Below are 110803 nucleotides of genomic sequence, written 5' to 3' on the forward strand. Positions count from 1 at the left end.
AGCGCGCGCTCGGCCGAGGCCCCGGCGTTGGCCTGGTAGGCCTGAAGGCCACGCGTCACACCGGCCGGCCGCGCAGCCACCCATTCGTGCAACGACGCACCGTCGTCGCGCCGCAGGATGGCCGCCATCAGCGCCTGCTGGCGTTCGGCTTCGGTCTTCATGCGATGTGCTCGGCCCGCCGCGCTTCGTCGAGCAGCACGTCGAGCTGGGGCAGGTCGGTGTCCCACTCCACCAACGTGGGGCGCGGGCCGAGTCGTGCGAGGGCGTGGCGGTACACCTGCCACACCGGCTCGTGCACACGGCCGCCGTGGTCGTCGATGACGATGTCACCCGTGTCGACATAGCCGGCCAGGTGGATCTCACCGACGGCCCGGGCGTCGATCGCATCGACCCACGCGCAGGCACTCACCACCGCATCGCGGGCGCGCTCGTTGAGCGCGTTCACCACCAGGTTGTTGACGTCGAGCAGCAGGCCGCAGCCGCTGCGGCGCACGAGTGCGTTGAAGAATTCGGGCTCGCTCATGTCCTGGTCGGCCCAGGCCAGGTAGGCCGACAGGTTCTCGACCAGGATCGGCCGGCGCAGGCGCTCCTGCACCTGCGTCACGTTGCGCACCATGATGTCGAGCGAGGCCTGCGTGAACGCCAGCGGCAGCAGGTCGTTGGCGTGCAGCACCGGCCCGCCAACGTGCTGCGGCGCACGCGCAAAGCTCGCGTGGTCGGACACCCGCTCGGGCTCGATGCGCTCAGCCAGCCGCGCGAGCCGGTCGAGGTGCCAGGGGTCGAGCCCCGCCGCCGAGCCGAGCGCGAGGCCCACGCCGTGCAGGCTCACCGGGTAGTGCTCGCGGGCCTCGTGCAGCACCGCAAGCGCCGCGCCGCCATCGCCGAAGAAGTTCTCGGAATGGACCTCGACGAAGGCGAGCGGCGGCAGGGTGTCGAGCAGCTGCGCATAGTGCGGCTGGCGCAAGCCGATGCCGCAGCGCAGGCTGTCGTTCATCACTTCTTGGCGCCGGCCTTCTTGGCCTCGTCGGCGCTCAGGCCGCCCATGTCCTTGCAGGTGCCCTTGGCGACGTACTTCCACTCGTCGGGCGACTTGTCGGTCTTGGACTGGCCGGCGCACGAGTGCGAGCCCGAGAGGTTGGCGCAGTCGTTCTGGCCGGCCTTGGCAATGCCGTAGCACTTCTCCTTGGCCTTGTCTTGCGCGGCAGCGTGGCCGGCGAGGCCGAGGGCGAGCACGGAGGCAAGTGCGGTGGAAGCGATCAGGCGTTGGGTCATGGGGGTTCTCCTTGTGAGGTGGGATGGGTGTCGCGAACGATGACGACGACCCGCTTCCGTCGATGACAGCGGCGGCTTCTTACAGCCGCCGCGATCATCCCCCAAAGTGCCTGCCCCCGCCGCGAACTACTGCGGCGCCACCCAGCCCCCGCCCAGCGACCGGATCAGCGCCACCGTGCCGGTGGCCCAGCCGCCGCGCAGCCGCACGGCCTGGCGCTCCACCGACAGCAGGTCGCGCTGCGTGTCGAGCAGTTGCAGGTAACTGTCTTCACCGGCGCGGTAGCGTTTGTCGGCGAGTTCGGCCGCACGGCGCGCCGAGACGAGCGCCTCGTCGACGTGTCGCACCTGCTCGCGCACGGCCTTGAGGTTCGCCAGGTTGTCTTCCACATCGGCGAAGGCCGACAGCACCGTGCCGCGGTACGAGGCCACCGCGCCATCGAGCTGGGCCTCGGTCTGCTCGACGACCGCCTTGTTGCGCCCGCCATCGAGGATGGGCAGCGAGAAGACGACGCTCGCGAGCCACGCACGGCTGCTCCACTTGAAGAGGTTCTCGAGCTCGCTCGACGCATGGCCGCCTTCGGCGGTAAGCGCGAGCGCCGGGAACATCGCCGAGCGGGCCACGCCCACGCGGGCGGTGGCCGCGGCGAGGCTGCGTTGTGCGGCCGTCACGTCGGGCCGGCGCTCCAGCAGGGCCGACGGCACACCGGCCGGCACCTCGGGCACCTTCTCGGCCGCGAGCAGCGGCGCCACGTCGAGGCTGAAGCTCGCGGGCGCCTGCCCCAGCAGCAGCGCGAGCGCGTGTTCGGTGCGGGCGCGCTGGCCGGCGAGCGCGGCACGCTCGGCCTGCACGGTGGCGAGCTCAGTGCGCGAGCGCGCCACGTCGAACTCGGCCACCGCACCGGCGCTGAAGCGGCGCTCGATGAGGCGGTTGTTCTCGGTGCGCAGGCCGAGCGTGGCATCGAGCTGCGCGAGTTCGGCATCGAGCGTGCGCAACGCGAAGTAGGTTTGCGCCACGTCGGCCTGCAAGGCGAGCAGCACCGAGCGGTAGCTCGCCTCCACGCCCTGTGCATCGGCCCGCGCCGCGGCCACGCCGTTGCCCACGCGGTCGAAGAGGTCGATCTCGTAACGCGCACCAAGGCCGGCCTGGTAGACCGTCGACGGCGTCACCGCCGCACCATCGGGCAGGCCGAGCGTGGCCGGCGCCGAGCGGGCGCGGCTCGCCCCGGCGTTCAGGCCCAGCGTCGGCCAGCGGCCGGCCTGTGCCCCGCTGAGCGTGGCGCGTGCGGCCCGCACCCGCGAGGCGGCGAGCGCGAGCGTCGGGTTGGCCTTCTCCGCCTGCGCTTCGAGGGCGTCGAGGCGGCTGTCGCCGAACACGCTCCACCACGCGCCACGTGCCGCCGCTTCTGCCGGGACGGCTGGCTTCCATTGGCCTTCAGCCGGCGCGGCCTGCTTGAAGGCGGCGGGCACGGTGATCTCGGGCTCGGGCACCTTGGGGGCGAGCGAGCAGCCGGCCAGCACGAGCGCGGCGGCCAGCGTGGTCAGGGGAAAGGTCAGGGAAAGGAATCGTTCTTGGAATGTCATGTCAGACCTCGAGGGCAGCGCGCGTCACCGAGACACGGCGGCGTTCGATGCGCAGCGCCAGCGTGCGCAGCAGCACGTAGAAGAGCGGCGTGAGGAAGAGCCCGAAGAGCGTGACGCCCAACATGCCGGCGAACACCGCCACGCCCATCGCATGGCGCATCTCGGAGCCCGCGCCCGACGAGAAGACGAGCGGCAGCACACCCATGATGAAGGCGATCGAGGTCATGAGGATCGGGCGCAGGCGCAGCTTGCACGCCTCGAGCGCGGCCTCGACCACGCCCCGGCCCTGGTGCTCCAGGTCACGGGCGAACTCGACGATCAGGATCGCGTTCTTCGACGCCAGCCCCACCAGCACGAAGAGTGCGATCTGCGTGAAGATGTTGTTGTCGCCCTTGGTGAGCCACACCCCGAGCAGCGCACACAGGATGGACGCCGGCACGATGAGGATCACCGCCAGCGGCAGCGTCCAGCTCTCGTACTGCGCGGCCAGCACCAGAAAGACCAGCAGCACGCACAGCGGGAACACGATCACCATGGTGTTGCCGGCGAGGATCTCCTGGTAGGTGAGGTCGGTCCATTCGAAGCCGATGCCGCGCGGCAGCGTCTCCTTGGCGAGCTTCTCCATGATGTCCTGCGCCTGCCCCGACGACACGCCGGGCGCGGGCCCGCCATTGAAGTCGGCCGCGAAGAAGCTGTTGTAGCGCTCCACGCGGTCGGGCCCGTAGGTCGGCGACACGTTGACCAGGCTGCCGAGCGGCACCATCTCGCCGCCGAGGTTGCGCACCTTGAACTGCCCGATGGCCGACGCATCGGCACGGAACGGCGCATCGGCCTGCGCGATCACCTGGTAGGTGCGGCCGAACTTGTTGAAGTCGTTGACGTACAGCGAGCCGAGGTTGATCTGCATGGTGTCGAAGATGTCCGACAGCGGCACGCCCATCTGCTTGGCCTTGGTGCGGTCGACGTCGGCCTTCAACTGCGGCACGTTGACCTGGTAGCCCGAGAACACACCCGCGAGCTGCGGCGTCTGCCAGGCCTTCATCTGCAGCGCCTGCACGGCCTGGTAGAGCGCGTCTTGCCCGAGGTTGGCGCGGTCCTGCACGTAGAGCTTGAAGCCGCCGGTCGTGCCCAGGCCATCCACCGCAGGCGGCGGGAAGACCATGATGAAGGCGTCTTGAATCGCACCGAGCTTCTGGTTGACCTCGGCGGCGATCTCACCGCTGGTGCGACCCTTGCGCTCCTTGAAGTCGTCGAGCGTGTAGAACACGATGCCCGAGTTTGGCGCGTTCATGAAGCCGTGGATCGACAGGCCCGGGAAGGCCACCGATTCCTTCACGCCCGGCACCGATTGCGCGATGTCGCTCATGCGGCGGATCACCGCGTCGGTGCGGTCGAGCGAGGCCGCGTCGGGCAGCTGCGCGAAGCCGACGAGGTACTGCTTGTCCTGCGCCGGCACGAAGCCCGAGGGCACCACGCGGAACATGGCCACCGCCGCCACCACGAGCAGCAGGTAGACGCCCATCGTCGCGGCCTTGTGGCTCAGCACGCCGCTCACGCCCTTGGTGTAGCCGTTCGAGGACCGGTCGAAGAAGCGGTTGAAGCGCTTGAAGAAGCCGCCGAGCGCCCAGTCCATGCCACGCGAGAGACGGTCCTTCGGGGCGTCGTGCGGCTTGAGCAGCGCGGCCGCGAGCGCAGGCGACAGCGTGAGCGAGTTGAAGGCCGAGATCACGGTCGAGATCGCGATGGTCAGCGCGAACTGGCGGTAGAACTGGCCCGTCAGACCGGAGACGAACGCGATGGGCACGAACACCGCACACAGCACCAGCGCGATGGCGATGATCGGGCCCGAGACCTCCTTCATCGCCTGGATCGTGGCCTCGCGCGGCGTGAGGCCGTTGGCGATGTTGCGCTCCACGTTCTCGACCACCACGATCGCGTCGTCGACCACGATGCCGATGGCCAGCACCAGGCCGAAGAGGCTCAAGGTGTTGATGGAGAAGCCGAAGGCCAGCAGCACGGCAAACGTGCCCACCACCGACACCGGCACCGCCAGCAGCGGGATGAGCGAGGCCCGCCAGGTCTGCAGGAAGACGATCACCACCAGCACCACCAGCGCCACCGCTTCGAGCAGCGTCTTGATGACCGCGGAGATGGAGTCTTCGACGAAGCGCGTGGGGTCGTAGACGATGTCGTACTTCAGGTCCTCAGGGAAGTCGCGCTGCAGCTCGTCCATCAGCTGGCGCACGTCGCTCGACAACTGCAGCGCGTTCGACCCGGGCGCCTGGAAGAGGCCGAGCGCCACCGCCGGCTTGTTGTTGAGCAGCGAGCGCAGCGAATACTGCGCCGCGCCGAGCTCGATGCGGGCGATGTCACGCAGTCGCGTGACGCCCACGCCATTCCCGTTGGAGCCGGTCTTGACGATGATGTCGCCGAACTCTTCTTCGGTCGACAGCCGGCCTTGCGCATTCACCGAGAGCTGGAAGGGCGCATTCTTGTTGGGCGAAGCGCCCACCACGCCGGCGGCCACCTGCACGTTCTGCTCGCGGATGGCGTTGACGACGTCGGGTGCGGTGAGCCCGCGCGCCGCGATCTTCTGCGGGTCGAGCCAGACGCGCATGGAGTAGTCGCCCGCGCCGAACACCAGCACCTGGCCCATGCCGGGGATGCGCGACAGCCGATCCTTGATGTTGAGCACCGCATAGTTGCTCAGGTACACCTCGTCGTAGCGCGAGTTCGGCGACACGAGGTGCACCACCATCGTGATGTTGGGCGAGCTCTTGACCGTGGTGACGCCGATCTGGCGCACCTCTTCCGGCAGCCTCGCCAGGGCCCGCTGCACGCGGTTTTGCACCTGGGTCTCGGCCTGTTCGACGTTGGTGCCGACCTTGAACGTGACGGTGAGGTTCATGCCGCCGTCGCCGGTGGCCTGCGAGCCCATGTACAGCATGTTCTCGACGCCGTTGATCGCTTCTTCGAGCGGCGCGGCGACGGTCTGGGCGATCACAGTCGGGTTGGCACCCGGGAAACGCGTGCTGACGACCACCGACGGCGGCACGACCGAGGGGTACTCGGAAATGGGCAGCCGGCCGATGGCGATCAGGCCCGCCAGAAAGATGAGGATGGACAACACGGCCGCGAAGATGGGCCGGTCCACGAAGAACCTGGAGAAACGCATGGCGATGATCCGGAAAGGTTGGGGTCGCGCTTACTGGCGCATCACTGACGCACGGGCGCGCTGGCAGCGGCGGTGACCATCGGCACCACTTCGGGCGTGATCGGCGCGCCCGGCCGCACACGCTGCAGGCCGTTGACGACGATGCGGTCACCAGCCTTGAGGCCCGTGCGCGCGACGCGCAGGCCATCGACCAGCGGCCCGAGCGTGACCACGCGGTACTCGGCCTTGTGGTCGGCGCCGATCACGTAGACGTACTTGCGGTTCTGGTCGGTGCCGATGGCGGTGTCGTTGATGAGCAGGGCCTCGCCCTTGCCGTCGGTGCCCACCTGCACTCGGGCGAAGAGGCCCGGCACGAGCGCCGCATCGGTGTTGCGCAAGACGGCGCGCATGCGCACGGTGCCCGAGACGGGGTCGATGCGGTTGTCGACGAAGTCGAGCTTGCCCTCGTGCGGGTAGCCGGTCTCGTTGGCCAGGCCGGCCTGCACCTTCACGCCCGGGCCGCCCTTGCGGGCCAGTGCGCCCACCTGCAGGAAGGTCGACTCGTCACCGTCGAAGCTCACGTACACCGGGTCGATGGAGACGATGGAGGTGAGCACCACGCTGCTGTCGACGAGGTTGCCTTCCGTGACCTCGGCCTTGCCGATGCGGCCCGAGATGGGGGCGCGCACCACCGAGAAGTCGAGGTTGAGCTTGGCCGAGGCAAGCGCGGCTTCGTCGGCCTTGGCATTGGCAGCAAGCTGGCGCGCGTTCGACGAGCGCTCGTCGAAGTCGCGCTGCGAGATGGCGTTGTCGGCCTTCAAGAGCTTGGAGCGCTCGAACTCGGCGTTGGCGTGCTCTGCCTTGGCGCGGGCACTGGCCACGGCAGCTTCGAGGCGTGCCACCTCGGCCTGGTAGCTGCGCGGGTCGATGACGAAGAGCACGTCGCCCTTGTTCACCAGGGCGCCGGGCTTGAATTTCACCGCCTCGATGGTGCCGGGCACCCGGGCGCGGATCTGGGCGGATTCGACGGCCTCGATGCGGCCGGAGAACTCTTGCAGTTCCAGCACCTTCTTGGAGACAACTGCTGCCACGCTGACAGGCGGCGCGGGCGGAGCGCCCGCGGGAGCCGCCGCCTGCGCCTCGCCACCGCCCGTACAGCCGGCCAGCGAAAGCACCAGGGCCGACAGCAGGGTCAGGGCCAGGGTCGACAACATCAGGGGGGCGGGACGGACGGTCATGGGAATTCCTCGTTGTTCAAGCTTCTTCTTGCGGGTTTTTGCGCATGGTCAAACATGCTGCAATGCACCAAGACTTTATTAGCCAGCCAGAACCTTATAAAGTGCTGATTCAAAGATTGACTGTTCAGGAATCAAGACAATGGACCAGTTGCGCGCCATGCAGGCCTTCGTCGGGGTGGTCGACACGGGTGGCTTCACCAGTGCGGCCGAGTTGCTCAACATGCCCAAGGCCACGCTTTCAGCGGCCGTGGCGGAGCTGGAGGCCCACCTGAAGGTGCGGCTGCTGCACCGAACGACGCGCAAGGTCACCGTCACCGCCGACGGCGCCGCCTATTACGAGCGCTGCGTGCGCATCCTCGAGGACCTGCGTGACGCGGAAGAGTCACTCTCGTCGAAACAGGGGTCGCCCCACGGCAAGCTGCGGGTGGACGTGAGCACCGCGGTGGCGAGCCGGCTGCTCATTCCGCTCCTGCACACCTTCCTCGAGCGTTACCCCGACATCGAACTCGAGCTCGGCTGCAGCGACCGCCCGCTCAACCTGCTGAGCGAAGGCATCGACTGCGCGCTGCGCGTGGGCGAGGTGCAAGACCCCTCGGTGGTGGTGCGCCGCGTGGGCACCATGCAACTCGTGACCTGCGCCACGCCGGGGTATCTCGCCAAGCACGGCCGGCCCAAGCACCCGCACGATCTGAAGAAGCACGTGTGCCTGAACTACTTCTCCATGCGCACCGGCCAGGTGTTCGACTGGGAGTTCAACCGCGACAACGAACGTGTGGTGCTCACCGTCGACAGCCCGCTCACGCTCAACGATTCCAACGCCTACATCGACGCCTGCCTGGCCGGCCTGGGCATCGGCCGCCTGCCCACCTACATGTTCCACCAGTACCCGAGCTGTGGTGCGCTGGAGCTCGTGATGTGCGAATGGCTGTCCGACGACATGCCCTTCCTCGTGGCCTACCCGTCGAACCGGCACCTGTCATCGAAGGTGCGCGTGTTCGTCGACTGGGTCGCCGAGACGCTGGAGCACCACACCGGCATGCAGATGTGCGAGAAGGCGCGTGCGGTCCATGAAAAGAACCAGCAGCGCCAGATGCTGGAGCTGGGCATCTTGTCGACGCCCGCCTGACCTCACGCAGGCAAAGCAGCGCCCGACAGACTCGCCAGCACCTCGACCGCCGTCTTCACCTTGAACGGCTTGATCATGATGCGTTGCACCTTCAGCGTCTTGAAGACGCCGATGGTGTCGGCGTCGAGCCCGAGCGCCATCACGGCGATGGGCACCTCCGGGTCGCACAGTGTGGCGCCGCTGCGCACCTGCTGCACGAGGGTCAAGCCGTCGAGCTTCTCGCCCAGGTCGGCGAGCAGGGCGTCGTAGACGTCGGTCTGCAGCATGCGCAGCGCCGCCTCGTAGTGGGTGGCTTCATGGATGTCGGCCAGCCGAAGCTGGCGCGCCACGTTGGCCACGGTGTTGCGCATCACGAAGTGCGGCTCCAGCAGCAGCACCCGCTTCATGTCTGACGCTCCAGCTCGTCCACCACCAGCAGCCGCAGCGATTCGAGGATGCTGCGGTCGATGGCATCGAAGCGGCGCTCGCGGGTGTCGAGCACGCACAGCGTGCCCACCACCGCGCCCTTCTTCAGCATGAGCGGCGCACCGGCATAGAAGCGCACGCCCGGGTTGCCCACCACGATGGGGTTGTCGTGGAAGCGCACATCGCGCAGCGCGTCGGGCACCAGCAGCAGCTCGCGGCTGTGCACCGCATGGGCGCAGAACGACACGTCGCGCGGCGTTTCGCAGATCCCCTCGAAGCCCACCCGCGACTTGAACCACTGCCGGTCGCGGTCGACCAGGCTGATCATCGCCATCGGCACGTCGAACTCGGTCGCGGCGAACTGCACGATGCGGTCGAAGCGCTCTTCGGGTGGCGTGTCGAGGATGAGAAGTGCACGCAGGGCCGAAAGGCGCTCGGCTTCGTCGTCTGGCAAGGGCGCGGGGATCATCCTTCGCATATCGGCAGATCGCGCCGACGCTGAAGCCTGGCGGCCGTGCGATACACGTGCAACTCACACGCCTGGTGCGGGCGCGATGGAATGGGCCTTGCATTGGCAGCACGTAGAAGCCCGGATGCCCTCCGTCACAGGCGGCGCTTACCCTCCGACGTCTCCCCACCCCTCAAGACCACTGCCATGCGCCTTCATCTACCCCTGATCGCCGCCGCCCTGTTCTTGGCTGCCACCGCACAGGCCCAGACCAAATGGGACCTGCCCACCGCCTACCCGGCCAGCAACTTCCACACCGAAAACGTCACCCAGTTCGCGAGTGACGTCGACAAGGCCTCGGGCGGCAAGCTCAAGATCACGGTGCACCCCAACGCCTCGCTCTTCAAGGCGCCCGAGATCAAACGTGCGGTGCAGGGTGGCCAGGCGCAGGCGGGCGAGATCCTGCTCGTGAACTACCAGAACGAGTGGCAGATCTTCGGGGCCGACGGCCTGCCCTTCCTGGCCGACAGCTATGACGAGTCGCTCAAGCTCTACAAGGCCCAGCGGCCGGTGCTGGAGAAGAAGCTGGCCGAGCAGGGCCTGATGCTGCTCTATGCGGTCGCCTGGCCGCCGCAAGGCATCTTCAGCAAGAAGCCCATCAATTCGGCGGCCGACCTCAAGGGCGTGAAGTGGCGCGCCTACAGCCCGGCCACCTCGCGCCTGGCCGAGCTGCTGGGTGCGCAGCCGGTCACGGTGCAGGCCGCAGAACTCTCGCAGGCCATGGCCACCGGCGTGGTCGAGTCGTACATGTCGTCGGGCTCCACCGGCTACGACACCAAGACCTACGAGCACCTGAAGTTCTTCACCGACACCCAGGCCTGGCTGCCCAAGAACGCGGTGCTCGTGAACAAGGCCGCCTTCGACGCCCTCGACAAGCCGACGCAAGCCGCCGTGCTCAAGGCCGCCGCCGATGCCGAGACCCGCGGCTGGGCCACGTCGAAGGCCAAGAACAACGAGTACCTCGAACTCTTGAAGAAGAACGGCATGACCATCGCGCAGCCCTCGTCGCAGCTGAAGGCCGACATGCAGAAGGTCGGCCAGACCATGCTCGACGAATGGCTGCAGAAGGCCGGCCCTGAAGGCCAGGCCGTCGTCAACGCCTACCGCAAGTGACGCCCCCCGCAGAGCCGCCCCGCGGCGCGCTGCGGCGCACGCTCGACCGGCTGTACGGCAGCGCCGCGGTGCTCGCGGCGCTGTGCATGGTGGCCTTGCTCGTGATGGTGCTGCTGTCGATCGCGGGCCGCCAGCTTGGCTTCAACATCGCCGGCAGCGACGCCTACGCCGGCTACTTCATGGCCGGCGCCGGCTTCCTGGCGCTGGCGCACACGCTCAAGCGCGGCGAGCACATCCGCGTCACGCTGGTGCTCGGCCGCCTGGCCGGGCCATGGCGGCGGCGCCTGGAGCTTTTCGCGCTGTCGCTGTCGACGCTGCTCGCCGCCCTCTTCGCCTACTACGGCTGCCGGCTGGCCTGGGTATCGTTCCAGCTGCACGACATCTCCACCAGCGCCGACGCCACGCCCCTGTGGCTGCCCCAGCTCTCGATGGCCGCGGGCACGCTGGTGCTGGCCGTGGCCTGCCTCGACGAACTGGTGCTCGAACTGACGGGCACACGCGTCGCACCCACAACCGGCGAGGAGCCCTTGCGCAATGAATGACCTCGCCATCACCGCCTTGCTGCTGGTGTCGCTCTTTCTCATCCTCGGTAGCGGCGTGTGGATCGGCCTCGCGCTCTCGGGCGTGGCCTGGATCGGCATGCAGGTCTTCAGCTCACGCCCGGCCGGCGACGCGATGGCCGTCACCATCTGGGGCACCGCGTCGAGCTGGACGCTTACCGCGCTGCCGCTCTTCATCTGGATGGGCGAGATCCTCTTCCGCACCCGCGTGAGCCAGGACATGTTCCGCGGCCTCGCCCCGTGGATGCAGTCCCTGCCGGGCCGGCTGCTGCACACCAACGTGGCGGGCTGCACGCTCTTTGCGGCCGTCTCGGGCTCGAGCGCCGCCACCTGCGCCACCATCGGCAAGATGAGCCTGCCCGAGCTCGCGCGGCGCGGCTACCCCGAGACGATGGCGCTCGGCTCGCTGGCCGGGGCCGGCACGCTCGGGCTGCTGATCCCGCCGTCGATCATCATGATCGTCTACGGCGTCTCGGCCGACGTGTCGATCTCACGCCTCTTCATCGCCGGCGTGATCCCGGGCGTGGTGCTCGCGCTCATCTTCTCGGGCTACATCGCGCTGTGGTCGTGGCGCCACCCGGGTCTCGTCCCGCCGGCCGACGCGCCCATGCCCTGGCGCGAGCGCTGGGCCGCCTCGCGCGGGCTCGTTCCCGTGATGCTGCTGATCGCAGGCGTGCTGGGCTCCATCTACTCCGGCATCGCCACCGCCACCGAGGCGGCCAGCCTCGGCGTGGTGGGCTCGCTCCTCATCTCGGCCGCGCAGGGCTCGCTCAACTGGCCCACGTTCCGCGACTCGCTGCTGGGCGGCACCCGGCTCTACTGCATGATCGCGCTCATCCTCGCGGGGGCAGCCTTCCTCACGCTCTCGATGGGCTACATCGGGCTGCCGCGCCACCTGGCCGAATGGATAGGGGGCATGCAGCTGAGCCCGCTCGCGTTGCTGGCCGCGCTCACGCTCTTCTACATCGTGCTCGGCTGCTTCCTCGACGGCATCTCGATGGTGGTGCTCACGATGGGCGTCGTGCTGCCCACCATCCAGAAGGCCGGCATCGACCTGCTCTGGTTCGGCATCTTCATCGTCATCGTGGTCGAGATGGCGCAGGTCACGCCGCCGGTGGGCTTCAACCTCTTCGTGCTGCAGGGCATGACCGGCCGCGGCATCGGCTACATCGCCCGCGCCACGTTCCCCTTCTTCCTGCTGATGGTGCTGATGCTGGTGCTGCTGTACCTATTCCCGCAGATGGTGAGCTTCCTGCCGACGCAGATGCGCGGCTGAGGCGCCCACTCCCGGCACCAGGCCGGTGGCGGCCTCGAATCGCCGGCCGAGGGCGCGCAGCGCACCGTCGTGCCCTGCCCGGCCCACGAGCGAAATGCCGAACGGCAAGCCGTCGGGCCGCATCGCGGCCGGCAACGCCAATGCGCACAGGTCGAGCGGGCCGACGCCGTAGGTGTAGTGGCCGACCTCGGCATTGCGCACGATCGGCTCGGCCAGCATCTCGTCCACACGGAACGGCCGCGCCACGGTGGGGGTGACCACGACATCGATGCCAGTCAGCAGGCGCTTGGCCTGCTGCCGCAGCGCCTGCAGGCGGTACTGGGCCTGGAAGGCATCGACGGCGCTATACCCGCGCGCGCGCCGCAGGATGCTTTCCACCGCGGGCACCAGCGCATGCGGCAGACGCTCCAGCACCTCCCCGTAGCTTGCGCTTCGCTCGGCCACGAGCGCGCTCTCGAAGACCAGCGCGCCGGCCTCGTGAAAGAGCGAGAAGTCGATCTCGCAGCGCTCGCCGCCGATACGCTCAAGCCGCAGCAGCGCCGCTTCGAAACAGGCGGGCGATTGCATGTCACCGAAGAACTCGAGCCGGCGCGGCACGGCGAAGCGGAAACGCGCCGGCTCGGGTGCATCGAGCGCGATGCCGTCGGCGTCGGCCCGGCTCAAGGGATCGTGCGCGTCGAAACCGGCGATCGCCTCCAGCACCATGAACGCATCATCGACCGTGTGCGCGAAGACCGGCATGCAGTCGAACAGGCGGTTGTTGTAGACCATGCCCCGGCTGCTGACGAGGCCGATGGTGGGGCGCACACCCACGATGTTGTTCATCGCCGCCGGCACCCGCCCGGAGCCTCCGGTGTCCGAGCCGAGCGAGAAGCTCACGAGGCCCGCCGCCACCGCCACGCCAGAGCCGGAACTCGACCCGCCGGGAATGACCGCAGGGTCGAACACGTTCAGGCAATGGCCGCCCGTCGTGCGTGTGCCGTTGAGCCCGGTGGCGAACTGGTCGAGCGTCTGCTTGCCGATGAAGAGGGCGCCGGCGTCGATCGCACGCTGCACCGCGGCAGCGCTGTGCTGCGGCAGGCGGCCGTAGCCCTCGCAGCCGCAGGTGGTGGGCAGGCCTTCCACGTCGACGTTGTCCTTCACGCCGAACGGCAGGCCATAGAGCGGCAGCCGTGCCATCTCGCCACGCCGCTCCGCGAGGCGGCGCGCTTGAGCTCGCACGGCCTCGGGGTCGGCGCGGCTCACCCACACATGGTCATCATCGCGCGCTTCGATGCGGCGTAGCACCTCGTCGGCCACCGTAAGCGGCGACAACGCACCGCGGCGATAGGCGGACTGCAGCGTCGTGCAATCGAGCGGAAGGTTTGCAGCATCAGTCACGTCGAACTCCTGGCCTTGGGCGGGGTGCTGAGCGGCTTCGGCACATCGCGGGCCACCTGCAGGTGGTATTGGTAGGCGTCGCCGTTGTTGAAGAGGTGCTCGCAGGCGAGGGGCTGGCCGTCGAGGTCGGTGGTCAGGCGGTCGACATACAGCACCGCGGAGCCGAGTGCCACGCCCAGGTGCTCCACCAGCGCTTCGTCGGCCAGGCGCGCGCCGATGAGCAGGTCGGCATGGCCGAGCGACAGGCCGTAGTCGTGCTCCAGGATCAGGAAGATGTCGCGCGAGGCCAGGTCTTCCGCAGCCAGGCGCCTGCCGAGCGTGGTGGAGAAGTAGCTCACGTCAAGCGAGACCGGAGTGCCGCTGAGGTAGCGCACGCGCCGGATCTCCGACACCTTGCTGCGCATCGTCACGCCCAGCCGCTGCGCCACCGCCTGCGGCGGCTTGACCTCGCGAACGCTCAGCAGGCGGCTCGCCGTCTCGTGCCCGAGCGGCCGCATGGCTTCGCCGAAGCTCTGCAGGCGTGCCAGATCCTGCGTGACCTGCGGCCGGCGCACGAAAGTACCCCGGCCCTGCAGCCGCTGCACCAGGCCTTCGTTCTCGAGGTCGAGCAGCGCGCGCCGCACGGTGATGCGGCTGACCTCGTACAAGGAGGTGAGGTCGTTCTCCGACGGAAGCTGCTGCTCGGGCGTGTAGACGCCTTCGAGAATGCGCGTCCGCAGCGACTCGCGCACCTGGGCGTGGTACGGCAGCGGCGCCGCGGCGTCCACGCGGCGGCGTTTGAGTGAGGATCTCGAGTTCAGTGCCTGCCCTCCCAGTGAACCAGTTTCTTGCCGGCCGCGGCCAGTGCACGGTCGCTCACCAGCCCGATGAGGCCGATGATCGCAATGCCGGCGAACACATGCGTGGTGCGAAAGAAGTTGCTCGCGTCGAGCACGATGAAGCCAAGCCCGCGGTCGCCGCCCAGCAGCTCCGACGCCACCAGGATCGACAACGCCGTGCCCAGCGCCACGCGCAGCCCGGTCATGATCTGCGGCAGCGCCGAGGGCAGCACGACGTGGCGGAATACCTGCAGGCGCGAGGCGCCCAACGTGTGTGCTGCGCGCAGCACGTCCTGGGCGCAACCGGCGGCGCCGGCCTGCGCATTGATCATCATGATGAGGAAGACCGCCACGAGGATCAGCAGGATCTTCGACGTCTCGCCGATGCCGAACCACAGGATGAAGAGCGGGATCAGCCCGAGCGGCGGAATCGGCCGCACCAGTTCCGCCGGCACCAGCCACACCGCATCCACCGCCGCCACGCGGCCGCGCAGCATGCCCACGGCGATGCCCAGAAGCGACCCCGCCACGAAGGCGATGCCCACCCGCATCAGGCTCGCGCCGACGTGGGTGAGCAGGCCCACGCCGGAATAGCCCTGCAGCGCCATCTCCTGCAGCGTGGAGAGCACGGCCAGCGGGCCGGGCAACAGCACGCTGCGGATCCAGCCCATGCTGGTGGCGGCGATCCAGAGCACGAGCAGCATCAGCGGCGAGAGCACCGCGAGCGTGAGGTAGGCGGCGCGCCGCCGCGTGAGGTCTCGTGAGGTCATGGGCGTGCCTCCTGCGCAGGCGGCTGCCGCATCGCGCGGTAGACCCGCTCGCGCACGGCGAGGAATTCGGGGTGAAGGCGGTTTTCAGGCAGGTCGCGCGGCAGGGGCAGCGTGACCGGGAATTCGTCGAAGGCGCCGAGCCGGTCCTTGAGCATCAGCAGAATGCGGCTGCCCAGGAAGACCGCCTCGTCGATGCTGTGGGTGACGAAGAGGATGGTGCAGCCGGTGGAGGCCTGGATGCGCAGGATCTCTTCCTGCAGCGCCTCGCGCGTTTGCACGTCGACCGCTGCGAAGGGCTCGTCCATCAGCATCACGCTCGGGCCGGCGGCCAGCACCCGCGCGAGCCCGCAGCGCTGGCGCATGCCGCCGGAGAGCTGATAGGGGTACGACTTCTCGAAGCCCCCGAGGCCCACCAGCCGTGCCATGCGCTGCGCCACGTCGCGCTGCACGTCGCGCGGGCGGCCGGCGCAGCGCAGGCTGAAGGCGATGTTGTCTTCGACCGTCATCCAGTCGAAGAGCGCATACGACTGGAACACAACGCCCCGGTCGGGGCCGGGCCCGGCGATCTCGCGTCCGTTGCACAGCGCCACGCCGCTCGTGGGCTGCAGGAATCCGGCAACGATGTTGAGCAAGGAGGTCTTGCCGCACCCCGACGGCCCGAGCAGCGCCACGGTCTCGCCGGCGCTCACGCTGAAGCTCAGGTCGCGCAGCACCGGCCGGTCGTCGTAGTGCAGGCCGACACGATCGAAGCGCAGCACCTCGCGCGGCGGCGCCGCCAGCTTGGGCTGCCGTTGCAGCAGTGTCGAGACGGGCCTGTCCATCACCGCTCCAGGGTTTCGCCGCCGAGGAGCCGCAGCAGCGCGAGCGCCATCACCTGCGCGGCCGGCACCGCCTTCGGGGTGTGGATGTACTCGTTGGTGGGCGGCCAGCCGTCTTCTCCCGGCCCGAAGGTCACCGACGGAATGCCGGCATGCGAGAAGCGGATGGTGTCGCAGTAGGCGTTCTTGCGGTAGTAGACCGGCGCGCAGCCCATCATCTGCCGGTAGGCGCGCGTGAGCGAAGCCACGGGCTCGGCATCCTCCGCGACCTCCTGCGTGGCAGGTACGAACAGCGAGCCTGGCACCTGGCGCACGCTGGCCTTGAGCGTGGGGTCGGCTTCGGCCAGGCGGTCGAGCTCGGCCTGCACGTCGCCCAGGATCGACTCGATGCTCATGCCTGGCACGAGGCCCACCGCCGCAGCGATGGCGGTGCACGTGGCCGGAGTGAACTGCATCTCGCGTGGCTCGCCGGCGCGCAGTCGGGTGAAGCACAACATCGGTGGCGTGCCGCCGTAGAGCCGCGGTGTCGTGTGGCTCAGCGACAGGCGCTCCAGCGCGGCCACCACAGACGCCATCTTGCTGATGGCATTGACGCCGGTGTCCGGCCGCCAGAGGTGCGACTTGGTGCCCTCGGTGCGCACTTCGAGCAGGCAGTTGCCGGAATGCGCCACCGCCACGCCTACGCCCCAGTCGTCGGGCCCACGCGTCCAGCCGCTCGGCTCGGCGGTGATCTCGTAGTCGCCGCGCACGCCCAGCTCGTCGAGCAGGTAGATGGCGCCATTCGGCCCGTGCTTCTCTTCATCGACGGTGTAGATGCATTTGAGCGTGCCTCGCAGCGCCACGCCGGCATCCTTGAGCGCCTTGACCGCGAGCAGCGTGCACGCGAGGTTGCCGCGGGTGTCGGAGGTGCCGCGCGCATAGAGCCGCTCGCCGTCGACGGTGGGCGCGTAGGGGTTGCCGCCGGTGGCCGTCCAGCCCGTCGGGTCGCCGGCGGGGTAGACGTCGAGGTGGTCGTTGAGGATGACGACCGGCCCCGGCGCCTCGCCTTCCCAGGTGCCGATCACGTTGGGGCGCCCGGGTTGCTTGGCATGCAGAGACACCGCGAGGCCGAGCCCGCGCAGCTTGTCGGCCACGCACAGCGCAATGCGCTCCTCCGAGCCCGAGGGCATGTCGGGGTCGAGCGGATTTTCCGAATCGGGCTGGCCGGTGGTGACCAGCTCGCGCGTCAGCGCCAGCCAGGCGTCGTGATGAATGCTGTCGACAATGCGTCGCTGCAGCGGCGAGAGGGCGGGAGTGGAGGTGTCCATGTCGAGGCTTGGGGTGGTGTTCACGATCGCGTCGCGGGTCATGGCTTCTCCGCCCGCAGGAAGTCCTGGATCGGGCGCGTGTTGAAGATCGGCGCCCAGTTGGCGGGTGTGGCGCTGATGCGCTTCTCGGCGACGAGGAATGCACCGATGGCCTGCAGGTGCTTCATCAGGCGAGAGTCGAGCTCCTTCCCCGGCGGGCCCATGAAGTCGGCGGTCAGCAACTGCTCGAAGCTCGGGTGGCTGGCCGTCTGCCGCGCGATGAGGGCGTCGAACTCCTGCGCCGACTGGCCCACACGCTTGGCTTCGTACTGCCGTACCTCGCTCGGGTTGGCCACGTAGGTCTTCTGCGCTTCGCGCCATGTCTTGAGGAAGCCCTGCACCGCGGCCGGGCTGTCTTTCGTGAAGGCCTGCCGTGCGACCCAGATGCCGCCGGTGATCATGCCCAGGCTGCGCGTCGTCGCGATGGGGCGTGCGCCGGCCTTTTCCATCAGACCCACGTTGGGCTCCCAGGTCAGGGCGGCGTCCACCTGCCCAGCTACATAAGCGGGCGGCATGTTGGCCGGCGAGAGGTTGACGATGGTGACCTCGTCCTGCCTGAGTCCGGCCTGCGACAGCGCGCGCAACAAGTGGTTGTGGCTGGTCGAGCCCACCGACACCGCCACCTTCTTGCCCTTCAGGTCGGCCACCGTCTGGATGCCGGCAGCCGGGTTCACCACCAGGCGCACGTTGGTGAAGTCCAGGCGCTCCATCATCAGGATCTCGATGGGCATGCCGTTGGAAAAGCCGGTGACGGCGGGAAATTCACCCATCCACGCCAGGTCGATCTCGCCCGCCGCCAGGGCCGGCAGCATCGCAGGCCCTGCGGGGAAGGGCGTGAGCTTCACCTCGACGCCGTTGCGGGCGAACTGCCCGGTCTGCGCCGCGTACATGAGCAGCGTGTTGATGTCGCCGGTCTGGAACCCGACACGCACGGTCGTGGCCTGGGCACTGGTGACGAGACTCACCAGCAGGATGAACAGGAATCGCAACATGTCGAACCTCCAGCGCGGGGTCACCGCCGCTTGTTATAACAACCGACATATAGCGAGTTCCGTGCCTGGGAAATCCGGTGAGAAAGGCCTCCCCGTGCCCGAAAGCGGGGTGGATTCGCACCCTCATGGCGGCATCGCACCGGAACGGGGTCGGGGTTCGTGGACTGCGACCGGAAATGCCCTTCTATTCACCGCATGCCCACGGGGCCGGCTGCCTACCATGCGTGAGCGGGAAAGCGTCCCGCGTCTTTGCCGTGGCCGCCGGGAACCCGTCATGTCCGACCTCTCCGACTTCGTGAACATGGAATTCGCCACCGACGGCGCCCCGGCCTCGCTGCCGCCACGTGTGGCCGAGCCGTCGGAGAAAACCCGCCATGCGGCCTTCCTCTGGCCCACGCCACCCTTCGCCGCCTACCCCGATGCGGCCGAGCAGAACCAGGCGCAGGGCTGCGAATTCGTCGGCACCAACGGCAAGGCCGTGGCCGGCCGCCTGATCTTCTTCGTGCCCGACGACCAGGTGGCGCACGTGCAGGTGCCGCCGGCGCGCACGACGATGCCGCTGCGCTTCCACCAGTTCCGCTCGTTGCGCGTGATGGAGCCGCTCAAGCCCATCACCACCGCCCTGCTCACCCACGAGAAACACGCTGCCATGCTGGAGCAGCGCCCGCGCAGCAGCTACAAGGTGCTGCTGGCCGATGGCGCGGCCATCGAAGGCACGACCATCGGCCATGTGGAGAGCGATCACGGCCTCTTCCTCTTCCCGCCGGTCGACGACAAGGGCTCGGTGCAGCGCCTCTTCATCCCGAAGGCCGGCTACACCGGCTTCGAGATCGGCCCGCGCATCGGCGAGTTGCTGGTCGAGCAGAAGGCGGCCACGCCGCAGCAGGTCGAGCAGGCGGTCGACCGGCAGCAGCAGATGCGCCACCAGAAGCTCGGCGACATCCTCCTCGAGCGGCAGGTCGTCACACCGCAGCAGCTCATGGCCGCCATCGAGAAGCAGGCCAAGATGCCCATGGTCAAGATCGGCGAGGCGCTCACCTCGCTCGGCATGGTGTCGCAGGCGCAGCTCGACGATGCGCTCGCGCAGCAGCAGCAAGACCGCAGCGTGCCGCTCGGCGAGCTGCTGGTGAAGATGGGCATCGTCTCGCGCGAAGATTTGCAGACGGCGCTCGCCCGCAAGATGGGCTACCCGCTCGTCAACCTCGACGCTTTCCCCTTCGAGGAAGACGCGCTCAGGAAGCTCCCCTTTTCGGTGGCCATGCGCCTGCAGGTGATGCCGCTGATGCTGCGCGAGGGGCGGCTGGTGATCGCGCTCGACGACCCGGTGCGCCGCCGCGCCATCGTCGACGAGATCGAGTTCATCACGCAGATGAAGTGCGTCGCGGTGCTCGCGCAATGCGCGCGCCTGGACGACGTGCTCAACACCGCCTACGAGAAGATCGGCGCGGCCATCCCGCTGCGCTTCGCGAGCATCGACTCGGCCGACCCGATCCCCTTCGACCTGCAGGGCACCGACAAGCTCGTCGAGACGCTGGAGCGCGAAGACCTCGAAGCGCTCGCCCCCACCGACGACCGCCAGATCGAGCAGAGCGACAACTCGCTCGTCAAGCTCATCAACAACATGATCATCGAGGCGCACCAGGACGGCGTCTCCGACATCCACGTGGAGAGCTACCCCGGCCGCGACAAGATCAAGATCCGCTTCCGCAAGGACGGCCTGCTGCGCACGCATCTGGAGCTGCCGCCCAACTACCGCAATGCGGTGATCGCGCGCATCAAGATCATGTGCGACCTCGACATCTCCGAGAAGCGCAAGCCGCAGGACGGCAAGATCAACTTCGCCAAATTCAGCGCGCAGCACAAGATCGAGCTGCGCGTGGCGACCATCCCCACCAACAATGGCCTGGAAGACGTCGTGATGCGCATCCTGGCCTCGGCCAAGCCCATCCCGCTCGACAACCTCGGCCTCGCACCTTGGAACCTGCAGCAGCTCAAAGAGGTGATGGAGCGCCCCTACGGCATGGTGCTCTGCGTGGGGCCCACCGGCTCGGGCAAGACCACCACGCTGCACTCGGCGCTCTCGCACATCAACGTGCCCGAACGCAAGATCTGGACGGCCGAGGACCCGGTCGAAATCACCCAGCCCGGCCTGCGCCAGGTGCAGGTCAATCCGAAGATCGACTGGACGTTCGCGAAGGCGCTGCGCGCCTTCCTGCGCGCCGACCCCGACGTGATCATGGTCGGCGAAATGCGCGACGAAGAGACCGCGCAGATGGCCATCGAGGCCTCGCTCACCGGCCACTTGGTGCTCTCCACGCTGCACACCAACAGTGCCCCCGAGACGGTCACGCGTCTGCTGGACATGGGCCTGGACCCGTTCAACTTCGCCGACTCGCTGCTCGGCGTGCTGGCCCAGCGCCTCGTGCGCAAGCTCTGCAACCACTGCCGCGTCTCGCGCCCGCTGGGCGACAACGAGGTCAACGAGTTGCTCGACGACTACCTGCACGTGTGCCCGCCCGACCATGACACGCTCAACCGCAAGTCTCTGCTGGCGGACTGGTCCGAGCGCTTCGGCCGCAACGGCCAGCTCGTGCACTTCCACAGCCCCGGCTGCGAGCACTGCGGCCACACCGGCTACAAGGGCCGCGCCGGCCTGCACGAGCTGATGGTCGTGAGCCGCGAATTGCGCCGCCTGGTGCAGACCGGCTCGCGCGCCGAAGAGTTGCAGCGCACGGCCATGGCCGAGGGCATGCGCACGCTGCGGCAAGATGGCATCGAGAAGGTGCTGCAGGGCGTGACCAGCCTCGCCGAAGTGCGCGCCACCAGCAACGCCTGATTCGGCGTGGCGCAGGGCGCCCGGGGCCTAGGGTCCACCCGTAGGCAGCCTTTCCCCTGCGTGACAGACGTTGTACCGAAGAGGCGCAGAATGGGTGCGCCCGAGCCGGCGCCCACCCCACTGGCACGCCCCGGCCTCGCTGAGGAGACTTCATGGACCGTCACGCAACGGCAGCACTGGCGCCTGGTGCGAGAACCTTCGATCTGGCCGTCGGGCCGGAGCATGTCCACACCATCCAGCAGTCGCACGACCGATGCCGGGCCCTGGGCCTCACCGAAGACTCGGTGCCCGAACTCCACCCGCTGTCGGCCTACGGCACGCGCCTGATGCGCGAGCCGCACCAGCGCCTGCTGGAGCACGCCACGCCGGTGATGGAGATGCTCTTCGAGCAGATCGTCTCGACCAAGAGCGCCGTGGCGCTCACCGACACCGACGGCAGCATCCTGCAGGCGGTGGGCGACGACAGTTTCCTCGAGCGGCTGCAGCAGATCGCCCTTGCACCGGGCGTGAACTGGTCGGAAGCCTCGAAGGGCACCAATGCGGTCGGCACCGCGCTCTTCACCGAGGCGCCGACGCTCGTGCACGGCAGCGAGCACTTCCTCGCCGCCAACCGATTCCTCACTTGCTCGGCCTCGCCGATCTTCGACCACACCGGCCGGATGATCGGCGTGCTCGACGTGAGCGGGCACCAATCGTCGTACCACCCGCACACGCTCGCAATGGTCACGATGTCGGCGCGCATGATCGAGAACCAATGGTTCAACGACAAGTTCCGCCACGGCCTGCGCCTGCACTTCCATCCGCAGCAGCGCATGCTCGGCACCATGCGCGAGGCGATGATCGCGCTGGCGCCCGACGGCAGCATCCTCGGCGTCAACCGCGCAGCGCTCGAGCACCTCGGGCTCAACATGCCGGCGCTGCGCCGGCTCGGGCTCGAGGCCGTCTTCGGCACCCGCGTGGCCCAGATCGCCGACCACTGCCGCCACCGGGCCGACGAGCCGATGACGCTCTTCGTGCAGCACGGCGACCGCGCCGGCACGCCGGTCTACGCCCGTGCCCTCTTCAACTGGCCGACGCTCTGGCCCAACGTGTCGCTCGCCACCGGCGTGGCGGTGCCGCGCGAGCCGGCCGCACCCGAGGCCGTGCCGGCAGGCCCCGCCATCGCGCCGCTGGCCGCGGCGCTGGCGACGCCCACCGAGCCTGCCTCGGCACCGGCCACGCTGCATGCCCAGGAGATGGCCGCCATCCGCCAGGCGGTCGACGCCGCAGGCGGCAACATCTCGCGCGCCGCACGCCAGCTCGGCGTGGCCCGCAACACGATCTACCGCAAGCTGCGCGCCGCAGCCGCAGAGACGGCGGGGTGATCGTGCGGCCCGGCTGGGCCGGCGCAAGGTGCGCCGCTAAGATCGCCGGATGACCGACCCGCTGCCGAGCACCCCCGCCTACGCGCCCCACGCGCCGGCGGTGGCCCGCACCTCGGCGGCCCTCGCCGCGCGGCCCGACCTGGTCGTCTGCCATGAGTGCGATGCGGTGCACGAGCGCATCGAGCTCGCCCGCGGCACCATCGCCCGCTGCCAGCGCTGCAACGCCCTGCTCGGCCGCGGCCACGTGATCGGCACCGAGAAGCTCCTCGCCTTCGCCGTCGCCTCGCTGCTGCTCATCCTCATCGGCAACAGCGCGCCCATCGTCACGCTCGATTTCCAGGGCGTGGTGAGCCAGGCCACGCTGCCCCAGGCCATCGAGGCCACCTGGGCGGCGGGCCAGCCCTTCGTGGCGGTGCTCACCGCGGCCACGGCGCTCGTCTTCCCGCTGGTCTTCACCATCCTGCGCCTGTACCTGCTGGGCTCGCTGGTGCGCGGCATCGTGCCGCGCGGCTTCGTGCCGGCCATGCACATGCTCGTCTTCGTCACGCGCTGGGGCATGCCCGAGGTGTTCATGCTGGGCACGCTCGTCGCGGTGGTGCGCTGCGCCTCGCTCACGAGCGCCACGCCGGGCATCGGGCTCTTCGCCTACGGCGCCGTCACGCTGCTCATCACCGCCATCACCGCGGCCGGCACGCACACGCTGTGGAAGCGCAGCGGCGAGATCGGGGGCATGGCATGAGCGATGCCGCCGTGCACACCGGTTCGCAGATGAAGCTCTACGGCTGCCCCACTTGCGGCCGCGTCTCGCAGCTGCTGCGCCCGCCGGCGGGCGATGCGCCCCTGCTCTGCCCGCGCTGCGCCACCCCGCTGCACCATCGCCGCCCGCGCAGCCTGCAGCGCACCTGGGCCTACCTGATCGCCGCGAGCATCCTCTACATCCCGGCCAACCTGCTGCCCATCATGTCGACGAGCAACGTGTTCGAGGGCGAGACGCTGCACACCATCCTCGGCGGCATCGAGGAGCTGCGCCACGGTGGCGACTGGATGCTGGCCCTGATCGTCTTCATCGCGAGCATCGCGGTACCGCTCTTGAAGATCGGCGCGCTCTTGGTGCTCGCCATCACCGCACAACGCCGCTCGCGCTGGAAGCAGGTCGAGCGGGCGCAGCTCTACCGGATGATCGAAGCGGTGGGCCACTGGTCGATGCTCGACGTCTTCGTGGTCGTGCTGCTCGTGGGCACCATCCGCTTCGGCGCGCTGGGCGGGGTGATGCCGGAACCTGGATTGCTGGCCTTCGGTGCGGTGGTGGTGCTCACCATGCTCGCCGCTGGCAGTTTCGACCCCCGATTGATCTGGCCTGAAGAAGAAGACAAAGACCGCCCCTCATGAGCGAAGACACCCTCGGCTCCACGCCTCCGCCGCCACCCACGCCCCCCGAACCGCCGGTGCGCCCGCCGACGCCGGTCACGCGCAAGTGGCATGGGCCGTCGCTCGTGTGGCTGGTGCCCATCGTGGCACTGGCGGTGGGCGTGGCGCTGCTGATCCGCGCGGTGCTGTCCACCGGCCCGCAGGTGACGATCGACTTCCACTCCGCCAGCGGCCTGCGCCCCGGCAAGACCGAGGTGCGCTACAAGGAAGTGGTGGTCGGCCGGGTCGAGGCCGTCACCCTCAGCGAGAAGCGCGACCACGTGCAGGTGACGGTGCGGCTCGACCGCTCGGTCTCCAACATCGCCGTCGAAGACACCCGCTTCTGGGTCGTGCGCCCGCGCATCGACACCGCGGGCGTGAGCGGCATCGAGACGCTCTTTTCCGGCGCCTACATCGGTGTCGACGCCGGCGAGTCGACCAAGCAGAAGCGCCACTTCACCGGCCTGGAGAACCCGCCCTTCGTCCTGCGCGGCGAGCCCGGCCGCGGCTTCGTGCTGCGCACCGAAGACCTGGGCTCGCTCGACGTGGGCTCGCCCATCCTCTACAAGCGCAACCGCGTGGGCCGCGTGGTGGGCTACAACCTCGACCCGCTGATCGACGAGCTCTCGGTGCAGATCTTCATTGAGGCGCCGTACGACAAGCTCGTCAACAGCCAGACGCGCTTCTGGAATGCAAGCGGCGTCGAGGTCTCGCTCAACAGCAGCGGCCTCAAGGTCGACACGCAGACCCTGGCCTCGGTGATCTCGGGTGGCATCTCGTTCGAGCGCCCGCAGGGCACGCAGGGCCTGCCGCCCGCCTCCGACGGCAGCCGCTTCAAGCTCTTCTCCGACCGCAAATCGGCGCTCGCCCCGCCCGACGGCCCGCCGCTGCGCGTGCGCATGGTGTTCGACCAGTCGGTGCGCGGGCTCGACATCGATGCGCCCGTCGACTTCCTCGGCATCGAGATCGGCGTGATCCGCGCCATCCGGCTCGACTACGACGGCAAGCGCAAGCGCTTCCCCGTGGAAGTGGAAGCCGAGATCTACCCGACGCGGCTCGGCGCGGTGCGCGACTCCATGCGCCAGGATGGCGACGACGACAAGCGCCGCGACACCACCCTGCTGCAGCGCCTGGTGCAAAACGGCCTGCGCGCGCAGGCCCGCACCGGCAACCTGCTGACCGGCCAGATGTACGTGGCGCTCGACTTCCCCGGCAAGGTGCAGAAGGCCGAGCTCGACACCTCCACCGCCATCCCCGCCATCCCGACCGTGCCCGGCACGCTGGCCGACGTGCAGCCGCAAATCGCCGAGATCGTGGCCAAGGTCAACAAGGTGCCGTTCGACGAGATCGGCCGCAACCTCAACGAAACCCTGGCGCAGGCGAACCAGGCGATCTCGCAGCTTCGGCCCGAGGCGCAGGCCTCGCTCGCCGAGGTGCGGCGCACGCTGCAGTCGGTGCAGGAGACGCTGCAACGCGCCGACCGCAGCCTGCTCGACCCGAGTGCGCCGATCCAGCGCAATGCCGAGCAGACCCTGCAAGACCTGCAGCGTGCCGCGCAGTCGCTGCGCGTGCTCACCGACTACCTGCAACGCCACCCGGAATCGCTGCTGCGCGGCAAGCCCGACGACGCCAAGATCCCGGCCTCACCCGAGCGACGCTGAACGATGAAGACCCTGCTTTCCCTCACCGTGGTGCTGCTGGCCGCGTGCTCGTCCACCCCGGCACCACGTTTCCACAGCCTGCTGTCGACCCAGGCCGCGCCGGCCGAAGCCGTGAGCACCGTGCCGCTGCCGCTCGACATCGGCCCGGTGAGCGTGCCGCCCGCCGTCGACCAGCAGCAGTGGGTGGTGCGCCTGCCCGACGACAGCCTGCGCATCCTCGAGCAGGAGCAGTGGGTAGCGCCGCTGCGCGACGAGCTGCGCGCCGCGCTCTTCGACCGCCTCGCCCGGCGCTACGGCGCGGTCGACGTGCGCACAGCCCCCACGGCCGAGTTCGTGCGCCTGAAGGTCGACGTGCAGCGCTTCGAATCGATGGCCGCCCGCGAGGTATGGATCGAAGCCGTGTGGACGGCCGCGCCCACCGCCAAGGGCAACGCGCCGCTCGTGTGCCGCAGCAGCGTGCGCGAGCCGGTGAACGGTGATGCGCAGGCCCTCGCGGCCGCACACCGCCGCGCCGTCAACGCCCTGGCCGACCTGATGGGCCAGCGCCTGCTCGCGATGTACAACGGCGCCGGCGTGCGCTGCCCTTAAGAAGACTTCGCCGGGCGCCTTCGGGCCGCACGCGCCTGCAGCGTCTCGAAGGCCTCGTCCATCTTCATCACCGTGCCCGAGCCGTCGGAGCGATAGCCGGGCAGCAGGTTCACCGCCTCGCGAAACTCGGCGCTGCGCAGGATGGCGAGCATCTGCTGCACCACGGGCGTGTCCATCGCCCGTTCGTCGCACAGCAGGAAGTAGCGCTCGGTCTGCAGCGGGATGAAATCGAGCTTGAAGCGGCGCGCCGGGGTCTCCACGCCGAAGCCCGCATCGGCCATGCCGCTGGCCACGTAGGCCGCCACCGCTGCGTGCGTGAACTCGCACTGCTCGTGGCCGTGCACGCTGGCGGGCTCCAGGCCCTGCTTGTGCAGCATCAGGTCGAGCAGCAGGCGGGTGCCCGAGCCGGGCTGCCGGTTGATGAAGCGGATGCCCGGGCGCGCGAGGTGCTTCACCTCGTAGAGCTTCTTGGGGTTGCCGGGCGCCACCATCAGCCCCTGCTCGCGGGTGGTGACGTGGATGATGCGCTGCGAGCGCACTTCGAACCATCGCGCGTAGTGCGCCACCACCGCCGCCTCGAACTCCCCCAGCGGCACCGCGAAGCCCGCCACCTCGCAGGCCTGCCCGTGCAGCGCCGCCACCGCCTCCACGCTGCCGCAGTACTTGAGCTCGTGCGGCACGCTCGCCTGCGCCAGGAAGTGCCGCAAGGTCTCGACCGCGAAGCCGTGGTTCGCGTGGATGCGCAAGAGCGCCTGCGCCGGCCCGCACACCTTCTCGATCTCGGCTTCGAGCTCCGAGGCGAGCGTGGTGAAGAGCGGTGACAGCCGCGCGTTGATGCGCCGGTCGGCCCACACGAGCTTCTCGCCGAGTTCGGTGAGGCTCGAGCCCTTGCCGCGCTCCATGCTCAGGAGCGGCAGGCCGAGCAGCGCCTCGCCCTGGCGGATGAGTTCCCACGCGTGGCGGTACGACATGCCCGAGTGCTTGCAGGCGGCCGAGAGGCTGCCGTGCTCGTGCACGTCGACCAGCACCTCGAGCAGGCGCTGGGCCAGCGCTTCGCCGTCGGGCCGCGCGATCGTCCAGCGCGGGTGGATGCTCACCTTGTGCAAGGGTTGATCCTTATGCTGTGAAACGCCGATGGATTCAGCGTTCGCCGACTTATTGTGCTGCGGCGCAGGTGTTTCATACAGTCGGGTTGGCGCGAGCAACCCATATGCCAAGCGCCTCCTATATGAATCAACGCGGGGCCACGACCCCGCCCACACCTGGAGACCACAGCATGTCGTCAGTCGGACTGGGAACGATGGGGGCCGCGCCAGGCGCTGCCCCTGGGTTGTTGGACAAGGAACGCACCATCGCCGGCCCCGGCTTCAACCGATGGCTGGTGCCACCGGCCGCCCTGGCCATCCACCTGTGCATCGGCATGGCCTATGGCTTCTCGGTGTTCTGGCTGCCGTTGTCGAAGGCACTCGGCATCAAGGAGGCCATCAAGTGCGGCCCTGAGGTCGGCTTCATCGCCGAGCTTTTCACCACCACCTGCGACTGGAAGATCTCCACGCTCGGGTGGATGTACACGCTCTTCTTCGTCTTCCTGGGCTGCTCGGCCGCACTCTGGGGCGGCTGGCTCGAGCGCGCCGGCCCGCGCAAGGCCGGCGTGGTGAGCGCCGTGTGCTGGTGCGGCGGCATGCTGATCTCGGCGCTCGGCATCCACCTGCACCAGTTCTGGCTGATGATCCTCGGCTCGGGCGTGATCGGCGGCATCGGCCTCGGGCTCGGCTACATCTCGCCCGTGTCGACCCTCATCAAGTGGTTTCCCGATCGGCGCGGCATGGCCACCGGCATGGCCATCATGGGCTTCGGCGGCGGAGCCATGATCGGCTCGCCGCTCGCGGCCGAGTTGATGAAGACCTTCGCCACGCCGACCGACGTGGGCGTGACGCAGACGTTCATCGTGATGGCGCTCGTCTACTTCGTCTTCATGCTGGGCGGCGCCTTCGGCTACCGCGTGCCACCCACCGGCTGGAAGCCCGCGGGGTGGGTGCCCAAGGCGGCCGACACGAGCAACGCGATGATCACGCAGCGCCACGTGCACGTGAAGAAGGTCTGGGGCATTCCGCAGTTCTGGCTGGTGTGGATCGTGCTGTGCATGAACGTCTCGGCCGGCATCGGCGTGATCGGCATGGCGAGCCCCATGCTGCAGGAAGTGTTTGGCGGCAGCCTGATCGGCGTGGCCAAGAAGTTCGGTGAACTCGACAAGGCGCAGCTCACGGCGATTGCGGGTGTCGCGGCCGGCTTCACCGCGCTCTTGAGCCTCTTCAACATCGGCGGGCGCTTCTTCTGGGCCAGCCTCTCCGACAAGCTCGGCCGCAAGATGACCTACGTGGTCTTCTTCGTGCTGGGTGGCGTCTGCTACGCCAGCATGCCGGGCAGCGCGGCGGCGGGCAGCATGCTGCTCTTCGTCGGCGCGGTCTGCATCATCCTCAGCATGTACGGCGGCGGCTTCGCCACCGTGCCCGCCTACCTGGCCGACCTCTTCGGCACGCAGATGGTCGGCGCCATCCACGGGCGCCTGCTCACGGCCTGGGCCACCGCCGGCATCCTCGGCCCGGTGGTCGTGAACTACATGCGCGACTACCAGCTGGGGCTTGGCATTCCGCGCGAGCAGGTCTACAACCAAACCATGTACATCCTGGTGGGCATGCTCGTGATCGGGCTCATCTGCAACCTCTTGATCCGGCCGGTGGCCGACAAGTGGTTCATGAGCGAGGCCGAGCTCGCAGAAGAGAAACGCCTGGCGCATGAGCGCGCGGCGGCGGCCGAGGTCGGCAGCGGCCAAGGCGCGGGCGGCACGACCTCGCCCGCCGTGGTCGCGCTCGCGTGGCTCGCGGTCGGCGTGCCGCTGGCCTGGGGTGTCTACAAGACGCTGATCAGCGCTTCCAAGTTCTTCAACTGACGCCGCAACGATGACGACCGTGTCCACCGCCGAAACCCTGGCACTCGTCGACGAGGTGCTCACGCGCCGCGCCGCCGAGCCCGGGGCCTTGTTGCCCATCCTGCACGAGCTGCAGGATGCCCTGGGCTTCATCCCCGCCGACGTGGTGCCGCGCATCGCGGAAGCGCTCAACCTGTCGCGGGCCGAGGTACACGGCGTCATCACCTACTACCACCACTTCCGAAGCCAGCCGGCCGCGGGCCGTGTGCTGCAGATCTGCCGCGCCGAATCGTGCAAGGCCATGGGGGCGGACGACCTGATCGCACACGCCGAGCACAAGCTCGGATGCGCCATGCACGGCCACTCGATAGACGGCGCCTACACGCTGGAGCCGGTGTATTGCCTCGGCCTGTGCGCCTCGTCGCCCGCCCTGATGCTCGGCGACGAGCTGCACGGCCGCATGACGCCCCAGCGCCTCGACGCCCTGCTGGCACAGGAGGCGCAGCCATGAGCGTCACCGTCTACGTGCCCCGCGACTCCGCCGCCCTCGCGGTGGGCGCCGACCGCGTCGCGCGCCGCATCGCCGACGAAGCCGCGCGCCGCGGCCTCGATGTGCACATCGTGCGCAACGGCTCGCGCGGCCTCTTCTGGCTGGAGCCGCTGGTGGAGGTGCGCACCGAGCGGGGCCGCATCGCCTACGGGCCGGTCACGCCGGACGACGTGCCCTCGCTCTTCGACGCCGGCTTTCTCTCTGGTGGCGCCCACACGCTGCACCTCGGCCCGACCGAAGAGATTGAGTACCTCAAGAATCAGGAGCGCCTCACCTTCGCCCGCATGGGCATCACCGACCCGCTCTCGCTCGACGACTACCGCGCGCACGACGGCTTCGGCGGCCTGAGGCACGCGCTGACGCTCAAGCCCGAAGAGATCGTGCAGCAGGTGCTCGACTCGGGCCTGCGCGGGCGTGGCGGCGCGGCCTTCCCGGCCGGCATCAAGTGGAAGACGGTGCTGGAAGCGCAAGCTGCACAGAAGTACATCGTCTGCAACGCCGACGAAGGCGACTCGGGCACCTATTCCGACCGCATGGTGATGGAGGGCGACCCCTTCATGCTCATCGAAGGCATGGTGATCGCAGGCCTCGCCACCGGCGCGACGCAGGGCTACATCTACACCCGCTCGGAGTACCCGCACGCGATCGCCACGATGAACGAAGCGATCCGCCTCGCGGAGGCCGCCGGCCACCTGGGCGGCTTCAAGCTCGAGGTGCGCAAGGGTGCGGGCTCCTACGTCTGCGGCGAAGAGACCGCGCTGCTCGAAAGCCTGGAGGGCAAGCGTGGCATCGTGCGCGCCAAGCCGCCGGTGCCGGCGCTCGCCGGCCTCTTCGGCCAGCCCACGGTCGTCAACAACGTGATCACGCTCGCCAGCGTGCCCATCATCCTGGCGCGCGGTGCGGCCTTTTACAAGGACTACGGCATGGGCCGCTCGCGCGGCACGCTGCCCCTCCAGCTCGCCGGCAACATCAAGCACGCCGGCCTGGTCGAGAAGGCCTTCGGCGTCACGCTGCGCGAGCTGCTGTACACCTACGGCGGCGGCTCGGCCTCCGGTCGCCCCATCAAGGCCGTGCAGGTGGGCGGCCCGCTCGGCACCTACCTGCCCGAATCGCAGTGGGACGTGCCGCTCGACTACGAGGCCTACGCCGCCATCGGCGGGGTGCTCGGCCACGGCGGCATCGTGGTGCACGACGACACGGCCGACCTGTCCAGGCTCGCGCGCTATGCGATGGAGTTCTGCGCCATCGAAAGCTGCGGCAAGTGCACACCCTGCCGCATCGGCTCGACCCGGGGTGTGGAGGTGATCGACAAGATCAGCCAGAACCAGAACCGCACGCAGCAAGTCCAACTCTTGCGTGACCTGTGCGACACCATGGTCCACGGCTCGCTGTGTGCCATGGGCGGCATGACGCCCTACCCCGTGCTCTCTGCGCTCAACCATTTCCCGCAGGACTTCGGTCTCGTCAACCCTGACCCGCAAGCCGCCTGAGGAACCCAGACCATGCTCGACCACCTCAAAGACACCGACTACGGCACGCCCAAGCGCGAGTCCGACCGCGAAGTCACGCTCACCATCGACGGCGCTGAAGTCACCGTGCCGGCCGGCACCTCGCTGATGCGCGCGGCCGTGGAGGCCGGCATCAACGTGCCCAAGCTCTGCGCCACCGACAGCCTGGAGCCGTTTGGCTCCTGCCGCCTGTGCCTGGTCGAGATCGATGGTCGCAAGGGCTACCCCGCCTCGTGCACCACGCCAGCCGAAGCCGGCATGAACGTGCGCACCCAGAGCCCCAAGCTGCAGGAGCTGCGCAAAGGCGTGATGGAGCTCTACATCAGCGACCACCCGCTCGACTGCCTGACCTGCAGCGCCAACGGCAACTGCGAGCTGCAGGACATGGCCGGCGTCACGGGCCTGCGCAACGTGCGCTACGGCTTCGACGGCGCCAACCATCTCAAGGACAAGAAGGACGAGTCCAACCCCTACTTCAGCTACGACCCGAGCAAGTGCATCGTCTGCAACCGCTGCGTGCGCGCGTGTGAAGAGACGCAGGGCACCTTTGCGCTCACCATCAGCGGCCGCGGCTTCGACTCGCGTGTGTCGGCCGGCCAGGACGAGCCCTTCATGCAAAGCGAGTGCGTGAGCTGCGGTGCCTGCGTCGAGGCCTGCCCCACCGCCACGCTGCAGGAGAAAAGCGTGATCTGGCTCGGCCAGCCCGAGCACAGCGTGATCACCACCTGCGCCTACTGCGGCGTGGGCTGCGGCTTCAAGGCCGAGATGAAGGGCACCGAGGTCGTGCGCATGGTGCCGTGGAAAGACGGCCAGGCCAACGAAGGCCACTCCTGCGTGAAAGGCCGCTTCGCCTGGGGCTACGCGACGCACAAGGACCGCATCACCACCCCGATGATCCGCAAGAAGATCACCGACCCGTGGCAGGAGGTGAGCTGGGACGAAGCCATCGGCTACGCCGCCAGCGAGTTCAAGCGCATCCAGGCCCAGCACGGGCGCGACAGCATCGGCGGCATCACCTCGTCTCGCTGCACCAACGAAGAGACCTACCTCGTGCAGAAGCTGGTGCGCGCGGCTTTCGGCAACAACAACGTCGACACCTGCGCGCGCGTGTGCCACTCGCCCACCGGCTACGGCCTCGGGCAGACCTACGGCACCTCGGCCGGCACGCAGACCTTCAAGTCGGTGGAGAAGGCCGACGTGATCATGGTGATCGGCGCCAACCCGACCGACGGGCACCCGGTGTTCGCGTCACGCCTGAAGAAGCGGCTGCGCGAGGGCGCACAGCTCATCGTGGCCGACCCACGCCGCATCGACATCGTGAAGTCGCCGCACGTGAAAGCCGCGCACCACCTGCAACTCAAGCCCGGCACCAACGTTGCGCTGATCAGTGCGCTGGCCCACGTGGTCGTGACCGAAGGGCTGGTCGACGAGGCCTACGTGGCCGAGCGTTGCGACACCAAGTCGTTCAACGACTGGCGCAACTTCGTCTCGCGGCCCGAGAACTCGCCCGAGGCGATGGAGGCCGTGACCGGCGTGCCCGCAGGCGAAGTGCGCGCCGCCGCCCGCCTCTACGCCAAGAAGGGCAGCAACGCCGCCATCTACTACGGCCTCGGCGTCACCGAGCACAGCCAGGGCTCGACCATGGTGATGGGCATCGCCAACCTCGCGATGGCCACCGGCAACGTGGGCCGCGAAGGCGTGGGCGTGAACCCGCTGCGTGGCCAGAACAACGTGCAGGGCTCGTGCGACATGGGCTCCTTCCCGCACGAGCTGCCGGGCTATCGGCACATCTCCGACAGCACCGTGCGCAGCTCGTTCGAAGCCGCCTGGGGCGTGGAGCTGCAACCGGAGCCGGGCCTGCGCATTCCGAACATGTTCGACGCCGCACTCACCGGCAGCTTCAAGGGCCTGTACTGCGAAGGCGAAGACATCGTGCAGAGCGACCCCAACACGCAGCACGTGGCGGCCGCCTTGATGGCGATGGAATGCATCGTGGTGCAGGACATCTTCCTCAACGAGACCGCGAAGTACGCCCACGTCTTCCTGCCCGGCTCCTCGTTCCTCGAGAAAGACGGCACTTTCACCAACGCCGAACGCCGCATCTCGCGCGTGCGCAAGGTGATGCCACCGCTCCCCGGCCTCGCCGATTGGGAGGTGACGGTGAAGCTCGCCAACGCGCTCGGCTACCCGATGCACTACGAGCACCCCTCGCAGATCATGGACGAGATCGCCGCGCTCACGCCCACCTTCCGCGGCGTGAGCTTCGACAAGATCGAGAAGCTGGGCAGCGTGCAGTGGCCCTGCAACGACGACGCACCCGACGGCACGCCCACCATGCACATCGACCACTTCGTGCGCGGCAAGGGCCGATTCATGATCACCAAATACGTGCCCACCGACGAGAAGGTGACGCGCAAGTTCCCGCTGCTGCTGACCACCGGGCGCATCCTCTCGCAGTACAACGTGGGCGCGCAGACGCGCCGCACGCCCAACGTCGAGTGGCACAGCGAAGACCTGCTCGAGATCCACCCCCACGACGCCGAAGACCGCGGCATCAAGAGCGGCGACTGGGTCGGCATCCAGAGCCGCGCGGGCGACACGGTGCTGCGCGCGGTGATCACCGACCGCGTGGCGCCGGGCGTGGTCTACACCACCTTCCACTTCCCCGAGTCAGGCGCCAACGTGATCACCACCGACAACTCCGACTGGGCCACCAACTGCCCCGAGTACAAGGTGACCGCGGTGCAGGTGATGCCGGTGATGCAGCCCTCGGCCTGGCAGCAGGAGCACTCGCGCTTCAGCAAGGTGCAGGAAGAGTTGCTGCAGCAACGCCACCACGCCATCCCCGCAAAATAAGGCCATGCACGTCGACCAGCTCATCAAGATGGCCAACCAGATCGGCGACTTCTTCGAGTCGATGCCCGACCCGGTGGAAGCGCAGGACGGCATCGCCACGCACATCCGCAAGTTCTGGGAGCCGCGCATGCGGCGCGAGCTCATCGCGCACATCGACGCCACCGGCGGCGCTGGCCTGCACCCTGCCGTGCTGCAAGCGATCACGCACCAGCGCGCCGCCCTCGCGGGAGCGCCCTCATGAACGCCCGACTGCCGCTCGACATGCCGCTCACCGAAGGCCTTCACACCTCGCCCACGCGCGACGTCGACGTGCAACGCCTGTCGCCGAGCGGGGTGAGCACCGAGCACGACCTCGTCGCCGCCGAGGTGCCGGTCGCGCTCGTCTTCAACGGCATCTCGCACGCCGTGATGATGGCCACGCCGGCCGACCTGGAAGACTTCGCGCTCGGCTTCGCCTTGTCGGAAGGCCTGCTCGCCTCACGCGACGAGTGCCGCGGCATCGAGGTGGTGGAAGTGGCCGAAGGAATCGAGGTACAGCTCGACGTGGCGAGCGCTGCGGCCGCGCGCCTGCAGGAGCAGCGCCGCAGCCTCGCCGGCCGCACCGGCTGCGGCCTGTGCGGCATCGACAGCCTCGCGCGGCTCGACCTCACCCCGGAGCCCGTCACACCGCCCGCCTGGGCCGCGCAGCTCGCACCGGCCACGCTGCTGCGCGCCTTCGCCCAGCTGCCCGCGCGCCAGCCCCTCAACGCGCTTACCGGCGCCCACCACGCCGCCGCGTGGGCCACGCCCGAGGGCGAGCTCGCCGCCGTGATGGAAGACGTGGGCCGCCACAACGCGCTCGACAAGCTGCTGGGGCAACGCGCGCGGCAGAAGCTGTCGAACGCCGACGGCTTCGTCATCATGTCGAGCCGCGCGAGCTACGAACTCGTGCGCAAGTGCGCGCGGCTCGGTGTGCCCATGCTGGCCACCATCTCGGCGCCGACGAGCCTCGCGGTCGACATCGCCCGGCAGGCGGGGATGCAGTTGTATGGGTTCTGCCGGGGGACGCAGGTGGTGCGGTACGGGCCCTGAGCCCACCCGCGAGCGATCAGTTCAGCGCGCGCTTGGGCGGCGGACTCTCGCGCGGCACGGCCGCGGCCTGCGGCAGGCCGTGCAGCCCGTCGAGCACACGATCGGCATCCAGCGAGCGGATCGGGACCGACGCGTCGCGCGGGATGAGGCCCTGAGCGATCAGGTTCTCATAGCGCAGCGCACACACCCGCAGGAACGACGAGAAGTTGCCCACCGCACCCCGATCGGCCACCAACTCGTCGTACAGCTTCTCGATCAGTTGCGCGACCGTCATGCCGTCTCGGCCGGCAATCTCTTCCAGCACCGACCAGTGCAGGTTTTCGAGCCGGAGACTGGTGACCACGCCATGCAGGCGCACCGACCGCGTGCGGCTCTCGTAGCTGGCGGGATCTGCACTGATGAAGATCTTGCACATGACAGGCTCCTGCGGTGTGGCGACTTGAATGCTACAGACTGATGCGGGTGCCCAGTACGGTGAGGAACTGGCCGATCCACGCCGGATGCGCGGGCCAGGCCGGCGCGGTGACCAGATTGCCATCGGTGACGGCGCCGTCGATGGCGATGCCCATGTACTCGGCGCCGGCCAGTTCGACCTCGACCTGGCACGCCGGGTAGGCGCTGAGCTTGCGGCCCTTGATGAGACCTGTCGCCGCCAGCAGCTGCGCGCCATGGCAGATGGCCGCCACGGGCTTGTTCGCCGACAGGAAGTGCCGCGTGATCTCGACGACGCGCGAGTTCATGCGCAGGTACTCCGGCGCACGCCCGCCGGGCACGACCAGCGCGTCGTACTTGGCCGGGTCGATCTCGGCAAAGGTCGCGTTGAGCGTGAAGCGGTGGCCGGGCTTCTCGCTGTAGGTCTGCTGGCCCTCGAAGTCGTGGATGGCCGTCATCACGTAGTCGCCGCTCTTCTTGTCGGGCGCGACCGCATGGACGGTGTGGCCCACAGCCTGCAACGCCTGGAAGGGCACCATCACTTCGTAGTCTTCGCCGAAGTCGCCGCACAGCATCAGGATCTTGCTCATCTGAGGTCTCCGTCTTGGGGGTAGGAGCCACGATTCTTGGGAGCCGGCGGCGGCGCGGGTAGTAGCGGCGTATGAGGTACGTCGTGGTTTACCCGGGGCGGCGTTCGCGGTTTGGCGCGCGAGTGACTGCGATCGGCCAGAACCGGTCATGCGCGAATGTCTGGTCGTGATCACTGCTTCGCTCCGAGCCCAGGCATCACAGGGGAACTCAGGCTTCAATCCAATCCCGAGTGGCCCGAGGGGTCGCGATTCGTACTTCCGATACGCGCATACTGCGTCGAACCACTTGCGAGGATCGCCCATGTACCAGTTCCTAGCGAATAACCGACAGGAGCTCATCGAACGGTGTCGCGCGAAAGTTGCGCTTCGAGAGAAACGCGGTGCATCCTTAGCACAGCTTGAAAACGGCATCCCGCTGTTCTTGGACCAGCTCACTCGCACCTTGCGTGCCGAGGAAGATGGGCAGGTTGCAATTAGCTTGCAGATCTCTGGCCCGTCCGGTGGTGACGTACTGGCTCTGTCTGAGATCGGTGTCAGTGCCGCCGCGCACGGCAGGGTACTCCTTGGGCTTGGGTTCACGGTTGACCAGGTTGTTCACGACTACGGCGATCTTTGTCAGGCGATCACGGATCTCGCTGTAGAACGGGACGCACCGTTTTCGATCGACGAGTACCGGACGCTGAACCGCTGCTTGGACAACGCGATCGCGGACGCAGTCGCAGAGTTCGCAAGGCAGCGCGACATCGACATGGCCATCGAGAACACCGCGGCTGAAACACAGCGACTGGGTTTCCTGGTACACGAGCTGCGCAATCATCTTCTGGCGGCAATGATGGCGTTCCGCGCACTTGAGACCGGAACGCTTGCCGTCGGTGGCTCCACGGGTGGTGTCGTCAAGCGGGCGCTGGCCTCGATGAAGGCGCTGGTCGATCAATCGATAGCGACCGTTCGCACGGCAAGCGGTGAACCCATGATCGACACCTTCTCAGTGGCGACATTCATTGCCGACGCGAAGATTTCCGCATTGCTGTACGCCGCGAGCACCCAATGTTCGCTGCATGTTGTCGAGGTCGACCCTCTGCTGTCCATCTCCGGAAACCGGATGCTGCTTGCAGCAGCCTTGACCAACCTGCTGCAAAACGCCTTCAAGTACACCCACCCACACACCATGGTGACACTCAGCGCCAAAGAGCAGGGAGACCGCGTACTGATCTCGGTGCAAGATCACTGTGGGGGTCTGCCGCCGGGGGCAGCCGAAGCCATGTTCAAGCCGTTCACGCAAGTGAGCAGCGACCGAAGTGGCCTGGGACTGGGTCTGTCCATCGCGCTCAAGAGTGTGGAGGCAGACGGCGGCACGTTGAGTGTTCAGGATTTGCCAGGGGCGGGCTGCATCTTTTCAATCGATCTCCCGCGCGCCCCGCTTCACTGACGCTCAAGGCTTACCGTGCAAGCACCCCTCAACTGCAGATGCGTCGCGCGTCTCGGCATCTCGATTGCCAGTAAGGCTTTATGGCAATACGAACCGAACCCTTGAAGATTCTGATTGCCGATGACTACCCGGATGTCGCTGACCTGCTGAGCGAGCTTTTGCAGCTTGAGTTTGACTGCGAGACCGTTGTCGTTCTTAACGGGGCCGATGCTCTGCACGAGGCTTTGAAACGACGACCAGACGTGAGCCTTTTAGACATCGACATGCCAATCATGGCGGGAGTTGAGTGTGCGGCGGCCATGCGGTTGAAGTGGGGCACGGACGCTGGACTTATTGTGGCAGTCACCGGTCGTTCTTCCCGGGAGGCAGGTGAGTCGGGTCACTTCAATCACGTCTTGCGCAAGCCGACGGACTTCGAAGAATTGGTGAAGCTCATTCGCGCAAGGTTTCCTTCGAATCCCTTACCCGATCCAGAACCTGTGCCTGGGGCGGCTTAATCAGATCGGCGTCTTGCGGCACCGGTCCTCCAACCCTCTCATCGAGACGACATGCCCCGGCGAGCTAGGTCGCGCAGCTCAATCGTTGCACGACCGCTTTCTACATTCAGGATAGAGAGGCTGGATGTCTGCTGAGGGTCGCGAGCAGCCATCCGGTAGTGAGATCCGAGTGACTGCACCCGCTGCATACCTAACTTTGACATTGAGCGGCGGCCTTCAGACTGCTTTCGATCCTCCCCGGAGGGGAGGCGAATGTCGCCCCTGCCGTTTCCTCCCCCTCTGGTCAGGACACGCTCGCGACCAGGGTCTCGCCGCCAGACACTTCGATGACGGTGCCGGTGACGTAGGGGTTCGTCATCAGGAACACCGCTGCGTGGCCAATGTCCGACGCCTGCCCGACGCGTCATACGGGAAACGCCTCGGCGACCCTCTGGCGCAGTCCGTCCCGGTGCTCGGTCGGCAGGAAGCTCCACATCTCGGTGTCGATGAAGCCGGGGCGGATCGTGTTGACCCGCGTCGCTGCCAGCTCCAGCGCCAGTGAACCGGACAACGCCTCGACGGCGCCGAAGGCTGAGGTCGCCGCAGCAAAGCCCGGCTTGGGCCGCACAGCGAGACCACCGGTGAGGAAGGTGATGGAGCCGCCCGCCCGCAGGCGGGGGGCTGCATGGCGCGCGCTGGCCCAGCTGCCCAGGAACTTGCCTTCCATGTAGCTGCGCACACCCTGCATGTCGGCGTCCATGAAACTGCCCCAACTGCCCAGGTCCGGCGAGGCGGTCACGACGAGGTGGTCCAGCGTGCCGATGGTCTCGAAGGCGGCGCGGACTGACGACTCGTCGCGCATGTCCAGGACGACTTGGGTGAAGTGAGCGAGGGCGGGGCGCGCTTCAGCAGATTCGATCCGGCGGCTGGCGACGATGAGCGTGGCACCAGCGGCGTGCGCGGCTTTCGCAACGCCAAGGCCGATGCCTGTCTTGCCGCCGACAACGACGACCCGCTTGCCGGCCAGCGGCAGCGTGGGGCTGAGGGATGGGTCTTGCTGCGCAATTGCGCTGGTAGGTGCGGACATGAAGGCTTCTCTCTTCGGTTGGTTCCTGACAGGCGCGCCGCTTGAGCGTTCGGCCCACTGTTCGCTGCAACCCCACTACGGCCTGCGGTCACAGCACGGAAGTCATCCTAGATTGATCGCCATTTGTTGATAATCCTCCGCCGTTGAATCAGACCAATTCTCATCTTGAATAAATTCAGGGTTGCCTCTCGGTGAGAGAACTCTGGGAGCCAAACAAACACATGGACAGGTTTCACGAGCTCACGGCCTTCATCGCTGTGGTGGAAGCGAGCGGGTTTTCGGCCGCCGCCAAGCGTCTGGGCGACTCGCAGTCTGGTGTGAGCAAAGCGGTAGGCGCGCTGGAGCGTCGCCTGGGTGTGCAACTGCTGCAGCGAAGCACACGCAGAGTGAATCTGACCGACGCCGGACGCAGCTACTACCAGCGGATGAAGCCGCTGCTGGATGAGGTGGCTCAGGCGGACAGTGAACTGGCCAGCAGCACCATGGAACTGTCAGGCCTCGTTCGGATTGCGGCGTCAGCCACCTTTGGCCGCCTGCATGTGCTGCCGCTGGTGCCGAAGCTGCTGGCACTGCATCCCAAGCTGAAGCTCGATCTGCAATTGACGGACGGTGTGCAGGACCTGCTCGCCGACGGCATCGATCTCGCCATCCGAATCAGCCCGACAGTGAGCCCCGATGCCGTGGTCAGGCGTGTGACGACGACTTCGCTTGTCTGCGTGGGCTCACGCAAATACTTTGCGCTGCACGGTACGCCCAAGACGCCGCAGGACTTGGTCCATCACAACTGTCTGATCTTCAACGGCATGGACCAGTGGGTCTTCGACGGTCCGCGAGGCCGGCACAGCGTCCGCGTCAGCGGCAACTTGGCATCCAACACAGTTGAAGCCATCCTCGCGGCCGTGCAAGCGGATGTTGGCGTCGGGATGTTCAACGGCGCTTCCTTGGCAGGCGATCGGCGCGACCCCGACATCATCCAGGTACTCGTCGACTTCATCAGCGAGACACGAGACCTCGGTCTGATCTGGCCGAACCGCAAGTTCATTCCGGCCAGGGTGCGGCAGGTGACAGACTTCTTTGCAACCGAGTTGGCGGGCCGCCTGGGCACGAGCCTTGGCGGGATTGGTGCTCCAAGCTGAGCCACGCGGCTGAATCCAATCGTCGAGCAACATCCGCCATCCTGCTCTCCGAGCACAAAGCTACCTTTGAACACGCACGGCACCTAAGCGTGCCGCAAAGCCTCGACGTCGCGCATCGGCGGCGCCCCGAACAGCCGTGCGTACTCGCGGCTGAACTGCGACACACTCTGATAGCCCACGCGATACGCGACGCTCGCTGCGTCCATGCCGCCGCCGAGCAACAGGCCACGGGCCTCCGTGAGCCGCAGGCGTTTCTGGTATTGCAGCGGGCTCATCGCCGTCACGGCCTTGAAGTGCTGATGGAATGACGACGGGCTCATGTTCGCCTGCGAGGCGAGTTCCTCCACGCGGATCGGCTCCGCGTAGTGCGCGCGCATGCGCCGGATGATCTGTCCCATCTTGTGCGTGTTGCTGCCCGCGATGGCCATCTGCGCAACGGCCGGGCCATGGGGACCGCGCAGCAGCCGGTAATGGAACTCGCGCAGCGCCAGCGGGGCGAGCACGGGGATGTCGCGCGGTTCATCGAGCAGCCGCGCGAGCCGCACCACCGACTCCAGCGTCGCGTCGTCGAGGTCGCCGACGAAGAGGCCGCGCGCCGTTTCGCCGCGTGACCAGCCCGCGACGTCCAACTGCGCCAGCAGATCGGCGATCGTGCTCGCGTCCAGGTCGATCGCGAGGCACAGATACGGCGCCTCGGCGCTCGCGACGAGCACCTGGCCGAACAACGGCAGGTCGACCGACACCGCGAGGAACTGTTGCGGCGCGTAGCGGTAGACCTCACCCTCGAGCAAAACCTGCTTCACGCCCTGCACGATCACGCAGACGCACGGGTTGTACACGTGCGGCAGTTCGTGGTTCGGCGCCGACAGACGGATGCACTGCAGACCGCCGATCGCGACGGGGTGCATGCCATCACCCTTGGAGTTCTTGTCGATCAGTTGGCCCAGCTCAGCGAGGCAATCCCGCCGCAACTCATTGATTGGCTTGTCCATTGGCACGGACGATACGCGCAGATCCCATGCGCCTCAATCGGTCGACATCGAGATTTGGAGGATCAGGCAATCACGCCGCAGCTTCGTGTATTTCCAGGGCAGCGCCCGAAGCCGATGCTCTCTGTCGCGAAAGCGACCCATCCAACACGGAGCATTTCCATGAACAGCAGCAAAGTCATCCTCATCACCGGCGCCAGCAGCGGCATCGGCGAAGCCACCGCCCGCACGCTCGCCGCTGCGGGCCACACGGTCATCCTCGGCGCGCGCCGCACGGACCGTCTCGAAAAGATCGCCGCCGAGATTCGTGTCGGCGGCGGCGCCGCGGAATTCCGCGCGCTCGACGTCGTGAACCGCGCTGACGTCGCGGCCTTCGCGAACTTCGCTCACAAGAAGTTCGGCCGTGTCGACGCCATCTTCAACAACGCGGGTGTGATGCCCGTCTCGCCGATGAACGCGCTGAGGGTCGACGAGTGGGATGCCATCGTCGACGTCAACATCAAGGGTGTGCTCAACGGCATCGCGGCCGTGCTCCCCATCATGGAAGCGCAGGGCAGCGGCCACATCCTGAGCACGGCATCGACGGGCGCGCACGCGGTCGGCGGCCAATTCGGCGTGTACTGCGCGAGCAAGTACGCCGTGCGCGCGATCATGGAAGGCCTGCGCCAGGAGATGCAACAGATTCGCGTGACGACCATCTCGCCGGGCGTCACGACCTCCGAACTCGGCCACGACATTTCGGTCGACGACACCAAAGCGGCCGTGGACCAACTGCGCAGCATCGCGCTCGACACCAACGCGATCGCCAACGCGGTGCTCTACGCGATCGACCAGCCGGCGGACGTGGACGTCAACGAGATGATCATCCGCACGGTGCGAAGCGCCGGCCACGCGTTCTGAGGCGCACCGGCAGCCTCCTCACGATGGTGGACGGCGAGGCGATCGTGCTGGCCGATGAGCTCACGAGCGGGAAGTAATCGACGCGCCCGTCGCCATGTCGGGCCATCACTTCAGCTTCTTCGCATCATGGATCTCTGCATGCGAAGGCGGCGCCCCCTTGGCGCCGCTCTCGAGCCACGCAATCTTGCGTTCGAGGAAGGTGAGCATCGCCTGAAGATCCTGCGCTCTGCCGCGCAGCTTCTCGCGCTGCGCGGTCAGCACCTTGAGCATCCGCGCGTGCCCTTCGCCCGATCGCCGCACTCCGATGAGCATCCTGATCTCCTCCAGCGAGAGGCCCAGAGCCTGGCCCGCTTGGATGGACGAGAGCAGACGCAGGTCGGCTTCAGTGAACTCCAGATAAGGCCGCGACCCGCCGGCATGCCCCGTGCGCGGCGACAGGAGTCCTTCGCGCAGATAGTGCCTCACGGTGGTCGGTTTCACCCCTGCGCGACGCGCGAGTTCGGCAATCCACATGGTTCGGGTCGATTCCTTGACTATGCACTCAACTGCACACTTATAACCTCGCTCATGAACTGCCCGGCCATTCCCCTTCTGCTCCTTCCCGGCCTCATGAACGACCACCGCATCTGGACTCCGCTGGTTTCCGTCGTGGCCGGAGAGCGCCATGTGCACATAGCCCCCACTCATCTGCACGACAGCGTCGCCGAGTCGGCTCGCGACGCGATTGCCGCCATGCCGCCCGGCTCGTTCGCCGTCGCCGGGTTCTCGCTGGGTGGGTATGTCGCCCAGGAGGTCTGCCGCCAGTCGAGCGACCGCATCGCCGGGCTGGGCCTTGTGGACACTGGCGCCCGCGCCGACACGGACGAGGCGAGGCAGGCCCGACAACGAATGATCGATGCGGTGGAAGGTGGCGCAGGCGGAGGCGACGCGACATTCAGCCAGGTAGCCCATGGCTTTGCCTCACGGATCGTTCACGCCTCCCGGCTGCAAGACCGTGAACTCCTGCAGTTGCTATCCGACATGGCTTCCAACGTGGGGAGCGAAGGGTTAGTCCGGCAGCAGCGGGCCGCGATGAACCGAGCCGACTCCCGTGACTTGCTGCGTCGACTGCACATGCCTGCCGTGGTGGTGTGCGGGCGTGATGACCGGGTCACTCCGTTCAGCCTGAGCCAGGAGATGGCGACGCTGCTGCCGGACGCTGAGTTGGCGGCGGCCGATGCGGCGGGCCACATGTCGATCCTGGAACAGCCTGCAACGGTGGTGGCGGCGTTGGTGCGCTGGCTGCGGCGCGTCGATGCCGCAGCCGCAGGCCCGGGCGCGATGTCAACGACGATCTGAGAGCGTCTGATTCGGGTCGGACGCAGTCCGTCTCGCGTCTCGGCTGAACTTATGCAACCGCTGCAAGGCTGACTTTCGCCAGCCTTCACCACCCCGCCAACGAGTGCCCCAAGCTTCGCCGCGGGGCTTGGCGCCCGCGGATCTTCCGCGCGCTAGCGTTTCACGCGATGAACGGCGCACAGCTTGTTGCCATCCGGGTCTCGCACGTAGGCCAGGTACATCGCGCCCAGCGTGCTCTCGCGCAAGCCCGGTGGCTCCTCGACCGACGTGCCGCCGTTGGCGACGGCGATGTCGTGGAAGGCCTGCAGTTGCTCGGGCGAGCTGCACTTGAATGCGATCGTTCCGCCGTTTGCCGCGGTGGCACGCTCGCCGTTGATGGGCTCGGAGACGCAGAAGCTGCTTCCGTCGAGCCGGTAGAACAACCGGGTCTGCCCGGTGGCGTTCACGTTGCGCACGGGCTCGCCAGCACCGAGCACGCCGAGCACCGCGTCGTAGAAACGCTTCGAACGCTCGATGTCATTGGTGCCGACCATGATGTGATTGAACAAGCTTGTCTCCTTGTGGTGTCGGTAGGTTGGGAAGCGCACATTGTCTGCACGCCGCATTGACCCGATCTCACGTCCTGCTACTGCCTGACCAGCGTGGCCCGCAACTCGACGACCGCTTCGTTCTTCGCCACCTTGCATTCGACGTCGGTCGGCACCGGCGCGTACTTCTCGCCGAGATAGCTGCGGATGCGGATGATCGAGTCGAACTTGCCGTCTCGCGCATTCGAGACCATCTCCGAGAGCGTCTTCAGGACGGCCTGCCGGCAAGCTTCTTCGCGGGTCAGCGCGCCGAGCTTCACGTCTTCCGCGTAGACCTCGGGCTTCTTGTGCCGGCTGTACTTGGGCGCCTTGAACTCCCAATACGCTTTGACATCGGAGCCCAGGATGGCGCGCGCTTCCGGCGACTCCAGGATCGGGCCGAGGGGCATGAAGAAGGCGTCTTTGGCCGCGGGCCTGGCCGGCATGGGCGCGAAGCCGATGCTGTCGTCGTCGATGCTCGCCAATGACGCCTGCAAGCTCACGGAGTACTTGCCCATCATCAGTTGCCTCTGGCGGCATTCGGCATCGGTGATGACGGGGGCATACCGATCGTCGAAGAAGCTTCGCACCTTGATGATGGCGTTGAGGCCTCGTTCCTCGGCGTCTTTCACCATCGATTTCAGGCTCTCCAGCACGGCCTGCCGGCACGCGCCTTCATCGCCCACGTCCCGGTTCGAGGCCGACTCCGAATAGGAGTCGGGGCCGTAGCGCTTGCCGTACTTTGGCGCCACCACGCCCGTGAACACATGGATGTCGGGGCCGAGGATTCTCCGGGCTTCGGGCGACGCGAAGATCGGTGCCAGCGGAATGAACATCGCGTTCGCAGGAGCCTGCCTCGGCGGCGTGCGGGTGGATCGTTCGTCGGCCTCCGCCATGCGCTGCACCGCGGCAGGCGTCATCGCAAACTGGCTCCACAGGGCGACCTTCACGCGCCTGTCGCCGGCGCATCGAAAGCCTTCCTTGTCGTTCGAGGGCTGGCCGTCCACGGCCGCCTGGAGGTTGATGACGGCGTCGTAGCCGCGGCTGCGCGCGTCGCTGATGAGCGTCTTCAGGGTGTCTTCAAACGCCCCCACGCAGTACGCCTGCCCGCCCGCGTTGGAGAAGGGGCCGCGCCGGGCATAGACATCGGGCGGGGCGACTTCCGCAAACTCGGGCGTCGGTTGTGTCGCCCAGTAGAGCTTGACGGCGGGGTCGTGGAGGGCCCGGCCGGAGTCCGAGCTCATCAAGTCACTGAACTTGAAGTAGCTCGGCTCGGCGGCCTGCGTGCAGGTGGCCGCGGCGAGCAGAGCATGGGCCAGCAGAAAGCGAACGCGCGGAAAGCAGACGAGCCGAAGGCGCCCTGGCATGAAGATCTCCCTCAATTGGTGTTTTGTGGTGAACGGAAAGCCTGGCGATCTTAGGGGAGAGATCGGCGCCGGGCAGGCGCTCGGCCCCTCAGAGCGAGACGCTGCGAAACCCGCTGAAAGCGTCGTCGCGCTCGGGCAGCAGGAAGCGGCGGTGCTTCGCGTTGCGCATGCGCTCGTGGGTGGCGAACGATCCGCCGCGCAGCACCTTGTGCGAGCCGAAGGCGGCTTGCGAGTACTGCGCATCGGGCCCTGGCACGAAGCCCGGGTAGGGGCGGAAGCTCCCGGCCGTCCACTCCCACACCTGGCCGAAGCGCACGCCGCGCGACACGCCTTGATGGGCCGCGACTTCCCATTCCAGCTCGGTCGGCAGGCGGCGCTCGGCCCAGCGGCACCAGGCGTCGGCTTCGTACCAGCTCACGTGCATGGCGGATTGCGACATCGGCACGCGGGTCATCTTGCCGAAGCGCTGCATCAGCACGCTCTGGCGCATCTGGTCGACGTGGCGCGGCGTGCGGCGGCCTTCGCGCTGCACCCAGGCCCAGCCTTCGGGCGACCAATGGCGCTCCTCGTCGTAGCCGCCGTCTTCGACGAACTCGCAGTACTGGCCCCAGGTGATCGGCTGCGCATCGATCTCGAACTCGGGCACGCTGTGCTCGTGGGCGGGCTGCTCGTTGTCGAAGGCAAAGCCGCCGGGCGGCGAGCCGAGCAGCCACCGTGTGGCCGGGAAGAGCACTGGGGGGCGCGAGGCCAGCGTGCCGATCATCGGCAGCAACCCCGGGTCGAAGCCGAGCGTCTGCGCGAGTTCGGCAAACGCTTCGAGCTGCGCGTCTTCATGGCAGAGCGCGAGGCGGAAGAAATACAGCGCGTCGTCGTCTTCCGTGGCGTGGTCGAGCAGCTCGAGCGTGGTCTCGAGCGTGTCGGCCAGGTACTGACGGATGGCCTGCGGCTCGGGCAACTCGATGCGCCAGCGCAGGGAAGGCGACACCACCGACGGGTCGAACAGCCGGTCGGCCTGCGGTTCGATGGACGCGAGCCGCAGCGCGGTGGGGTCGGCCTGCGTGCCACGCTGGCGCTGCACGTTGCGCGAGATCCAGTGCTCCTGGAACCAGGCCAGGTGGCCGAGCGACCACAACGGTGGGTTCAACCCTTCGCGCAGGTTCTCGGTCACCGCAAAGCCGGGCAGTGCCGCTTCGATCGCGCTCATCCAGCGCAGGCTGTGGTTGCGCGTGTCCATCAGCGCGAGCGACAGCAGCTCGCGGCCGGCGCGGCGCATCTGCGACGACTCGATGGGGGGCGCTTCGAAGTCGAGCATGAAGTTCAGCGGTTGGGGGGCACGTAGGCGCCGGGGTGCTGGGGCGCATCGTCGCGAATGTCGTACCAGTTGGCCTTGCTGTCCACGTAGGCGTGGAAGCCGATCTTGGTGGCGAGCGGCTCGTTGATGAGGCCGGCGCGGATGCGCAACACGCCGGGCAGGTTGTCGCGCCGGCTGTAGATGGGCGAGCCGCAGCGCTGGCAGAACGCGCGCTTCTTGCCGGGAGTCGATTCGAATTCGGTCATGAGTTCGCGGCCACTGTCGACATGCACCGCCGACTCATTGACCGGGATGTTGGCGGCAAACGCGGCCCCCTGGGCGCGCCGGCACTGCTGGCAGTGGCAGATCTGGATGGGCTCCAGCTTGCCGTCGATGCGGAATCGGATGCCTCCACAGAGGCACTGGGCGGAGTAGGTCATCGGTCGATGGTAGTGGGTGGCACTGACCGAAAGACTGTATGAAAATACAGCCGTGCCCCGCCTGATCGCCCACCTCGACATGGATGCGTTCTACGCCTCCGTGGAGCTGCTGCGCTATCCGGAACTCAAGGGCCTGCCGGTGGTGATCGGCGGTGGCCGGCGCCACCAGCCGGTGATGCGGCCCGACGGCACGCGCGAGTTTTCCTTGCTGCGCGACTACACCGGCCGCGGCGTGCTGACGACGAGCACCTACGAAGCCCGCAAGCTCGGCGTGTTCTCGGCCATGCCCACGATGAAGGCCGCCAAGCTCGCGCCCGATGCGGTGCTGCTGCCAGTCGACTTCGACGAGTACCGCAAGTACTCGCGCCTCTTCAAGGCCGCAGTGCGCCGCATCGCGCCTCTGGTGGAAGACCGCGGCATCGACGAGATCTACATCGATCTGTCAGACCTGCCCGGCGTGCACGACGACGGCGGCCGTGCCATCGGCCAGGCGCTGAAAGACGCGGTGTTCGACGCGACCGGCGGCCTCACCTGCTCGGTGGGCATCACACCCAACAAGCTGCTCTCCAAGCTCTGCTCCGAGTTCGACAAACCCGACGGCCTCACCCTGCTGCGGGCCGACGAGATCCCGGCGCGGGTGTGGCCGCTCGCGGCGCGCAAGGTCAACGGCATCGGCCCGAAGGCCAGCGAGAAACTCGCGGCCCACGGCATGCACACCATCGGCGACATCGCGGCGCGCGATGCGGCCTACCTCGTCGAGCATTTCGGCAAGAGCTACGGTGCCTGGCTGCACCGCGCCTCGCACGGCATCGACGACCGCGAGGTGGTGACCCACAGCGAGCCGGTCTCGATGAGCCGCGAGACCACCTTCGAGCGCGACCTGCACGCCGTGCGCGACCGGCACGTGCTCACGCCCATCTTCACCGAGCTGTGCATGGAGGTGGCCGACGACCTCAGCCGCAAGGGCTACGCGGCCAAGACCATCGGCATCAAGCTGCGCTTCGACGATTTCAAGATCGTGACGCGTGACCTCACGCTGCCCGCGCACACGATGGACGCGAAGACCATCCGCCGCGCGGCGGGCGAGTGCCTGAAGCGCGTCGACCTCACGCGGCGCCTGCGCCTGCTGGGCGTGCGCGCCGGCAACCTGGCCAAGCTCTCGGAGTTGCTCAACCCCCACGCCACCGACGCCCCGGTGGCACAGGAGCCAGCGCCCGCTTACCATGCGCCGCTGCCGCTGTTCGATGCATCCGAAGGCGGTTCGTCTGCGTAGATGAGTCTGGAGAGAGGAGCTTTCCCATGCCACGACACCATCGACTCGCACCTTGTCTTGCGGGCCGCCTCGCGATCACCGGCGCACTCGCACTGGCCTGCGCCAGCCCCTCGGCCTGGGCCGTCGGCGGCAAGCTGCTGCTGACCGGCGGCGTGAGCAGCATCGACGGCGCGGCCGGCGGCGGGCTCACGCCCTGGGCCGTGACGGGCGGCTACGGCACCGCGGGCGAGATCGGCGGCTCGGCCTTCGCCACACGCGTCAAGACGCAGGACTTCTCGGTCAACGCCTACGGCGCCGCGCTGGCGTATGGCGACCGCATCGAGCTCTCGTTCGCCCGGCAGTCGTTCGACACCGGCCCGGTCGGCACCACGCTCTCGATGCCCGGACTCAAGCTCAGGCAAGACATCGTCGGCGTGAAGCTGCGGGTGTTCGGCGATGCGGTGCTCGACAGCGACACCTGGGCTCCGCAAGTCGCCCTCGGTGTGCAGCACAAGACCTCGGATGCCGGTGCCCTGGAAAGTACGCTCGCCAGCTTCGGCGCGAAAGACAGCGGCACCGATGTCTACGTGAGCGCCACCAAGCTCTTCCTCGCGCCGGGCCTCCTCGTCAACGGCACGCTTCGCGCCACCAAGGCCAACCAGAACGGCCTGCTCGGCTTCGGCGCCACCGGCCACACGAGCTACCGCCTGCAGCCCGAGGTCTCGCTCGCCTGGCTGCTGCGGCGTGATCTGGCCATCGGCGCGGAGTACCGCGCCAAGCCCGACAACTTCCGCGACAACACCGCGCTCGGCGCCGGCGCCTTGAACGAAGACGACTGGGCCGATGTGTTCGTCGCCTGGGCGCCGAGCAAGCACTTCTCGCTGACGCTCGCCTATGTGGACGCGGGCAAGATCGTGCCCGGCGTCGTCAACAAGCGGCAGACCGGCGCCTATCTCTCGGCGCAGGTCGCTTTCTGAGGAGCACGACATGCACCGCCTGCTTCAACTCCTGTGCGCCACCCTGCTCGGCCTCGCGCTCGCCGCGCACGCGCAGCCCGCCGACGATTCGCTCTACCGCCAGCTCGGCGGCCAGCCCGGCCTCACCAAGCTGATGGACGACTTCATGGCCCGCCTGCTCGCCGACCAGCGCATGAACCCCTTCTTCAAGGACGTGGACCATCAGCACGTGAAGGCCCAGCTGGTCGCGCAGTTCTGCGAGGTCTCGGGCGGCCCCTGCAGGCTCAAGGGCCCCGACATGAAGAAGGCCCACGAGGGCATGGACATCACCAGGCGCGACTTCAACGCGCTGGTCGAGGTGCTGCAAGACAGCATGAGCGCACAGGGCATCGCGTTCTCGACGCAGAACAAACTGCTGGCGCGCCTGGCGCCGATGCACCGCGACATCATCAACACACCCTGAACAACCACCGAGGGAGACACCGATGACACGACACCTTCTCGCCTTGCTGGCCTTCGTGGCGAGCGCCACCCACGCCGGCACCGTGCAGCTCACCGTGACCGACAAGGACGGCAAGCCCGCCCCCGATGTGGTGGTGCTGGTGCAAGGCGCCACGAAAGCCGCCGTGACGCCGGCCGCCAAGCCGGTGCTCATCGTGCAGGAAGGCTCGCGCTTCGTGCCCTTCCTCACCGTGGTGCCGGTCGGCACCACGCTGCGTTTCGTCAACAAGGACGGCTACGACCACCACGTGCGCTCCACCCCGAGCGGCCCGCTGGGTGCCATCGCGCCGGCCAAGACCTTCGAGCTGCGGCTCGATGCCGACCCCATCGCCGAAGCCCGCGGCGGAACCGACGCCTACCCGAGCGGCGCGGCCAAGAAGAAGTCGGGTGTCTCCAGTGCCGACCTCAAGATGGACGCTGCCGGCCCCATCGGCCTCGGCTGCCACATCCACGGCTCGATGCGCGGGCAGGTCTACGTGGCCGACACCCCCTGGTTCGGCAAGACCGACGCCAATGGCGTCGTCACGATCGACGGTGTGCCCGATGGCACCGCGCAGCTCACGCTCTGGCACCCCGACCAGCTCCAGGAGCAGGCAGGCGTGCCGGTGCAGGTGAGCGCGTCGCCCGTGAAAACGACGACGCAACTGAACTTCATTCCGCGCCGCCGCAGGGGATAAGCTCTGGGGCTATGACCCCCATCACCTGCATCGAGGACCTGCGAGTCCTCGCCAAGCGGCGCGTGCCGCGCATGTTCTACGACTACGCCGACTCTGGCTCGTGGACCGAAGGCACCTACCGCGCCAACGAGAGCGATTTCCAGAAGATCCTGCTGCGCCAGCGCGTGGCGGTGAACATGGACGGCCGCACGCTCGCCACCACCCTGGCCGGCACGCCCACCCACATGCCGGTGGCCATCGCACCCACGGGCCTGACCGGCATGCAGCACGCCGACGGCGAAATCCTCGCGGCCCGTGCGGCCGAGAAGTTCGGCATCCCGTTCACGCTGTCGACGATGAGCATCTGCTCCATCGAAGACATCCGCGCGCACACCAAGTCGCCGTTCTGGTTCCAGCTCTACTGGATGCGCGACCGCGACTTCATGGAGCGGCTGATGGACCGCGCCAAGGCCGCGGGCGTCTCGGCGCTGATGCTCACGCTCGACCTGCAGGTGCTCGGCCAGCGCCACAAGGACATCAAGAACGGCCTGACCACGCCGCCCAAGCCGACGCTGGCCAACATCCTCAACCTCATGACCAAGCCGCGCTGGTGCCTGGGCATGCTCGGCACCAAGCGCCACAGCTTCGGCAACCTGATCGGCCACGCCAAGGGGGTGAGCGACGTCACCTCGCTCTCCGCCTGGACCAAGGAGCAGTTCGACCCCAAGCTCGACTGGAACGACGTCGAGTGGATCAAGAAGCGCTGGGGCGGGAAGCTGATCCTGAAGGGCATCATGGACGTGGAAGACGCGCGTTATGCCGCGGGCAGCGGCGCCGATGCGCTCGTCGTCTCCAACCACGGCGGCCGGCAGCTCGACGGCGCGCCCTCGTCGATTGCCGCGCTGCCCGAGATCGCCCGCGAAGTGGGCTCGAAGATCGAGGTGTGGATGGACGGCGGCATCCGCTCCGGGCAGGACGTGTTGAAGGCGGTGGCGCTCGGCGCCCGCGGCACGCTGATCGGCCGCTCGTTCCTCTACGGCCTGGGCGCGCTGGGCGAAGCCGGTGTCACGAAGTGCCTGGAGATCATCTACAAGGAACTCGACGTGAGCATGGCCTTCTGCGGCCACACCGACATCCGCAACGTCGACCGGCGCATCCTCGTGCCGGGCACCGCACCCGGGCACTGAGCGCATTCACACACGCGTGCCCGGTGTCGCGGCGAAGTACGCCCGCATCGCCTCGATGGCGTGGCGCACCTTGGCCGGCTGGTTCTCGCGCTGAGGCGTGACGGCCCACACCGGGCCTGGCGGCAAACGCCACTGCGGCAACACGCGCTTCAGGCGCCCCGCCTGCAAGGCCTCGTGCACGTCGGGGTGGGTCAGCATGCCCACGCCCAGGCCGGCCACGCACATCTGTTCCAGGCTCAGCTGGTTGTTGCTCGCGATGCGCGCATCGACGCGCAGCGGCTCGCGCTCGCCCGCCGGCCCGATCAGCTCGATCTGCAGGCCCGACCCTTCGCGTGAGCCGACCAGCCACTGGTGCTGCACGAGCTCGGCTGGCGTGCCAGGCTCGCCGTGCCGGCGCAGGTAGTCGGGCGAGGCGCAGAGGATCCAGTCGAAGTCGCACAGGCGCTGCGCCACCCAGCTCGAATCGGGCAGGCGGCCCGCGCGCAGGGCGAGGTCGATGCGGGCGTCGACGAGGTTGATGAGCGCGTCGTCCACCAGCAGCCTGAGCGTCAGCCCCGGGTGTGCCGCCAGCAGCGGCCCGAGGCCCGGCGCGATGTGCCGCGCAAAGCCCACCGGCGCCGACATGCGCAGCTCGCCGCTCGGCGCGTCGTGCGCCAGCGCGAGCTGTGCGTTTGCCTGTGCGGCAGCACTCACCATCGCGTGGCAATGCTCGGCGAAACGCGCGCCGGTGTCGGTCAGCGAGAGCTTGCGGGTGGAGCGGTGCAGCAGCGTCACGCCACTGCCCTGCTCCAGCAGGCGCACCTGCTGGCTCACCGCCGAGGTGCTCATGCGCAGCGCCTGGGCGGCAGCGCTCATCGAGCCGTGCTGCACCACCGCGGCAAAGACGGCCATGCGCCGGAGATCGTCCATTGTGAAGCTGGGCTTAAAGAAGTTCTTCGATTTGAACGACTTCCTCGCTGATTGTGAAGCCCATATCGTCACACCCATTCGCAACTGCTTGGAGAGACCCACATGAAGATCGCCCTCATCGGAGGCACCGGCTTCGTCGGCGCGGCCCTGCTGGAGGAGCTGCTGCGCCGCGGCCACCAGGTCACGGCGCTGGCCCGCAACCCGTCGAAATTCGCCGCACGTGCGGGGCTGAGCGTCGTGGAAGCCGATGCGCTGCAGAGCGCGCAGGTCGCCCACGCGGTGGAAGGTGTGGACGCCGTGATCAGCGCCTACAACCCCGGCTGGAAAGAGCCGCACATCCACGATCTCTTCCTGCAGGGCACGCAGGCCATCGTCGACGGCGTGAAGCGCAGCGGCGTCAAACGACTGCTGCTCGTGGGCGGCGCGGGCAGCCTCTACGTGGCGCCCGGGTTGCAGCTCGTCGACACACCGGAATTCCCGGCCGAGTGGAAGCAAGGCGCACTCGCCGCCCGCGAGGCGCTGAACCGCATCCGAGCCGAAACCTCGCTCGACTGGACCTTCGTCTCGCCCGCCGCGATGCTGGCGCCCGGCGAGCGGCGGGGCGGCTTCCGGCTCGGCGGCGACCAACTGCTGCTCGATGCCCACGGGACACCGGCCGGCCTCACGGTGGCGGACCTGGCGGTGGCCATCGTCGACGAGATCGAGACGCCGCGGCATGTGCAGCGCAGGTTCACCGTGGCGTACTGACGACGCGACACACCGCCCGGCGGCGCCACGCTGCCGGCCATCGGCGACCCGGCGTGGAGGCGCCTTTGGCTGTCGCATACTCATCGGATGGCCATCGACCACCTGATCTACCTCTACGACCCGTTGTGCGGCTGGTGCTACGGCGCCATGCCCGCCATCCACGGGCTGGCGGATCTGGGCAGCTGCATCGTCGAGCCGGTGCCCAGCGGCCTCTTTGCCGCGCCGGGCAAGACGCTCGACGCCGAGATGGCACGCCACATCGAGCAGGCCGATGCGCGCATCGCCGCGATGAGCGGGCAGCGCTTCAGCGAGCTCTACAAGCGCAAGGTGCTGGCCAACCCCGAGCTGCCCTTCGACAGCACCGCCGCCACCGAAGCGCTGACCGCCGTGTCGCAGTGGAACGTGCGGCGCGAGCTCGATGCCCTGCACGCCCTGCAACGCGAGCGCTTCGTCGCGGGGCGCGACATCAGCGACCGCGACGTGATCGCGCAAGCCCTGTCGAAATCGCTCGGCGACGACGCCGAGACCTGGTTGAAGCGCCTCGCCCACCCGGACCTGCCCGGCCTCACCAACAAACGTGTGGCCCGCGCGAAGAAGGTGATGAAGGCGGTCGGCATGCATGGCGTGCCCGCGCTCGTGTGGCCCAGCGAACAGGGCATGCGGCTGCTGCCCGGCCAGTGGCTTTTCGGCGAGAAGACGCTCACGGAACAGCTCGCCCTGCTGGCCTGAGGCCACTTGTCTGAGCGACCCCGAGGGGTTTGCGATTCGAGGGGTTTTCACCCCGCGCGGATGGTTCTACGCTTTGAGCCACGCGCTCGTCGGGAGAGCCCCATGACCCTGCAGCAGCTTCACGCCATCAAGCTCTGGCAGCTGGCCCACAAGCCGGAGAACCCGCTCGAATACCACGCCTGGGACGGCGTGCTCACCGCCTGGATGTTTGGCTGGATGGGCGAGCCCGCGGCGCTCATCCTCTGGTGGCCCGGCATGGCGCTCGGCTGCGCGGTGCTGTTTCTCGCCCCCACGCTCTATGTGGCGCTGCGCCGCGCCCTGCACCGGCGCGGCCGACTGCGCTGCGACTGGCTGAGCACGCTGGAGCGGCGCTGACCGCTGGCCGCCAACGGTCGTGTCTCTCAGTTCGACCAGCCGCCGTCGATGACCTGCGCGGTGCCGGTGGTGAAGCTGGATTCGTCGCTCGCGAGGTAGACCGCCAGCGCGGCGATCTCGTCGGGGCGGCCGATGCGGCCGACGGGCTGGCGCGCGGCGAAGGCGGCCTCGACTTGCTCGACGCTCTGCCCGCTCGCGAGCGCTTGGGCGCTGATGCGATCGCGCAGCGAGGGCGACTGCACCGTGCCCGGGCAGATGGCGTTGCAGCGAATGCCGCGCCCCACGAAGTCGGCCGCGATCGATTTGGTGAGCCCGACCACTGCTGCCTTGGTGGTGCTGTAGGCGAAGCGATTGGGCACGCCCTTGAGGCCCGCGATCGAGGCCATGTTGACGATGGACCCGCCCCCTTGCGCCAGCATGCCCGGCAGTGCGGCGCGGATGACGCGGTACATCGAGCGCACGTTGAGCTCGAACGAGAAATCCCAGTCGGCGTCTTCGCATTCGAGGACGCTGCCGGCGTGCACGTAGCCCGCGCCGTTGAAGAGCACCTGCAGCGGCCCGAGGGCGCCCACGGTGTCGCGCACGGCCACTGCATCGGTCACATCGAGAACGCGGGTCTCGCAGCCGGTGTCTCGTGCGAGGGCCTTCAGAAGCTCGACCTTGATGTCGGCCGCGATCACGCGGGCACCTTCGCGCACGAAGGCTTCGGCCGTGGCGCGCCCAATGCCCTGGCCGGCGGCGGTGACGAAGGCCGTCTTGCCTTGCAGGCGGCCAGAGAGGATTGCACGCATCGAATGCTCCGTTGGACAGCTCGCGTTTCAGGCGGCGCCGCGGCGTGTGGCCCACGCCATCACCTCCGGCGGCACGATGGCGCCAGGGTGCTGGATCACGGTGGCGGCCAGCCGATTGCCCCACTCCGCTGCCGCGACGGCCGACTCACCCATCAGCCGCTTCGCCAGGTAGCCCGCCGCAAACGAGTCGCCGGCCGCGGTGGTGTCGACGACGCGCGACACCGTCTGCACCGGCACCTCGATGGGGCTTTGGCCCACGCGTCGCACGAGCGTGGACCGTGCGCCGCGCTTGACCACCACCTCGGGGCAAGGCAGTGCGAGCGAGTGCTGCAAAGCGAGGTCGTCGGACGCGAGCCCCTGCAGCGCCCTCTCGTCGTCGAGCGTGACGAGCACGATGTCGGCCAGCGCATAGAGCTGCGCAAACGCCGACTGCGCAGCGTCTCGGCTCGCCCACAGGCGCGGCCGGTAGTTGTTGTCGAACACGATGCGGGCCCCGCGCGAGCGCAAGCCCTGCAGCAGCGTGCGCAGCCGGGGCGGCATCTCGGGGCCCATGATCGCGAGGCTGATGCCGCTCAGGTAGAGCACGTCGATCTCGCCGGCCTGCTGCTCCAGGGGCGAAAGCTCGCCCTCGAAGTAAGCCCGCGCGGCGCTGCGCTCGCGCCAGTAGCTGAAATGACGCTCGCCGTGCGCGTCGGTGCGGATGGCGTAGAGGCCGGTGCTGCGATCCGGCACGGTGCGCACGAGCGATTCGCCGATGCCTTCTGCTCGCCACGTCTCGAAGAGCCGCGGCGCGAAGAGGTCACCGCCCACGCAGGTGGCGTAGTCGATGCGCAGGTCGGCGGCCGAGGTGAGCCGGCGCAGGTACACCGCCGTGTTGTAGGTGTCGCCGGCAATGCCCTGTGCGAGCAGCCCCGGCGTGGGCGATTCGCGCAGCTCGACCATGCACTCGCCCTGGCAGGCCACGCGCAGCGGTGGTGACGAGCGGCTCACATCACCGCCCCGAGTTGCCACGGCACGAATTCGTTGTCGCCCATCCCGTGCTGCTCGCTGCAGGTGGGCCGCCCCGACGCCGTGGCCAGCATCAGCGCGAAGAGTGCCGCGCCGGCTTCGGCCACGGTCTGGTGGCCTTCCACGATCTCGCCGCAGTTGAAATCCATGTCGAGGCTCATGCGCTTGAAGAGCGCATTGTGCGTGGCGATCTTGAGCGAGGGCGTGGGCTTGCAGCCGTAGGTGGAGCCGCGGCCGGTGGTGAAGCAGATGAGGTTGGCGCCGCCCGCCACCTGGCCCGTGGCCGAGACCGGGTCGTAGCCCGGCGTGTCCATGAACACGAGGCCGCGTTCGCGCACCGGCTCGGCGTACTCGTAGACTGCCATCAGCCCCGTGCTGCCGCCCTTGGCCACCGCGCCCAGCGATTTCTCGAGGATCGTCGTGATGCCGCCGGCCTTGTTGCCGGGCGACGGGTTGTTGTTCATGTCGCCATGATGCAGGCGGGTGTAGTCCTCCCACCAGCGGATGCGCGCCATCAGCCGCTCGGCCACCGCGGGCGATGCGGCCCGCGCGGTCAGCAGGTGTTCGGCGCCATAGATCTCGGGTGTCTCGGAGAGGATGGCCGTGCCGCCATGCGCCACCAGCAGGTCGACCGCGGCGCCCAGCGCCGGGTTGGCGCTGATGCCGGAGTAGCCGTCGGAGCCGCCGCACTGCAGGCCCACCACCAGGTGGCTTGCGGGCACCTCGCGGCGCGTCACCGCGTTGGCGAGCGGCAGCATCTCGCGCAGCATCGCCTTGCCCTGCTCCACCGCCTCGCGCGTGCCGCCCTCTTCCTGGATCGTCATCGCGGCCACCAGCCCGGGCTCGCGCGCGTTGAGGCTCTCCACCAGCGGCGCCACCTGGTTCACCTCGCAGCCGAGGCCGATCACCAGCACGCCCGCGAAGTTGGGATGGTCGGCATAGCCGCGCAGCGTGCGGCGCAGGAGCTCGATGCCCTCGCCGCCGCCGCTCATGCCGCAGCCGCTGCCATGCGTGATGGCCACCACGCCATCGACGTTTGGGTAGTCGAGCAGCGCGTCGCCCTTGAAGGCCTCGGCGATGTAGCGACAGACAGTGGCCGAGCAGTTGACGCTCGCGATCACGCCGATGTAGTTGCGCGTGCCCACACGTCCATCTCGGCGCACGATGCCGCGAAAGGTGGCGGGCGTGGCGGCCGGCACCGTGCGCTGGTACTCGCGCCCGGGCGCGTGATCGTGCGTGTCGCCGCCCATGCCGAGGTTGTGCACGTGCACGTGCTCGCCCGGTGCGATGTCGCAGGTCGCCAGCCCGATGACCTGCCCGTACTTGCGCACCACCTCGCCTGCGGCGATGCGCTGCAACGCGACCTTGTGGCCGCTCTGGATGGCACTGCGGCTCACGACCTGCGCGGCGCCTGCCACAAGGGCCGTGCCGGCCGGAATGTCGTGGCGTGCGACGGCCACGTTGTCGGCATCGCTCAAGAGGATGAGGGGCGAGGGTGATGTGCTCATGGGAGATCTCGGCAATTCACTGGTGGCCTTGCAGCGCCCCACGCAACCGGTGCTGCGACACGTTCAGCCCCAGCTCGCGGGCCAACTGCACGGCAGGCGCGAGGCGGCGCTGCTTCTTCTGTTCGTGGTTTTGCGCGATGTCGGCCAGGCGGTGCGCGAGAAAGGGGTTGAGCAGCCGGTCGCGCAGCGCATCGAGGTACGCGAGCGCTTCCTGGCCTTCGCCTATGGCCTCGAACACGGGCAGCACCTCGTCGGCCCAGACGGCCTCGAGTTCGGCGCGCGTGGCCTTGTCGTTCATGGCCTGCAGCACCGTCGCGCCTTGGGGCTGGCCCGACTGCAGCCAGCGCTCGGCCAGGAAGGTGTGGCCGAGGTTGAGCAGCAGCAGCTTGAGCCGCTCGTGCCGCGCGAGTTCATCGGTCAGCAACACCGACTCGTGCGAGCACGGCAGCACGAGCCCCGGCTGCCGCTCGATCGCCCACAGGGCATAGGGCTCGGCCACCGCGCCCACCGGCGCGATCGCTTCGGAGACGATCCGGTCGACCAGGGAATTCGCCCAGCGGCAGTGCTGCGTGAGGTAGGCGATGAAGGCCTTCGGCAGCGACCAGGCCTGCGCAAGCTGCACCACCACGCCGCGCAGCACGTCGCCGTTGCGCGAGACGAGCTCGCACGGGTAGAGCGACAGAGGCGCTTGCGGCGCGGCTTGCCAGCGCGCGTGCAGCAGCACCACGAGCTTGGCCGGGAAGCTGCGCGGCACGCGGGCCGCCTCGTGCAGCAGGGCGGCGTCGTCACGCGGGTCGAGCGCGTAGCCGGCATCGCCCGTGTTGGAGACGATCACCTGCGCAGCGCAGGCAAGCTCGCGTACGCGCGACCAATTCGATTCGGCATCGAGTGCTTCTTGCACCGCCTCGCCGCGCAGCTCGATGTCGACCGGTACGCCACGCTGCAGCCCGCGCACCCGCACCGTGTACCCACCGCCGGCCGCCAGCGCCCTCACGCGGGCCGTGCTCTCGGCGCTGCGCGTCGTCTGCACCACGGCGATCGGGCCGAGCGCGCGGCCCACGGCGAGAGCTTGCGAGACAAAGAGATCCACGTGCGCCTGCAGGAAGCGGCTGGTGCCGAACTGCAGGATCGGTGGCGCCGCCGAGGGCTTCAGCATTCGACGATCGCCTTCACCACCCCTTGCGACGGGTCGAGCAGCGTGGCGAACTCGTCCGGCACACGCGCGAGCGGCATGCGGTGGGTGTTGAGCGCGTCGGTCGGCACGCCGCCCGCGCGCATCGCCGAGAGCACGGTCTCGAAGTCCTGCATCGTCGCGTTGCGGCTGCCCAGCAGCGTGGTCTCGCGCTTGTGGAACTCGGGGTCGGAAAAGGTGATGGCATCGCGCACCACCGACACCATCACATAGGTGCCGCCATGCGCCACGAACTTGAAGCCGCGCTCCATCGCGCGCGCATTGCCGGTGGCGTCGAACACCACGTCGAAGAACTCACCGCCGGTGAGTGCCGAGAGCCGCGCCTCGTCGTCATCGCCGATCTGCACCGTCGAGTCGACGCGCAGGTGGCGATCGCAGAAATCGAGGCGGTCGCGCCGCGTGTCGAGCGTGGTCACGGCGGCGCCCTGCTGGCGCGAGAAGATCGCCGCCGCCATGCCAATCGGCCCGGCGCCGACCACCAGCACGCGCTGGCCCGCATGCACCGTGCCGCGGCGCACCGCATGGGCACCGATGGAGAGGAACTCCACCATCGCCGCCTGGTCGAGCGACACGCCTTCGGCCTTGTGCACGAAGGCCGAGGGCACGCAGAGGTACTCGGTGAAGGCGCCGTCGCGGTGCACGCCCAGCACCTGGATGTTCACGCAGCAGTTGGTCTTGCCCTGGCGGCACGCGATGCAGCGGCCGCACGAGAGGTAGGGCATCACGAAGGCCGCATCGCCGGCGCGCAGGCCGCTCTTCGCAGGGGCCGATTCCACGATGCCCGAGAGCTCATGGCCCATCACGCGCGGATAGGCAAGGTAGGGCTGGTCACCGGTGAAGATGTGCAGGTCGGTGCCGCACACACCCACACGCTTCACGCGCAGCAGCACCTCGTCGGGGCCGGGCGTGGGGCGTGGGCGCTCCTCGGCGCGCAGCTCGCGAGGGGTCTGGCAGATGACGGTGAGCATGTCTCTCCTGGAGGGTTCAGTCGACGTGGAACACCGAGACCATCGGGGCCCAGTGTTCGCCGGGTTGGCGGGACGCGAGCGGCACCTGGCACGGGCCGCACAGGCGCCACCAGCGTTGTGTCTCAGGGTCGGCCGCGATGGCGGCCATGTCGGCCTCGAAGTCGCTGCCGTGGTATTCCCAGTAGCCGAAGAGCAGGTTCTCCGGCTCGCGCAGGAAGATGCTGTAGTTGCGGATGTGCGAGCGGCGCAGCCGATCGAGCACGCCCGGCCACACGGCCGCATGCAGCCGGCGGTACTCGGCGATGTGCTCCGAGCGGATGCCGATGACCATGCCCATGCTTTGCATCTGCGTTCCGTTCAGTCGAGTCGGTAGAAGCGGTGTGCGTTGCCGCCGAAGACGGCCGCGACACTGGCCTCATCGGCCCCGGGCTGGGTTTCGCAGAAGCGCCGGGACATCGTGAGCCAGCCTTCGTAACTGCCGGCCAGGCGCAGCACCGGCCAGTCGCTGCCCCAGATCAGGCGCTGCGGCCCGAAGAGGCCGTACACCACCTCCATCCAGGGCTGCAGGCGCTGCGCGTGCGGAAATGGACCGGCCTCGGTCAGCAGGCCCGAGAGCTTGCAATGCACGCGCGGCAGCTCGGCCAGCGCCGCGAGGTCATGCCGCCACGGCACCAGCTCGCCGCGCGGGATCACCGGCTTGGCGGCATGGTCGACCACGATGGGCAGGCGCGGGTGGCGCCGCGCGAACTCGAGCAGCGGGCGCAGGTGGCGCGGCAGCACCAGTGCGTCGAAGCTCAGGCCGTGTTCGAGCATCGCGCCCACGGCGGGGTCGAGCGCGGGGTCGTCGATCCAGTGCACGTCGTCGAGGTCCTGCAGCATCGGCCGCAAGCCCTTGAGCCTCGGGTGCCGTGCGAGGCGTGCGATCTGCGCCGGAGCATCGGCCGCCTTCATGTCGACCCAGCCCACCACACCCTTGATGAAGGCATGCCGGTCGGCAAGCTGCAGCAGCTGCTCAGTGTCGGCCACGGTCGGAAGCGATTGCACGAGCACCGTGCCGGCAACGCGGCAGCGCTCGAGTGTGGGGTGCAGGTCGTCGGGGCCGAAGTCGCGGTGGATCTCCGTGAGCGAGGGCGGCGGCCAGTGCCCGGCGCGGTCGTCCAGGCGCCAGAAGTGCTGGTGGGCGTCGATGATCTGCATGTCACTGGCCCGAGAGTGGGAGCGGCGCGCGCTCGTCGACGAGCCCACGGTCGCGCAGCGCGAGCCACAGCGCGTCGGGCACGGGCTCTTGCAGCCAGGCGATGTTCTGGCGCAGTTGGGCCGCGTCGTGCGCCCCGGCCATGCACGACACCACGGCCGGGTGCGCCAGCGGAAACTGCAATGCCGCGGCGGGCAGAGGCACCTCGAACTCGCGGCACACCGCTTCGAGCGCGGCCACCCGTGCGAGCACCGCCTCGGGCGCACGGCCGTAGTTGAAATGCCCGCTTCCGGCGAGCACGCCGGAGTTGAAGGGCCCCGCCACCACGATCGCGTGCCCGCGCCGGGCGCTCTCGTCGAGCAGCGGCGAGAGGCTCTGCTGCTCGAGCAGCGTGTAGCGGCCGGCGAGCATGCTCACGTCGAGATCGGCCTCCTGCAGCGCGTCGCGCACGATCTCCCATTCGTTCACGCCCAGCCCGATTGCACGCACACGCCCTTCACGGCGCAGCGTCTCGAGCGCACGGAAACCGCCGCCACGCGTGAGCTGCTCCCAATGGTGGGCATGGCGCTCGCCGTGGGTGACGCGGCCGATGTCGTGCACGAAGAGGATGTCGACCTGCGCCACGCCCAGGCGTTGCAGGCTGTCGTCGAACGAGCGCATCACGCCCGCATGGCTGTAGTCGTAGTGCGGCCGGAAGGGCAGCGGCTCGGCGAAGCCGTCGTCCCCCGGCCGGACGCTGGCGTCGGGCACCATCACGCGGCCGACCTTGGTGCTGAGCAGGTGGTCCCCGCGCGGGTGGCGCGCGAGTGCTGCCCCGAGGCGGCGTTCCGAGAGCGTGTAGCCGTAGTACGGCGCGGTGTCGAAGAAGCGGATGCCTTTGTCCCACGCCGCCTGCACGAGCGCTTGGGCGCCAGCGTCCGTCATCGGCTGGAAGAGCCCGCCGAGCTGCGCGCAGCCGAGGCCGAACACCGGCACCGACAGGTCGGCCCGGGGCAGTCGTCGGCGATCGGTGTGCTTCATGCCGTGCCCGACAGCATCAGTACAGGACGTTCTTCGCCTCGGCCGTGTCGATGTTGGTCTTGGTGACCATCACCACGCCGGTGTCGCGGAACTTCGGCACCTTCTTGCCTTGCGCAACCTCGATGGCCGTCTTCACGCCCAGGCTGCCCATCTGGTATGCGCTTTGCACGGCGATCGCTTCGAGCGTGCCGTCCTTGATGAAGCCCTGCAGGTCGGCGTTGCCGTCGAAGCCGATGGCCACCACCTTGCCGGCCTTGCCGGCCTGCACCAACGCGCGGCCCATGCCGATGGCGGTCGGCTCGTTGGCGCCGAAGATGCCCTTCAGGTCGGCGTTGGCGGCCAGCACGTCGGTCGTCTGGTTGAGCGCCGTGCCCATCTGCGAGTTGGAATAGAACGGGCCGACGATCTGCAGCTTGGAGTGCTTGGCGATGTAGTCCTTGAAGCCGCCCACGCGCCCGATCTCGGAGCCCGAGCCGGCGGTGTACGACATGATCGCGACCTTGCCGGTGGTGCCGATCTTGGCGATGAGCGCCTGTGCGCACAGTTCGCCGGCCTTCTTGTTGTCGGTGGCGAGGAACGACTGGTAGTAGTTCTTGCCGGCATCCGACGCAGCCGAGTCGATCAGGATCACCGGGATCTTGGCCTCCCAGGCTTTCTTCATGGCGGGGATCAGCGCGTCGGGGTCGGAGGGCGCGAGCACGATGCCGGCCACCTTGCGGTTGACCGCGTTCTCCACCAGCGCAACCTGGCCCGCGAGGTCGGTGTCGGAGGCCGCGCCCTGGAAGGTGGTGGTGTAGCCCTTCATGCCGGCGACGCCATCGTTGGCGCCCTTCTTGACGTTCTGCCAGAAATCGCTGTTGGCGGTCTTCACGATCACCGCGATCTCCTTGTCGGCGGCCACCGAGGCGGCGCTGGCCAAGCCGAGCGCGGCTGCGATGGCCACGCCTGCCAGATGCTTCATCACGTGCTTCATGTTGTCTCCTTCTGCGTCAATGAACTGTTGACTCTGTGTGGAATGCCGAGCTGTACCGCCCGGTGGGGATTCATCGTCGATTGCGCATCTGGTCGATCCACACCGTGAGCAGGATGACCAGGCCGATGATGATTTGCTGCACGAAGGCGGAGACGCCGCCCATGTTCAATCCGTTGCGCAGGATGCCGATCACGAAGGCACCGATCAGCGTGCCGCTGATCGTGCCCACGCCACCGCTGAGCGAGGTGCCGCCGATGACGGCGGCAGCGATGGCATCGAGTTCGTACATGAGGCCCTCGCTGGGCTGCGCCGTGACGAGGCGCGACATCAGCACGCAGCCCGTGAGGCCCGCGAGCAGGCCCGACAGCACATAGGCGAAGACGGTGACGCGCGCCACGTTCACGCCCGACAGGCGCGCCGCCTCGCTGTTGGAGCCCACCGCATAGAGATGGCGCCCGAGCGTGCTGCGGTTGAGCATCACCGCGACCACGATCGCGAGCACGATCATCAGCAGCACCGGGTAGGGAATGCCGGGGAAGACGACATCGGGGAAGCCGTCGTCACCCACCTTGACGACACGCCAGAGGCTGCCGTTGCCGAGCGCGGCGAAGCTCTCGCCGAGGCCGCCGATGGCGCGCGCCTCGGTGATCTGCAAGGCGATGCCACGCGCCACGAGCATCATGCCGAGCGTGGCGATGAAGGGCGGCAGCTTCAGCACGGTGACGCACAGCCCGTTCACCAGGCCGCAGGCGGCGCCGATCGCGAGGCCGGCGAGCATGCCCACCGGCACGGGCCAGCCAGCCTTGACGAGCAGCGCGGCCACCACGCCCGAGAGCGCGAGGATGGAGCCCACCGAGAGGTCGATGCCGCCGGTGATGATCACGCAGGTCGCGCCGATGCCGAGATAGGCGATCGAGGTCACCTGCAGGGCCACGGTGAGCCCGTTGCCCATGGTGAAGAAGGCGTCGCTGATCATCGAGAACACGAGCGTGAGCGCGAGCAGGCTGCCGAGCGCTGCGAACTTCTGGACGAGGTCTTGCTGTCGGTCGTTCATGCGGAAGGGGGCGTTCAGGAAACGGTGCTGACGGGGTGCGTGCGCCCCGAGGCCAGGTGCATCAGGGCTTCTTGCGTGGTGTGGCGCGTGTCGACGATGTCGGTGATGCGCCCTTCGTGGAACACCGCCACGCGGTCGGTCATGCCCAGGATCTCGGGCAGCTCCGAGCTGATCAGCACCACGCCGATGCCTTCGGCGGCGAGTTCGTCGAGCAACTGGTAGATCGCGTACTTGGCGCCCACGTCGATGCCGCGCGTGGGCTCGTCGAAGAAGAGCACCCGCGAATCGCGGAAGAGCCACTTGCCGAGCACGACCTTCTGCTGGTTGCCGCCCGAGAGATTGCGCACCTTCTGGTGCACCGAGGGCGTGCGGATCGCAAGCGTGTCGACGTAGCGCCGCGCCACCGCCGCTTCTTCGGCAAAGCGGATGAAACCGAGGCGGTTCGCCACCGCGCCGGTGCGCGCGAGCGTCACGTTCTGGGCGATGGTCATGTCGAGCGCGAGACCATGGGCCTTGCGGTCTTCCGAGAGGTAGGCAATGCCGTGCGCGATGGCGTCGATGGGCGAGCGGATCGAGACGGCTTGGCCCTGCAGCATCACCTGGCCGGCATCGACCGGGTCGGCCCCGAAGATGGCGCGCGCCACTTCCGTGCGGCCGGCGCCCATCAAGCCGGCGAAACCGAGGATCTCTCCGCGCCGCAGCTCGAAGCCGACGTCTCGGAAGGCGCCCTGGCGGGTGAGCCGCGAGACCGACAGCAGTACCTCGTCGCCAGGCATGCGCGTGGCGGGCGGGAACTTGTCGTCCAGCGGGCGGCCGACCATGCGTTCGACGATCGCGTCGATGGTGGTGTCGGCAAAGTCGTGGGTGGCGATGTAGCGGCCATCACGCAGCACCGTGACACGGTCGACGATGCCGTGCATCTCGTCGAGCCGGTGCGAGATGTAGAGGATGCCCACGCCGCCATGGCGCAGCTCGTGGATCACCTTGAAGAGCTGCCGCGTCTCGGACTCGGTGAGCGACGACGTGGGCTCGTCCATGATCAGCAGCTCGGCATCGAGCGACAGCGCCTTGGCGATCTCGACCATCTGCCGCTGCGCCACCGAGAGCGTGCGCACGATGGCCTGCGGCGAGATGTCGACGCCCAGGCGCTGCAGGCAGCGCGCCGCGTCGGCCCGCAGCCGCTCGCGGTCGATGAACCAGCCGCGGCGCGGCTCGCGGGCGAGGTAGATGTTCTCGGCGACCGAGAGATGCGGCACCAGGTTCAGCTCCTGGTGGATCATCGCGATGCCCGCCGCCTGGGCCTCCTGCGTGGACGCGAAATGACGCGCTTGGCCCTTGTAGTAGAGCGTGCCTTCGTCGGGCGCGAACTGGCCGCTGATGATCTTCATCAGCGTCGACTTGCCGGCGCCGTTTTCCCCGCAGACCGCATGCACCTCGCCACGCTCGAGCGACAGGCTCACGCCGGCCAGCGCGACCACGTTGAAGAAGCGCTTGCAGATCCCGTCCAGGCGCAGCAGTGGCTGGGCAGCAGCCGGCGTCTCGGCGGGCGCAGGGGCACCGGCCTCGCCACCCTGGCGGTGCTCGGACGTGCGCTCGTGGATGAACTGGACGGACAAGAGAACCCCTTTGCGATCTCAGGCAGGGCATCCTATTCAGCGATGCAGTTTTGGTAAAGCCACTTTGCCACTTTTGCGCATTTGGCCTTACCAAATTAGGCGGATGAACCCCTCTTTTCCCGAGGTAAAACGCGGCTCGTTAGGTGTTTTCCATAGGTAAGCCACGTGCAATACGAAGGAAAAGGAAACACCTCGCCGTCATGCGCGCTCGGCTATCATGGTCAGGCCACTTTCAGAACCGACCGTGCCCACACCAGCGCTTGTCCCCCCAGCCGCGTCCCAGCTCCGCCCTGTTGAAACCCGCCGGCTCTACCAGCAGATCGCCGACCAGATTCGCGACCTGATCCAGCGTGGTGTGTTCAAGCCGGGCAGCAAGCTGCCGCCGGAGCGCGACCTGGCACAGCAGCTCGGCGTGTCGCGCCCGTCGTTGCGGGAAGCGCTGATCGCGCTCGACATCGAGCAGAGCGTCGAGATCCGCAGCGGCTCGGGGGTTTATGTGTGCAACCCGCCGGAGCGGCCCGCCAGGAGCACCGAGGCCATGGGCGAAAGCCCGAGCGAACTGATGCAGGCCCGTGCCGCGGTCGAAGGCGACGTGGCGGTGCTCGCGTGCGCGCATGTGAGCGCGGAGGCCCTGTCGCGCCTGCGCGAAAGCATCGAGGGCATGCGTGCCCAGATCGCGCAAGGGCTGTCGCCACTTGGCCATGACCGCCAGTTCCACATCACGCTGGCCGAGATGAGCGGCAACTCGGTGATGGTGCGGCTGGTGTCAGACCTCTTCGACGAGCGCCACAGCCCGATCTCGTCGCAGCTGAGCGTGCGCTTCGAGAACACCCGCACCTGGAACACCGCGCTCAAGGAGCACGAAGCGATCTACCGCGCCCTCGAATCGCGCGACCCGCTCAGCGCCCAGGCGGCGATGCGCTCGCACCTGAAGGCATCCGAGGAGCGGTGGGTCGGCGGCTGAGCCGCCTCAGATCTGGCGTGCCTCGAAGGTGTTGCACTGGCTCACGCTGCCGGTCTGCAGGCCCTTCTTGAACCAGGTGACGCGCTGGGCGCTGGTGCCGTGGGTGAAGGTCTCAGGCTGCACCGTGCCGCGCGACTTGCGCTGCAGCGCGTCGTCGCCGATCTGCGAGGCGGCGTTGAGCGCTTCTTCCACGTCGCCCTGCTCCAGGATCTGGCGCGCGTTGTTGGCGTGGTGCGCCCACACGCCGGCAAAGCAGTCGGCCTGCAGCTCGAGCCGCACCGAGAGCGCGTTCTGCTGCGCTTCGGACACGCGCCCGCGCATGCTGTCGACCTTGCCGCTGATGCCGAGCAGGTTCTGCACGTGGTGGCCGACCTCGTGCGCGATCACGTAGGCCTGGGCGAAGTCGCCGGGCGCACCGAGGCGGGTGCGCATGGTTTCGTAGAAGCTCAGGTCGATGTAGACCTTCTGGTCGCCGGGGCAGTAGAACGGCCCCATCGCCGACTGGCCCATGCCGCAGGCGGTGGGCTCGCTGCCGCGGAAGAGGCGCAGCTTGGGGTCGCGGTAGGTCGCGCCCATCTGCTGGAACTGTTCGCGCCACACGTCTTCGGTGTCGGCCAGCACGACCGAGACGAAACGTGCCATCGGGTCGTCGGCCGGCGGCTTGCCGGCGGGTGCCTGCTGCACCTGCGGTGCCGAGCCGCCGCCGCTCATGAGGCCGAGGATGGTGAGTGGGTTGATGCCGAAGATCCAGCCGGCGACGAGCGCAATGGCCACACTGCCCAAGCCGATGCCACGGCCGCCGCCGAATGAGAAGCCCCCGCCGCCACCGGCGCGTGCATCTTCGACGTTGTCGCTTTCACGATTGCCTTGCCACTTCATGGCGAGCTCCCGGCCGTTGGACCAGCCGTCATGGTAGCGACGCCCCGCCGCTTCGCCAGTCCGACGTTGCGCAGGCAAGTGTCGGACGGCGCCCTACCGAGTCTCAGGTCTTGGGCAGGGTCACGCCACGCTGGCCCTGGTACTTGCCGCCGCGGTCCTTGTAGCTCGTCTCGCAGACTTCGTCGCTTTCGAAAAAGAGCACCTGCGCGCAGCCTTCGCCCGCGTAGATCTTGGCGGGCAGCGGCGTGGTGTTGCTGAATTCGAGCGTCACGTAGCCTTCCCATTCGGGCTCGAAGGGTGTGACGTTGACGATGATCCCGCAGCGTGCGTAGGTGCTCTTGCCGAGGCAGATGGTGAGCACGCTGCGCGGGATGCGGAAGTACTCGACCGTGCGCGCGAGCGCGAAGCTGTTGGGCGGGATGATGCAGACGTCGGCCTCGATGTCGACGAAGCTCTTCTCATCGAAGTTCTTCGGGTCGACGACCGTGCTGTGGATGTTGGTGAAGACCTTGAACTCCGGCGCGCAGCGGATGTCGTAGCCGTAGCTGCTGGTGCCGTAGCTCACGATCTTGTGGCCGTCGGCCGCATGCCGCACCTGGCCGGGCTCGAAGGGCTCGATCATGCCGTGCTGCTCGGCCATGCGGCGGATCCACTTGTCGCTCTTGATGCTCATGCCGGTCTCGCGCGTTTCCAAAAGGGGCTTGATTGTAGGGAGGCCGAGGGTGGCGCTATCGCACTGCAGCATCGAGCCGGCCGGTGAGTTCGGCCAGCTTCGGGCGGATGGCCTCGCCCACCTGGATCTGCGGGTTGGAGTAGCCGTCGGTCTTGCCGGCTTCCTTCTCGCGCCGTGCGATCACCTCGCGTGCCGCCGCGTGCGCGGCTTCGAACGAGCGCGTGCCGCGCAGCTGCTCGGCATACATCGCGCGGCCGAAGTAGGTGAGTTCGGAGCCACGGCCGCAGCCGTAGGAGGTGTGCGTCGCATCGGCGGCGGTCATCGTGAGCGTGCTCGGGTCGGCGAGCGCAGGCAGCCACGAGCCCGAGTAGCAGGCCGAGATCGAGAGCACGCGCCAGCGCACGCCGGCTTCGTCGAGCCAGGCGCGCAGCGTGTCGGGCGTGAGTTCGTCGACTTCCAGCGGCTCGAACTGCGCGGCGAGGCGGCCGTTGCGTGCGCCGTGCGAGGTGAGGTGGATGAAGAGGACGTCTTCCTCGCGGTCCATCAGGTTCGCCACCTGCAGGATGGCGCGGCGCAGGTTGAGCCCGGTGGCCCAGGGCAGCTCGCGCGCCGTCTCGGCATGGTTGATGAGCGACAGCGTGCGGCCACGCGCGTCGAAGCGGTCCTGCATCAGCTCGCTGACGAGCCGGCTCTCGCGGCGGAACACCTCTTCGCCGGCGTAGGGCGCGAAGGTGATGGCGTAGACATCGGCCACGCCAGGGCGCTGCGGTTGCAGGCCCTGCAACGTCGAGACGACACTGGCCGACTGCGCCTCGAGCACCTCCTGCGTGAGTTGCAGGCGCTGCTCTTCGGCCTCGCCGGCGGCAGCGGCCGTCACGTCGGGGTACCAGTACGCGCCACGTGGCAGGTAGAGGCTCGCCAGCGCCGCCGCGGCCACCACCGCGACCACGCCCGCCCGCAGGGCCACCCGCTCGGCCTGGCGCGCGAGCAGCACGGCCGCCGCGAGTGCCATCCAGCCCATCAAGACCCACGGCACTGCCTGCATCACCCCGGCCGCCAGCTCCGCCGCACCACGCGGCAACCCCCGCTGCAGCACGAGATAGGCGCCCCAGATCGGCCAGGAGATCAACATCTGCTGCAGCCACAGCAGCGCCAGCAGCACCGCGCCCTCCTCGCCCTCGGGCCGGCCCCGCGCGGCCATCCAGCACGCCAGCACGAGCAGCAGCGTGGCCACCCAGCCGCTGCCCACAGCCTGCCAGTAGAACTGCACCGGGCCCGGCCAGTAGAAGAGCCGCTGCAGGGCCGCGCCGCCCGCCACCAGCAGCACCGTCAGCAGCACGAGTCCCACCGGCCCGATGCGCAGGCCCGAAAGCACCGGCCGCATGAAGACCGCACTGCGCCATGCTGCACCCGCCCAGCGCGCCAATGTGTTCATGTTGGTGCGGTTTTGCTCAAGCTGGCTCTGCATTCGTTCCTTCCCGTGACACCATCGGTCCCTGTGTAACTACCATGTTCCCAAGGGCTGCAGCCCGCTCCAGAATGTGACCCAACGCCCGCCATGCGGAGACCCGTCATGAACGCACATCGCAGCACCCTGGACCTCCTGGCGCACTACGCCCAGTACCACCGCGACCAGCGCAACATCGTCACCCATTTTGTGGGCATTCCGCTGATCGTCTTCGGCATGGGGGTGCTGCTGGCCCGCCTGCACCTCACGCTGCCGCGGCTCGATGTCACCGCCGCGTGGGTGGCCTTCTGCTTTGCCGGTGCGTGGTACCTGAGCCGCCGCGGGCCGCTGACGCTGAGCGTCGCGGTCACCCTCGCGATGGGTGCCCTGGTGGCGCTGGCCCACGGGGTGGCCGGTGGCGGCGTGGCGAGCTGGCTGGCCTGGGGCGCGGGCAGTTTCCTCATCGGCTGGGCGATGCAGTTCCTCGGGCACTACTACGAGGGCCGCAAGCCGGCGTTCGTCGACGACATCTTCGGGCTCCTCGTCGGGCCGATGTTCGTGATGGCCGAAGCCCTGTTCTCGATGGGCTGGAACAAGCCGATGCTCGCCGAGATCGAGCGCCGCGCCGGCCCCACGCACCTGCGCGACCTGGCCCACCCGGCCTGAGAACCGCGCCTCAGTCGAGGCCGGCGGCGCGCGCGAGCGTCGCCACATCCACCAGCTCGATCGCGCCGTAGCGCAGCTTCAGCACCCCTTTGTCTTCGAGCGCGCGCAGGGCCTTGTTGGCGCTCTGGCGGCTCACGCCCAGCATCAACGCCAGCTGCTCCTGCGGCAGCCGCAGCTGGCGGCGCGGCGCATCGGGCCGGGTGCCGTTGCCATGCGCCACCCACCACAGGCGCTTGGCCAGGCGCTGCTCCAGCGGCAGGTGGGCGATGTCTTCCAGCATCGTGAACGCAATGCGCAGCTTGGCGCAGGCGAGGCGCGCCACGTCCTGCCAGTGGGCGGGGTTCGCATCGAGCCAGGCACGCAGCTCGGCCTGGGGCACCTGCCACACCGTGGTGTCGCCGTCGGCCACGGCATCGTGGGTGCGCGGCAGGCCGTCGAGCAGCGAGATCTCGCCGAACCACTGGTAGGGCTCGACGTAGCCGAGCAGGGTCTCGCTGCCGTCGGGTTGCAGCGCACCCACCCGCAGCGCCCCGGCCGTCACGCAGCACAGGCCTTCGGCGGAGGCACCGCGTGTGAAGAGGCGCTCACCGCCCGCGAGTCGGCCGGCGCGGCCGAGGGCCAGCAGCGCGTCCTGCAGCGCCGGAGCACAGCTCCCGAACCACGCGTCGGTGCGCAAGGCAGCCTGCAGGGCCGGGGAGGCGTTGGAGTTTGGCGTGGGCATGGAATGTCGGGATTTTGACAGTCGCTTTTCGCTCCAACGCACTAGCATCCGTCCCACAACACCCCGATGGAGACAGCCATGCGCAACGCCACCGAGCTGATGGTCCAGTACGCCTCGTATCACCGCGACCGCCGCAACATCGCCACCCACTTCGTCGGCATCCCGCTGATCGTGTTCTCGATCGGCGTGCTGCTCTCGCGACCCGAGCTCTTCAGCGCCGGAGGCTTTCCGGTCACGCCGGCCTGGCTGCTGTGGGTCGCCTCGACGGTCTGGTATCTCACGCGTGGCAACCTGGCGCTGGGCGCGGGCGTGAGCGTCACCAACGGCATCCTCATCCTGCTGGCGCACAGCCTCGCGCTCGACAGCACTGCTGCCTGGCTCGCCTGGGGCATCGGCAGCTTCGTCGTCGGCTGGGTGATCCAGTTCATCGGCCACTACTACGAAGGCCGCAAGCCGGCGTTCGTCGACGACCTGATCGGCCTGCTCGTCGGGCCGATGTTCGTGACCGGCGAAGCCATGTTCGCGCTGGGCTGGGGCAAGCCGCTGCTGGCCGAGATCGAGCGCCGCGCCGGCCCGACCGTGGTGCGCGACCTGTCGGCCCCGGCACACAGGTGACCGGCCGCCTGCTGAAACGGGCCGCCCTCGCGCTGCTCGCGGCGCTCTTGCTGCTGGCCGCGTTCGCGGTGGTGCAGTTCAACCGACGCCCGTCGCTCGCGCCGTACCAGTCGCTCACGCTGCCCACCGCCGCGCAGAAGACCGGCGTGCGCGTGCGCTTCGCCGGGGTGGCGACCCTCGTCTTCGACGACGGCGAGACCGCCTGGGCCATCGATGGCTTCTTCTCGCGGCCCCCGGCGCTGCGCACTCTCTTCGGCACCATCGGCCCCGATGCGGCCGTGGTCGACGCCTCGCTGAAGCGCCTGGGCATCGCCCAGCTCGCCGCCGTGGTGCCCGTGCATTCGCACTACGACCATGCGATGGACGCACCGCTCGTGGCGCAGCGCACCGGCGCGCTGCTGGTGGGCGGCGAGTCGACCTTGCAGATCGGCCGCGGCTTCGGCCTCGCCGAGGCGCAGATGCGCGCCGTGAAAGGCGGCGACACGCTGCAGCTCGGCCAGTTCAGCCTGCGCTTCATCGCGAGCCGCCACAGCCCCACGCCCTTCAGCAGCGGCGAGGGTGGCGAACTCATCACCTCACCGCTCAAGCCGCCGGCCCATGCCACCCGCTGGCGCGAAGGCGACGTGTGGTCGATCGCCGTGAGCCACGCATCGGGCAAGCGCTACCTGGTGCAAGGCAGCGCCGGCATCGTGCCGGGCGCGCTCTCGGGCGTGCGCGCCGACACCGTCTTCCTCGGCACCGGCACCCTCGGCAAGAAGAACGAGGCCTACCGCGCGGCCTACTGGAAAGAGACAGTCAAGGCCACCGGCGCGAAGCGCGTGATCCCGATCCACTGGGACGACTTCATGCAGCCCATGCTCGACACACCGCTCGTCGCTTCGCCCTACCTCGTCGACGACTTCGACGTGGTGATGGCCGACCTGCAGCAGCGGGGGCGGCAAGATGGCATCGAGGTGCGACTGCCGCCTCTTTTCGAGCCGTTTGATCCCTAGGTGTTCTTGGAGACAGTGATCGTCGGAAACTTCGACGAGAAGTCCTTCGAGCGCTGCGCGATCTTCACGGCCACCTGGCGGGCCATCGCCTTGTAGAGGCTCGTGATCTCGCTGTCGGGCTCGGACACCACCGTCGGGGCGCCCGAGTCGGCCTGCAGGCGGATGTTCTTCGACAGGGGCATGGCGCCCAGGTAGTCGATCTTGAACTCGGCGGCCATCTGCTTGCCGCCGTCCGCGCCAAAGATGTGCTCCACGTGGCCGCAGTTGGAGCACACGTGCATGGCCATGTTCTCCACCAGCCCGAGGATGGGCACGCCCACCTTCTCGAACATGCGCACGCCGCGCTTGGCGTCGATGAGCGCGATGTCCTGCGGGGTGGTCACGATCACCGCGCCGGTGAGCGGCACGCGCTGCGCGAGCGTCAAGGCGATGTCGCCGGTGCCCGGGGGCATGTCGACGATGAGGTAGTCGAGGTCGCGCCAGTTGGTCTGGCGCAGCAACTGGTCGAGCGCCTGGGTGGCCATCGGGCCGCGCCAGATCATGGCGTTGTCGGGCTCGACGAGGAAGCCGATCGACATGACCTGCACGCCGTGGTTTTCCTTCGGCTCCATGGTCTTGCCGTCGGCGCTGTCGGGGCGACCCTCCACGCCGAGCATGGTGGGCTGGCTGGGCCCGTAGATGTCGGCATCGAGCACGCCCACGCTCGCGCCTTCGGCGGCGAGCGCAAGCGCGAGGTTGACGGCCGTCGTGCTCTTGCCCACCCCGCCCTTGCCGGAGGCGACGGCGACGATGTTCTTCACGTTGGGCAGCAACTGCACACCGCGCTGCACGGCGTGGGCGACGACCTTGGACGTGATGCGCGGCGTGACCGCATCCACGCCCGGCACGCCACGCGCCGCCAGCGTCAGCGCATGCGCGAGGCCTTCGATCTGGCTCTTCGCCGGGTAGCCCAGCTCCACGTCGAAGCTCACGCTGCCCCCCGACACCTGCAGGTTCTTGACCAGCTTCGTGCTGACGAAGTCCTTGCCAGTATTGGGGTCGATGACGGATTTCAGCGCGTCGAGGATCGCGGCTTCGGTGGCAGGCATGGTCGTGTGGGAAGGGCAGAAGGGAAGCGAAGGCCAGTCTAGCGCAGGGCCTCGTCCTCAGAGGGAGCAGGCCTAGAATCGTGTGCTCTGCCGTTCCCCTCGTCTGGCCCCCGATGACCCGCAAGCTCTTCGTCACCACCGCCCTGCCCTACGCCAATGCGCCCTTCCACATCGGGCACATGATGGAGTACATCCAGGCCGACATCTGGGTGCGGGCGCAGCGCATGCTGGGCCACGAGGTGCACTTCGTCTGCGCCGACGATGCGCACGGCGCGCCGATCATGATCGCGGCCGAAAAGGCCGGCAAGACGCCGCAGCAGTTCGTGGCCGAGATCGCCGCGGGGCGCAAGCAGTACCTCGACGGCTTCCACATCGGCTTCGACAACTGGCACTCCACTGACGGCCCCGAGAACCACGCGCTCGCGCAAGACATCTACCGTGCGCTTCGCAAGCAGGGCCTGATCGCCGAGCGGGTGATCGAGCAGTTCTTCGACCCGGTGAAGAGCATGTTCCTGCCCGATCGCTACATCAAGGGCGAGTGCCCGAAGTGCGGGGCGAAAGACCAATACGGCGACAACTGCGAGGTGTGCGGTGCGGTGTATGCGCCCACGGAACTCAAGAACCCGTATTCGGCCTTGAGCGGCGCCACGCCGGTGCTCAAGAGCAGCTCGCACTATTTCTTCCAGCTCTCGTCCGACCGCTGCATCGAATTCCTGAAGGACTGGACCACCACTGCCGGCCGCCTGCAGCCCGAGGTGCTCAACAAGATCAAGGAGTGGTTCACCGTCGACGAACACGGCCACGTGGGCCTGGCCGACTGGGACATCTCGCGCGACGCGCCCTACTTCGGCATCGAGATCCCCGACGCGCCGGGCAAGTATTTCTACGTCTGGCTCGACGCACCCGTGGGCTACCTCGCCTCGCTGAAGAACCTCTTCGACAAGACCGGCCGCGACTTCGACGCCTTCATGGCCGACCCCGACGTGGAGCAGGTGCACTTCATCGGCAAGGACATCATCACCTTCCACACGCTCTTCTGGCCGGCGATGCTGCACTTCAGCGGCCGCAAGACGCCGAACCACATCAACGTGCACGGCTTCCTGTCGCTCGGCGGCGAGAAGATGAGCAAGAGCCGCGGCACCGGCCTGTCGCCGCTCAAGTACCTGCAGCTCGGCATGAACGCCGAATGGCTGCGCTACTACCTCGCGGCCAAGCTCAATGCGCGGGTCGAAGACGTGGAGTTCAACCCGGAAGACTTCGTCGCCCGCGTCAACAGTGACCTCGTCGGCAAGTACATCAACATCGCGAGCCGCGCGGCGGGCTTCCTCACCAAGCGCTTCGAGGGCCGGCTGTCGAGCGACGTCGGCGTCGAAGGCCGCACGCTGCTGGATGGGCTTCGCGCGCACCGCGCCACCGTCGTCGAGCTGTACAACGAGCGCGAGCTGGGCAAGGCGCTGCGCGAGATCATGCTGCTGGCCGACCGGGTGAACGAATACGTCGACCAGCACAAGCCCTGGGAGCTCGCCAAGCAGCAAGGCCAGGACCAGGTGCTGCAGGACGTCTGCACCGTCTGCATCGAAGCCTTCCGCGTGCTCACGATCTACCTGAAGCCCGTGCTGCCGGCGCTGGCCGCGCAGGTCGAGGCCTTCCTGCGTGTGGAGCCTATGGGCTTCGCCGACGCGCAGCGTTCGCTGGGCGCACACACCATCGGCGAATACAAGCACCTGATGCAGCGTGTCGACCCGAAACTGCTCGACGCCCTCTTCGAAGCCCCCGCCCCGGCCGCGCCACCCGCCCCCGGGGGCGAGCCGCTTGCCGACGAGATCGGCATCGACGACTTCACCAAGGTCGATCTGCGCATCGCCAAGATCGTGAAGGCCGAGCACGTCGAAGGCTCCGACAAGCTGCTGCGCCTGACGCTCGACGTAGGCGAAGGCAAGACGCGCAACGTGTTCAGCGGCATCAAGTCGGCCTACCAGCCCGAGCAGCTCGAAGGCAAGTTCACCGTGATGGTGGCCAACCTCGCGCCGCGCAAGATGAAGTTCGGCGTGAGCGAGGGCATGGTTCTTGCGGCTTCGCATGCCGATGAGAAGAAGAACCCCGGCCTCTACGTCCTCGAACCCTGGCCCGGCGCCACGCCGGGGCTGAGGGTGCGCTGACCGGACGACGCCAACACTCGCCCCATGCTGCCCTTCATCCGAGGTTGGACCGATGTGCAGCGCACGCCGCGGGCCAACCGGCGGCTGGGGGCGACGCTGGCGTTCGTGGCCGGTGCGGCCAATGCCGGCGGCTTCCTCGCCGTCGGCCAGTACACCTCGCACATGACCGGCGTGATGTCGTCGCTGGCCGACCACCTGGCGCTCGGCCAGTTCCTGCTGGCCGGCGCCGCGCTCGCCGCACTCGTCACCTTCATCGCGGGCGCCATGAGCACGGCCCTGCTCGTCAACTGGGCGCAGCGCCGCCAGCTGCACAGCAGCTACAGCCTGCCGCTCTTGCTCGAAGCCAGCCTGCTGATGGTCTTCGGCGTCTTGGGTGCGAGCCTCGGCCTGCACTCGGCCCTGCTGCTGCCCGCGACCGTGCTGCTGCTCTGCTTCACCATGGGGCTGCAGAACGCCGTCATCACCAAGATCTCGCGCGCAGAGATCCGCACCACCCACGTGACCGGACTCGTCACCGACCTCGGCATCGAACTCGGCAAGCTCGTCTACGTGAACCGAAGCGCCGCGCTCGGGCAGGTGCGCGCCAACCGCGAACGGCTGCGCACGCACGCGCTGCTCGTGGCCTGCTTCTTCGTGGGCGGCGTGATGGGCGCGCTCGGATTCAAGTGGGTGGGCTACATCACCACCGTGCCGCTCGCCGCCCTGCTCGTGCTCTTGAGCCTGCGCCCGCTGTGGCGTGACGTGCAGGCCCGCCTGGCGCCCCCCGGAAACGCTGCACCGTGAAGCGCCCCGGCATCGACCTCGCCGTCTTCCGGCCCCGGATCGTCGATGCGCTGAAGGGCTACGACCGCCGCCGTTTCCTCGGCGACGTCGGGGCCGGTGTCACGGTGGGCGTGGTCGCACTGCCACTCGCGATGGCCTTCGCCATCGCCTCCGGCGTGAAGCCCGAGCAGGGCCTCTTCACCGCCATCATCGGCGGCCTGCTGGTGGCGGCCCTCGGCGGCTCCAGCGTGCAAATCGGCGGGCCGGCCGGCGCATTCATCGTGATCGTCTACGGCATCGTGCAGCGCTACGGCCTCACCAACCTGCTGATCGCCACCGCACTGGCCGGCGTGCTCATGTTTGCGCTAGGGCTCTTCAAGCTCGGAGCCTTGGTGCGCTACATCCCGGTCACCATCGTCATCGGCTTCACCAACGGCATCGCGGTGCTGATCGCCTTCTCGCAGATCAAGGACCTGCTTGGCCTCTCGGTCGCCAAGCTGCCGAGCGACTTCTTCTCGCAGGTTCATCTGCTGGCCACGCATCTGCACACCCTGAACGTGCACGCGCTCGGCCTCGGCGCGGCCACCGTGGCCATGCTCTTCTTCTGGCCGCGGCTCTTCAGCCCCGGCTCGCTGCTGCCCTCGCACCTGCTGGAAGGCCACACGCTGCGCACCGCCTCGCGAGTGCCGGGGCCCATCGTCGCCCTCGTGGTGCTGTCGGCGCTCGCGTGGTGGCTCAAGATGCCGGTCGAGACGATCGGCTCGCGCTTCGGCGGCATTCCGCAGACCCTGCCGTCGCTGGAACTGCCACCCTTCAGCTGGCAAAGCGCCAAAGAACTCGTCATTCCCACCTTCACCATCGCGCTGCTCGGGGGTGTGGAGTCGCTGCTGTGCGCGCGCATCGCCGACAACCTCACCGACCCGCCGCGCCACGACCCAAACCAGGAGCTGATGGCCCAGGGTGTCGCCAACTTCGTCGTGCCGTTCTTCGGCGGCATTCCGGTCACCGGCACCATCGCCCGCACCGTCACCAACATCCGCGCCGGCGCCAGGACACCCGTCGCCGGCATCGTGCACTCGCTCACGCTGCTGCTCATCGTGCTGCTGGCGGCACCGCTTGCGATGAACGTGCCGCTCGCGGTGCTGGCGGGCATCGTGCTCTTCGCCGCCTGGAACATGGGCGAGTGGCACGAATTCGCCCGCCTGCGCCGCTTCAGCCTGCCCTACCGCACCGTACTGCTGGGCACCTTCCTGCTGACAGTCATCTTCGACCTCACGGTAGCGGTGCAGGTGGGCCTGGTGATGGCCTGCGGTTTCTTCATCTACCGCATGAGCAGCCTCTTCCGCACCGACCTCGCCCCCGACAGCCCACCCGGCGTGCAGGTCTACCGCCTCTACGGCACGCTGTTCTTCGGCGCCGTCGGCAAGATCGAGACGATCTCGCAGCAGCTGCCCCCCGGCACCCACGCCGTGGTGCTGGAAATGCACCAGCTGGTGTCCATCGACAACTCCGGCCTGGACGCCCTGATGCAACTGCACAAGACCCTGGCGCGGCAGGGCGTGCACCTCATCCTGTGCGACTTGAACGAGCAACCACGCGAGCTGGTGCGGCGCGCCGGATTCGACGCCGAGCTGGGCCTGGACAACGTCACCTCCCACCTGGGTGCCGCCCTGGCCAGGGCGGTCGATCCCACCCGGCGAGCTTCGACGGCTTAAAATCCCGGCTTCACTCCGGCGCCGCCTCTGGCGCCCTGACCGCCATGCCGCTGTTCTGGAAGCCGTACAAGTCCGAGATCACCTCGTTCATCGAGGAACTGAAGGCCAAGCGCCCGACGCTCGAAGAAGAGCAGCGCCGCGGCCGCGCCCTGTTGTGGGACAAGCCCATCGACCGCGAGGCGCAGGCCGAGTACCGCGACGCCCGCGTGCCGCAGCAGCCCTACGTGTACCAGAACAACACGAAACGCTGAACGCGTTCCGCACGAGTGAATTCCGAGGTGATGGCGGCCGACGCGGCGCCTGATGCAGCAGTTCCGCAGGTGGTGGACCACATCGCCGTGGCGCGCCTGTACGGCGAGCCGCTCTTCCAGCTGCCGCAGGACCTCTACATCCCGCCCGATGCGCTGGAGGTTTTTCTCGAGGCCTTCGAAGGCCCGCTCGACTTGCTGCTCTACCTGATCCGCAAGCAGAACTTCAACATCCTCGACATCCCGCTGGCCAGCGTCACGCGCCAGTACCTCGCCTACGTCGACCAGATCCGCAAGACCAACCTCGAGCTGGCCAGCGAATACCTGCTGATGGCCGCGATGCTGATCGAGATCAAGTCGCGCATGCTGCTGCCACCGAAGAAGGTGGCCGAAGGTGAAGAGCCGGAAGACCCGCGTGCCGAACTGGTGCGCCGCCTGCTCGAATACGAGCAGATCAAGCTTGCAGCCGCACGGCTCGACGCGCTGCCGGTGCTGGGCCGCGATTTCCTGCGGGCGCAGGTGGTGATCGAACAGTCGCTCACGCCGCGCTTCCCCGACGTCAATGCCGACGAACTTCGGGCCGCCTGGCAAGACATCTTGAAGCGCGCCAAGCTCAACCAGCACCACACCATCACCCGCGAGCAGCTGTCGGTGCGCGAGCACATGAGCATCGTGCTGCGCCGCCTGCAAGGCCGCCGCTTCGCCCTGTTCGAAGATCTCTTCGAACTCAACCGCGGGCCGCAGGTGCTGGTCGTCACCTTCATCGCCATGCTGGAACTGGCCCGCGAGCACCTGCTCGAAGTCACCCAGGCCGAAGCCTTCGCACCGATCTACGTCCGCCTGGCCTACCAGCCGGCCTGACCGCTTCTGCTGCACCGCACCACCTGCTGGGCGCATCTGGTTAGACTGCCGGCCGTACTCATCTCCGGAACCTTCGCATGCAAGAAACCGCTGTCCGCGTCCACCCCCGCAAGCCCGCCGCCCTTGCGGCCGCCAGCCGCTGGACCGTGGCCGAGATCGAGGCGCTCTTCGATTTGCCTTTCACCGAGCTGATGCACCGCGCGCAGACGGTGCACCGCGAGCATTTCGACCCGACCGAGGTGCAGCTGTCCACCCTGCTGTCGATCAAGACCGGCGGCTGCCCGGAAGACTGCAGCTACTGCCCGCAGGCCGCGCGCTATGACACCGGCGTCGAAGCCAGCAAGGTGATGGATTGCGACGCGGTGCTCGACGCGGCCCGCCGCGCCCAAGCCGCCGGCGCCACCCGCTTCTGCATGGGCGCCGCCTGGCGCTCGCCGAAAGACCGCGACATCGAGAAAGTGGCCGAGCTCGTGAGCGCCGTGAAGTCGCTGGGCCTGGAGACCTGCGCCACGCTCGGCATGCTGGAAGACGGCCACGCCGAGACGCTGCAACAGGCCGGCCTCGACTACTACAACCACAACATCGACACCGCACCCGACAAGTACGGCGACATCATCAGCACCCGCCAGTTCCAGGACCGGCTCGACACCCTGCAGCGCGTGCGCGGTGCCGGCGTGAAGGTGTGCTGCGGCGGCATCGTCGGCATGGGCGAGACGCGCACCCAGCGGGCCGCGCTCGTGGCCGAACTCGCCAACATGGACCCGTACCCCGAGTCGGTGCCGATCAACAACCTCGTGCAGGTGCCCGGCACGCCGCTGCACGGCAGCGAGAAGCTCGACCCCCTTGAGTTCGTGCGCACCATCGCCGTCGCTCGCATCACCATGCCGAAGTCTCGCGTGCGCTTGTCGGCCGGCCGCCAGCAGCTCGGCGAAGCGGTGCAGACGCTGTGCTTCCTGGCCGGTGCCAACTCCATCTTCTACGGCGACAAGCTCCTGACCACCGGCAACCCCGACGTGCAAGCCGACCAGGAACTGCTCGCCAAGCTTGGGATGACCACCTCATGACCACGGCCGAGCAGTCGCTCTACGGGGGAGGCTCGGCGCCGAAAGAGCGCAAGCCCGTCACGCTGCACCGCATCCGCGAAATGCAGGCCGCGGGTGAGCCCATCACCATGCTCACCTGCTACGACGCGAGCTTTGCCAAGTTGCTCGACGCCGCGGGTGTCGACACCCTCCTGATCGGCGACTCGCTCGGCATGGTCCTGCAAGGCCGCAGCAGCACGCTGCCGGTCACGCTCGAAGAGACCGCGTACCACATCCGCAGCGTGCAGGCGGGCAACCGCAACGCCTTCGTGCTGGGCGACATGCCCTTCGGCAGCTATCAAGAGTCGAAAGAGCAGGCCATGCGCAGCGCGACCGTGCTGATGCAGGCCGGCGCGCAGATGGTCAAGCTCGAAGGCGGCGGCTGGACGACCGAGACGGTGCGCTTCCTCGTCGAGCGCGGCGTGCCGGTGTGTGCGCACCTGGGTCTCACGCCACAGTCGGTGCATGCAATCGGCGGCTACCGCATCCAGGGCAAGAGCGCCGATGGCGCGGCCACGCTCAAGCAGCATGCGAAGGAGCTGTCGGACGCGGGTGCCGCGATGTGCGTGCTCGAACTCGTGCCGGCCGCCCTCGCCAAAGAGATCACGCAAAGCGTGGCGATGGCCACCATCGGCATCGGCGCCAGCAACGCGTGCTCGGGTCAGGTGCTGGTGCTGCACGACATGCTCAACGTCACCCAGGGCAAGCTGCCCCGCTTCGTGCGCAACTTCATGGACGGCGCGCCCAGCATCAAGGCGGCCATCGAAGCCTACGTGGCGGCGGTGAAGTCGCGCACATTCCCCGACGACGCCGTGCACGGGTACTGAACGGACACCAGATGAAGGTTCTCCACACCATCGCCGACCTGCGCGCCGCGCTGCCGGGCCCGCAAGCCTGTGCCTTCGTGCCCACCATGGGCAACCTGCACGACGGCCACCTCGCGCTCGTGCGCCAGGCCAAGGGCCATGGCCTGCCGGTGGTGGCGAGCATCTTCGTCAACCGGCTTCAGTTTGCACCGCACGAAGACTTCGACCGCTACCCGCGCACGCTGCAGCGCGACGCCGAGCTGCTGCAGGGTGCCGGCTGCGACTTCGTCTTCGCGCCCGACGAGCGCGAGATGTACCCGCAGCCACAGACCTTCAAGGTGCACCCCGACCCGGCGCTTGCCGACATCCTCGAAGGCCACTTCCGCCCCGGCTTCTTCGTCGGCGTGGCCACGGTCGTGATGAAGCTCTTCACCATCGTGCAGCCAAAGGTGGCCGTCTTCGGCAAGAAGGACTACCAGCAGCTGATGGTGATCCGCCGCATGGTGGACCAGTTCGCGCTGCCCATCGTCATCGACGGCGGCGAGACGCGCCGCTCCGACCAGGGCCTCGCGCTCTCGTCGCGCAACGGCTACCTGAGCGCCGCGGAGCTGAGCGAAGCACTGGCGCTGTCGCAGACGCTTAAGCAACTGGCCGCGGGCTACCGCGCGAACCCGGGTGCGCTCGCGTCGCTGGAGGCTGAAGCCAGCCGCCAACTCGCGGCACGCGGCTGGGCGCCCGACTACCTCACCGTGCGTCGGCGCCACGACCTGCAGCCGCCGACCGCCGCCGATGCAAAGGCTCCCCTTGTCGTGCTGGGCGCGGCCAAGCTCGGCACCACCCGCCTGATCGACAACCTCGAGTTCTGAGGTTCAGCCGCCAGCTGACATCAGCGCCACACCCTTCACCTGCGCCCACAGCGCGTCGCCAGCTTTCAGCGCCAGCGCGTCGCAGCTCTTGTGCGTGATGCGCGCCAGCAAGTAGACCGGCGCCTCGGAGGTTGACGCGGACGAGGACGTCGCGGTCACGCGCAGCCGCAGCATCACGGTTCCACCATCGGCATGCAAGGACTCCAGCGTGACCGGCAGCACGTTGAGGATGCTGGTCTGCTGCGCCGGTTCGCGCGTCACGCTCACGTCTCGCGCGAGCACGGCAGCGCGCACGGTTTCACCCAACGCCGCGTGCGAGCCGCCGACCCACAGTGAAGCCCCCGCCGCGCCGATGCGCATCATCCGGTAGCGGTCGTCGTGCTCCTCCACACGCGCCTCGATCACCACGCCCGCATCGTCGCGCCGAGCCAGGGGCAGGTCGGCACGCGACAGCAGCTCGTGCGTCGGCCCGGCTGCCAGCGCCCGCCCCTCGCGCAGCAGCACGAGGTGGTCGGCGAGGCGGGCCACTTCGTCCATCGCGTGGGTTACGTAGACGATGGGCATGGCGAGCGTTGTGTGCAGGCGCTCCAGGTACGGGAGGATGTCGGCCTTGCGCTCGGCGTCGAGCGCGGCCAGCGGCTCGTCCATCAGCAGCAGGCGCGGCTGGGTGGCCAGTGCGCGCGCAATCGCGACACGCTGGCGCTCGCCGCCTGACAGGGTGGCGGTGCCACGCGCCATGAGGGCACCAATGCCCAGCAGGTCGACAGCCTGCGCAAGCGCCTCGCGTGAGCCGGCCTGGCCGCTGCGGCGCAGGCCGTAGTCGAGATTGCCCTGCACGCTGAGGTGAGGGAAGAGCGCCGCCTCCTGGATCACATAGCCAATCGGGCGACGGTGCGTGGGCACGAAGAGGCCTCGGCGATCGTCCTGCCAGTACTCGTCGCCCACGATCACATGGCCGTCGGCGCGTTCCAGCCCGGCCAGGGCGCGCAGCAGCGTCGTCTTGCCGCAGCCGGAGGGGCCGAACACGGCACTCACGCCGCGCGACGGCAGTTGCAGCGCCACGTCGAGCGAAAACTCGCCGCGGGCGAGGCGGAGCGCGAGGTCGATCACCGTGCCGCTCCCGCATCTGCGCCGCGCGGCCGCTTCACCCAATAGAGCGTCACCAGCACCGTGAGCGCGAAGGCCACCATCGCGGCGGCCAGTCGGTGGGCGTCGGCGTATTCGGCCGCTTCCACATGGTCGTAGATGGCGACCGACATCACCCGCGTCTGGCCAGGGATGTTGCCGCCCATCATCAGCACCACGCCAAACTCACCGACCGTGTGCGCAAAACCGAGCACGCTGGCAGTGATGAAGCCGGGCCTCGCCAGCGGCAGCGCCACGGTGAAGAAACGATCCCACGGCCCGGCGCGCAGCGTGGCGGCTGCCTCGAGCGCACGCTCGGGCACGGCTTCGAAGGCCTGTTGCAGCGGCTGCACGACGAAGGGCATCGAGTACAGCACCGAGGCCACCACCAGCCCGGCGAAGGTGAAGGGAAGCCGGCCGATTCCCAGCGCCTGCGTGAGCTGCCCCACCGGCCCCTGCGGGCCCATCAGCAGCAGCAGATAGAAGCCCAGCACCGAGGGCGGCAGCACCAGCGGCATCGCCACCAGCGCGGCCCACACCGGCTTGCTGCGCGAGCGTGTGCGTGCCAGCCACCACGCCACGGGCGTGCCCAGCACCAGCAGCAGCACGGTCGTGACGGCCGCCAGCTCGGCCGTCAGCCGGATCGCGCTCCAGTCGGCGGCGGTCATCGGTAGCCGTAGCCCTGGATCAGCGCCTTGGCGTCGGCGCTGCGCAGATAGGCGAGCAGGGCCTGCGCCGCAGCGCTGCCCTTGGCGCGCTTGAGCAGCACGGCGTCCTGCCGGATCTCGCCGTGCAAGGACGGCGGTACCAGCCAGTACGAGCCCTGCACCGGCTTGCCCGGCACCTTCACCTGCGACAGCGCCACGAAGCCGATCTCGGCATTGCCGCTTACGACGAACTGAAAGGCTTGCGCAATGCTTTCGGCGGTGACGATGCGGCCGGCGACAGCCTCACCCGCCCCCTGCGCAGCCAAGGTTTCCTGGGCCGCCCTGCCATACGGTGCGAGCTTGGGGTTGGCGATGGCCAGGTGCTTGTAGCGCGCCGTCTTCAACACCGCGCCCTGCTCATCCACCACACCGGGCAGCGCGCTCCACAGCACCAGCTGCCCAACGGCATAGGTGAACTGCGTGCCCGCCACGGCGTGGCCCTCGTTCACCAGCCGGCGCGGCGTGTCATCGTCGGCCGCGAGCAGCACATCGAAGGGCGCGCCTGCCAGGATCTGGCTGTAGAACCTGCCTGTGGCACCGCTCGTGAGCTTGAGCGTGTGGCCGCTGCTGGCGCGGAACCCTTCGGCGAGCTTCGCCATCGGGCCGGAAAAGTTGGCGGCCACGGCGACCGACACCTCGCCAGCATTCGCCACCGTTGGCAACACACACGCCAAGAGCATCGCGAGACGCCAGGTCATCTTCTTCATCCGCCGCGCCCTTTCAATCGATCACCGCCAGGATCACGCTCGACACCTTGAACACCGCCCCGGCGCGCACGCCCTCGGCCAAGCCCATCGTGCGCACCGACTCGGCCGTGACCACCGCCACGGCGCTGCGGCCGTGGCCGAGATCGAGCGTCACCTCGGCGTTCACCGGCCCGTCGACGATGCGCGAGACCGTGCCCCAGAAACGATTGCGGGCGCTGATGCGCAAGGTGTCGTCGGCCACCAGCATCACCGACGAGGCCTTGACCATCGCCACCACCTCGCTTCCGACAGCCAGGCCCAGCAACCCCGCAGACTCCTGTGTCACGACCGCAGCGAGCGACAGGCGCTCGTCGAGGCGGATCACCACCTCCACGTCCACCGGCCCAACGCGCAGCGCACTCACGCTGCCGGCGAACTGGTTGCGGGCACTGCTGCGCAAGGCCAGGCGGCGCAGCAGGCGTTCGAAGCTGGCGGCGTCGCCTTCGGGCATGTGCGCGAGCAGCGCCGCCGCCCGGTCCAGCCCGCGTTGCGACTCGGCCTGCATCGCCCGGTAGAGCGCGACCACGCGCCGCCCGTGTTCGGTGAGGCGGGTGCCACCGCCCGCCTTGCCCCCGGTGCTGCGCTCGACCAGGGGCTGCTCGGCGAGGTTGTTCATCGCGTCGACCGCGTCCCACGCGGCCTTGTACGACAGCGGCACCTGCTTGGCCGCCTGTGTGATGGAGCCATGTTCGCCGATGGCTTCGAGCAGGCGCACGCGCGTGTCGCCAAGGTAGGCGCCCGCGTCGGTGCGGATGTCGAGCTGGCCGGTGAGGCGTGGTGGGGCGGATGGGCGTGTCATGGGAGAAGCCCCGCAACAGAGTCGCTATATACCCACTAATATAGCGCCTTGGAACCGCCGAGGCGGCCCCACCAATCAGCCGCCCGCGCGCACGCCCAGCTTGAAGCCGATCATGGCCCGCAGCTTGTTGGGCACCACCGGCTTGATGAGCAAGTGGAAGTCGTGCTCGGCCGCTTCGCCGTCGTGCTGGGTCATGGTCGAGCCGGTGACCATGATGGCCGGCATGGCCTGGCCGAATCGCGCCCGCAGCGCCTGGATCACCTCGATGCCGGTGTGGCCCTGCTCCAGGCGGTAGTCGACGATCAGCAGATCGGGGCGCTCGCCGATGGGGTCGGCGTTGAGCGCCCAGGCGCGGCTTTCCTGGGCCGTCTCGAACGACGCCACGCGGGCGCCCCAGCCGCGCAGCAGGACTTCCAGCCCACCGCGCACCGCCGGCTCGTCTTCCACCACCACGATGAAGCGGTGGTCGAGCGTGAGGCCGATGGGCAGCTTGCTGCGCACGCCGCTCGGCTCACGCGCACGCGGCGCCTTGCCCGTCGGCAGCGTGAACGAAAAAACCGACCCACGCCCGGGCACCGAGCGCAGCGTCAGTGGCGACTGCATGAGCCCCGCCAGGCGCTTCACGATCGCAAGCCCCAGGCCCAGGCCTTTGCGCTGCTGCGGGGTGAGCGATTCGCTGTAGGGCACCTGGTAGAACTCTTCGAAGATGTGCTCCTGCTCGCGCTCGCGGATGCCCACGCCGGTGTCCCACACCTGCAGCAGCAACTGGCCGTTGCGGCGGCGGCAGCTCACGAGCACCGTGCCGTCGTTGGTGTAGCGGATCGCGTTCGAGACGAGGTTGCGCAGGATGCGCTCGACGAGCACCGGGTCGGCATGCAGGTTGTGCTGCGCCCCACGGAAGCGCAGCGCCAGGCCCTTCTCGAAGGCCACCGGCTCGAAGTGCAGGCGCAGCTTGCGGAAGATGTCGCCCACGTTGAAATGCTCGGGCGTGACGTCGACGCCGCCGGTGTCGATGCGGGTGATGTCGAGCAGTTCGGAAAAGAGCCCTTCGAGCGCGTCGACCGAGCCGTTGATGCTGGCCACGAGCTGAGTCACTTCTTCGTCGTGGCTGCGCTGGCGCAAGGCTTCGGCGAAGAGGCCCATCGCATGCAGCGGCTGGCGCAGGTCGTGGCTCGCGGCGGCGAAGAACTGGGTCTTCGCGCGGTTGGCCACCTCAGCCTCCTGCCGCGCGGCCTCGGCTGCGGCTTTTTCGGCGCGCAGCTGGACGGTGAGCTGGTCGAGGCGCACCTTGATCTGCACCAGGTTTTCGTTGTTCTTGCGGTAGAGGCGCGCCAGCATGATCGTGATGCCGAAGATCACGACCAGGTAGGCAGCCAGCATGAGGTTGGGCGTGTCGCCGGGCAGCGCCACCCGCACCACCAGCGGGGTGAGGCACAAGGCGCAGAACTCGAAGAAGGTGTTGTGCTGCGGCGAGAGGATCTGCATGCCCGCCATGCAGTAGCTGTAGATGGTGAGGATGAGCGTCAGCTGCTCGGCCGCGCCGCCATAGGGGTAGAAGAACCAGGCGGCCGTGCCCCACAGGCAGCCCGCCACGAGCGTGGTGGCACGCCAGGCCTGGTACCAGCGCAGCAGTGCTTCGCGTTCATTGCTGCGGCGCTTCTTGAAGCCGCGGTACATGTACGAACGCGCGGCGCCCAGGGCCCCCAGCCCGATGAGCCAGGCCACCATGCCCGCCCTCGGCACGAGCGACCAGTACTGCGCGACGGTGACGATCACCCCCACCACCATCGCCACGGTGGTGATGGGCAGGTAGGCGTAGAGGTCGCTCACGCGCTCGGCCGAGGCCTGGTTGTCGAGCATCGTGCGGGTGGCGGGGTCGAACCCCGTGCCGCCGGCCTGCACCTCGCCCATCGGCGCCGACTTTTCCGGGCTGGGGGCGACTGGCATGCGTGTGGCGCCCGGCCGTCTCAGGTGGTCTGGCCGTTGCGCAGCACGGAGAAGTCGCCGTGCTGCTGGATCATCTGGCTCACCGCCAGCACGGCCTGGGTGCGAGAGCTCACGTTGAGCGCGCGCAGCACTGCGGCGACGTGGTCTTTCACCGTCTCGACCGAGAGGCCAAGCTCGCGCGCGATCAGCTTGTTGGGGTGGCCCTTGAGCAGCAGGGCCAGCACGTCGGTCTGTCGCGGCGTGAGCCCGAGAGAGGCCAGGCTCGGTTGCTTCTGGAAGCTGCCGTCGCTCGCCTCCTTGTTGACCACGTGCAGCGGGCCGGGCGCGGTGGGTGCGGCGTCGGTGCTGCGCCGGCCGGTGACGGCCGACTCACTCGACATGCTCATCGTCGGCACGTAGATGCCGCCCGACATCACCACATGCAGTGCCTCGAAAAGGGTCTCGTTGGTGGCGCGCTTGGGCACGAAGCCCATAGCGCCGAGGTCGATGGAGCGGATCACGTCGCTCACGCGGTCGGAGGCCGACACCACCACCACCGGCAGGGCCGGGTAGCCGGAGCGGAACTCGGTGAGGAGGTCGAAGCCGTTTTCGTCGCCCAGCTGCAGGTCGAGCAGCACGAGGTCGAAATCGTCGTCTCGCTGCAGCGCTTCGCGCGCCGCGCGGCCGCTGCCGGCACCGACCACGTTGACGTGGTCGCCCAGGCCCTTGATGACCGTTTGCAGCGCCGACAGGATCAGCGGGTGGTCATCGACCAGCAGCACCTTCATGGTTCCCCCCCGGGAGTTTTAAGCAGCCGGCATCGTATGCGAGCGGTGGGGGGCGCCCACACCCTCCGAATGGGGAAAACACGGGCCCCGGCCTGGGCGGGATGACCGCTTCAGGCCAAAAGTTCACGCATAGCGCCGGGCCAGCGATTCGGCCACGCAGACCGGCTTGTCGGAGCCTTCGCGCTCCATCGTGCATTCAACCGTCATCTGTGCCCCGCCATCGAGCGGGATGTATTCGATGAGCTTGAAGCGGCCGCGCACCTTGCTGCCGGCCGGCACGGGCGACGGAAAGCGGACCTTGTTCAGCCCGTAGTTGACGCCCATGCGCGTCTCGTTGACGCGGAAGGCCTTGGCCGTCATCTCGGGCAGCAGGCTCAACGTGAGGAAGCCGTGCGCGATGGTCGTGCCGAAGGGGCCGCTCTTGGCGCGTTCGACATCGAGGTGGATCCACTGGTGGTCGCCGGTCGCTTCGGCGAACTTGTTGATCTGCTCCTGCGTGATCGTCATCCACTCGCTCACGCCCAGCTCCTGGCCGACGAGGGGTTGCAGGTCAGAGATCTTCTCGAACGTTCTCATGCATTGATCCAGGTGATGAGGGGTTGCCATTGCTCCAGGTCGCGCTCGACCCGGCTGGGCGCCACATCCCACAACGTGAGGCCACGTGCGGCGAGGTGAACGTAATTTTGAGTGTCGCGCAGGAAGGCGACGACAGGCGTCTCCAAGGTGCCAAGGAAGCTGCGCAGCTGGTCGGCCGAGATCGTGCCCTCGCGGATGCGCATGCCGATCACGCCGACCTCGACCTTGTCGCTGCGGCGGCTCTTCAACAACTCGCGGATGAAGTCGTGCGTGGCGTGGATGTCGAAGATGCTGGGCTGCAGCGGCACGACGATCTTGTCGGCGATCTTCAGCACCTGCTCCAGCCTTTTCCCATGCAGGCCTGCGGGGGTGTCGAGCACCACGTGCGTCGTGCCCTTGGGCGGGCGCACGATCTCGTCTTGGGCTACATCCCAGCCCGCGATCTGGGGCAAACCCTCGGGCCGGAGCTTGAGCCAGGTGCGGGCCGACTGCTGCCGGTCCACGTCGCCCAGCATCACCGCATGCCCCTGATGGGCCAGCAGCCCCGCGATGTTGGTGGACAAGGTGCTCTTGCCCACGCCACCTTTCGGATTGGCGACCACGATCACCGGCATGCAATTCCCCTTGGTGTGCTCTGGAGGGTGGCGCGGAACCTGCAGCCCCGCACCGCAGACGCTGTTTGCGGTTATGTTAACGGGCACTTTTCAGCACCCACCTCAAGACTTACCCATCATTTCATGGCCGATGCGACAGACATCCTCGTGATCAGCGCCCACCCGCAAATGGAGCTGTCGCGCGTGAACCGGCGCCTGCACGAGGCCGCCGGCGCGGCGCCGCGTGCCCAGGTGCGCGACCTCTATGCGCTCTACCCCGACTACCTGATCGACGTCGCCGCCGAGCAGGCCGCGCTCGCCGTGGCGCCGCTCGTGGTGTGGCTGCACCCGATCCACTGGTACCACATGCCCCCGCTGATGAAGCTGTGGGTCGACGAGGTCTTCGCCTATGGCTGGGCCTACGGGCCGGGCGGCACCGCCCTGCAGGGCAAGGACCTCTGGCTCGTCACGAGCACCGGCGGGCCTGAAGACTCTTACCACCCCACCGGCTACAACCGCTACCACTTCGACGCCTTCCTGCCGCCCTACGAACAGACCGCCTCGCTGTGCGGCATGCGCTTCCTGCCGCCGATGGTGCTGCACGGCGCCCACCGCACCAGCCCCCGCGAGCTGGACCACCAGGCCGACATGCTCGTCGACCGCCTCGCGAGCTACCCCAATTGGCCCGAACTCGAAGGGCTGGAGCAATGCCTCGCCTGCGAGGTGCCGCCCTCGGCGCGCCCCGCGGCCGTCGCACCCCTGCCTCTGGAGCGCGTCTGATGGAACACGGCGGTTGGCTCACCGGCAGCCTGATCTACCTCGCGGCCGCGGTACTCGCGGTGCCACTGGCAAAGAAACTCGGGCTCGGGTCCATCATCGGCTACCTCGCAGCCGGCATCGCGATCGGGCCCTGGGGACTGCGCCTGGTGACAGACCCGCAGGACATGCTGCACTTCGCCGAGTTCGGCGTGGTGCTGATGCTGTTCCTCGTCGGCCTGGAGCTGGAGCCGCGCCGGCTGTGGTCCTTGCGCAAGCCGATCTTCGGCTGGGGCAGCGTGCAGCTCTTCGGTTCCACCGTGCTGCTGCTCGCGGTGGGCGTGGCCGCCGGCGTCACGTGGCAGATCGCGCTGGTGGCGGCGCTCGGCCTCGCCATGTCGTCGACCGCCATCGGCCTGGGTGTGCTGGCCGAGCGCAACCTGATGGCCACCACCGGCGGGCAGAGCCTCCTGAGCGTGGCGCTACTGCAGGACATCGCGGCCATTCCCATCCTCGCGCTGGTGCCACTGCTGGCGGCGAGCACGGGCCAATCCGACGGCAACGCCTGGCTCGGCGCGCTCAAGGCGGTGGGCGTGATCGCCACCATCGTGCTCGGCGGCCGCCTGCTGCTGCGCCCCGCACTGCGCTGGATCGCCCGCAGCGACACACCCGAAATCTTCACCGCCGCCTCGCTGCTGCTGGTGGTGGCCACCGCGGCGCTGATGCAGGCGGTCGGCCTGTCGATGGCGCTCGGCGCCTTCCTGGCCGGTGTGCTGCTCGCCGAGAGCGAATACCGCCGCGAGCTGGAAACCGACATCGAGCCCTTCAAGGGCCTCTTGCTCGGCCTCTTCTTCATTGCCGTCGGCATGAGCATCGACTTCATGGTGGTGATGAAGCAGCCGTTCCTTATCGCCGGCATGGTGCTCGCATTCCTCGCGCTCAAGGCCGCCGTGCTGTGGGGCATGGGCCGCGCGATGCCACTGCCCAAGCCGGAGCGGCCGGTGTTCATCATCCTGCTGGCGCAAGGCGGCGAGTTCGGCTTCGTGGTGTTCCAGACCGCCGCGCAGGCCGGTGTGATCGACGCGCCCACCTCCTCGCTGCTCGTGGCCGCGGTGGCGATCTCGATGCTGCTCACGCCGCTCTTGCTGGTGGCCGCCGACAAGTGGTGGATCCCGCTGCTTGCGCAGCACAAGCAGCTGCAGATGGAAGAGATCCACGAGCCTCAGCACGCGCCAGTGATCATCGCGGGCTTCGGCCGCTACGGCCAGATCGTGGGCCGCCTCATCTTCGCCAACGGCATCGCCGCCACGGTGCTCGACCACGACGCCGAGCAGGTCGAAGGCGTGCGCCGCTTCGGCTGGCCCGCCTTCTATGGCGACGCGACCCGGCTCGACCTGATGCGCACTGCCGGGGCCGACAAGGCGCATGTGCTGGTGATCGCCATCGACGACGTGGAGCAAAGCCTCAAGGTTGCCGACATGGCCCGCGAGCACTTCCCGCATCTGCACATCGTGGCCCGCGCCCGCAACGTGACGCACTACTACGGCCTGCGTGAGCGCGGCGTCACGCTGATCGAACGCGAGACGCTCGATTCGGCGCTGATGAGCGGGCGCAGCGTGCTGGAGCTGCTGGGCTGGCAGCCGCACCAGGCGCGCAACCTCGCGCTGCGCTTCCGCAAGCACAGCATCGAGCTGCTCGAAGAGATGCGCCTGCACCAGGAAAACGAAGACCAGCTCATCGCCGTGGCCAAACAGGGGCGCCAACAATTGGAGCAACTCTGGGCCAAGGAGCGCGAAGAGGCGCAGACGCGCAAGCGCACCGGCAGCTGGAACCCGGACGCGTCGACGACGCCCGGCGAAGGAATCACCCCATGAACCAGAACACCCTGCGCACCCACAGCTTCCGCGCGCTGCAACCCGGCAAGCGCCTGATCGTGCTCGGCGCCGTGCACGGCAACGAGACCTGCGGCACCCGCGCCATCGAGCGCATCCTGCCCGAGCTCGACAGCGGCGCACTCAAGATCGTGCGCGGCAGCGTGACCTTCGTGCCGGTGACCAACCCGCTCGCCTACTCGAAAGGCCAGCGTGCCGGTGACCGCAACCTCAACCGCAACCTGCGGCCCAACGCCCAGCCGCAGGACTACGAGGACCGCATCGCCAACGCGCTGTGCCCCCTGCTCGCCGAGCACGAGGTGCTGCTGGACCTGCACTCCTTCCACACCAGTGGCGAGCCTTTCGCAATGATTGGCCCGGCCGACAACAACGGGCCGCTCGAGCCGTTCTCGCACGCTGCCGAAGAAGAAGCGCTCGCGCTGCGCCTCGGCCCGCGCCGCATCGTCGAAGGCTGGCTCGACACCTACGCCGCGGGCGTCAAGAACCGCCTGCAGCGCAGCGCCCCCAGCCAGCGTGCGCAGATGCTCAGCACCGACCCGAGCTACGGCGTGGGCACCACCGAATACATGCGCACGCAGGGCGGCTACGCGATCACGCTCGAATGCGGCCAGCACCAGGACCCGAAGGCGCCCGAGGTGGGCTACCGCGCGATCCGTGCGACGCTGGCGCAGCTGGGCCTGGTGGACGAAGCCCCACCTCCCGCGCGCACCGACATCGAGTTCCTGCGCTTGGCCGAGGTGACCGACCTGCACGACCCCGGAGACCGTTTCGCGAAGGCCTGGGCCAGCTACGACCCGCTGCGCGCGGGTGAGCTGATCGGCTCGCGGGCCGACGGCACGGAATTGCGCGCGCCGGCCGATGGGTTCATCGTGTTTCCGAACCCCGCGGCCCTCCCGGGCAACGAGTGGTTCTACTTTGCGCAGCGGAGCTCGCGCCCGCTGCGCCCCTGAAGCTCAATACGCCGCTTCGAAGATCGCTTCGATCTCGGGCTGGGTGAGCTTGCGCGGGTTGGTCGCACCCGAGCCGTCCTTCATCGCATTGACGGCCATCAGCGGGAAGTCTTCGCGCTTCACGCCCAGCTCCGACAGCTTGGCCGGAATGCCAACCGCACGCGCCAGGTCGTGCATTGCCTTCACGGCCGCGTGGGCTGCGGCCTCGACGCTCATGTCGATGGTGTTGACCCCCAGCGCACGGGCCACGTCGGCCAGGCGCGGCGCACAGGCGCTCACGTTGGCCGCCTCGACGTGCGGCAGCAGCAGCGCGTTGCACACGCCGTGCGGCAGGTTGTACTGGCCGCCCAGCTGGTGCGCCATCGCATGCACGTAGCCGAGGAAGGCGTTGTTGAACGCCATGCCGGCGAGGAACTGCGCGGCGGTCATGTTCTCGCGCGCTTCGATGTCTTCCTTGCCATTGGACACGGCGCGCGGCAGGTACTGGCCGATCAGCTTGATGGCGTGCAGCGCGCAGGCGTCGGTCACCGGCGTGGCGAGCTTCGACACATAGGCCTCGACGGCGTGCGTCAGCGCGTCCATGCCGGTGGCGGCGGTGAGCGAGGGCGGCATGCCGCGCATCAGCTCGGGGTCGTTGACCGAGATCAGCGGGGCGAGCTGCCGGTCGACGATGTTCATCTTGAGGTGCTTGGTCTCTTCGGTGATCACCGCGAAGCGCGTGATCTCGCTGGCGGTGCCGGCGGTGGTGTTGATCGCGATGAGCGCGAGCGGCGCCTTCTTGACCTTGTCGGCCCCGCGGTAGTCCATCACCTCGCCTCCGTTGGTGGCGAGCACCGCGATCACCTTCGCGCAGTCGTGCGGCGAGCCGCCGCCGAGCGAGATGATGCAGTCGGCGCCGGCCTGCTTCTGCGCGGCGAGGCCGGCGTTCACGTTCGACACCGTCGGGTTGGGCTGCACGCCGTCGAACACGGTCACTGCCACGCCGCGCTCGCGCAGCAGCGAGGCCACCTTCTCGGTGACGCCGAGCGCGGTGAGCGGCGCGTCGGTCACGATCAGCGCGTGCTGGTAGCCGCGCGACTGCACGAGGCTCATTGCATCGGGCAGGCAGCCGGCGCCCATGATGTTTTCGGCGGTCATGAGGAATTGGCGGGTGGGCATGGGAGCTCCTTGTGTTTTGAGGGAAGGCGGGGACAACAAAACCCGGCATTCTCCCTGAAAGTGCACGGTCGTGCGAACACTCGACTCCGGGTGACGCGTGACAATCCGAGGCATGTTTGCGCCCTCTCAACATGACGTGCGCCGCTTCTTCTGCGAAGCCTTTCGCAAGCGGCGCGAGCAGCTCCCCCTGACCCCGATGGAAACGGTGGCCGCCGATTGGATCGACCGGCATCCTGAATACCACGCCGAACTCGACGACGTGGAAGAAGCGGTGGCCCGCAACTACGCGGTGGAGAGCGGCCGCACCAACCCCTTCCTGCACCTGTCGATGCACCTGTCGATCAGCGAGCAGGTGAGCATCGACCAGCCACACGGCATCAAGCAGGCCTACGAGCTGCTCGCCGCCAGGCTGGGCTCGGCGCACGACGCGCAGCACGAGGTGATGGAGTGCCTGGGCAAGATGATGTGGGAGTCGCAGCGCAGCGGGCTGCCGCCCGACGGGCACGCCTACATCGACTGCGTGCGCCGGCGGGCTACTCGCTGATCGGCTCGCTCAGCGCAAGCCGTCGTACAGGAGCTTCGCGCCGGCCAGGAACATCCCCGTGTAGGCCAGCCGGTAGAACCACGCCGGGTCGATGCGCCGGGTGAGCCCGACGCCCAGCCAGACGCCGAGGGGCGCGAGCGGCATCAGCACCAGCGAGGTGGCGAGGTTGCGCATGTCGAAGAGGCCCAGCCAGGCATACGGCACGCACTTCGTCAGGTTCACCACCCCGAAGAAGACGGCCACCGTGGCCGCCATGGTGATCGGCGCCAGCCGCAGCGGCAGCACGTAGGCGCTGATGGGCGGGCCACCCGCGTGGGAGACGAAGCTCGTGAAGCCCGAGGCGATGCCGAGCACGAAACCCAAAGGCTTCGACGGCACGGCCGCTTCGGCCTGGGGCGGGAAGAAGAGCCGCTGCGCGAGGAAGAGCAGCGTCAGCGCGCCCACCACCGCCGACACCGTCTTGCCCGAGAGCACGCCGAAGAGCGCCGTGCCCACGGCGATGCCGATCAGCCCTGCGGGCACCAGCAGCCGCAGCAGCGCACGGTCTTGCTGGCGCCACAGCTGCTGCAGGCCGGTCGCGTCCATCACCAGCAGCAACGGCAGCATGATGGCCGCCGCCTGCGGCACCGGCACGGAGAGCGCCATGAGCGGCACCGCCAGCGCGCCGAAGCCGCTCAGGAAGCCGCTCTTGGCCAGGCCGGTGAGCAGCACCGCCGGTATCGCGACCAGGTAGAAGCCGGGGTCGGTGATGAGGTCGAGACCCATGGTCATGGTGGCCTAGAGATAGCGGGCCCACATCGCATTGCTGAGCTTGCCGGCCGGGTCGACGCGGCGCTTGAGCGTGCGCAGTTGCGCGGCCTCGGGGTAGGCGCGGTCGAACTGCGCCTGGCTCGCATGCAGCTGGTAGGGCAGGTAGTAGCGGCCGTCGTGGGCGAGCACGAGGTCGATCAGCTCACGCGTCCAGCGGCCCACGGCCTCTTGTGCGGCGGCGTGGGTGCGCTGCTTGTAATAGAGCACGAAGGAGAACACCTCTTCGCGCGCCCACGGCAGCAGCGAGAGCGCATCGGCCGGCGAGTGCCGCACCGAGATGTTGAGGGCCATCACGTCGTGCTGCCGGAGTACCTGCGCCATGCCACGTGCGAAGGCCACGAAATGGCGAACGGGAACGAAGTACTCCTGCAGCACGTAGGTCGAGAGGCTGCGTGTGCGCGGCTCCAATTCGGCCACGTCGAGGCTCGCCTCGTGATTGCGCCACCTCACCGCGGGGCTTGCGGTCAGCAGCGGGTGCAGGATCGACTTGCGCACCTTGGCGCCACCGGGCAGCTCGGTCAGCGCCCACACGACGTTCTGCTCGAGTGCGTATCGCTGGCCACGCGGCACCAGGCGCGCGGCTTCGGTGAGCGGCTCGTCGGTCTCGCGCCAGGTCACGGCTACCGGCAGGTCGAAGTGCGGGGGCAGCAGGTCGGCGTTGTGCATCACGCTCGCCTTGTCGCCGGCCACGGCGTGTTGGAAGAAGTCGGGATACGCCTCGAGCGGCACCTTCTGCACGACGCGCTTGATGCGCACATTGGGCACGAGATCGAGTTCGACCTCGGTGATCGCCCCCACCGCCCCATAGCCGCCGATGGCGGCGCGGAAGAGCTCCGGGTGCTGCTCCCGGGTGGTTTCGACCACGGCGCCGTCGGCCCGCACCAGCTGCAGGGCCCGCACCGAATGGCCGACGCCGCCGTTGCCCACATAGCGACCGTGCGCGTTGACCGACACAGCCCCGCCCACCGTGAAGTTGGCGTAGCTCTGCATGGTCTTGGCCGAGAGGCCCAGCGGGTCGATCAGGTCTTGCAGGTCGCGCCAGCGCATGCCGGCCTGTACTCGGGCCCGAAGGACCTCGGGCTTGAGCCAGACGAGCCGGTTCATCTCGCGCAGGTCGAGGTGCAGGCCCCCGGCGATGGCGACTTGGCCGCCCATGCTGTAGCGGCCGCCGCCGATCGACACCTGGCCGGGCCAGGCGCGCAGCAGGCCCGAGACCTCGGCCGCGCTGCGCGGGGTTTCGATGCGCGCCACCTTCACCGTGTAGAGCCCGGTGACGTTGGGCACCAGCAGCTCGCGGGGCGCTTCGGCCCGGCCAGGCAGCGCCTTCAGCACACCGGCGCTCGCCAGCGCCTGGCAATGCCGGCGCCGGGTCAGCGCGGGCGAGTTCACTTCACGGTGACCCAGCGCCACTCCAGCCAGTTGTCGGGGCGGTGCACCGCCTCCACGTTGGCCCGAGCCGCCCAGGGGATGACCTGGCGGTGCAGCGGGATGTTGAGCACGAGTTCGTTGTGGCGCGCGAGCGCGGCCTTCACGAGCTGCTCGCGCTTCTTCGGGTCGGCTTCCTTGCTGGAGGCTGCGGCCAGCTCTTCGAGCTTCGCGTCTTTCGCATTGCCGAAGTTCCACGAGCCCACGCCACCTTCACCGCGGGCACGCAGCATCGGCGTGAAGGTGGTCTCGGCGTCGGTGATCGCGCCGCCCCAGCCCAGCATGTACATCGAGGTGTCGAGCTTCTGGATCTTGGGGAAATAGGTGACACGCGGCATCGCGTTGACGCGCACCTTCACGTTGAGCCGCGCCCACATCGAGGCCAGCGTCTGGCAGATCTCTTCGTCGTTGATGTAGCGGTTGTTGGGGCAGTCGAGCGTCACCTCGAAGCCTTGCGGATAGCCGGCTTCGGCCATCAGCTTCTTCGCGCCTTCCAGGTCGTAAGGCAGCCGCTTCTCGAGCGCCGGGTCGTTGTAGGTGCCGAGCGGCGACGGGGTGATGGCCCCGGTGGGCGCCGCCTGGCCGCGCATCAGCTTGGTCTTGATGGTCTCGATGTCGATGGCCTGGTAGAGCGCCTTTCGCACGCGCACGTCCTTGAACGGGTTCTTGCCCTTCACGTTGCTGTAGAGCAGCTCGTCGCGGTGCTGGTCCATGCCGATGAAGACGATGCGGTTCTCGGGGCCGTCGACGACCTTCACGCCGGCCGTGTTGCGCAAGCGCGGCAGGTCTTGCGGCGCCGGGTCGAGCACGAAGTCGATTTCGCCGGAGATGAGCGCGGCCACGCGTGTGGCATCGCTCTTGATGGGGGTGTAGACGACCTCCTGCACGTTGCCGTCGAACTTGCCCCACCAGTTGGGGTTGCGCTTGTAGACGGTCTTCACGTCGGGCTGGCGCGAGACGAGGATGAACGGGCCGGTGCCGTTCGTGTGGAACGATGCGTAGCCCTCTTCCTTGTTCTTGAAGTCGATCGGCTTGGTAGCCTTGTTCTTCTCCGCCCACACCTTGCTCATGATGGGCAGGAGGCTGATGTGCTGCAGGAAGATCGGGTTCACCGTGGTCAGGTTGAACTCGACGGTGAGGTTGTCGACCTTCTTCGGCACACCCACCGCGTTGGCGTAGGCGCTGATGTCGGAGGTGGCCTCGCGCCCGCGCAGCACCGAGAACACCACGTCGTCGGCGGTGAAGGGCGTGCCGTCGTGGAACTTGACGTTGGGCCGCAGCTTGAAGCGCCATTGCAGCGGATTCACCTGCGTCCATTCGGTGGCCAGCACCGGCTCGAGCGCCATCTTCTTGTCGCGGTTGACCAGCATCTCGTAGACCTGGCCGTTCATCGCATTGGTGAGCAGCTCGTTCTGCGAGTACGGGTCCATGGTCTGCGCATCGCCCTGCGATGCCCAGCGCAGGGTCTGCGCCGAGGTGGACGTGGCCGCCACCACGAGGCAAAGCATCGACCCAAGAATCGACAGGCTGCGTTTCATTCGCGCTCCCACGGTCAGAGGAAGCCGCGAGTTTAGGAGGCTTTGGCGGCGCGACGCGGGCGAAGGGTCAGGCCGTCACGCCGTGCCGCTTGAGGCTCTCGGGGCCGGCCCAGAGCTCTTCGAGGTGCGTGAATTTCCACTGCGCGTTCGACTCGCGGGCGGCGATGCGATCACTGCAGGCGCTGCTGGACAGGTCGAGCAGCTCGGGCGGGATGTGCAGCTGCGAACGCGTGGAGAAGAACACCTTCACCTTCGGCGACACGAGCGACTCGGGGTTCTGCTCGCACACCACCGCGAGCCGCCCCGACTGCATGCGCACCAGCGAGCCCACCGGGTAGATGCCCAGGCTGCGCACGAAGGCCTGGAACACGACGTCGTCGAAATGACCGCCGCGCCATTCGGCCATCTTGCGGATGGATTCGGCCGGGTCCCAGCCGTTCTTGTAGGGGCGGTTGGAGGTGATGGCGTCGTAGACGTCGCACACCGCGCCCATCTTGGCCAGCAACGAGATCTGCTCGCCGCGCAGGCCGTGCGGGTAGCCGCTGCCGTCGATCTTCTCGTGGTGGTGCAGGCAGACGTCGAGCGCGCCTTCGGTGGCCGTGCCGCCTTCGCGCAGCATTTCGTAGCCACGCAGCGGGTGAGCCTTCATCACCTTGAATTCATCGTCGGTCAGCTTGCCGGGCTTGTTGAGCACATCGGTCGGCATCACCGCCTTGCCCATGTCGTGCAGCAGGCCGGCGAGGCCTGCATCGCGCGTGGCCGTGTCGTCCATGCCGAGTTGGCGGGCCAGCGACACCATCAGCGCACACACCGCCACCGAGTGCATGTACGAGTAGTCGTCGTGCGTCTTGAGGCGCGCGAGGCTGATCATCGCGCTCGGATTGCGGTAGACGGAGCTCGCAATCTCGTCGACCAGCGGCAGGCAACGCTCGGCGTCGACGGCATTGCCAAGCCGGGCGTCGTTGAAGAGGGCGGTCACCGCCTGCTTGGACTTCGCGACCAGCACCGCCGCGCGCTTCACTTCGTGCGACAGGCTGGTGGCCTGGGTCAGCACGGCCGGGGCGGCGGGTGTTGGCGCCGCGGTCGTGGCCGTCGGCGTGGGCGCTGCCTTCGCCGCCTGCGGCTCGACGTCTCGGCCCTTGCTGCTGTCGATCCAGCAGGCCTGCACGCCCGAGGCGATCAGCTTGTCGAGATCGCCCTGCTCGCGCAGCACGAACTTCGTCTTCCAAAAAGGATGGTCCAGCCACGAGCCTTCCAGCGCGTGGAGGTGCATGCCAAGGCGGAGCTGTTCGATTGGAATTTTCTTCAGCATGGGGCAGCAAGCGAGCCGGCTGTCCGTTGCTATCGGCGGCCCCCGCCGAAACTTGACCGCAGTTGCGAAACACGCGCCCCAAATGAAAAACGCCGCTGTCACCAGCGGCGTTTTTCGTGACGGAAGTCCGGTTCAGCGGAAGCGCGACTGCGGCACGGTGTGCAGGTCGGTCGGCAGCGTGGACAAGTACTGCGCGATCTGCTTCAGCTGCGCCGGGGTGAACGGTGCGGCCATGCCGGCCATGATGGCGTTGCCACGGCCCACGTTCGGGTTGTTGGACGTCTTGTAGGCCTTGAGGGCCACCAGCAGGTAGTCGGCATGCTGGCCGGCGATCTTCGGGTAGGTGCCGTCGATCGGGGTGCTGTAGTTGGCGCCGTGGCAGCTGTTGCAGTTGCCTTGCTGGAGCAGCTTGGCGACCTCGGGGCTGGGCTGCGGCAGGGCCTTGGTGTCGGCGGCGACCGGGGCGGTCTTGCCCTGCTGTTCGTAGAAGGCCGACAGGTCGGCGATGTCCTGGTCGGTGAGGCTGCCGGCGATGGAGCGCATGGTCGGGTGCTTGCGCTCGCCCTTCTTGTAGGCATTGAGCGCGGAAGCGATGTACTTGGCACCCTGGCCCGAGATCATCGGCACCTTGTGGATCTCGGGGAAGCTGGCCTGGTAACCCGGGATGTTGTGGCAGCCGATGCACATGGCGGCCTTCTTCTGGCCCGCTTCGGGGCTGGCCTTGACGTCTTGTGCCTGGGCGCCAGCAGCGGTGAAAGCGGCCAGGGCAACGATCGAGGAAAGCAGTTTCTTCATGGTTCGGCGTGGCTGAGGGTCTTCAAGGTGACCGCGGATTATAGGGAGGCGCCACGGCGCTTCTGCCTCCGCGCAAGCCGGCGGCCGGTGTCATGTGGTAGACAGCGGCGCCCGGAATGCGGCTTATATACTGGCCCGTCACCCCCCTTCTACCGGCTGCGCCCCATGAAATTCCAAGGTTCCGAGAACTACGTCGCCACCGATGACCTGATGCTGGCGGTCAACGCAGCGGCCACCCTCAAGCGGCCGCTGCTCATCAAGGGCGAGCCCGGCACCGGCAAGACGATGCTGGCAGAAGAGGTGGCGCAATCGCTCAACATGCCGTTGTTGCAGTGGCACATCAAGAGCACCACCAAGGCGCAGCAAGGCCTGTACGAATACGACGCGGTGAGCCGCCTGCGCGATTCGCAACTGGGTGACGAGAAGGTCAAGGACATCCAGAACTACATCGTGAAGGGCGTGCTGTGGCAGGCCTTCACCGCCGACCAGCCGGTCGTGCTGCTGATCGACGAGATCGACAAGGCCGACATCGAATTCCCGAACGACCTGCTGCGCGAGATCGACCGCATGGAGTTCTACGTCTACGAGACGCGCGAGCTCATCAAGGCCAAGCACCGGCCGCTGGTGTTCATCACCTCCAACAACGAAAAGGAACTGCCCGACGCCTTCCTGCGCCGCTGCTTCTTCCACTACATCAAGTTCCCCGACGCCGCCACGATGGGCAGGATTGTCGACGTGCACTTCCCCAAGCTGCGCAAGGAACTGCTGGCCGCCGCCCTCAAGAACTTCTACGACGTGCGCAACCTGCCCGGCCTGAAGAAGAAGCCATCGACGTCGGAACTGCTCGACTGGCTGAAGCTGCTGGTGGCCGAAGACATCCCGCTCGAAGTGCTGCAGAGCAAGGACGAGAAGGTCTCGGTGCCGCCGCTCGTGGGCGCGCTGCTCAAGAACGAGCAGGACGTGTCGCTCTTCGAGAAGCTCGTCTTCATGCAGCGCCACAACCGCTGAGGCGATGAGCTTCGCTGAGCCCGTCACGCTGAAAGGCCAGCACGCGACGCTGGAGCCTCTCACCCTCGCGCACGAGGCCGAGGCCATCGAGGCCGTGAAAGACGGCGAACTCTGGCAGCTCTGGTACACGAGCATTCCCGAGCCAGGCCGCATGCGCGCCGAGATCGAGCGCCGCCTCGGCCTGCAGGACAAGGGCTCGATGCTGCCCTTCGCCGTGCGCAACGCCTCTGGCCGCCTGGTCGGCATGACCACCTACATGAACATCGACGCGGTGCACCAGCGCGTCGAGATCGGCTCCACCTGGACGGCGAAAAGCGCCCAGCGTGGCCCGCTCAACACCGAGTGCAAGCTGATGCTGCTCACGCACGCCTTCGAGCAGCTGGGTTGCATCGCCGTCGAGTTCCGCACGCACTTCTTCAACCAGCAGAGCCGGCGTGCGATCGAACGCCTGGGCGCCAAGCTCGACGGCATCCTGCGCAGCCACCAGCGCACGCCCAATGGCGCGCTGCGCGACACCTGTGTCTACAGCATCGTTGCGAGCGAATGGCCGGCCGTGAAAGCGCACCTGCGCTTCCAGCTGGACAAGCCACGCTGAAGGCTACAGCGGCAGGCTGAGCGACAGGCCCACCCGCGGGTCGACCCAGCCCGGCACATCGGGCAGGCGGCGTGCGCCGAGGTCGATCGACAACCGACGCGGCACGATCCACCAGCGGCCACCGATGCGGTGCGCCTCGGTTCCCAGCTCCGACCCCGCCCACTCGGCGAAGAGCACACCCAGCTTGCTCGGCTGCCACACGCTGCTGATTGTGGCGCGGCTGCGCTGCACGCCGGTGTTCTCGAGGCCCACGCTCGTCTGCACTGCGAGTTGCTCATGCAGGCGCAGCAGCCCGCCCACGGCGAACGCAGCCCGCTCGGCCTTGGGGTTGCCCGCCGCTTCGCTGCCGCGCAGGCCCGACCAGTCGAGACGGAAGGCGGCCAGCAGCGACGAGACACGCACGCCAGTGAGTGAGGTGAACTCGGCCTTCATCACGCTCGGGCCGATGTCGGTGGGCTTCGCCCGAGGGGCTTCCACCTTCCAGCGGGTGCTTTCAGCCTGGCAGCGCCCTGACAGGCCGGCTTCGAACTGCACCGGCGAGGCGTCGCCGAAGGGCGTGACCGGGCAATCCGGCGTGGCCCAGGCCGACCCGTACGCGGCCAGCGCCAGCGTCGTGAACAGTCGGTTGAGCCCCATCCCCATGATGGGATGAATGATGCGAAAGACGCGCCAGCGCTGTCATGCGCGTCTCGCCGGTTTTGCGTGATTGATTTCGCGGAAACCCTGCCGAGAACGCCCTCAGGAGCCCAGCTCGAAACGATCGCGCCCCAGCGCCTTGGCGCGGTAGAGCGCCGCATCGGCCCGCTTGAGGAGCGCATTCACTTCGTCCTGCGGCCCACGCCAGGCCGCCACGCCGATGCTGACCGTGAGGCTCATGCTCTCGCCCTGCCAGGCCCAGGGGCGGCGCAGCAGGGCGTCGCGCAGCCGCTCGGCGGCGCTGAGCGCCTCGGTCGACGCGGTACCGGGCAGCAGCACCACGAACTCTTCCCCGCCGAAGCGGCCGATGCGGTCCACGTCGCGCATCTGCGCCTTCATGATCTTCGCCAGGTGCCGCAGGGCGTCGTCGCCGGCCGCGTGGCCGAAACGGTCGTTGATGTCCTTGAAGTAGTCGGCGTCGATCATGAGCACCGAAAAGGGGCGCGGGCTGCGCCCCACCCGCCGGGCTTCGTCGTGCAGCTGCTCCTCGATGGCGCGGCGGTTGAAGACCTCGGTGAGGCCGTCGAGCCGCGAGAGCCTGCGCAGCTCGGCTGTCATCCGCACGCCCACCAGCGCCACCAGCGCGAGGTGGAACACCAGCGCCGTGACGAGGAAGACCGCCGCCGAGCCGATGTCGAGCGAGCTGTTCCCCGCCATCTCGGCCGCCACGGTGTAGGGCGACACCACGGCCTGCGCACCGCGGTTGGCGAACACCAGGGCACCCAGCAGGAGCGGCAGCGCCAGCCATTGGCCGAGCGAGAGCCCCAGGTCGCGGCGCGCGTAGACGTAGATGTTCCACGCGGTCAGCGCACACAGCACGGCCAGCAGTCCCGACACGGCGGCCACCCGCAGGGCCCCGTACCGAGGCGTCAGACCCAGCCACGACAGCAGCACCACCCCGGCCATCAGCAGCGCGTAGACCCACCCATTTGCCGGCCGACCGATGAACTGGCGCACGCCCCGCTCCATGAGCAGGATGCCGGTTGCCACGCAGACGTTGGCCACCGCCCGCAGCTCCTCGCTCTTGGTCTGGCTGGCGCCGATGAAGATCACCACCGAGGCGCCGGTCAACAGGGCGTAACACGCCCATTGCACGGCCGAGCGGCGGTCGATCGGCACGACGGCGGCGCCAATCGCCCAACCGAGTGCCAGCACGGCTTGCTGGCACGCCACCATCAGAAAGGCGATCTCGGTAGCGGACAAGGTGGGCATGAAGCGTCGGGGACAGCCGGCAGGCGGCGATCCTTATAGCATTGGGCGTTCCAAACCGGTAAGGTGGGTTTGCGCCCGCCTTCGGCCCCCATTGCCCGAGAATGCCGCCATGCTGATCGACTTCTTCTACACCCTGCGTGCCGCCAAGCTGAAGGTCACGGTGCCCGAGTACCTGACGCTGCTCGAAGCCATCAAGGCCGGCGTGATCGACGACGACGCCGGGCCGACGGTCGACAAGTTCTACCACTTGTCGCGCGCCACGCTGGTGAAGGATGAAGCCCAGTACGACAAGTTCGACCGCGCCTTCGCCGCCTACTTCAAGGGCGTGGAGCTGCTGGCCGACTTCAGCCAGGACATCCCCCTCGACTGGCTGCGCAAGAAGCTGGAACTCGAGCTCAGCCCAGAGGAGAAGGCCGCCATCGAGAAGATGGGTTGGGACGAGCTGATGGAAACGCTCAAGAAGCGTTTCGAAGAGCAGAAGGAGCGCCACGAGGGCGGCAACAAGATGATCGGCACCGGCGGCACCTCGCCCTTCGGCGCCTATGGCTACAACCCGCAAGGCATCCGCATCGGGCAGGACAAGAGCCGCAACAAGAGCGCGGTGAAGGTCTGGGACCAGCGCCAGTTCAAGGACTACGACGACACGCTCGAGCTCGGCACGCGCAACATCAAGGTCGCGCTGCGCCGCCTGCGCCGCTTCGCGCGCGAGGGCAACGAGCTCGAACTGGATCTGGACGACACCATCCACAGCACCGCAGCCAACGCCGGCATGCTCGACATCAAGATGATCCCCGAGCGGCACAACAAGGTGAAGGTGCTGCTGCTGATGGACGTGGGTGGCACGATGGACGAGCACATCCACCGCGTGGAAGAACTTTTCTCCGCCACCAAGAGCGAGTTCAAGCACCTCGAGTTCTATTACTTCCACAACTGCGTCTACGACTTCATGTGGAAGAACAACCGCCGCCGCTACAGCGAGAAGTTCTCCACCTGGGACGTGATCCGCAAGTACAACAAGGACTACAAGCTGATCTTCGTGGGCGACGCGACCATGAGCCCCTACGAGATCCTGCAGCCGGGTGGCAGCGTCGAATACAACAACGAGGAGCCTGGCGCCGAGTGGTTGCAGCGGCTCACCAACGCCTTCCCGAAGTTCGCGTGGATCAACCCCGAGCCGCAGGGTGTGTGGAGCTACCGGCAGAGCATCTCGGTCATCCAGCAGTTGATGAACAACCGCATGTTCCCGCTCACCCTGCAGGGGCTCGAAGGGGCCATGCGCCTCTTGAGCAAGTGACCCCGAGCACGTCGACGCCGCGCACATGACCCTTCGTTCCGTGGCCCGCCTGGGCCTGGGCTTGCTCATCGTGGCGGGCCTCTGGGGCTGCGCGAACCTGAACCGGGACGGCGCCACGCCACCCCCCGAGAACACCCCGCAGGCCCAGGCCGCCCAGGCCGCGCAACCGGCCTCGCCCCCCGCCGCAGCCGCCAGCGCCGCCTCGGCGCCCACGACCGTCGCCTACCGCGTCGAAGTGCAGGCCCCGCCCAACCTGCGCCAGCTGCTGCTGACCTACCTAGACCTCGCCCGCTTCCAGAACGCGCCGCAGGCCGAAGGCATCACCAACGCCGAACTCGTGCGCCTGACCGCCGCCTCGCCCTCGCAGGCGCGCAGCCTGCTCGAGACCGAGGGCTACTTCAACGCGACCATCGCCGTCACCCGCGTCGATCCGCCAGACGAGACGCCGCTCATCACCCTCAACGTCGGCCCCGGCCCGCGCACGGTCATCGGCGCGTGGGAGCTGACCGTTACGGGAGAGTTGAAGACACGCATCGACGCCGGCGACAAGGACGCTCTCGAATTGATCGAGCGCCTGCGCAAGCGTTGGCCGCTCGAGGAAGGCAAACCCTTCAGCCAGTCGGCCTGGAACAGCGCCAAGAACGGCACCCTCGCCCAGCTGCGCGCCGAGGGCTACGCCGCGGCCAAGGCGGGCGAGACCACCGCCCACGTCGACGCCAAGGCCAACGAGGCCACGCTCGCCGTCGAGCTGCAGAGCGGCCCGCTCTTCATCCTGGGCGAGCTGCACATCGAAGGCCTCAAGCGCTACAACGAAGAGGGCATCCGCCACGTGGCCGACTTCGGCCCCGGCACGCCCTACAGCGAGAAGCGCCTGTACGACTACCAGGAGCGGCTGCTCAAGCTCAACCTCTTCAACAGCGTGGCGGTGAGCATCGAACCCGACGAGGCGCAGGCCAAGGCCGTGCCGGTGATGGTGCGCGTGACCGAACAATCGCTGCAGCAGGCGGTGGCCGGCATCGGCTTTTCCGACAACACCCGCGAGCGCCTGACGCTCGAACACCGGCACCTGCGGCCCTTCGGCTTCCAGGTGCAGATGCGCAACAAGTTCGAACTCGGCCGCACCCAGCGCACCTGGGAAGGCGAGCTGCTCAGCGACCCGGGCGACGCGCAGTACCGCAAGCTGCTGGCCGGTGGCGTGAGCCGCCTCGACACCGACAACGACACCACCTTCTCCTGGAAGACGCGCGTGGGCCGCACGCTCTACACCGAGCGCATCGAGCGGCTCATCTTCGCGGAGCTGCTCAACGCGACGGTGACCAACGGCCTGGGCGAATTCACGAGCCGCGCGCTGTCCGGCAACTACCACTGGACCTGGCGCGACGTCGACGACATCATCCTGCCCACCCGCGGACTCACGACGGTCATCCAGGGCGGCGCGGGGTATGCGTTGTCCGAGAGCCAGCAGGACGGCCCCTTCGCCCGCGTCTACACCCGCAACACGCTCTACTGGCCGCTGCCCGGCGCGTGGTACACGCAGACGCGCCTCGAAGTGGCCGAGGTGTTCGCCAAGGCCGCCGTGGGCATCCCCGACACCCTGCTCTTCCGCGCCGGTGGCGACGAGTCGGTGCGCGGCTACGGTTACCGCGACCTCGGCCCGGTGGTCAACGGCGTGCTCACGAGCGGCCGCCAGCTGCTCACCGCCAGCTTCGAGATCGCACGCCCCTTCTCGGTGACCCGCCCGGCCTTGTGGTGGGCTGTCTTCATCGACGCCGGCAACGCGGTGAACCAGTGGTCCGACTACGAGCCGGCACTCGGCTTCGGCCTGGGCGTGCGCTGGCGCAGCCCCGTCGGGCCGCTGCGCATCGACTGGGCCTACGGCGAAGAAGTGCGCAAGGGCCGTCTGCATTTCAGCGTGGGCATCGCGTTCTGAGCGTGGTGTGATGGACACGAACGAGGCCACCCCCACCCCACCGCCTGCGGCCAAACCCCGCAACGCCCGGCGCCGCCTGTGGTGGAGCCTGGCCGCGGTGTTCGCGCTGTGCGCGGTGCTCGCAGGCCTCGCGTCGAGCCTCTACTGGGCCACCGGCACCACCGGCGGCAGCCAGTGGCTGCTGGCGCGGCTGGCACTCGTCGGCGTGCAGGTGCAGGTGACACAACTCGAAGGCAGCCTGCGCGGCGACTTCAAGGCTCAGCAAGTGGTGGTCACCGTGGGACACACGCGCGTCGTCGTCGACCGCCCGACATGGCGCACGCTGCGCCTCGACTACCCCTACGCACAAGGCGTGTGGGCCCGCATCCACGTGGCCTCGCTCGTGGCCGAGCGGGTGATCGTCACCGTCGAGTCGAGCGGCGCCAGCACGCCGTTCAAGCTGCCCCGCAGCCTGCACCTGCCGGTCGAGCTTCAGATCGACGACGTGCAGGCCGGAGAGCTGCAAGTGCCGGGCCTCGGCAGCGGCCACCCCCTGCGCGATGTGCGCGGTGCGGCCCATCTGGGCCACGACCGTGGCCGCGCCCACCGCTTCGAGAATTTGAGCGCCCGCCTCGACCCGCTGCACATCACCGGCCACGCCCGCATCGACGCCCTTGGCCCGATGGCGATGGACGTGGCCCTCAAAGCCACCCAGAGCGCCCAAGGCCAGCCCGCCCTGCCCGCCTGGGCCAAGACCTTGCGCACCGACTGGCAGGCCGAAGCGCAATCGACCGGGCCGCTCGCGAAGTTCGAGCTGCGCGCGAAGATGCGTGCACAGGGCCAGTCGCTCGACGCCAGCGCGCAGGTCGAGCCCGAAGCCCGCTGGGCGATCACGCGGCTCGAAGCGCAGACCCAGGGCCTCGACCTCTCGGCCCTGCTCGCGCAGGCGCCGCTCACCGCGCTCAACGGCACGCTGCGCATCACACCCGAGAGCAGCGGCGGGGCCCACACACTCGCCCTCGCCGCCAACCTGGAGAACACCCAACCCGGCCGCTGGGACCGCCAACAGCTGCCGGTGCGCAGCCTCGTGGCCGACGCCCGCTGGCGCAGCGACGTGGCCGACGAGCTGGCCCTGCAGCGCTTCGAAGCCAAGCTCTTCGACGAGCAGCGCGCCGCCGGCACCCTGCAAGGCACGGCCAGCTGGAAGGGGCGCGACTTCGCGGTCGACGCCACCCTCACCAAGGTGCAGCCGAGCGCGCTCGACAACCGCCTGATGGCGATGACCCTGAGCGGGCCGGTGAAGCTCTCGGGGACACTCGCTGCGCGCACGCCCACCGGCGCGCCGGCACCGCCGCGCTTCACGGCGCTGGCCGATTTGAGCGGCCAGCTCGTCGACCCGCCCCGCCCGGTGCAGCTCAAGCTCGACGCCACCGGCTCCGAAGAGCGCATCGAGTTGCGCGAGCTGCGGGCCCGCGCCGACGGCGCCAGTGCCGAGCTCAAAGGCACCGCCGAGCGCAGCGGCGACGCATGGCAACTGAAGGCCCGCGCCGCGCTGGTCGATTTCGACCCCAAGCCCTGGTTCCCCGCCGGCCCCCGCGGCGGCTGGCGCACCGGCACGCACCGCTTCAACCTGCAAGGCGACACCCAGCTCACCATCGCCGACAGCGTGCGCACGACCGGCCCCGCCGACAAGCGCGCCCTGATGGAGCGGCTGGCCGGCCTGCACGGCGAAGCGCGCGTCACGCTCGACAACAGCAGCGTGGCCAACGTGCCGCTCTCCGGCCAGCTGCAGTGGCGCCACGCCGGCCGCGACCCCATGCAGGCCCAGGGCAAGCTCGACGTCGGCGGCAACCATGTCGAAGTCGACGGCCAGCTCGCCACCGACGCCCGCGGCCAGCAGGACCGCTGGTCGCTCCAGGCCCGCGCTCCCACCCTCGCCCGCCTCGCCCCGCTGCTGCGGGCCCTGATGCCGAGCGACCAGGCCGCCCAGATGGCCGACACCCTCGCCGGCTCGCTGACCGGCGACGCGCAGGTGCGTGGCCGCTGGCCCGAGCTCAGCACCCAGGGGCAGGCGACGCTCAGCGGCGCGAAGGCCGGCGCCTGGACGGTCGGCCAGGGCCAGGCCCGCTGGCAGGCGAGCACCAACCTCGACGCCCCGCTCGACGTGCAGATCGACATCGGCCAGGCCGCGTGGGCCGACCGCAAGATCGACGACACCCGCCTCAAGCTCAGCGGCAGCGGGCGCAACCACCAGTTCAGCTTCAACAGCGAGCTGCGCGTGGCCCCGCCGGTGTGGGCCGAGACGCTGCAGGGGGGCCGCAGCACCGTGCCCGCCGGAGAGCGGGCGCCCGTGCGCACCCTCGTGACGGCCGCCGCGCAGGGCAGCCTCACCGGCGCGCCGTGGCACACCGGCGCCCCCGGCGACACCACGCCACCGTGGTCGTGGAAAGGCCTGCTGCAGCGCTTCGAGCTGCGCACCACACAGGCCGGCGCGGCGCCGCTGCTCGTCACACGCGACGTCACCCTCGAACTGCAAGGCGGCCCGCCGCTACACGCCACCGTGGGCGCCGGCCGGGCCGACATCCTCGGCGCCGCGCTCAAGTGGAGCCGGCTCGACTGGGAAGCCGGCCGCGGCCTCGTCGGCCAGCAGCTCGACATGCAGGCCGAACTCGAACCGCTGGCGGTTGCACCGCTCCTCAAGCGTGTGCACCCCAACTTCGGCTGGGGCGGCGACCTGCTGGTGGGTGGCCACGTCTACGTCAAGCAGACCGACAGTTTCAGCGCCGACATCGTGTTCGAACGCATCAAGGGCGACCTCACCGTCACCGAAGAAAGCGGCACGCAGGCCCTCGGCCTGTCCGACCTGCGCATCGGCCTCGACGCGAAAGACGGCGTGTGGAACCTCACCGCCGGCCTGGCGGGCGAGCAGCTCGGCGTGCTCGGCGGCGCGGTGGTCATCCGCACCTCGCCGCAGGCGGCCACGCCGCCGCCCGATGCGCCGATCCAGGGTGTGCTCGAAGCGCAAGTGGCCAACCTCGGCACCTGGGGCCCGTGGGTGCCGGCCGGCTGGCGGCTCGACGGCAAGCTCAACGTCAGCGCGAGCTTCGGCGGCCGGCTCAACGCGCCCGAGTACACCGGCAAGATGGTCGGCGCCGGCATCGGCGTGCGCAACATGGTCGAAGGCGTCAACGTGACCGATGGCGAAGTCGACATCTCGCTCGAAGGCAACACCGCACGCATCAACAAGTTCAGCGCACGCGGCGGCAACGGCAGCGTGCGCGTCGAGGGCGACGCACGGCT

The 110803-nt window shown here is 68.2% G+C and carries 107 protein-coding genes (2 of these 107 only partly in view); 50 read left to right on the plus strand and 57 right to left on the minus strand.

Translation table 11 applies throughout. From position 1 onward, the window contains the following. From RXV79_RS19485 to RXV79_RS19510, 6 genes are all read right to left on the minus strand, one after another. Window positions 1-161 carry the start of a DNA-binding domain-containing protein gene (locus RXV79_RS19485; protein ID WP_316699767.1) on the minus strand. 628 nt of this gene lie to the left of the window's left edge, so only the first 161 of its 789 coding nucleotides appear in the window; the start codon lies at window positions 159-161; its stop codon lies off the left edge, out of view. Next, window positions 158-994 (minus strand): MNIO family bufferin maturase, encoded by an 837-nt coding sequence (locus RXV79_RS19490; RefSeq protein ID WP_316699768.1) that lies wholly within the window; start codon window positions 992-994, stop codon window positions 158-160. Before RXV79_RS19490 ends, RXV79_RS19485 begins: the two co-directional genes overlap by 4 nt. Further along, complete coding sequence (locus RXV79_RS19495) at window positions 994-1272, minus strand: BufA1 family periplasmic bufferin-type metallophore (protein ID WP_296728776.1); 279 nt, start codon at window positions 1270-1272, stop codon at window positions 994-996. Before RXV79_RS19495 ends, RXV79_RS19490 begins: the two co-directional genes overlap by 1 nt. A gap of 126 nt (window positions 1273-1398) precedes the next feature. After that, the gene (locus RXV79_RS19500; RefSeq protein ID WP_316699769.1) at window positions 1399-2853 is read right to left on the minus strand and encodes an efflux transporter outer membrane subunit; all 1455 of its coding nucleotides are present in this window, start codon (window positions 2851-2853) and stop codon (window positions 1399-1401) included. Window position 2854: 1 nt separating this feature from the next. Further along, window positions 2855-6028: an efflux RND transporter permease subunit gene (locus RXV79_RS19505; RefSeq protein ID WP_316699770.1), complete on the minus strand. Its 3174-nt coding sequence runs from the start codon at window positions 6026-6028 to the stop codon at window positions 2855-2857. 41 nt (window positions 6029-6069) lie between these two features. After that, window positions 6070-7245, minus strand: a complete 1176-nt coding sequence (locus RXV79_RS19510; RefSeq protein WP_316699771.1) for an efflux RND transporter periplasmic adaptor subunit — start codon at window positions 7243-7245, stop codon at window positions 6070-6072. Between the two features lie 139 nt (window positions 7246-7384). On the opposite strand from RXV79_RS19510, the gene RXV79_RS19515 reads away from it, so the two are divergent. Then, a complete protein-coding gene (locus tag RXV79_RS19515; RefSeq protein WP_316699772.1) occupies window positions 7385-8371 on the plus strand; it encodes a LysR family transcriptional regulator in 987 nt (328 codons plus the stop codon). A gap of 2 nt (window positions 8372-8373) precedes the next feature. On the opposite strand, the gene RXV79_RS19520 is transcribed toward RXV79_RS19515, so the two are convergent. Both RXV79_RS19520 and RXV79_RS19525 read right to left on the minus strand, forming a co-directional pair. Then, entirely contained in the window at window positions 8374-8757 is a 384-nt protein-coding gene (locus RXV79_RS19520; RefSeq protein WP_316699773.1) for a response regulator, read from the minus strand. Then, window positions 8754-9230 carry a GAF domain-containing protein gene (locus tag RXV79_RS19525; RefSeq protein ID WP_316699774.1) on the minus strand — a complete coding sequence of 159 codons (477 nt, stop codon included), beginning with the start codon at window positions 9228-9230 and terminating at the stop codon, window positions 8754-8756. The genes RXV79_RS19520 and RXV79_RS19525 overlap by 4 nt, the downstream gene beginning before the upstream one ends. Window positions 9231-9431: 201 nt before the next feature. Here RXV79_RS19525 and RXV79_RS19530 point away from each other — a divergent pair, with 201 nt between their 5' ends. The 3 genes from RXV79_RS19530 to RXV79_RS19540 are packed head-to-tail and all read left to right on the plus strand — an operon-like array spanning window position 9432 to window position 12233. Beyond that, complete coding sequence (locus RXV79_RS19530; RefSeq protein ID WP_316699775.1) at window positions 9432-10397, plus strand: TRAP transporter substrate-binding protein; 966 nt, start codon at window positions 9432-9434, stop codon at window positions 10395-10397. 29 nt (window positions 10398-10426) lie between these two features. After that, window positions 10427-10939, plus strand: coding sequence for a TRAP transporter small permease (locus tag RXV79_RS19535; RefSeq protein ID WP_316704157.1), 513 nt, complete (start codon window positions 10427-10429; stop codon window positions 10937-10939). Beyond that, window positions 10932-12233 (plus strand): TRAP transporter large permease, encoded by a 1302-nt coding sequence (locus tag RXV79_RS19540; RefSeq protein ID WP_316699776.1) that lies wholly within the window; start codon window positions 10932-10934, stop codon window positions 12231-12233. Before RXV79_RS19535 ends, RXV79_RS19540 begins: the two co-directional genes overlap by 8 nt. On the opposite strand, the gene RXV79_RS19545 is transcribed toward RXV79_RS19540, so the two are convergent. From RXV79_RS19545 to RXV79_RS19570, 6 genes are read right to left on the minus strand one after another with little or no spacing between them, the layout of a single operon-like run. Next, the gene (locus RXV79_RS19545; protein WP_316699777.1) at window positions 12186-13613 is read right to left on the minus strand and encodes an allophanate hydrolase; all 1428 of its coding nucleotides are present in this window, start codon (window positions 13611-13613) and stop codon (window positions 12186-12188) included. The genes RXV79_RS19540 and RXV79_RS19545 overlap by 48 nt on opposite strands. Continuing rightward, complete coding sequence (locus RXV79_RS19550) at window positions 13610-14380, minus strand: GntR family transcriptional regulator (protein WP_316699778.1); 771 nt, start codon at window positions 14378-14380, stop codon at window positions 13610-13612. Before RXV79_RS19550 ends, RXV79_RS19545 begins: the two co-directional genes overlap by 4 nt. Window positions 14381-14409: 29 nt before the next feature. Then, on the minus strand, window positions 14410-15201 hold the full coding sequence (locus RXV79_RS19555; RefSeq protein ID WP_316699779.1) for an ABC transporter permease: 792 nt from the start codon (window positions 15199-15201) through the stop codon (window positions 14410-14412). Then, the gene (locus RXV79_RS19560) at window positions 15198-16022 is read right to left on the minus strand and encodes an ABC transporter ATP-binding protein (RefSeq protein WP_316699780.1); all 825 of its coding nucleotides are present in this window, start codon (window positions 16020-16022) and stop codon (window positions 15198-15200) included. The genes RXV79_RS19555 and RXV79_RS19560 overlap by 4 nt, the downstream gene beginning before the upstream one ends. After that, window positions 16022-17368: a M20 family metallopeptidase gene (locus RXV79_RS19565; RefSeq protein WP_316699781.1), complete on the minus strand. Its 1347-nt coding sequence runs from the start codon at window positions 17366-17368 to the stop codon at window positions 16022-16024. The genes RXV79_RS19560 and RXV79_RS19565 overlap by 1 nt, the downstream gene beginning before the upstream one ends. After that, window positions 17365-18357, minus strand: a complete 993-nt coding sequence (locus tag RXV79_RS19570) for a taurine ABC transporter substrate-binding protein (RefSeq protein ID WP_316699782.1) — start codon at window positions 18355-18357, stop codon at window positions 17365-17367. Before RXV79_RS19570 ends, RXV79_RS19565 begins: the two co-directional genes overlap by 4 nt. Before the next feature lie 274 nt (window positions 18358-18631). On the opposite strand from RXV79_RS19570, the gene RXV79_RS19575 reads away from it, so the two are divergent. The 6 genes from RXV79_RS19575 (at window position 18632) to RXV79_RS19600 (ending at window position 26213) form a co-directional block, all read left to right on the plus strand. Further along, window positions 18632-21193 carry a GspE/PulE family protein gene (locus RXV79_RS19575; protein ID WP_413816635.1) on the plus strand — a complete coding sequence of 854 codons (2562 nt, stop codon included), beginning with the start codon at window positions 18632-18634 and terminating at the stop codon, window positions 21191-21193. Window positions 21194-21345: 152 nt separating this feature from the next. Beyond that, window positions 21346-22557: a sigma-54-dependent Fis family transcriptional regulator gene (locus tag RXV79_RS19580; protein ID WP_316699783.1), complete on the plus strand. Its 1212-nt coding sequence runs from the start codon at window positions 21346-21348 to the stop codon at window positions 22555-22557. Between the two features lie 49 nt (window positions 22558-22606). Further along, window positions 22607-23296, plus strand: coding sequence for a paraquat-inducible protein A (locus RXV79_RS19585; RefSeq protein ID WP_316699784.1), 690 nt, complete (start codon window positions 22607-22609; stop codon window positions 23294-23296). Then, window positions 23293-23946 (plus strand): paraquat-inducible protein A, encoded by a 654-nt coding sequence (locus tag RXV79_RS19590; RefSeq protein ID WP_316699785.1) that lies wholly within the window; start codon window positions 23293-23295, stop codon window positions 23944-23946. The genes RXV79_RS19585 and RXV79_RS19590 overlap by 4 nt, the downstream gene beginning before the upstream one ends. Continuing rightward, window positions 23943-25625 carry a PqiB family protein gene (locus RXV79_RS19595; protein WP_316699786.1) on the plus strand — a complete coding sequence of 561 codons (1683 nt, stop codon included), beginning with the start codon at window positions 23943-23945 and terminating at the stop codon, window positions 25623-25625. The genes RXV79_RS19590 and RXV79_RS19595 overlap by 4 nt, the downstream gene beginning before the upstream one ends. A 3-nt stretch (window positions 25626-25628) precedes the next feature. Then, window positions 25629-26213, plus strand: coding sequence for a PqiC family protein (locus RXV79_RS19600; RefSeq protein ID WP_316699787.1), 585 nt, complete (start codon window positions 25629-25631; stop codon window positions 26211-26213). On the opposite strand, the gene RXV79_RS19605 is transcribed toward RXV79_RS19600, so the two are convergent. Then, the gene (locus tag RXV79_RS19605) at window positions 26210-27310 is read right to left on the minus strand and encodes a substrate-binding domain-containing protein (protein WP_316704159.1); all 1101 of its coding nucleotides are present in this window, start codon (window positions 27308-27310) and stop codon (window positions 26210-26212) included. The genes RXV79_RS19600 and RXV79_RS19605 overlap by 4 nt on opposite strands. 179 nt (window positions 27311-27489) lie before the next feature. Here RXV79_RS19605 and RXV79_RS19610 point away from each other — a divergent pair, with 179 nt between their 5' ends. From RXV79_RS19610 to fdhD, 6 genes are read left to right on the plus strand one after another with little or no spacing between them, the layout of a single operon-like run. Next, window positions 27490-29163 carry an OFA family MFS transporter gene (locus tag RXV79_RS19610; RefSeq protein WP_316699788.1) on the plus strand — a complete coding sequence of 558 codons (1674 nt, stop codon included), beginning with the start codon at window positions 27490-27492 and terminating at the stop codon, window positions 29161-29163. Between the two features lie 10 nt (window positions 29164-29173). Continuing rightward, on the plus strand, window positions 29174-29653 hold the full coding sequence (locus RXV79_RS19615) for a formate dehydrogenase subunit gamma (protein WP_316699789.1): 480 nt from the start codon (window positions 29174-29176) through the stop codon (window positions 29651-29653). Then, entirely contained in the window at window positions 29650-31182 is a 1533-nt protein-coding gene (locus RXV79_RS19620; RefSeq protein WP_316699790.1) for a formate dehydrogenase beta subunit, read from the plus strand. Before RXV79_RS19615 ends, RXV79_RS19620 begins: the two co-directional genes overlap by 4 nt. A 12-nt stretch (window positions 31183-31194) precedes the next feature. Then, a complete protein-coding gene (gene fdhF / locus RXV79_RS19625) occupies window positions 31195-34056 on the plus strand; it encodes a formate dehydrogenase subunit alpha (protein WP_316699791.1) in 2862 nt (953 codons plus the stop codon). A 4-nt stretch (window positions 34057-34060) separates the two neighbouring features. Then, entirely contained in the window at window positions 34061-34297 is a 237-nt protein-coding gene (locus tag RXV79_RS19630; protein WP_316699792.1) for a formate dehydrogenase subunit delta, read from the plus strand. Continuing rightward, window positions 34294-35127: a formate dehydrogenase accessory sulfurtransferase FdhD gene (fdhD, locus tag RXV79_RS19635; protein ID WP_316699793.1), complete on the plus strand. Its 834-nt coding sequence runs from the start codon at window positions 34294-34296 to the stop codon at window positions 35125-35127. The genes RXV79_RS19630 and fdhD overlap by 4 nt, the downstream gene beginning before the upstream one ends. Before the next feature lie 16 nt (window positions 35128-35143). Here the strand turns inward: fdhD and RXV79_RS19640 are convergent, their stop codons facing one another. Both RXV79_RS19640 and RXV79_RS19645 read right to left on the minus strand, forming a co-directional pair. Continuing rightward, a complete protein-coding gene (locus RXV79_RS19640) occupies window positions 35144-35542 on the minus strand; it encodes a ribbon-helix-helix domain-containing protein (RefSeq protein ID WP_316699794.1) in 399 nt (132 codons plus the stop codon). 31 nt (window positions 35543-35573) lie between these two features. Then, a complete protein-coding gene (locus tag RXV79_RS19645) occupies window positions 35574-36149 on the minus strand; it encodes a DJ-1/PfpI family protein (protein ID WP_316699795.1) in 576 nt (191 codons plus the stop codon). Window positions 36150-36450: 301 nt separating this feature from the next. On the opposite strand from RXV79_RS19645, the gene RXV79_RS19650 reads away from it, so the two are divergent. Together RXV79_RS19650 and RXV79_RS19655 are read left to right on the plus strand one after the other, a co-directional pair. Then, window positions 36451-37578 (plus strand): sensor histidine kinase, encoded by a 1128-nt coding sequence (locus RXV79_RS19650; RefSeq protein ID WP_316699796.1) that lies wholly within the window; start codon window positions 36451-36453, stop codon window positions 37576-37578. A gap of 101 nt (window positions 37579-37679) precedes the next feature. Further along, a complete protein-coding gene (locus RXV79_RS19655; RefSeq protein ID WP_316699797.1) occupies window positions 37680-38075 on the plus strand; it encodes a response regulator in 396 nt (131 codons plus the stop codon). Between the two features lie 403 nt (window positions 38076-38478). On the opposite strand, the gene RXV79_RS19660 is transcribed toward RXV79_RS19655, so the two are convergent. Next, window positions 38479-39141: an SDR family oxidoreductase gene (locus tag RXV79_RS19660; protein WP_316699798.1), complete on the minus strand. Its 663-nt coding sequence runs from the start codon at window positions 39139-39141 to the stop codon at window positions 38479-38481. Between the two features lie 221 nt (window positions 39142-39362). Between RXV79_RS19660 and RXV79_RS19665 the strand changes: the two genes are divergently transcribed. Then, complete coding sequence (locus tag RXV79_RS19665; protein ID WP_316699799.1) at window positions 39363-40277, plus strand: LysR family transcriptional regulator; 915 nt, start codon at window positions 39363-39365, stop codon at window positions 40275-40277. An 83-nt stretch (window positions 40278-40360) separates the two neighbouring features. On the opposite strand, the gene RXV79_RS19670 is transcribed toward RXV79_RS19665, so the two are convergent. Continuing rightward, window positions 40361-41269 carry an AraC family transcriptional regulator gene (locus tag RXV79_RS19670; protein ID WP_316699800.1) on the minus strand — a complete coding sequence of 303 codons (909 nt, stop codon included), beginning with the start codon at window positions 41267-41269 and terminating at the stop codon, window positions 40361-40363. A 159-nt stretch (window positions 41270-41428) separates the two neighbouring features. Between RXV79_RS19670 and RXV79_RS19675 the strand changes: the two genes are divergently transcribed. Beyond that, on the plus strand, window positions 41429-42166 hold the full coding sequence (locus tag RXV79_RS19675) for an SDR family oxidoreductase (RefSeq protein ID WP_316699801.1): 738 nt from the start codon (window positions 41429-41431) through the stop codon (window positions 42164-42166). Window positions 42167-42271: 105 nt separating this feature from the next. On the opposite strand, the gene RXV79_RS19680 is transcribed toward RXV79_RS19675, so the two are convergent. Next, the gene (locus tag RXV79_RS19680) at window positions 42272-42679 is read right to left on the minus strand and encodes a MerR family transcriptional regulator (protein ID WP_316699802.1); all 408 of its coding nucleotides are present in this window, start codon (window positions 42677-42679) and stop codon (window positions 42272-42274) included. Window positions 42680-42733: 54 nt separating this feature from the next. Here RXV79_RS19680 and RXV79_RS19685 point away from each other — a divergent pair, with 54 nt between their 5' ends. Further along, on the plus strand, window positions 42734-43504 hold the full coding sequence (locus tag RXV79_RS19685; RefSeq protein ID WP_316699803.1) for an alpha/beta fold hydrolase: 771 nt from the start codon (window positions 42734-42736) through the stop codon (window positions 43502-43504). Between the two features lie 152 nt (window positions 43505-43656). Here RXV79_RS19685 and RXV79_RS19690 read toward each other — a convergent pair whose 3' ends face one another. The 4 genes from RXV79_RS19690 to RXV79_RS19705 all read right to left on the minus strand — a co-directional run bounded on the left by RXV79_RS19690 (window position 43657) and on the right by RXV79_RS19705 (window position 47168). Then, a complete protein-coding gene (locus RXV79_RS19690; protein ID WP_316699804.1) occupies window positions 43657-44052 on the minus strand; it encodes a VOC family protein in 396 nt (131 codons plus the stop codon). A gap of 77 nt (window positions 44053-44129) precedes the next feature. After that, window positions 44130-45437 (minus strand): hypothetical protein, encoded by a 1308-nt coding sequence (locus RXV79_RS19695; protein ID WP_316699805.1) that lies wholly within the window; start codon window positions 45435-45437, stop codon window positions 44130-44132. An 88-nt stretch (window positions 45438-45525) separates the two neighbouring features. After that, a complete protein-coding gene (senA, locus tag RXV79_RS19700; RefSeq protein WP_316699806.1) occupies window positions 45526-46749 on the minus strand; it encodes a selenoneine synthase SenA in 1224 nt (407 codons plus the stop codon). 5 nt (window positions 46750-46754) lie between these two features. Continuing rightward, window positions 46755-47168, minus strand: a complete 414-nt coding sequence (locus RXV79_RS19705; RefSeq protein WP_316699807.1) for a GFA family protein — start codon at window positions 47166-47168, stop codon at window positions 46755-46757. 79 nt (window positions 47169-47247) lie between these two features. Between RXV79_RS19705 and RXV79_RS19710 the strand changes: the two genes are divergently transcribed. The 5 genes from RXV79_RS19710 to RXV79_RS19730 are packed head-to-tail and all read left to right on the plus strand — an operon-like array spanning window position 47248 to window position 51720. Next, complete coding sequence (locus tag RXV79_RS19710; protein ID WP_413816706.1) at window positions 47248-48441, plus strand: Y-family DNA polymerase; 1194 nt, start codon at window positions 47248-47250, stop codon at window positions 48439-48441. 26 nt (window positions 48442-48467) lie between these two features. Further along, complete coding sequence (locus RXV79_RS19715; RefSeq protein WP_316699809.1) at window positions 48468-49397, plus strand: DUF3034 family protein; 930 nt, start codon at window positions 48468-48470, stop codon at window positions 49395-49397. A 10-nt stretch (window positions 49398-49407) separates the two neighbouring features. Further along, window positions 49408-49839, plus strand: a complete 432-nt coding sequence (locus RXV79_RS19720) for a group I truncated hemoglobin (protein WP_316699810.1) — start codon at window positions 49408-49410, stop codon at window positions 49837-49839. 22 nt (window positions 49840-49861) lie between these two features. Further along, window positions 49862-50554, plus strand: a complete 693-nt coding sequence (locus RXV79_RS19725; RefSeq protein WP_316699811.1) for a cupredoxin domain-containing protein — start codon at window positions 49862-49864, stop codon at window positions 50552-50554. Window positions 50555-50565: 11 nt separating this feature from the next. Next, entirely contained in the window at window positions 50566-51720 is a 1155-nt protein-coding gene (locus RXV79_RS19730) for an alpha-hydroxy acid oxidase (RefSeq protein WP_316699812.1), read from the plus strand. 6 nt (window positions 51721-51726) lie between these two features. On the opposite strand, the gene RXV79_RS19735 is transcribed toward RXV79_RS19730, so the two are convergent. Next, on the minus strand, window positions 51727-52611 hold the full coding sequence (locus RXV79_RS19735) for a LysR family transcriptional regulator (RefSeq protein WP_413816636.1): 885 nt from the start codon (window positions 52609-52611) through the stop codon (window positions 51727-51729). Window positions 52612-52731: 120 nt separating this feature from the next. Between RXV79_RS19735 and RXV79_RS19740 the strand changes: the two genes are divergently transcribed. The 3 genes from RXV79_RS19740 to RXV79_RS19750 all read left to right on the plus strand — a co-directional run bounded on the left by RXV79_RS19740 (window position 52732) and on the right by RXV79_RS19750 (window position 54480). Continuing rightward, complete coding sequence (locus RXV79_RS19740; RefSeq protein ID WP_316699814.1) at window positions 52732-53376, plus strand: NAD(P)-dependent oxidoreductase; 645 nt, start codon at window positions 52732-52734, stop codon at window positions 53374-53376. 87 nt (window positions 53377-53463) lie between these two features. Beyond that, a complete protein-coding gene (locus RXV79_RS19745) occupies window positions 53464-54105 on the plus strand; it encodes a DsbA family protein (protein WP_316699815.1) in 642 nt (213 codons plus the stop codon). A gap of 102 nt (window positions 54106-54207) precedes the next feature. Then, the gene (locus tag RXV79_RS19750) at window positions 54208-54480 is read left to right on the plus strand and encodes a hypothetical protein (protein WP_316699816.1); all 273 of its coding nucleotides are present in this window, start codon (window positions 54208-54210) and stop codon (window positions 54478-54480) included. Between the two features lie 26 nt (window positions 54481-54506). Here RXV79_RS19750 and RXV79_RS19755 read toward each other — a convergent pair whose 3' ends face one another. From RXV79_RS19755 to RXV79_RS19805, 11 genes are all read right to left on the minus strand, one after another. Further along, window positions 54507-55271, minus strand: a complete 765-nt coding sequence (locus RXV79_RS19755) for an SDR family oxidoreductase (RefSeq protein ID WP_316699817.1) — start codon at window positions 55269-55271, stop codon at window positions 54507-54509. A gap of 27 nt (window positions 55272-55298) precedes the next feature. Beyond that, complete coding sequence (locus tag RXV79_RS19760) at window positions 55299-56261, minus strand: sugar kinase (RefSeq protein WP_316699818.1); 963 nt, start codon at window positions 56259-56261, stop codon at window positions 55299-55301. After that, window positions 56258-57787 carry a UxaA family hydrolase gene (locus tag RXV79_RS19765; protein ID WP_316699819.1) on the minus strand — a complete coding sequence of 510 codons (1530 nt, stop codon included), beginning with the start codon at window positions 57785-57787 and terminating at the stop codon, window positions 56258-56260. The genes RXV79_RS19760 and RXV79_RS19765 overlap by 4 nt, the downstream gene beginning before the upstream one ends. Window positions 57788-57803: 16 nt before the next feature. Beyond that, window positions 57804-58943, minus strand: a complete 1140-nt coding sequence (locus tag RXV79_RS19770; protein ID WP_316699820.1) for a mannitol dehydrogenase family protein — start codon at window positions 58941-58943, stop codon at window positions 57804-57806. Beyond that, window positions 58937-59947, minus strand: a complete 1011-nt coding sequence (locus tag RXV79_RS19775) for a zinc-binding alcohol dehydrogenase family protein (RefSeq protein WP_316699821.1) — start codon at window positions 59945-59947, stop codon at window positions 58937-58939. The genes RXV79_RS19770 and RXV79_RS19775 overlap by 7 nt, the downstream gene beginning before the upstream one ends. Window positions 59948-59963: 16 nt before the next feature. Beyond that, window positions 59964-60293: an L-rhamnose mutarotase gene (locus tag RXV79_RS19780; protein ID WP_316699822.1), complete on the minus strand. Its 330-nt coding sequence runs from the start codon at window positions 60291-60293 to the stop codon at window positions 59964-59966. An 11-nt stretch (window positions 60294-60304) separates the two neighbouring features. Beyond that, window positions 60305-61144, minus strand: coding sequence for an amidohydrolase family protein (locus RXV79_RS19785; RefSeq protein WP_316699823.1), 840 nt, complete (start codon window positions 61142-61144; stop codon window positions 60305-60307). A gap of 1 nt (window position 61145) precedes the next feature. After that, window positions 61146-62162 carry an aldo/keto reductase gene (locus RXV79_RS19790; protein WP_316699824.1) on the minus strand — a complete coding sequence of 339 codons (1017 nt, stop codon included), beginning with the start codon at window positions 62160-62162 and terminating at the stop codon, window positions 61146-61148. A 16-nt stretch (window positions 62163-62178) separates the two neighbouring features. After that, a complete protein-coding gene (locus tag RXV79_RS19795) occupies window positions 62179-63123 on the minus strand; it encodes an ABC transporter substrate-binding protein (RefSeq protein ID WP_316704161.1) in 945 nt (314 codons plus the stop codon). Window positions 63124-63205: 82 nt separating this feature from the next. Then, the gene (locus tag RXV79_RS19800) at window positions 63206-64189 is read right to left on the minus strand and encodes an ABC transporter permease (protein ID WP_316699825.1); all 984 of its coding nucleotides are present in this window, start codon (window positions 64187-64189) and stop codon (window positions 63206-63208) included. A 14-nt stretch (window positions 64190-64203) separates the two neighbouring features. Beyond that, window positions 64204-65706, minus strand: coding sequence for a sugar ABC transporter ATP-binding protein (locus tag RXV79_RS19805; protein ID WP_316704164.1), 1503 nt, complete (start codon window positions 65704-65706; stop codon window positions 64204-64206). 343 nt (window positions 65707-66049) lie between these two features. On the opposite strand from RXV79_RS19805, the gene RXV79_RS19810 reads away from it, so the two are divergent. After that, complete coding sequence (locus RXV79_RS19810) at window positions 66050-66769, plus strand: FadR/GntR family transcriptional regulator (protein WP_316699826.1); 720 nt, start codon at window positions 66050-66052, stop codon at window positions 66767-66769. A gap of 6 nt (window positions 66770-66775) precedes the next feature. Here RXV79_RS19810 and RXV79_RS19815 read toward each other — a convergent pair whose 3' ends face one another. From RXV79_RS19815 to RXV79_RS19825, 3 genes are all read right to left on the minus strand, one after another. Next, entirely contained in the window at window positions 66776-67648 is an 873-nt protein-coding gene (locus RXV79_RS19815; RefSeq protein ID WP_316699827.1) for a KPN_02809 family neutral zinc metallopeptidase, read from the minus strand. Window positions 67649-67751: 103 nt separating this feature from the next. Further along, window positions 67752-68321 carry a dCTP deaminase gene (gene dcd, locus RXV79_RS19820; RefSeq protein WP_201811957.1) on the minus strand — a complete coding sequence of 190 codons (570 nt, stop codon included), beginning with the start codon at window positions 68319-68321 and terminating at the stop codon, window positions 67752-67754. Between the two features lie 55 nt (window positions 68322-68376). After that, the gene (locus tag RXV79_RS19825; RefSeq protein ID WP_316699828.1) at window positions 68377-69756 is read right to left on the minus strand and encodes a C13 family peptidase; all 1380 of its coding nucleotides are present in this window, start codon (window positions 69754-69756) and stop codon (window positions 68377-68379) included. 138 nt (window positions 69757-69894) lie between these two features. On the opposite strand from RXV79_RS19825, the gene RXV79_RS19830 reads away from it, so the two are divergent. After that, window positions 69895-70434 carry an Mpo1 family 2-hydroxy fatty acid dioxygenase gene (locus tag RXV79_RS19830; RefSeq protein ID WP_316699829.1) on the plus strand — a complete coding sequence of 180 codons (540 nt, stop codon included), beginning with the start codon at window positions 69895-69897 and terminating at the stop codon, window positions 70432-70434. Window positions 70435-70444: 10 nt separating this feature from the next. On the opposite strand, the gene RXV79_RS19835 is transcribed toward RXV79_RS19830, so the two are convergent. After that, window positions 70445-71155, minus strand: coding sequence for a Crp/Fnr family transcriptional regulator (locus RXV79_RS19835; RefSeq protein WP_316699830.1), 711 nt, complete (start codon window positions 71153-71155; stop codon window positions 70445-70447). Window positions 71156-71233: 78 nt separating this feature from the next. Here RXV79_RS19835 and RXV79_RS19840 point away from each other — a divergent pair, with 78 nt between their 5' ends. Both RXV79_RS19840 and RXV79_RS19845 read left to right on the plus strand, forming a co-directional pair. Continuing rightward, a complete protein-coding gene (locus RXV79_RS19840; RefSeq protein ID WP_316699831.1) occupies window positions 71234-71770 on the plus strand; it encodes an Mpo1 family 2-hydroxy fatty acid dioxygenase in 537 nt (178 codons plus the stop codon). Next, on the plus strand, window positions 71767-72762 hold the full coding sequence (locus tag RXV79_RS19845; RefSeq protein WP_316699832.1) for an MBL fold metallo-hydrolase: 996 nt from the start codon (window positions 71767-71769) through the stop codon (window positions 72760-72762). Before RXV79_RS19840 ends, RXV79_RS19845 begins: the two co-directional genes overlap by 4 nt. Here the strand turns inward: RXV79_RS19845 and apbC are convergent. Continuing rightward, a complete protein-coding gene (gene apbC, locus RXV79_RS19850; RefSeq protein WP_316699833.1) occupies window positions 72759-73850 on the minus strand; it encodes an iron-sulfur cluster carrier protein ApbC in 1092 nt (363 codons plus the stop codon). The genes RXV79_RS19845 and apbC overlap by 4 nt on opposite strands. Window positions 73851-73963: 113 nt before the next feature. Here apbC and metG point away from each other — a divergent pair, with 113 nt between their 5' ends. The 8 genes from metG (at window position 73964) to panC (ending at window position 82349) form a co-directional block, all read left to right on the plus strand. Continuing rightward, window positions 73964-76009 carry a methionine--tRNA ligase gene (gene metG, locus RXV79_RS19855; RefSeq protein WP_316699834.1) on the plus strand — a complete coding sequence of 682 codons (2046 nt, stop codon included), beginning with the start codon at window positions 73964-73966 and terminating at the stop codon, window positions 76007-76009. A gap of 24 nt (window positions 76010-76033) precedes the next feature. Then, window positions 76034-76792, plus strand: a complete 759-nt coding sequence (locus RXV79_RS19860) for a YoaK family protein (protein ID WP_316699835.1) — start codon at window positions 76034-76036, stop codon at window positions 76790-76792. Further along, the gene (locus tag RXV79_RS19865) at window positions 76789-78486 is read left to right on the plus strand and encodes a SulP family inorganic anion transporter (protein ID WP_316699836.1); all 1698 of its coding nucleotides are present in this window, start codon (window positions 76789-76791) and stop codon (window positions 78484-78486) included. The genes RXV79_RS19860 and RXV79_RS19865 overlap by 4 nt, the downstream gene beginning before the upstream one ends. Before the next feature lie 44 nt (window positions 78487-78530). Then, window positions 78531-78737 (plus strand): DUF3460 family protein, encoded by a 207-nt coding sequence (locus RXV79_RS19870; protein ID WP_296728558.1) that lies wholly within the window; start codon window positions 78531-78533, stop codon window positions 78735-78737. 30 nt (window positions 78738-78767) lie between these two features. Next, window positions 78768-79595 carry a segregation and condensation protein A gene (locus tag RXV79_RS19875; protein ID WP_316704167.1) on the plus strand — a complete coding sequence of 276 codons (828 nt, stop codon included), beginning with the start codon at window positions 78768-78770 and terminating at the stop codon, window positions 79593-79595. A gap of 77 nt (window positions 79596-79672) precedes the next feature. Beyond that, window positions 79673-80659: a biotin synthase BioB gene (gene bioB / locus RXV79_RS19880; RefSeq protein ID WP_316699837.1), complete on the plus strand. Its 987-nt coding sequence runs from the start codon at window positions 79673-79675 to the stop codon at window positions 80657-80659. Next, entirely contained in the window at window positions 80656-81504 is an 849-nt protein-coding gene (panB, locus tag RXV79_RS19885) for a 3-methyl-2-oxobutanoate hydroxymethyltransferase (RefSeq protein WP_316699838.1), read from the plus strand. Before bioB ends, panB begins: the two co-directional genes overlap by 4 nt. Before the next feature lie 11 nt (window positions 81505-81515). Beyond that, on the plus strand, window positions 81516-82349 hold the full coding sequence (gene panC / locus RXV79_RS19890) for a pantoate--beta-alanine ligase (protein ID WP_316699839.1): 834 nt from the start codon (window positions 81516-81518) through the stop codon (window positions 82347-82349). A gap of 3 nt (window positions 82350-82352) precedes the next feature. Here the strand turns inward: panC and modC are convergent, their stop codons facing one another. The 8 genes from modC to RXV79_RS19930 all read right to left on the minus strand — a co-directional run bounded on the left by modC (window position 82353) and on the right by RXV79_RS19930 (window position 89630). Continuing rightward, window positions 82353-83459 (minus strand): molybdenum ABC transporter ATP-binding protein, encoded by a 1107-nt coding sequence (gene modC / locus RXV79_RS19895; protein WP_316699840.1) that lies wholly within the window; start codon window positions 83457-83459, stop codon window positions 82353-82355. Then, complete coding sequence (gene modB, locus RXV79_RS19900; protein WP_316699841.1) at window positions 83456-84142, minus strand: molybdate ABC transporter permease subunit; 687 nt, start codon at window positions 84140-84142, stop codon at window positions 83456-83458. Before modB ends, modC begins: the two co-directional genes overlap by 4 nt. Next, entirely contained in the window at window positions 84139-84888 is a 750-nt protein-coding gene (modA, locus tag RXV79_RS19905; protein WP_316699842.1) for a molybdate ABC transporter substrate-binding protein, read from the minus strand. The genes modB and modA overlap by 4 nt, the downstream gene beginning before the upstream one ends. Window positions 84889-84901: 13 nt before the next feature. Then, window positions 84902-85726: a TOBE domain-containing protein gene (locus tag RXV79_RS19910; protein WP_316699843.1), complete on the minus strand. Its 825-nt coding sequence runs from the start codon at window positions 85724-85726 to the stop codon at window positions 84902-84904. 75 nt (window positions 85727-85801) lie between these two features. Further along, the gene (locus RXV79_RS19915; protein ID WP_316699844.1) at window positions 85802-87673 is read right to left on the minus strand and encodes an ATP-binding response regulator; all 1872 of its coding nucleotides are present in this window, start codon (window positions 87671-87673) and stop codon (window positions 85802-85804) included. A gap of 20 nt (window positions 87674-87693) precedes the next feature. Continuing rightward, on the minus strand, window positions 87694-88440 hold the full coding sequence (locus RXV79_RS19920) for a response regulator (protein WP_316699845.1): 747 nt from the start codon (window positions 88438-88440) through the stop codon (window positions 87694-87696). A gap of 123 nt (window positions 88441-88563) precedes the next feature. Continuing rightward, window positions 88564-89016: a MaoC family dehydratase gene (locus tag RXV79_RS19925; RefSeq protein ID WP_316699846.1), complete on the minus strand. Its 453-nt coding sequence runs from the start codon at window positions 89014-89016 to the stop codon at window positions 88564-88566. Next, complete coding sequence (locus RXV79_RS19930) at window positions 89013-89630, minus strand: ParA family protein (RefSeq protein ID WP_316699847.1); 618 nt, start codon at window positions 89628-89630, stop codon at window positions 89013-89015. Before RXV79_RS19930 ends, RXV79_RS19925 begins: the two co-directional genes overlap by 4 nt. A 123-nt stretch (window positions 89631-89753) precedes the next feature. On the opposite strand from RXV79_RS19930, the gene RXV79_RS19935 reads away from it, so the two are divergent. The 3 genes from RXV79_RS19935 to RXV79_RS19945 are packed head-to-tail and all read left to right on the plus strand — an operon-like array spanning window position 89754 to window position 93207. Further along, on the plus strand, window positions 89754-90389 hold the full coding sequence (locus RXV79_RS19935; protein WP_316699848.1) for a glutathione-regulated potassium-efflux system oxidoreductase KefF: 636 nt from the start codon (window positions 89754-89756) through the stop codon (window positions 90387-90389). Next, window positions 90389-92239 carry a glutathione-regulated potassium-efflux system protein KefC gene (gene kefC / locus RXV79_RS19940; protein WP_316699849.1) on the plus strand — a complete coding sequence of 617 codons (1851 nt, stop codon included), beginning with the start codon at window positions 90389-90391 and terminating at the stop codon, window positions 92237-92239. Before RXV79_RS19935 ends, kefC begins: the two co-directional genes overlap by 1 nt. After that, window positions 92236-93207 carry a M14 family metallopeptidase gene (locus RXV79_RS19945; protein ID WP_316699850.1) on the plus strand — a complete coding sequence of 324 codons (972 nt, stop codon included), beginning with the start codon at window positions 92236-92238 and terminating at the stop codon, window positions 93205-93207. The genes kefC and RXV79_RS19945 overlap by 4 nt, the downstream gene beginning before the upstream one ends. Before the next feature lie 3 nt (window positions 93208-93210). Here the strand turns inward: RXV79_RS19945 and RXV79_RS19950 are convergent, their stop codons facing one another. Continuing rightward, entirely contained in the window at window positions 93211-94365 is a 1155-nt protein-coding gene (locus RXV79_RS19950; protein WP_316699851.1) for an iron-containing alcohol dehydrogenase, read from the minus strand. 112 nt (window positions 94366-94477) lie between these two features. Between RXV79_RS19950 and RXV79_RS19955 the strand changes: the two genes are divergently transcribed. Next, window positions 94478-94909 carry a DUF1841 family protein gene (locus RXV79_RS19955; protein WP_316699852.1) on the plus strand — a complete coding sequence of 144 codons (432 nt, stop codon included), beginning with the start codon at window positions 94478-94480 and terminating at the stop codon, window positions 94907-94909. A 9-nt stretch (window positions 94910-94918) separates the two neighbouring features. Here RXV79_RS19955 and RXV79_RS19960 read toward each other — a convergent pair whose 3' ends face one another. From RXV79_RS19960 to RXV79_RS19980, 5 genes are all read right to left on the minus strand, one after another. Beyond that, window positions 94919-95674, minus strand: coding sequence for a sulfite exporter TauE/SafE family protein (locus tag RXV79_RS19960; RefSeq protein WP_316699853.1), 756 nt, complete (start codon window positions 95672-95674; stop codon window positions 94919-94921). 12 nt (window positions 95675-95686) lie between these two features. Beyond that, window positions 95687-97108 carry an FAD-binding oxidoreductase gene (locus RXV79_RS19965; RefSeq protein ID WP_316699854.1) on the minus strand — a complete coding sequence of 474 codons (1422 nt, stop codon included), beginning with the start codon at window positions 97106-97108 and terminating at the stop codon, window positions 95687-95689. Further along, a complete protein-coding gene (locus RXV79_RS19970; protein ID WP_316699855.1) occupies window positions 97105-98682 on the minus strand; it encodes an ABC transporter substrate-binding protein in 1578 nt (525 codons plus the stop codon). Before RXV79_RS19970 ends, RXV79_RS19965 begins: the two co-directional genes overlap by 4 nt. A 67-nt stretch (window positions 98683-98749) precedes the next feature. Then, window positions 98750-99994, minus strand: a complete 1245-nt coding sequence (locus tag RXV79_RS19975; RefSeq protein ID WP_316699856.1) for a cyclic di-GMP phosphodiesterase — start codon at window positions 99992-99994, stop codon at window positions 98750-98752. Window positions 99995-100126: 132 nt separating this feature from the next. Continuing rightward, entirely contained in the window at window positions 100127-100789 is a 663-nt protein-coding gene (locus RXV79_RS19980; RefSeq protein ID WP_316699857.1) for a c-type cytochrome, read from the minus strand. Between the two features lie 165 nt (window positions 100790-100954). Here RXV79_RS19980 and RXV79_RS19985 point away from each other — a divergent pair, with 165 nt between their 5' ends. Then, a complete protein-coding gene (locus RXV79_RS19985; protein WP_316699858.1) occupies window positions 100955-101797 on the plus strand; it encodes an AAA family ATPase in 843 nt (280 codons plus the stop codon). A gap of 4 nt (window positions 101798-101801) precedes the next feature. Beyond that, a complete protein-coding gene (locus tag RXV79_RS19990; protein ID WP_316699859.1) occupies window positions 101802-102392 on the plus strand; it encodes a GNAT family N-acetyltransferase in 591 nt (196 codons plus the stop codon). Between the two features lie 3 nt (window positions 102393-102395). Here the strand turns inward: RXV79_RS19990 and RXV79_RS19995 are convergent, their stop codons facing one another. Together RXV79_RS19995 and RXV79_RS20000 are read right to left on the minus strand one after the other, a co-directional pair. Continuing rightward, window positions 102396-103028, minus strand: a complete 633-nt coding sequence (locus tag RXV79_RS19995; RefSeq protein WP_316699860.1) for a hypothetical protein — start codon at window positions 103026-103028, stop codon at window positions 102396-102398. 102 nt (window positions 103029-103130) lie between these two features. Further along, entirely contained in the window at window positions 103131-104300 is a 1170-nt protein-coding gene (locus RXV79_RS20000; RefSeq protein WP_316699861.1) for a GGDEF domain-containing protein, read from the minus strand. Window positions 104301-104409: 109 nt separating this feature from the next. Here RXV79_RS20000 and RXV79_RS20005 point away from each other — a divergent pair, with 109 nt between their 5' ends. The 3 genes in view from RXV79_RS20005 to RXV79_RS20015 are tightly spaced (at most 25 nt apart) and all read left to right on the plus strand, a layout consistent with a single transcriptional unit that may run on beyond the window. Further along, window positions 104410-105594 carry a vWA domain-containing protein gene (locus tag RXV79_RS20005; protein WP_316699862.1) on the plus strand — a complete coding sequence of 395 codons (1185 nt, stop codon included), beginning with the start codon at window positions 104410-104412 and terminating at the stop codon, window positions 105592-105594. Between the two features lie 25 nt (window positions 105595-105619). Then, a complete protein-coding gene (locus RXV79_RS20010; protein ID WP_316699863.1) occupies window positions 105620-107524 on the plus strand; it encodes an autotransporter assembly complex protein TamA in 1905 nt (634 codons plus the stop codon). Window positions 107525-107534: 10 nt separating this feature from the next. Beyond that, window positions 107535-110803 carry the 5' portion of a translocation/assembly module TamB domain-containing protein gene (locus tag RXV79_RS20015; protein ID WP_316699864.1) on the plus strand. Its footprint extends 976 nt past the window's final position, so 3269 of the gene's 4245 nt are visible here — the first part of the coding sequence; it begins with the start codon at window positions 107535-107537; its stop codon lies off the right edge, out of view.

Origin of the sequence: Piscinibacter gummiphilus (assembly GCF_032681285.1) — a bacterium.
Taxonomy (GTDB): domain Bacteria; phylum Pseudomonadota; class Gammaproteobacteria; order Burkholderiales; family Burkholderiaceae_C; genus Rhizobacter; species Rhizobacter gummiphilus_A.

What these genes read in the sequence shown, in the direction of transcription:
- fdhF (WP_316699791.1), top strand. Translation starts at nt 31,195, where the DNA reads ATGCTCGACCACCTCAAAGACACCGACTACGGCACGCCCAAGCGCGAG.
- RXV79_RS19650 (WP_316699796.1), top strand. Translation starts at nt 36,451, where the DNA reads ATGTACCAGTTCCTAGCGAATAACCGACAGGAGCTCATCGAACGGTGT.
- RXV79_RS19745 (WP_316699815.1), top strand. Translation starts at nt 53,464, where the DNA reads ATGGCCATCGACCACCTGATCTACCTCTACGACCCGTTGTGCGGCTGG.
- RXV79_RS19755 (WP_316699817.1), bottom strand. Translation starts at nt 55,271, where the DNA reads ATGCGTGCAATCCTCTCTGGCCGCCTGCAAGGCAAGACGGCCTTCGTC.
- RXV79_RS19620 (WP_316699790.1), top strand. Translation starts at nt 29,650, where the DNA reads ATGAGCGTCACCGTCTACGTGCCCCGCGACTCCGCCGCCCTCGCGGTG.
- RXV79_RS19540 (WP_316699776.1), top strand. Translation starts at nt 10,932, where the DNA reads ATGAATGACCTCGCCATCACCGCCTTGCTGCTGGTGTCGCTCTTTCTC.
- metG (WP_316699834.1), top strand. Translation starts at nt 73,964, where the DNA reads ATGACCCGCAAGCTCTTCGTCACCACCGCCCTGCCCTACGCCAATGCG.
- modB (WP_316699841.1), bottom strand. Translation starts at nt 84,142, where the DNA reads ATGACCGCCGCCGACTGGAGCGCGATCCGGCTGACGGCCGAGCTGGCG.
- RXV79_RS19640 (WP_316699794.1), bottom strand. Translation starts at nt 35,542, where the DNA reads ATGTGCAAGATCTTCATCAGTGCAGATCCCGCCAGCTACGAGAGCCGC.
- RXV79_RS19555 (WP_316699779.1), bottom strand. Translation starts at nt 15,201, where the DNA reads ATGACCTCACGAGACCTCACGCGGCGGCGCGCCGCCTACCTCACGCTC.
- RXV79_RS19860 (WP_316699835.1), top strand. Translation starts at nt 76,034, where the DNA reads ATGCTGCCCTTCATCCGAGGTTGGACCGATGTGCAGCGCACGCCGCGG.
- RXV79_RS19770 (WP_316699820.1), bottom strand. Translation starts at nt 58,943, where the DNA reads ATGCTGAAGCCCTCGGCGGCGCCACCGATCCTGCAGTTCGGCACCAGC.
- RXV79_RS19930 (WP_316699847.1), bottom strand. Translation starts at nt 89,630, where the DNA reads ATGCCGGTGATCGTGGTCGCCAATCCGAAAGGTGGCGTGGGCAAGAGC.
- RXV79_RS19560 (WP_316699780.1), bottom strand. Translation starts at nt 16,022, where the DNA reads ATGGACAGGCCCGTCTCGACACTGCTGCAACGGCAGCCCAAGCTGGCG.
- RXV79_RS19960 (WP_316699853.1), bottom strand. Translation starts at nt 95,674, where the DNA reads ATGGGTCTCGACCTCATCACCGACCCCGGCTTCTACCTGGTCGCGATA.
- RXV79_RS19515 (WP_316699772.1), top strand. Translation starts at nt 7,385, where the DNA reads ATGGACCAGTTGCGCGCCATGCAGGCCTTCGTCGGGGTGGTCGACACG.
- RXV79_RS19920 (WP_316699845.1), bottom strand. Translation starts at nt 88,440, where the DNA reads ATGAAGGTGCTGCTGGTCGATGACCACCCGCTGATCCTGTCGGCGCTG.
- RXV79_RS19780 (WP_316699822.1), bottom strand. Translation starts at nt 60,293, where the DNA reads ATGCAAAGCATGGGCATGGTCATCGGCATCCGCTCGGAGCACATCGCC.
- RXV79_RS19735 (WP_413816636.1), bottom strand. Translation starts at nt 52,611, where the DNA reads ATGGCCGTCTTTGCCGCGGTGGTGCAGCACGGCTCGATGAGCGCTGCC.
- RXV79_RS19970 (WP_316699855.1), bottom strand. Translation starts at nt 98,682, where the DNA reads ATGAAACGCAGCCTGTCGATTCTTGGGTCGATGCTTTGCCTCGTGGTG.
- RXV79_RS19750 (WP_316699816.1), top strand. Translation starts at nt 54,208, where the DNA reads ATGACCCTGCAGCAGCTTCACGCCATCAAGCTCTGGCAGCTGGCCCAC.
- RXV79_RS19775 (WP_316699821.1), bottom strand. Translation starts at nt 59,947, where the DNA reads ATGCTCACCGTCATCTGCCAGACCCCTCGCGAGCTGCGCGCCGAGGAG.
- RXV79_RS19835 (WP_316699830.1), bottom strand. Translation starts at nt 71,155, where the DNA reads ATGCCCACGCCAAACTCCAACGCCTCCCCGGCCCTGCAGGCTGCCTTG.
- panC (WP_316699839.1), top strand. Translation starts at nt 81,516, where the DNA reads ATGAAGGTTCTCCACACCATCGCCGACCTGCGCGCCGCGCTGCCGGGC.
- RXV79_RS19915 (WP_316699844.1), bottom strand. Translation starts at nt 87,673, where the DNA reads ATGCCAGTCGCCCCCAGCCCGGAAAAGTCGGCGCCGATGGGCGAGGTG.
- RXV79_RS19910 (WP_316699843.1), bottom strand. Translation starts at nt 85,726, where the DNA reads ATGACACGCCCATCCGCCCCACCACGCCTCACCGGCCAGCTCGACATC.
- RXV79_RS19660 (WP_316699798.1), bottom strand. Translation starts at nt 39,141, where the DNA reads ATGTCCGCACCTACCAGCGCAATTGCGCAGCAAGACCCATCCCTCAGC.
- RXV79_RS19815 (WP_316699827.1), bottom strand. Translation starts at nt 67,648, where the DNA reads ATGAAGTGGCAAGGCAATCGTGAAAGCGACAACGTCGAAGATGCACGC.
- RXV79_RS19725 (WP_316699811.1), top strand. Translation starts at nt 49,862, where the DNA reads ATGACACGACACCTTCTCGCCTTGCTGGCCTTCGTGGCGAGCGCCACC.
- RXV79_RS20005 (WP_316699862.1), top strand. Translation starts at nt 104,410, where the DNA reads ATGCTGATCGACTTCTTCTACACCCTGCGTGCCGCCAAGCTGAAGGTC.
- RXV79_RS19840 (WP_316699831.1), top strand. Translation starts at nt 71,234, where the DNA reads ATGCGCAACGCCACCGAGCTGATGGTCCAGTACGCCTCGTATCACCGC.
- RXV79_RS19565 (WP_316699781.1), bottom strand. Translation starts at nt 17,368, where the DNA reads ATGACCCGCGACGCGATCGTGAACACCACCCCAAGCCTCGACATGGAC.
- senA (WP_316699806.1), bottom strand. Translation starts at nt 46,749, where the DNA reads ATGCTCGACTTCGAAGCGCCCCCCATCGAGTCGTCGCAGATGCGCCGC.
- RXV79_RS19740 (WP_316699814.1), top strand. Translation starts at nt 52,732, where the DNA reads ATGAAGATCGCCCTCATCGGAGGCACCGGCTTCGTCGGCGCGGCCCTG.
- RXV79_RS19685 (WP_316699803.1), top strand. Translation starts at nt 42,734, where the DNA reads ATGAACTGCCCGGCCATTCCCCTTCTGCTCCTTCCCGGCCTCATGAAC.
- RXV79_RS19645 (WP_316699795.1), bottom strand. Translation starts at nt 36,149, where the DNA reads ATGAGCAAGATCCTGATGCTGTGCGGCGACTTCGGCGAAGACTACGAA.
- RXV79_RS19570 (WP_316699782.1), bottom strand. Translation starts at nt 18,357, where the DNA reads ATGTTGCGATTCCTGTTCATCCTGCTGGTGAGTCTCGTCACCAGTGCC.
- RXV79_RS19585 (WP_316699784.1), top strand. Translation starts at nt 22,607, where the DNA reads ATGACCGACCCGCTGCCGAGCACCCCCGCCTACGCGCCCCACGCGCCG.
- RXV79_RS19610 (WP_316699788.1), top strand. Translation starts at nt 27,490, where the DNA reads ATGTCGTCAGTCGGACTGGGAACGATGGGGGCCGCGCCAGGCGCTGCC.
- RXV79_RS19720 (WP_316699810.1), top strand. Translation starts at nt 49,408, where the DNA reads ATGCACCGCCTGCTTCAACTCCTGTGCGCCACCCTGCTCGGCCTCGCG.
- apbC (WP_316699833.1), bottom strand. Translation starts at nt 73,850, where the DNA reads ATGCCTGCCACCGAAGCCGCGATCCTCGACGCGCTGAAATCCGTCATC.
- RXV79_RS19955 (WP_316699852.1), top strand. Translation starts at nt 94,478, where the DNA reads ATGTTTGCGCCCTCTCAACATGACGTGCGCCGCTTCTTCTGCGAAGCC.
- RXV79_RS20000 (WP_316699861.1), bottom strand. Translation starts at nt 104,300, where the DNA reads ATGCCCACCTTGTCCGCTACCGAGATCGCCTTTCTGATGGTGGCGTGC.
- RXV79_RS19695 (WP_316699805.1), bottom strand. Translation starts at nt 45,437, where the DNA reads ATGCCAGGGCGCCTTCGGCTCGTCTGCTTTCCGCGCGTTCGCTTTCTG.
- RXV79_RS19530 (WP_316699775.1), top strand. Translation starts at nt 9,432, where the DNA reads ATGCGCCTTCATCTACCCCTGATCGCCGCCGCCCTGTTCTTGGCTGCC.
- RXV79_RS19875 (WP_316704167.1), top strand. Translation starts at nt 78,768, where the DNA reads ATGGCGGCCGACGCGGCGCCTGATGCAGCAGTTCCGCAGGTGGTGGAC.
- RXV79_RS19785 (WP_316699823.1), bottom strand. Translation starts at nt 61,144, where the DNA reads ATGCAGATCATCGACGCCCACCAGCACTTCTGGCGCCTGGACGACCGC.
- fdhD (WP_316699793.1), top strand. Translation starts at nt 34,294, where the DNA reads ATGAACGCCCGACTGCCGCTCGACATGCCGCTCACCGAAGGCCTTCAC.
- RXV79_RS19505 (WP_316699770.1), bottom strand. Translation starts at nt 6,028, where the DNA reads ATGCGTTTCTCCAGGTTCTTCGTGGACCGGCCCATCTTCGCGGCCGTG.
- panB (WP_316699838.1), top strand. Translation starts at nt 80,656, where the DNA reads ATGACCACGGCCGAGCAGTCGCTCTACGGGGGAGGCTCGGCGCCGAAA.
- RXV79_RS19665 (WP_316699799.1), top strand. Translation starts at nt 39,363, where the DNA reads ATGGACAGGTTTCACGAGCTCACGGCCTTCATCGCTGTGGTGGAAGCG.
- RXV79_RS19705 (WP_316699807.1), bottom strand. Translation starts at nt 47,168, where the DNA reads ATGACCTACTCCGCCCAGTGCCTCTGTGGAGGCATCCGATTCCGCATC.
- RXV79_RS19630 (WP_316699792.1), top strand. Translation starts at nt 34,061, where the DNA reads ATGCACGTCGACCAGCTCATCAAGATGGCCAACCAGATCGGCGACTTC.
- RXV79_RS19595 (WP_316699786.1), top strand. Translation starts at nt 23,943, where the DNA reads ATGAGCGAAGACACCCTCGGCTCCACGCCTCCGCCGCCACCCACGCCC.
- RXV79_RS19975 (WP_316699856.1), bottom strand. Translation starts at nt 99,994, where the DNA reads ATGCTGAAGAAAATTCCAATCGAACAGCTCCGCCTTGGCATGCACCTC.
- RXV79_RS19500 (WP_316699769.1), bottom strand. Translation starts at nt 2,853, where the DNA reads ATGACATTCCAAGAACGATTCCTTTCCCTGACCTTTCCCCTGACCACG.
- RXV79_RS19990 (WP_316699859.1), top strand. Translation starts at nt 101,802, where the DNA reads ATGAGCTTCGCTGAGCCCGTCACGCTGAAAGGCCAGCACGCGACGCTG.
- RXV79_RS19985 (WP_316699858.1), top strand. Translation starts at nt 100,955, where the DNA reads ATGAAATTCCAAGGTTCCGAGAACTACGTCGCCACCGATGACCTGATG.
- RXV79_RS19490 (WP_316699768.1), bottom strand. Translation starts at nt 994, where the DNA reads ATGAACGACAGCCTGCGCTGCGGCATCGGCTTGCGCCAGCCGCACTAT.
- RXV79_RS19825 (WP_316699828.1), bottom strand. Translation starts at nt 69,756, where the DNA reads ATGAACACATTGGCGCGCTGGGCGGGTGCAGCATGGCGCAGTGCGGTC.
- RXV79_RS19995 (WP_316699860.1), bottom strand. Translation starts at nt 103,028, where the DNA reads ATGGGGCTCAACCGACTGTTCACGACGCTGGCGCTGGCCGCGTACGGG.
- RXV79_RS19715 (WP_316699809.1), top strand. Translation starts at nt 48,468, where the DNA reads ATGCCACGACACCATCGACTCGCACCTTGTCTTGCGGGCCGCCTCGCG.
- RXV79_RS19615 (WP_316699789.1), top strand. Translation starts at nt 29,174, where the DNA reads ATGACGACCGTGTCCACCGCCGAAACCCTGGCACTCGTCGACGAGGTG.
- RXV79_RS19925 (WP_316699846.1), bottom strand. Translation starts at nt 89,016, where the DNA reads ATGAGAACGTTCGAGAAGATCTCTGACCTGCAACCCCTCGTCGGCCAG.
- modA (WP_316699842.1), bottom strand. Translation starts at nt 84,888, where the DNA reads ATGAAGAAGATGACCTGGCGTCTCGCGATGCTCTTGGCGTGTGTGTTG.
- RXV79_RS20010 (WP_316699863.1), top strand. Translation starts at nt 105,620, where the DNA reads ATGACCCTTCGTTCCGTGGCCCGCCTGGGCCTGGGCTTGCTCATCGTG.
- RXV79_RS19765 (WP_316699819.1), bottom strand. Translation starts at nt 57,787, where the DNA reads ATGAGCACATCACCCTCGCCCCTCATCCTCTTGAGCGATGCCGACAAC.
- kefC (WP_316699849.1), top strand. Translation starts at nt 90,389, where the DNA reads ATGGAACACGGCGGTTGGCTCACCGGCAGCCTGATCTACCTCGCGGCC.
- RXV79_RS19870 (WP_296728558.1), top strand. Translation starts at nt 78,531, where the DNA reads ATGCCGCTGTTCTGGAAGCCGTACAAGTCCGAGATCACCTCGTTCATC.
- RXV79_RS19710 (WP_413816706.1), top strand. Translation starts at nt 47,248, where the DNA reads ATGGATGCGTTCTACGCCTCCGTGGAGCTGCTGCGCTATCCGGAACTC.
- dcd (WP_201811957.1), bottom strand. Translation starts at nt 68,321, where the DNA reads ATGAGCATCAAGAGCGACAAGTGGATCCGCCGCATGGCCGAGCAGCAC.
- RXV79_RS19790 (WP_316699824.1), bottom strand. Translation starts at nt 62,162, where the DNA reads ATGAAGCACACCGATCGCCGACGACTGCCCCGGGCCGACCTGTCGGTG.
- RXV79_RS19830 (WP_316699829.1), top strand. Translation starts at nt 69,895, where the DNA reads ATGAACGCACATCGCAGCACCCTGGACCTCCTGGCGCACTACGCCCAG.
- RXV79_RS19670 (WP_316699800.1), bottom strand. Translation starts at nt 41,269, where the DNA reads ATGGACAAGCCAATCAATGAGTTGCGGCGGGATTGCCTCGCTGAGCTG.
- RXV79_RS19935 (WP_316699848.1), top strand. Translation starts at nt 89,754, where the DNA reads ATGGCCGATGCGACAGACATCCTCGTGATCAGCGCCCACCCGCAAATG.
- RXV79_RS19945 (WP_316699850.1), top strand. Translation starts at nt 92,236, where the DNA reads ATGAACCAGAACACCCTGCGCACCCACAGCTTCCGCGCGCTGCAACCC.
- RXV79_RS19520 (WP_316699773.1), bottom strand. Translation starts at nt 8,757, where the DNA reads ATGAAGCGGGTGCTGCTGCTGGAGCCGCACTTCGTGATGCGCAACACC.
- RXV79_RS19730 (WP_316699812.1), top strand. Translation starts at nt 50,566, where the DNA reads ATGACCCCCATCACCTGCATCGAGGACCTGCGAGTCCTCGCCAAGCGG.
- RXV79_RS19680 (WP_316699802.1), bottom strand. Translation starts at nt 42,679, where the DNA reads ATGTGGATTGCCGAACTCGCGCGTCGCGCAGGGGTGAAACCGACCACC.
- bioB (WP_316699837.1), top strand. Translation starts at nt 79,673, where the DNA reads ATGCAAGAAACCGCTGTCCGCGTCCACCCCCGCAAGCCCGCCGCCCTT.
- RXV79_RS19795 (WP_316704161.1), bottom strand. Translation starts at nt 63,123, where the DNA reads ATGAAGCATCTGGCAGGCGTGGCCATCGCAGCCGCGCTCGGCTTGGCC.
- RXV79_RS19590 (WP_316699785.1), top strand. Translation starts at nt 23,293, where the DNA reads ATGAGCGATGCCGCCGTGCACACCGGTTCGCAGATGAAGCTCTACGGC.
- RXV79_RS19600 (WP_316699787.1), top strand. Translation starts at nt 25,629, where the DNA reads ATGAAGACCCTGCTTTCCCTCACCGTGGTGCTGCTGGCCGCGTGCTCG.
- RXV79_RS19495 (WP_296728776.1), bottom strand. Translation starts at nt 1,272, where the DNA reads ATGACCCAACGCCTGATCGCTTCCACCGCACTTGCCTCCGTGCTCGCC.
- RXV79_RS19980 (WP_316699857.1), bottom strand. Translation starts at nt 100,789, where the DNA reads ATGAAGAAACTGCTTTCCTCGATCGTTGCCCTGGCCGCTTTCACCGCT.
- RXV79_RS19575 (WP_413816635.1), top strand. Translation starts at nt 18,632, where the DNA reads ATGTCCGACCTCTCCGACTTCGTGAACATGGAATTCGCCACCGACGGC.
- RXV79_RS19950 (WP_316699851.1), bottom strand. Translation starts at nt 94,365, where the DNA reads ATGCCCACCCGCCAATTCCTCATGACCGCCGAAAACATCATGGGCGCC.
- RXV79_RS19580 (WP_316699783.1), top strand. Translation starts at nt 21,346, where the DNA reads ATGGACCGTCACGCAACGGCAGCACTGGCGCCTGGTGCGAGAACCTTC.
- RXV79_RS19510 (WP_316699771.1), bottom strand. Translation starts at nt 7,245, where the DNA reads ATGACCGTCCGTCCCGCCCCCCTGATGTTGTCGACCCTGGCCCTGACC.
- RXV79_RS19675 (WP_316699801.1), top strand. Translation starts at nt 41,429, where the DNA reads ATGAACAGCAGCAAAGTCATCCTCATCACCGGCGCCAGCAGCGGCATC.
- RXV79_RS19800 (WP_316699825.1), bottom strand. Translation starts at nt 64,189, where the DNA reads ATGAACGACCGACAGCAAGACCTCGTCCAGAAGTTCGCAGCGCTCGGC.